Origin of the sequence: Erythrobacter sp. AP23 (genome assembly GCF_001542855.1) — a bacterium.
In the GTDB taxonomy this organism is placed as follows: Bacteria; Pseudomonadota; Alphaproteobacteria; order Sphingomonadales; family Sphingomonadaceae; genus Qipengyuania.
This window is the reverse complement of record NZ_LNBY01000001.1, coordinates 112,732-226,561: the sequence shown is the minus strand read 5'-3', so window position 1 is coordinate 226,561 and position 113,830 is coordinate 112,732. Positions and strand designations below refer to the sequence as shown.

Sequence of the window (113,830 nt, the reverse complement as noted above, 5' to 3'; positions counted from 1 at the left end):
ATTAGTGGTTAGCCCTGCTCGAATTCGAAGGGGGTGACGCCGCGGCGGATCGTGTCGAAGGCGAGTTTTCGCCCGGCAGGCGGAAGCGAACGCTGGCTGCAGCGGATACGGTGGCAACGGGCACATCCCGGACCGATCGGCTGCGCATCGTCCGGGCGCAACGAGATACCGCGTGCCTGGGCCAGTTCGGATGCCAGGACCGCCTCGATGCCGACCGCCACCACGAACTGGGCTTCTCCGGGAGCGCCGCTGCCTTCAACGGTGCGCGCCATCGTCAGCCACCCGCCATCGCGGTCGCCGGTATTGTCGAGCGATACGAACTGGACCTGCAATTCGCCCGCGCGGTCGAACGCACGATGCGCGTGCCACAGAGGGCAGCTGGTCTCGGATTCCACGAAACGGGCGGTACTGGCACCGGTGAAAGTTTTCGAAAACTGCCCCGCCCTGTCGAGACGCACCATGAAGAAGGGCAAGCCGCGCTGTCCGACGCGTTGCAGTGTCGTCAGACGGTGCGCGAGCTGCTCGAAACTGACCCCGAAACGACGCTCCAATACTGGTAGGTCGTATCCCGTGGCCTCGCACGCGCGAAGGAAGCGCCCATAGGGCATGATCAGGGCCGCCGCGACGTATCCGGTCAGATGGCGAGCAAACAGGGCGCGGGCGGCCTCGTCGGTGAATTTCGCGCCTTTCGCCAAGGCGTCGATATCGTCCGCGAACTCAAGCTGCGCGAGTTGAAGCGCAAGCTGGAAATTGCGCGAAGCAGAGCTGAGCATTTCCGACAGTTGGACTTGCCGAGCATGCAGATCGAGGCGCCGCAGACTATCGGGCAAGACCTCGCGCGGCAGGATGCGGACCGATAGCTGGTGTCGCTCGCGCAACCGCTCGGCCAGCGCGACGCCCATGTCTCCGCGCGAAAGTCGCATCTCATCGGCCAGCTCTTCCGCAGCCCGATCGAGATCCGCGAAATGGTTGCGCCACCGTTCGATTTCGCGTCGCGATCCCGACAGCGGGTCGCTCGACGGGCCTCCCGCGTCCCCGGCATTGTCGTAGAGACGCGCGAAAGCCGCCGCCGCCTGCGGGGCCGAGGTCAGGAATTCTTGTAGTTCCTCCCGGTCTATTCCGAGGTCGGCAAAACGTTCGTCGGCGAAACGCCTCACCAATCCGTCGATGCCGCCGATCGATTCGTCTTCCCGCAGCGAGCGGGGATCGAAATCGAATTGCTCGACCAACTGCATCATCACGCGCGCGCTGACGGGGCGCTGGTTCCGCTCGATCAGGTTGAGGTAGCTCGGCGAGATATCGAGCCGCGCCGCAGTGGCGGCCTGCGTCAATCCCTCGCGCTTGCGCAGGCGACGGACGGCGGGCCCGGCAAAAAGTGCTTCCTCGGCCATTTGTCACTTTCTTTACATCATTACATGCTCGATAGCGCCAAATAGTCCAGATAAACAAGATATTTTGTAAATTTCCCTGTCGCCGGATCATTCGATGCCCCATCAAGAAGCCAAGGCGAACACGCCGCAATACGACGTCCCACTCAACGGCGTCCCAATTCGACAAGGAGCTTCCTCGTGACCTATTCGGCCCGGATCACCGAACTGAACGAAACCATCGCAGCCAACGGCGCACCCTGGGGCGCGATCGACGCCGAAAGTGCCGCGCGCATGGTCGTCCAGAACCGTTTCCGCACGGGGCTCGATATTGCGCGCTATACCGCCAAGATCATGCGCGAAGACATGGACGCCTATGATGCTGACCCGACGAACTACACCCAGTCGCTCGGCACCTGGCACGGTTTTATCGCCCAGCAGAAGATGATCTCGATCAAGAAGCATTTCGGCAGCACCAAGCGCCGTTACCTCTACCTTTCGGGCTGGATGGTCGCCGCGCTGCGTAGCGAATTCGGTCCGCTGCCCGATCAGTCGATGCACGAGAAGACTTCGGTGCCCGGACTGATCGAGGAGCTCTATACTTTCCTCAAGCAGGCCGATGCCCGCGAACTGGGTATGCTGTTCCGCGATCTGGACGCTGCGCGCGATGCCGGCGACGAAGTCGAAGCCCAGCGCCTGCAGAAAGCGATCGACGATCACGAAACGCACATTGTTCCGATCATCGCCGATATCGATGCGGGCTTCGGAAATGCCGAGGCTACCTACCTACTTGCCAAGAAGATGATCGAGGCTGGGGCCTGCGCGCTGCAGATCGAGAACCAGGTGTCCGACGAAAAGCAGTGCGGCCACCAGGATGGCAAGGTTACCGTGCCGCACGAGGACTTCCTCCAGAAGATCCGCGCGATCCGTTATGCCTTCCTCGAATTGGGCGTGCCGGAGGGCATCATCGTCGCCCGCACCGACAGCCTCGGCGCCGGCCTGACCAAGCAGATCGCTTATTCGAAGGAGCCGGGCGACCTCGGCGACCAGTACAACGGCTTCCTCGATTGCGACGAAGTCGATCCGGCGGATATCACCAATGGCCAGGTATTCATCAGCCGCGACGGCAAGCTGATGGCGCCCAAGCGGCTGCCCAGCAATCTCTACCAGTTCCGTCCCGGAACGGGCGAAGACCGCTGCGTGCTCGATTGCATCACGGCGCTGCAGCATGGTGCCGACCTGCTGTGGATCGAGACCGAGAAGCCGCATGTCGAACAGATCGCCGGCATGGTCGACAGGATTCGCGAAGTGATCCCCAACGCCAAGCTCGTCTATAACAATTCACCGAGCTTCAACTGGACGCTCAACTTCCGCCAGCAGGTTTACGATGCCTGGGTGGAAGCGGGCAAGGACGTCTCGGCCTACGATCGCGACAAGCTGATGAGCGTCGATTACGACGGCACCGTGCTTGCCGCCGAAGCTGACGAGAAGATCCGCACATTCCAGGCCGATGCCTCGAAGCGCGCCGGTATCTTCCACCACCTCATCACGCTGCCGACGTATCACACGGCCGCGCTGAGCACCGACAATCTCGCTCGCGAATACTTCGGCGAACAGGCTATGCTGGGCTACGTAAAGAACGTCCAGCGCGAGGAGATCCGCCAGGGTATCGCCTGCGTTAAGCACCAGAATATGGCGGGCTCCGACATGGGCGACGACCATAAGGAATACTTCGCCGGCGAAGCCGCCCTCAAGGCCGGCGGCAAGGACAATACGATGAACCAGTTCGCTGCGGCGTAAGGAGAGGAAGGATGACGACCATGACAGACGACATTCCAAAGACCGAGCCGGGCCGCGCCCGGGCACTGTTCTCGACCGCCGATTTCCGGCTCTTGCGTACCGCCCTCACCCATTATGCCAGGGCTACCGAAGATCGCGACGAACTGGCCCGGATCAACGCCCTGCACCACCGGCTCGGCACCTACGTTCCCTCGGACGGCTGAGCCGCCGGCATCCCGATCAACAATTCTCCTGGGGAGGAGAATACGGCCGTCGGAGCACCCCCAATGCTCCGGCGGCCACACTTTTATCCCGGCGGCTAGTTTCCGCCAACGGGCATCAGATCGATCGCCGCGCTAGCGAGCGCTTCCGCGCCGGTCGCAATCACTGCTTCCGCATCGGGCGCCCAGAACGGCGAGTGCAGCGATGGCAAGGGCGTACCATTCTCTTCCAGTGCATCGAGCATCGCCTGCGGCGTGCCACTGATCCAGAAGATCATCGATTCGACGTCGTCGGGCGCGGCGCGACGGAACTGGCTGAAATCCTCGCCGCCCATGACGGCGGGCCATTGCATCACCCGGTCTTCACCAAACCTTTGCCTGAAACTCTCGGCACGCGCTTCGCTGAAACCGGGATCGTTGAAGGTCGAAGGCGTATAGGGCTCTTCGACCGTGATCTCGGGCATCAGTTCGTCCGGCAGGCCGGCGGTGATCGCCTCGCCCCTCGCCACGCGGCGAATGCCGTCGAGCAGTAACTGTCGGCTTTCGTCCGAGTAGCTACGCACGGTCAGCTGCAGCCTGGCCTCGTCGCTGATGATGTTGTGCTTCGCGCCCGCATGAAAACTGCCCACCGTAATCACCGCCGGATCGAGCGGCGAGGAATTGCGGCTGACCACCGTCTGCAGTTTCATAACGATCGCGCTGGCGAGCACCACGGGATCGACCGTGGTGTGCGGATAGGCCCCATGGCCGCCGATGCCCTTCACCGTGATGTCGACGCTATCGACATTGGCGAGCGCATAGCCGGGGGTATAACCGATAGTTCCGGCCGGGACCGGAGCGGCCGCATCGTGGAAGGCAAGTGCGTAATCGGGCTTGGGAAAGCGGGTGTAGAGTCCGTCCTCGAGCATGGCGAGCGCGCCAAGACCCAGCTCTTCGGCCGGTTGCAACACCATCACCAACGTGCCCTGCCACTTGTCCTTGTGGTCCACCAGCAACTGCGCGGCGCCGATGAAGCCCGCCATATGCGTGTCGTGCCCACAAGCATGCATCACCCCCGTGGTCACGCCGCTTGCCGGAGTGGCCGTGACCGTCGAGGCATAGGGCAGCCCGGTCTGCTCTACCACTGGAAGCGCGTCCATATCCGCGCGCAGCAGCACGGTCGGTCCCTCGCCATTGCGCATCACCGAGACGACACCGGTCTTGCCGATCCCCTCGGTCACTTCGAAGCCGAGATCGCGCATCCGCGTGGCCAGCTTGGCCGCCGTCTCATACTCTTCGAAACTGAGCTCGGGGTTCGCGTGGAGGTCGCGGTAGAGTTCCATCAGGCCGGGCATGTCGGCCGCCAGATCCGCGCGCAGCTCATTTGCCGCGGCGGGGGTGGCAAAGGCGATCGCTGCGGCGACCAGTGCTGTAGGACATATCTTGGACATTCTGAGCGCTCTCCCTACGCGATGGAACACATGGAACCGGTTCATGGGCAAAGATTCATGACCGGCGATCGGCCGCTTCGTTAGCCCGCCGAATGTTGCAGACAGGAGAGCGGCAGGAAAGCCCCTAGAGTTCGTAGGTGACCACGAGCGCGAGCGAGAGCATCAATACCATGATCAGAACGAGTGGCACGCCCGTGCGAACGTAGTCGCGGAACTCATAAGACCCTTCCGCCATGATCAGCATATTGGTTTGATAGGCGATGGGCGTCGCGTAGCAAAGATTGCAGCCGAATAGCACGGCCAGAACCAACGGTTCGGGAGGCAGGCCCAGCTTGCTGGCTATGGCAAAGGCAATCGGCGTGCCGACCGTTGCCGCCGTGGCATTCGAGGCGAAATTCGTCAGGAAAGTCATCGCCAGCATGATCGCCGCCAGCGCAGCGGCTGGAGAGAGGTAGTCGAGACCGGCCGCCATGACCGTCCCGATCCAATCCGCCGCCCCGCTGTCGAGAATGATGCGGCCCAACGCGATACTGGCTGCCACCAGCACGATCACGCTGCCGGACAGGCCGCGCCCGACGCGATCGAACCGTACGCAGCCGGTTACGAACATCAGGATCGCACCCGCCAGCGAGGCAATGGCAATGGGGACCAACCCGACCGACGCGAAGGCAATGGAACCACCCATTATCCCCGCTGCCAATGCGGCCTTGGACCGACGCGGCAATTCGCGCATCCCTTCGAGCTGGAGCAGGCTGTCCGCGCGTGCGAAATGCTGCATGTCGTCGGGTAGGCCCATCACCAGCAGCACGTCACCCTCGGCGAACCGATGGTCGCCGCCTTCGGAGAATTGCTCCTTCTCGCCCACCAGGCGATCGGGCCGGTGCGTACCGATCACCGCAACACCGTAGAGATCGGCGATGCCCGAACTCGGTAGCGTGCGCCCTATCAGCCGCGAATCCGCCGTGACGATCATTTCGCCCACCGCGATATCCGTCCCGGTCTCGCCCGACCGGCGGCGAATGCGGTCGATCACCCAACTCGGCGCCGCGTCACCGCGCAGCGTCGCCATGGCTTCCTCGATCGCTTCATGTGTGCCGGTCATGCGCAGGCGATGTTGTGGACGAAGAAGGCCGACCGGCACATCGTGAAACTCGATTCCGGCGGGGAGGCGCGATTCAAGCTCCGACAGCTCACGCCCGTTGAGGATCGAATTTTCGGTCACGCGCAGCCGCGTCTCGAACAAGCGCTGGGCATGGACCGTTTCGATCCGATTGTCGCCGAGCATTCGCGGCATGACGATCCAGACGAAGGGGAGCGCGACAAGCGACGCGAACAGCACGATCGGCGTGAAGTGGAAAACGCCCATTTCGGGCATGCCCAGATCGACCGCGATCGACACCACCAGAATATTCGTCGAAGTGCCGATGGTGGTGGCCATCCCCCCCATCAGCGAAGCGGCATTGAGCGGGATCAGGGTCTTCGAGGCGGCCATCGCCCCGCGCATCGCCAGGTGCACGAAAATCGGCATCAGCAGCACCAGCACCGGCGTGTTGTTAACCCCCATCGACAGCACGAAGGTGACCAGCAGCGAAAAAATCAGGCCGAGCTGAAGATTGACCTTGAACAGCCGCTCCAAAAAGCGCGCCGCAGGTTCCAATGCGCCGGTCACCACCAGCCCCCGCCCCATGATCATCAGCGCGCAAATGGTGATCAGCGCGTAATGGCCGAAACCCGAGAAGGCGAGGCTGAGCCCGTCGGTCGGCTGCGTATCGGGCAGCGGGAAGAAGTAGAGTCCGACCGCGATCACCGCGATCGTCAGCAGCGAAATGATCTCCACGGACATGCGCCCGCGCGCAAAGGCGACGAACATGGCGATGGTGATGACCATCGCCGCAATCGCATGGTAGGAAGGAACTCCGATCATCCGAGAGCCGGAATCCCAGTTTATCCCGCTTTGCGCAAGGATTTAGTTTGGTACCCCTGGCCGGACTCGAACCGGCACTTCAGAAGAAACTCGATTTTGAGTCGAGCGCGTCTACCAATTCCGCCACAGGGGCACTGCGTCGGGACCGCAGGCGTTAGCCGCGCCCCGGTGCGGCATCAAGCCTTGAGCGCATTGACGAGCAATTTGTGCAGTTTCGAGTGCAGCGCATCGTTGGCAGCCAGCACCTGTGCCGAATGGATCGGCTGCGACCGGCCGCGGAAATCGGACACGAAACCGCCCGCCTCGCGCACGATCAGGCAGCCGGCGGCGGTATCCCAATCGTTGAGCCCGCTTTCCCAGAACCCGTCGTAGCGCCCCGCCGCAAGCCAGGCGAGATCGAGCGAGGCGGCACCGAACCGGCGCACGCCCGCGACCTGCGGGCCGATGGCGCCGAAGATTTTCGTCCATTCGCCGAAATCGCCATGCCCCTGGAAAGGGATGCCGGTCGCGATCAGCGCCTCGGGCAGCTGGCGGCGGGCCGAAACGCGCAGTCGGCCATCGTGAAGCCAGGCGCCGCGGCTCTTTTCCGCCCAGAATGTCTCGTCGGTGATGGGATTGTAGATCACCCCGGCGGAGACGTCGCCCCAGCCGCCACCACCGAGCTTGGGTTCCTGCACCGCGATGCTGATCGCGAAATGCGGAATGCCGTGGAGGAAGTTGCTCGTCCCATCGAGCGGATCGACGATCCAGCGCGGCTTGCTCTCGTCGCCTTCGATGATTCCGGCTTCTTCCATGACGAAGCCCCAATCCGGCCGCGCCGTGAGAAGTTCATCGTAGATCGTGCGTTCGGCGATGCGATCCGCCTTGGAGACGAAGTCGGCCGGACCCTTGCGGCTGACCTGGAGGTGCTCGACCTCGCCGAAGTCGCGGCGCAGGCGCCCCCCCGCCTTGCGCGCAGCTTTCTCCATTACGCGGATGACACCCGATAGAACGGCCATGGAAACTCTCTTATTCGGTCAGGGCGCGGATTGTGCGCGCCGGAAAGTGGACGGTGGCCCGATCGCGGGCCACGCGCAATCAGCTGGCCTTGCCGACGTAACTCTGCTCGTACACGTCGACGACGATCCGCGTGCCGCTTTCGATATGCGGCGGGACCATGATGCGAACGCCGTTGTCGAGCACGGCGGGCTTGTAGCTGGAGGAGGCGGTCTGGCCCTTCACCACGGCGTCGGCCTCGACGATCTCGGCTTCGACCTGCTGCGGAAGCTCGACCGAGATGGGCTTTTCCTCCCACAGTTCGAGCTTCACCTGCATCCCATCCTGCAGGAACGGGCGGGCATCCCCCAGCAGATCGCTGGGCAGGTTGATCTGTTCGTAGGTGTTCTGGTCCATGAAGACGAGCATATCGCCGTCCTCGTAGAGGAATTGGTAATCTGCCGTATCCAGGCGCACCTTTTCGACCGTGTCGGCGCTGCGGAAGCGGACATTGGTTTTGCGGCCGTCCTGCAGGTTCTTCATCTCGACCTGCATATAGGCGCCGCCCTTCCCGGGCTGGGTGTGTTGGATCTTGGCGACCTTCCAGATGCCGCCTTCGTATTCGATGATGTTGCCCGGACGGATGTCCACGCCGCTGATCTTCATGGGGAAGCTACCTTCGACTTGTAAAAGAGCATGCCGCCCGCAAGCGGCCCGTGTGCGGCGCGCCTTAGCGGAGCCGAGCCGTGCGGGCAAGCGAGTGGAAAAACGCTGGCGACGTTGCTATGGACGTCGGCGGACGCATCGCATGAAAACTTCGACCACCCTTGCCTCGATCGCCGCATTGGCGGTCCTCGCCACTGCTCCTGTTTTTGCGCAGGGGCGGCTATCGTTGCTCGACCGTGGGGAATATGTCTGCGCGCTTCCCGGTGATGCGACGAGTTCGGCCTGGGTCGAACAGGAAGGCCGCGGTTTCGCCATCACCGGCGGTTCGAGCTATCGCACCGCGCGCGGGAGCGGCACCTATCTGATGGAGGGAAAGCAGGTCACTTTCACGCGCGGCCCGATGCGGGGCACCCGGATGATGCTGCTTGGATCGGGTATGCTGCAAGAGGTAGGACGCGATGGCAAGCTCGGCCGCTTGCGCTGCCATCGCACGGGACCGGTGGCCGACTGATCACTCGCCGCGGAGCAACGGATAGGGGTTGACTGCATGCGCGGGCTCCCACCACGCGGCATCCGCCGTTGTCTGCAGGATGGCGAAATGCAAGTGGGGTGCGTCTTCGGACGCATTGCCCGAGCTGCCCACGGTGCCCAGACGCTGGCCTCGGCGCACGCGCTGGCCTTCCTGCAGCCCTTCGGCATATTCATCCAGGTGGGCATAGTAATAGATCGTTTCGCCGTCGGTCGATCGCACATAGATCGTCTTCCCGCCGGCGTCCGAACGGAAGAGCTTTTCCACCGTGCCGGGCGCCGAGGACTGCACGGTGGTGCCCTTGGGCGCCATAATGTCGATTGCCTCGTGCAACCGTGCCCCTCCGTCACGCGAATCGCTGTAAGTGTCGGTAAGATCGGCGGGACGGATGTTCTTGACCGGGATCAGCAACTGGCTGGCCTGCGAGGGGCTGGGCGTTTGCGGAACCTCCGTGTCGAGCGCGCTCGCGACCGGTTTATCGGGCGCTTCGCTCGCCACATCGGCCACGCCCGTGGCGGTCTCGCCGGGTGACGGACTGGGCGCGGCTTCGGCGGGGCGGGTCCGCTCGCGTTGGCTGGCGCTGGTGGCATTCTCGATCAGACTGCCACCGGCCACGATCCACACCGCGCTGGTGATCGTGGCAGTGATGACGATGGTGAGGATGCGATCGACGAGGTTCATGCAGCGACCCTAACGGCTTACGCTTCGAAAATCACCTGCGTCGATTGCGAGACCATCCCTGCGAGCCGCGCCGCATCCCAATTGGTCAGGCGCACGCAGCCGCTCGATTGCGCGCGACCGATGGTTTCGGGATCGGGCGTGCCATGAATGCCGTAATGCTCCTTGCTGAGGTCGATCCATACCACTCCGACGGGTGAGTTCGGGCCTGGCGGAAGAGTGTACTCCTCGCCATCCGGGTCGTCCTTTCCCAGCACCGCGGGATCGTAACTGTAGGGAGGATTGTAAGCCTCGCCGAGAATGTCCCATTCGCCGAGCGGCAGGGGGAACTCGCTCGATCCGGAACTTACGGTAAACAGCGCGACGAGTTTGTCAGCCCGATAGGCCTTCAGGGTCTTGCCCGCCTTGCTCACCACGATCCGGTCGACTTCCGGCTGCTCCGTGCCGACCCCAAGCGAGGCGAGCGTGCGCTGCCAATCGCCGTCCTCCACCGAGCCGGGCGCAATCCGATCCCCGCCGATATTGGGCACGCGGACTTGCTGGCCCGCGGCGAAATAGGGTTGGTTTTCCGAAGTGCCGGATGCAGTCGTTTCAGCGGTTTCCGCCTCGTCGGTTGACGCGCTTCCCGAAGCTCCAGCAGGCCTTCCATCGGGGTTGAGGGTCCTGAGCACATCCACTGTCGTATGGAAACGTTCGGCAAGGCGTTCGTCGAGCGATTTGTAGCCGAGCCGCTGGAGCTTGGCCTTTTCGGCGACGTCTTCGGGCATGTCGGTATAGGTAGCATCACCCCAGCTTGCCGGGATGGTAACGAGTCGGGTAGCTGGAATGCGCTCCCAATCGGAAAGCGCGTTCTTGGTGGCCTCGTCGAGCTTGCCGGTTATGTCGAGATCGTTGGCTTCCTGAAAACCGCGCAGGGCATTTTCGGTGCTCATGCCCATCTTGCCATCGATCACTCCGGGCGCGAAACCGACCCGATCGAGTACGACTTGTGCCTGCATAATCGGGCGCTCTTCGGGATCGGGGGTTTCGGAAGCCTGCGCCTTCTCGCCAGCCGCATCCTGGTCGATCTCGTTTAGATGGCGATCGTCGTTCGAGGCCATGGTGTCGGCGAGGTTGTCGTCGCCATATGTCTCGTAGCCGTAGTCGGTGCGGTTATCCGCGCTGGCGACTGTTTCGTTCCCCTGGTCATTGTCCTGACCCTGCATTCCGCATGCGGTTAAGGCGAACGAAGAAACAGCGGCAAGAATGATCGTGCGCATGAGGGAGCCTCTCCTGAATCACGGGACGCGACCCGTCCCGTTCAGGATAGCCAACTCACGCCGCGCCGATTTGCTCCGCGAAAGCCCTCACTGCCGCCGCCTCATCGCCGTTCCACACCGCACCCGACACGGCGAGAAAATCGGCCCCGGCCTCGACCAGCGGCTTGCAATTGACAGGTGTGATACCCCCGATGGCGACGCAGGGGATTTCGAACAGCGCGCTCCACCAGCCGAGGATTTCGGGCTCCGGCCGATGCTCGCTCGCCTTGGTCGTACTGTCGAAGAAAGCGCCGAAGGCGACATAGTCGGCCCCCGCTTCGCCCGCTTCCATCGCGAGATGCCTCGACGCATGGCAGGTCACGCCGATCTGCGCCTCGCGCCCCAGCTGCTCGCGCGCGTCCCTTGGGTCGCCATCGCCCTGCCCCAGGTGCACGCCATCGGCCTTGAGGCGTTTCGACAGCGCGATGTCGTCATTGACGATGAAGGCCACTTCGCGCGCCGCGCAAATTTCCTGCAATGGCTCGGCAAGCCGCGCGGCCTCGTGCTGGTCGAGTCCCTTCACCCGAAACTGGAAGGCCGTAACGAGCCCCGGCCCCGCATCGAGTGCGCGTTCGAGCCGCTCGGGGAATTCGCCCGACACATCGAGCGGCGAGATGAGGTAGAGTTGGCAATCGGTCATCGGTCGCGCTCTCTAATGTGCTCTCCGCAATTCGTCACGCGTGCAGACATGCAAAAGCGATCCGCACTTTTGGAGAGGCTATGAGATCCCTGTTGCCCGCCGCGCTTCCAAGACCCGTATAGCCGCTACCCGCTAAACGCAGGCCGCCCCAATCAGCTTGGGCGAACCTTATCAGGTGATGGGACGCAGATACCTTCCGGTTTCGATATCGCCCGCGCGGATCACCGACCGGGCAATCGGCGAGGACGATTACGGCCTCGTTTTCGAAAGGCTATGGGCCTCAGGCGACGCTGGCTGCGTGGATCTGGGTGATGGCACCCGACAGCGTGGCATCGAATTCCTCATCGCCCTGCGTTGCGCGCAGGTCCTGCAGGAGGCCGCGGCTGAAGCTGGCGATCATGCCAGGGTTCTTGGCGAGTTCGCGGCACGCCTCGTCGGTCGAATACCCGCCCGAGAGTGCGACGACGCGCAGCACCTTAGGGTGGTGGGTAAGGCCGCCGTACAGCCCCGCTTCCTTGGGGATCGACAGCTTGAGCATGATCTGCTGGCCCTCGGGCAAAGCCTCGAGACCCTCCTCGATCGCTCCGAGCAGAATCTTCTCGCCCTCCTCGCGATCGGCGGCGGTGATATCGTATTCCGGCTCGAGGATGGGAACGAGTCCGCAGCTGAGGATGCGCGCGCCTTCGGCAAACTGCTGGCGGACGACCGCCTTGATACCGACCGGGTTGGCCGACTTGATAACGCTGCGCATCTTCGTGCCGAAGACTCCGAGTTTCCTGGCACGGTTGCACATGTCCTCAAGGCCCGGATTGGGCTTCATCAGTTGCGCACCGTCGCGCTCGTCCTCAAGCCCCTTATCGACCTTGAGGAACGGCACGATGCCGCGTTCCTTGAGGCGCGCGGGCACGCTCTTGCCGCCGCTCGTGCCGTCCATCGTCTTTTCGAACAGGATCGCACCGATGACCTTGCCGTTACCGAAGCTGGGCGCTTCGATGATGCGCTGGCGCATTTCATGGATCAGCGCGAACATCTCGTCTTCGGTACTCCAGGCGCCGTCCTCGACACCGTAGCCCCTGAGTGCCTTGGGGGTCGAACCGCCCGACTGGTCGAGTGCCGCGATAAAGCCCTGGCCCTCGGCGATACGCGCCTTCATCTCATCGAAAGTCATCTGGAAAACCCCGTCGCTTAGGTGTGGTCTTGCATTCGTATGCGCGCCGCATACAAAAGCGATTTCGCACCTGCAACAGCGGTGGGGAACTTATTGTCAATGACAGCTCGATCGCCACCCATCTGGACATGCGATCTAGGGCAACGCGACTTGCCCCCAGCTACCGTTTCTATGAACGCAAGTAACCATCCCGCGTCCCGAGCGTATTTCTTACGAAACATGGGGAGGAAACATGCTGGACGAGACCCAGCAGAAGCTTTGTGACGAGAACACGACCGATTTTTCGGACCTCAAGGCGCTGACGATCAACTGCACACTGAAGCCATCGCCGCAGGGTTCGCACACCGACAAGCTCCTCGGCGTAGTCGAAGCTATATTGGTCAAGAACGCCGTCACGCTCGATCAGCTACGGCTGGTGGATCACGATATCGCACCCGGCGTCTATCCCGACATGACCGCGCACGGAGCCGCGAGCGACGACTGGCCGGTCATCTGGGAAAAGGTGCGTGCGGCAGACATTCTTATCGTCGGTACGCCGATCTGGCTGGGGGAGAAAAGCTCGGTCTGCCAGCGGCTGATCGAGCGGCTTTACGGCCATTCGGGCCAGACCAACGACAAGGGCCAGTATGTCTTTTATGGCAAGGTCGGCGGGTGCATCGTCACCGGCAATGAGGATGGTATCAAACACGTCGGCATGGGCGTGCTCTACTCGCTGCAGCACGTCGGTTATACCATCCCGCCGCAGGCCGATGCGGGCTGGATCGGCGAGGCGGGCCCCGGGCCGAGCTATGGCGATGCAAAGGAAGACGGTGAGGGGTACGTCGGCTTCGACAACGACTTCACTCGCCGAAACACGACCTTCATGACCTGGAACCTGATGCACACAGCGCGCATATTGAAGGATGCGGGTGGTATTCCCGCGCATGGCAACTCGGTCGACCTGTGGAAACAAGGGCACCGATTCGACGCCCCGAACCCCGAATACCGCTAACACGATAGTGCCGTTCGGCAATCGCCGCCACCAAGCGACAGGAGACACCAGATCTCATCGAAAGCTGAGAGTGCCGACGGTTTCAAACGCGACATCGGCCCTAAGACCCTCTCGCTCTATGGCATCGGCACCGTTGTCGGCGCGGGTATCTACGTCGTCATAGGCGATATTCTCGGCAGGGCCGATGCACTGGCGCCCTTCGCCTTTCTGCTTGCCGCATTCGCAGCGTCCCTTTCCGCGCTTTCCTATGCCGAGCTGGCGGTGCGCGTACCGGAAAGTGGGGGAAGCGCCGCCTACGTCGATGCCGGCTTCAGCAGGAAATCGCTCACCGTGGTGGTCGGATACGCAGTTGTCGCCACCGGCGTGATTTCAGCCGCGACCATTGCCACGGGATTCGTCGGCTATGCAAATGTGTTTCTGGACATCTCCAAATGGTGGGCCATTCCGCTGCTTGTCGGCATTCTGACTGGCATTGCCGCAATTGGAATACGCCAGGCCGGCTGGTTTATGGCGATAACGACCGTGCTGGGAATCGCAGGCCTTGTCTGGGTCGTCGAGCATGCGGGGAGCGACATGCTGGACTATCCGCAAATGGCGCTGGCACAATTCGAGGCTGGCAGTGGTCCGGTGATGGCATCGGCCGTCCTTCCCGCCGCGTTCCTTGCCTTCTACGCTTATATCGGTTTCGAGGATCTGGTGACGCTGTCCGAAGAAGCGGAAGAACAGGCAAGCGCGATGCCGCGTGCGATCGTTACCACCCTGATCGTTTCGCTGTTGCTCTATGTCGTCGTTTCCATTGCCGCGATAACCGTAATCCCGGCCGAAGAGCTTGCGCAAAGCGCCGCTCCACTCGTCGACGTCGTGCGAAGCGAAGGCTCCAGCGGCCAGCTACTCGGCGTGGTCAGTCTGGCGATGATCGTGAATGGCGCACTCGCCCAGATCGTCATGGCACCGCGGGTATTGCACGACCTTCACGAACATCACGGAGCCGTCCCACACTGGCTCGTGAGACTCGGTCACAGGTCCGCCACTCCGGTCAACGCCACTTTGCTTTGTGGAACGCTTGTCCTTGTCCTGGCCTTGTTCTTCCCGACCGTAACGCTTGCATCCTGGACGAGCTTCGTCGTCCTCGGCGTGTTCGCGGCCGCGAACGGCGCGCTGGTGGCCCTGAAATTGAAATCGAACGCGCGACGCGCCGGGTTTGAAGTACCGCTGGTCGTGCCGATCCTCGGCGTTGTCGTGTCTCTCGGGCTCATCGCAGGAGAGGCTGTGATCTAAGCGCGCAATCGGCAGCGGCTTAGCTTGCGAATTCCTCGAGGAAACGCAGGGCGATAGCGCTTTCGACAATTTCGGCTTTTACCACCGAGTTACCCCACCAGATCGCTTCGGTATTGGCGAGGACGATCAGCGAAAGTCGCTTCTCGGGCACCTTCAGATAGAGCGCGGAACCCTTCTTCTCGTTCCAGCCGGAGTGCCATAGCAGACGCTGGCCATTCCAATCCTCCAGGAACCAGCCGGCGCGGTAGTCGCCAAGGGGGCCGATCTCCGCATCGACGAGGTTGCGGATCATCGCGGAAGGGATCAATACGCCGCTATCGAACGCGATATCGAAGGCAGCGAGCGCGCGTGGGCTGGCGATTATCCCCGCAGCAGCACGAAAATCGTCATCGGGAAGCGGCTGCTTGATCGCCCTTCCCTCGACCACGTGAAATGGTTCGGCAAGATAACGCAGCGCCGCGCCGCCCTCGGGGTCCCGCCAGCCGAGCGCGGTATTTTCCATGCCTGCCGGTGTCGCTACCCGGTGACGTACGATCTCGCGCAGGTCGCGGCCCCCAGCGCCCAAAATCGCGCGATCGATCCGCGCAAAGGCGATTGGGTTGTAGACGGAGGCATCGCCATTCGCGCGCATGTCCAGCATGTCGGACAGCGTCGTCGGTTTCCTGCAATCCATCGGTGGGACGGGATTGCCATGGCGATCCTCGCCTCCTGCCATGAAGGGAATCGGCGTATTGGCGACGAAGAATTCGCACAATTCCTTCCAGCCGCCGTCGCTGGCCATCGAAGTATCGAGATGCAATTCCCCTGACGCGCTTTCCGCCAGAATCGCCGTAGCCGCTATCGGCTTCGTTACCGAAGCGATCTTATAGGTCGTCTCGGGCACAGTCGCCAGATCGCCTTCGTCGTCGTAAGTGCCGTAATAGCCCTCCCACGCGATCTGCCCGTCACGCACGATGACCGCGCTCAAGGCAGGAGTGCCGCTTTCCTTGCGGAACTCTTCGAGGAAGCGATCGAACGCTGCGAACTCGTTTTCCGGCTCACTCGCTTTTGCGCCCGTGACAGGGGCCATCAAAATAGCGAGCAGAAAGAAGAATCTCATCGCCCTATCTCCGGGTGATTTTCCGGATGATCCCGTTGAAGCTCAGCACAGGTTCGCCGTCGGCGCGGATCATGCCGACCACATAGATCGTCTTGCCCCCCGCTCGCACGACCTCTCCGCGGGCTTCGAGCAGCTGGCCAACCCGCGCGGGATCGAGGAAATCGCCGGCGAGGTGCATGGTCACTCCATGACATCCCGCCAGCGCATCGGTGGCAATGGTGAAGATCGCGCTGTCGGCGAAGGTCATCAAGCAGCCGCCGTGCATAAACCCGGCGCCGTTCATATGGCGCTCTTCCGCGCGGAAGGCCGCAAGCATCGAGCCATCCTCCTCGCGCCGCTCATAGAACGGCCCCGCGCGCTGTTCGAAGGCATCGCCCTGCCAGACCGACCAGCCCGCCCATTCGCCTTCGGTAACGGGTACGAGCCCGCCGCTCGAACCTACGCCTTCGTTCTCGCTCATGCCATCAGCGCCGCCACGCCGGGCAGCGCCTTGCCTTCCATCCATTCGAGGAACGCGCCTCCGGCGGTCGAAACGAAGGTGAAGTCGTCCTTCACGCCTGCATGGGCGAGCGCGGCAACGGTGTCGCCGCCACCGGCAACCGAGGTGAGCGAGCCGTCCTGCGTCAGCGCCGCGGCTGTCTTGGCGAGCGCTGCGGTGGCGGTGTCGAACGGTTCGGTCTCGAACGCGCCCAGCGGACCGTTCCACACCAGCGTGCGACAGGTCTTGAGCACATCGCCCAGCGCTTCGGTGGCGAGCGGGCCAACATCGAGAATCATCTCGTCTTCGGCGACCTCGTGGACGTTGCAGGTGCGCAGGCTATCTGGGTTGGCGGCAAATTCCTTCGCCACCACCACGTCATAGGGCAGGTGGACCGTGCAGCCGGCGTGGTCGGCCTCGTCCATGATTGTGTTCGCGGTGGCGGTCAGGTCATGCTCGCACAGCGACTTGCCGACATCGACGCCCTTTGCGGCAAGGAACGTGTTCGCCATGCCGCCGCCGATGATCAGGTGCTGGACCTTGCCGACGAGGTTGGTAAGCACATCGAGCTTGGTCGAAACCTTGGCGCCGCCGACCACCGCCGCGACGGGCGGCTCGGGCGTGCCGAGCGCGGCATCGAGAGCCTTCAACTCGGCTTCCATCGCGCGGCCCGCATGGGCCGGCAGGTGATGTGCGAGCCCCTCGGTCGAGGCATGCGCCCGATGCGCGGCGGAGAAGGCATCGTTGACGTAGAAATCGCCGTGAGCGGCAATACCTTTGGCGAATTCCGGATCGTTAGACTCCTCGCCGGGCCAAAAGCGGACGTTGTCGAGCAGGCCGATATCGCCATTGCCGAGGATGCCGATCGACTGTTCGACCACCGGGCCCATCACCTCGGGGATGAACATGATCTCCTTGCCCAGCACCTTTTCGACATCGCCCTGCACGAAGCTGGTGCTCATCGTCGAATGGCGCTGGCCCTTGGGACGCCCGAAATGGGCGAGCAGCAGGATCTTGGCGCCCTTGTCCGCCAGTTCGAGAATGGTGGGCTTCACAGCCTCGACACGGGTGACGTCGGTGGCCGAACCATCTTTCATCGGAAGGTTCAGGTCGACGCGCACCAGCGCGACCTTGCCGGTGATGTCGCCAAGGTCGTCCAGGGTTTTGAAATTACTCATATTCCCAACCTATCCGTTCGGTTCGAGCGAAGTCGAGAACCGCTGGCGTGGCCGTGTCTCGACTTCGCTCGACACGAACGGTGATGTAGCGCTTAGAGGAACTTCGCCATTACGCCGGCAGTGTCGATCATGCGGTTCGAGAAGCCCCACTCGTTGTCGTACCAGCTGACGACGCGGCAGAGCTTGCCCTCCATTACGCTGGTTTCGAGGCTGTCGATGGTCGAGCTGGCCGGATAGTGATTGAAGTCCGAGCTGACGAGCGGCTGGTCGGTGTAGTCGAGCACGCCCTTCATCTTGCCTTCTGCGGCTGCCTTGAGCGCGGCGTTCAGTTCCTCTGCGCTTGTGTCGCGGCCGGGGGTGAAAACAAGGTCGACAAGGCTGACATTGGGCGTCGGGACGCGGACCGAGCTACCATCGAGCTTGCCGGCAAGTTCGGGCAGAACCAGACCGACCGCACGGGCCGCGCCGGTGGTGGTCGGGATCATGTTCTGCGCACCGCCGCGGGCACGACGCATGTCGCCATGCATCTGGTCGAGCATGCGCTGGTCGTTGGTGTAGCTGTGGATCGTGGTCATGAAGCCGCGCTCGATGCCCACCGTGTCGTGCAGCACCTTCGCCATTGGCGAGAGGCAATTGGTCGTGCAGCTGGCGTTCGAGACGATTACGTCATCGGCGGTCAGCGTTTCGTGGTTCACGCCATAGACGATGGTGGCCGAGACGTTCTTTGCCGGAGCCGAGATCAGCACGCGCTTGGCGCCTGCCTTGAGGTGCGGTTCGGCGGCTTCGTGGCTCTGGAAGAAGCCGGTGCATTCGAGAACGATGTCGACGCCCTGGTCCGCATGTGGAAGGTCGCCCGGGTCGCGTTCGCTGGTCACCGCGATCGACTTGCCGTTCACGATGATGGCGTTGTCGCCAACCTCGACGGTACCGGGGAAACGGCCGTGGGTGGAATCGTACTGGAACAGGATCGCGTTCGACTTGGTATCGGCCAGATCGTTGATGCTGACGAGATCGAGATCGTGATCGTCACGCTCGAGGATGGCCCGCGCCACGAGGCGGCCGATACGTCCGAAACCGTTGATTGCAACCTTGGTCGCCATTGGTAAGAACTCCTGCTTATCCGTTCAATTTGTTCATGATTTGCGGAACGATCGCATCCGCCGTGAGACCGAATTTCTCGAACAGGTCGCTCGCGGGGGCGGACGCTCCGAAGCTATCGATGCCGATGGTCAGCCCGTGCGTGCCGACATAGCGTTCCCAACCGAAAGTGGTTCCTGCCTCGATGCTTACCCGAAGGATTTCGTCGGAGGAGACGTCCGGCAGAATATCGGAGCGATAGGCTTCATCCTGCTCGTCGAAGAGCCGAGTACAGACCATCGAAACGACATCCGCCCCCACCCCTTCTTTCTCGAGCTTCTCTGCGCAATCCATCGCAAGGTGAAGCTCGGAGCCGGTCGCAATCAGGATGACCCGCCGCGGCACCTGCGCCGCCTTGAGGCGGTAGCCGCCACGCTCGGACATGTTTTCGGAAAGCTGATGAGTCCGAACCTGCGGCAAATTCTGGCGGCTCAACGCGAGCACGGTTGGGCGATCCTTCTGCCGCAGCGCGACGTTCCAGCACTCGGCGGTTTCCACCGCATCCGCCGGACGCATCACGAGTACATTGGGCATCATGCGCAGCGACTGCACATGTTCGACCGGCTGGTGCGTGGGGCCATCCTCGCCGAGGCCGATGCTGTCATGCGTCATGACATAGATCACGCGCACCTGCTGCAATGCCGACAGGCGGATCGCGGCGCGGCAATAGTCGGTAAACACGAGGAAGGTTCCGCCATAGGGGATCACGCCGCCATGCAGCGCCATGCCGTTCATCGCTGCGGCCATGCCGAACTCGCGAATGCCGTAGTAGACGTAGCGCCCACCGTAATTGTCGGCTGTGAACGGCTCGACGCCGCCCGCCTTTGTGTTGTTCGATCCCGTAAGGTCGGCGCTGCCACCGATTGTGTCGGGCAGGCGAGGATTGATCTCGGCCAGCGCCATCTCGCTCGCCTTCCGGGTCGCGACATTCTGCGGTTCGGCAATCAGCGAGGCAATATAGTTTTCCGCAGCATCGCCATGTGGCAAATCGCCTGCAATGCGGCGTTCGAATTCGGCTCGCTGGTCATGGTCGACGAGCCGCCCGTGCCACTCGGCGCGCTGCTTCGCTCCACGCTCGCGCGTGCCGCGCCAGTCTGTCAGGACCTGGTCGGGAACTTCGAACGGCGGCGCATCCCAGCCCAGCACTTCGCGTGCCGCGGCAACCTCCTCGTCGCCGAGCGGTGCGCCGTGCGTGGCACTGGTGCCCTGCTTGTTCGGCGCGCCCTTGCCGATCACCGTCTTGCAGGCAACGAGCGACGGCCGGTCGTCAGCCACCGCTTCGTCGAGCGCGCGGCGGATATCGGCGAAATCATGACCGTCGCAGCCGACGACATGCCATCCGGTCGCTTCGTAGCGCGCCTTGATGTCCTCGCTGGTCGACAGGTCGGTCGTCCCGTCAATGGTAATGTTGTTATCGTCCCACAGCACGATCATCCGCCCGAGCTTCAAGTGCCCGGCGAGCCCGATCGCCTCGTGATTGATGCCTTCCATGAGACATCCGTCGCCGGCAACCACCCAGGTCCGGTGGTCGACCAGGTCGTCACCGAACGTTGCATTCAGGTGCCGCTCGGCGATCGCCATGCCGACCGCCATTGCCAGGCCCTGGCCAAGCGGCCCGGTGGTGCTTTCAACTCCGTCGAGAAAGAAGTTTTCCGGGTGGCCGGCACAGGGACTGCCGAGCTGGCGGAAGTTGCGGATGTCCTCCATCGTCGGGCGCGCATAGCCCGAGAGGTGGAGAAGGCTGTAGATCAGCATCGAGCCGTGGCCCGCCGACAGCACGAAACGGTCGCGGTCGGCCCATTCGGGGGTCCGGGGATCGTGCTTGAGGTATTCGCCCCACAGAACGGTCGCTACATCGGCCATGCCCATCGGCATGCCGGGATGCCCCGATTTTGCCGCCTGCACCGCATCCATCGATAGTGCCCGGATGGCGTTGGCCATCTGGACCAGGCGGGCAGTGTCGAGACTCATAGGAAAAATTCTCCGGGAAAGAGGGCCGATTCGACGCGCGCGAAGCCTTCGCGGAGCACGCGCACGAGGTCAACCCGCACGGGCGACCCTGCACAGCCGCTCCTTCCCTCATCCCACTTATCAACAGATCAAGCCAAACCTTTGCATTACCGCGGCTATCTTGGTATTCGGACAACGTCATGAGTTCCGAACGCATCCAAAATGCCATGGACCGTATCGACCGTGCATTGGCGCGGATCGAAACACAGGCGGCACTGGCATCGCATACGGGTGCGGCGGGCGGCCCGGCCAATGCCGAGTTGGTCGCCCGGCACGAAGCTCTGAGGGAAAGCGTTTCGGCGACTGTCGCCGAACTCGACTCGCTCATCGAAGGGCTCGAAAAGTGAGCGACGTCACCCTTTCCGTAGGGGGCCGTAATTATACGGTGTCCTGTGCGGATGGGCAGGAAGAACACGTCCAGCGGCTCGCCGGCGTAATAGATGACAAGCTCGGTTCGATGGGGGCGAACCTGTCGAGCCAGGAGGCCAAGAATTTGCTCTTCGCCGCACTCTTGCTGGCCGACGAACTCGACGAGGCGAAAAAACAGGCGGTGCCCGCCGGAGTGCCCGGTTTCGATACGGACAGGCTGGCAGGCCAGCTCGAGCGGATCGCACTCGCACTCGAGAATGCGGCATCCACCCTTGAGAGCGGCGCGGACTCATCCTAGATATCGCGACGGCGGGGCTGCCCGGCACGAGCCGCATGAACATCCCTGAGGCTATAAGCAATCCAAGGGAGCTGTCCCTGTCCCGGTCCACCGGTTCGGCCGTGGGATTGGGGCATACGGCACCCACCTGACGTTTAGGCGTCAGAGGATTTCGCCGGAAACGACCCATGGTGGTCCCGCCACTTCCCTGTCTGACCTCGAACATGGGCGCATTTCTGCGGGCAACGCCGAATGTTTCCCAAGGCTAACCGCGTCTTCGACTTCGCTTTCTGTCTTGGCTGATCTGCCGCTTGGATCGGCATTCAGGAGCAAGGTGCGCATGGACGCTCTTCGTGGCTCCCGATAAGGAGGCCTGCGTGACAAAGGACGAACTTCGGAAGCAACTGCGCGCCCGGCGCCGCGAGCATGTGGCCACTCTCCCCGAGAGCATGCGAACACTGGTCTTTATGCGTCCGCCTGCGCCGCTTCTCGAACTGGTCCCCGACGATGCGACCATCGGTCTCTATCGCGCAAATCCCTACGAAGCGCCGGCGGCATCGTATGCCAAGCACTTTTTCGAACAGGGCCACGAGCTCGCTCTGCCGCGGTTCGCCGACAGGGGCGCGCCGATGGAGTTTGCGCATTTTGCCGACCCCTTCGATGAAAGCGACTTGGAGATCGGCCCCTTCGGCTTGCTGCAACCCAAGGGCGACGTTCCCACCAGCGCACCATCGGTGCTTTTCGTGCCGCTGGTGGGTTTCACCGAGCGTGGCGACCGTCTCGGTCAGGGCGGTGGACATTACGATCGCTGGCTTGCCAGCCACTCCGCTGCCGCTGCCATCGGGCTTGCGTGGGACTGCCAGCTGGTCGATGATTTGCCCACCGAGCCGCACGATATCCCGCTAACCGCCGTCGTTACGCCGACACGAATCTATGGACCCTTCGCATGAGGAAAGAACCCACCTGGCGCATCCCGGTCGGCCTGCTCGGCCTGCTGCTCGGCCTGACGATCTACGGGCTCGTCATCGCTCGCTACGCACCAGATCTGATCGGCGACTGGCCGACACTCGTGCAGACCGTGATCTACATCGTTCTGGGGCTGGTCTGGCTCCTTCCGCTGCGCCGCTTCCTGATTTGGATGGAGACCGGGCGCCGGGACTAGCCCACTTCGCCGTAATGATCTTCGAGCGCCATGTGCCGCGTCCAGAAATCGCGTGGATCGATGCCCGCAAAGATATCGTCGAGCAGGTCGAAATGGGCATGCCACCCGGCAAGCGCGCCGATTCGAAATTCGGCCGATCCAAGACCCCTGTGCGTGAGGACCAGATCGGTCCCGCCGCCATCCGCCTTGCTCAGGTCTATCTCGACCCTCGTTCCCTCGCCCTCTTCCTCGGGCCAGGTAAAGACGAGACGGCGAAGCGGCTCGCAGGCGAGGATTTCGCCTTCGAAGCGGGCCGTCTCCTGGTCGGCGTATTTTTCGGGCGGGGGCGTGTCGGAAAGCCGACGGTGGTCGAATTCGAAAACGATTCGCCCGCCGACCCGGGCGTCGGTCTCGCCGCCGCAGAACCACAGTTTACGCTTTTCGGGATCGATCAGAAAGGCCCAGACGGTTTCGACATCCGCATCGAAGTGCCGCCGGAATTGGATCGTATTCGCATCGACCAGCCTGCCGTAATCATTCATCGTCCAGCTCCTTCAATGCCCGGTCGAGCGCATCGAGCCGCTCGTTCCAGAATCCGACATAGCGCTCGGCCCAGTCGCGCACGGCTTCCAGCCCCCGCGGGTCGAGCGAACACACACGCTCGCGCCCGCGTTTTTGCCGTCTGATCAAACCGGCTTCCTCGAGTACGCCGATATGTTTCGAAGCGGCCGCAAGGCTCATTTCGAGCGGTTCAGCCAAGGCACCAACCGTCATATCGCATTGCGACAGCCTCTCGAGCATCGCTCGGCGCGTACCATCCGAGAGTGCGCGAAACAGAGAATCGGAGTCGGTGAATCGCTCAACCATTCGGTTAAATTAACCCATAGGGATAAATAGTCAATCAATTGGTTGACTATTCCATCCCATTGCAAACCCTTCCTCTGCCGCTTAGCCTCGACTGCAAGGGAGAGCATATTGGCGACGAGGGAAATGCCGGCCGAAAGGCCGACGGTCTGGCTCAAGCTTGCGCATGGTTCGGGTGCCGCAGCGTTCGGTATCAAAAACAACGGCTTCGACTATTTCCTGCTGCTGTTCTACGGTACGGTGATCGGTCTCGAGCCGGGTCTGGTCGGGCTTGCCATTCTCATCGCATTGGTGGTCGATGCGATAAGCGATCCGCTGGTCGGCTATTGGTCCGACAACTTCCGCAGCCGCTGGGGCCGCCGCCATCCCTTCATGTACGCCGCCGCGCTGCCCGTAGCACTCAGCTACTTCCTGCTCTGGAACCCGCCGGACTGGGGACAAGGTGGGCTTTTTGCCTACCTGACGATCCTCGCGATTCTCATCCGCACTTTCATTACCTTTTACGAGACTCCGAGCTCCGCGCTGATCCCCGAATTGACGAGCGATTACGAGGAACGCACCAGCCTGCAGGCCTACCGCCTGTTCTTCGGCTGGTCGGGCGGCAACCTCATGAGCATCGTGATGTTCGGTGTATTGCTGACCGGCCCGCTCGGCATGCGCGACCAGCAGGCATACGTGACCTATGGCATAATCGGATCGCTGCTGATCTTTGCGGCGATCATGATTTCCGCGCTCGGCACGCACAGCCGTATTCCGCACCTCCACCGCCCGGTCGAAACCGGCGAACGCTACAGCATCCGCCGCATCTTCGGGGAAATGGTCGAAACGCTGAGCGAAAAGAGCTTCCTCGCGTTGTTCTTCGCTACGGTGCTCTTCGCCATCGCGACGGGGCTTTCGGCTGCGCTCGCCTTTCTGATGCTCAACTATTTCTGGGGCTTCAGCGAATTCCAGATCTTCATCTGGACCTGCACCGTGTTCCTTTCGGCGCTTCTCGGCTTCCTCCTCGCGCCTTGGGCGACGCGCAAGCTGGGCAAGAAGCAGGCAACCATCGTGCTCGGCCTGCTCGCCTTCACCATCCAACCAGCGCCGGTGCTGCTTCGACTGGCAGGCCTGATGCCGGAGAATGGAGATCCGCTGCTGTTCCCGCTCGTGTTGGGCATCAATGTGATCGATCTGGCGTTGATCATCGCGGTGCAGGCGGTCGCCTATTCAATGATCGCCGACCTCGTCGAATCGAATCAGGTGAAGACGGGCAGGCGCTCCGAAGGAGTGTATTATGCGGCGATGACCTTCACGCGGAAAACCACCCAGGGCCTTGGCGTGCTGTCTGCCGGACTGATCCTGTCGCTAATCGCCTTTCCAGAAGGTGCCGACCCGGCCAGCGTCGATCCCGAAATCCTGTGGAACCTCGGCGCATTCTACGCGCCATCGCTGCTCTTCCTGTGGCTGACGGCGTTGTATTTCGTATCGCGCTATCGGATCGACAAGGAACGGCATGAGGAAAACTTGCGCAAGTTGGTGGAACGAGGAGGATAGCGAAAATGGCGCGCAAGATCGGGACCGGATTTCTACTGCTTCTGCTCGTGGCGGTCCTGATTTTCCTTGTCGGACAGCGCCAGATCGGAGAGCGCCTCTACAACCGCGCGGTCGAGCGCAATGCGGGAGTAGACCGCGTAGCCGAATGGCCCGACGGCCTTTATGCCTATGTCTGCGGTAGCGGATCGCCGATGCCGGACGCGCAGCGTGCCGGGCCTTGTATCGCGGTTGTCGCCGGTCGGCGCGCCTTCATTTTCGACGTCGGCTCCGGAGCCATCCGCAAGCTGCAGCCCCTGGCTTTTCCGATGGACCGGCTGGACGCGGCATTCCTGACGCATCTTCACTCCGACCATTTCGACAGCCTCGGCGAACTGATGCTCCAGGCATGGATCGCCGGGCAACGCGACTCCCCGCTGCCGGTCTACGGGCCAGAGGGCACCGATCGCGTCGTGGCCGGCTTCATCGAGGCCTATACGATCGACCGCGGTTTTCGGATTGCGCATCATGGCCCCGAAGTTGCCCGGCCCGGCGGCTTTGGCGCCGAGGCAAGGATTATCGACGACGTCGGCACGGCCCCTCATACGGTTCATCAAAGTGATGGGGTGACAATTCGCGCGATAAGGGTCGACCATCGCCCGGTCGAACCGGCGCTTGCCTTTCGGGTCGAATATGCCGGCCGTGCCCTAGTCATCAGCGGTGATACGGTGCGGAGCGAACAGCTAGCGCAGCTTGCGCGGGGCGCCGACGTACTGTTTCACGAAGCACTCAATCCGCGCATGGTTGGCGAGATCGGAACGACCCTGGCCGAACGTGGCAATGCCGCCGGCGCAAAAATCATGGCCGATATTCCCGATTATCACACCTCGCCGGAGGATGCGGCACGCGTCGCGCAGAAGGCGGACGTCGAGGCGCTGGTGCTGTACCACTTGGTCCCGGCCCCGCCGGTGTCCCTCATCGGCCCGGCTTTTCTCGGCGAATCGGGGCAGCATTTTGACGGCAGGATCGAGCTTGCCAAGGACGGCATGCTCGTGAGCCTACCTGCCCGCGAGCAGTCGGTTCTATTCGACGAAATGTTGTAGAAAAACCCAAGTGGCGCGAGTGACGGGACTCGAACCCGCGACCTTCGGCGTGACAGGCCGACACTCTAACCAACTGAGCTACACCCGCGTAGCCACTTGGGAGCCGCGCATCTACGGGCGGCTCCGATTCCTGTCAATGACGATATGACCCTTTTTTTGTTCTTTTTGGACTGCCCGATTTCCGGTTCCGATTTCACCCCGGTATGACCACCATCGACCATCATTCGGATGGCGCTTGCGCCTCGAAGAATGATCGCGGGAGTCGCTATGCCGAAGAGGTTTTATCTCCCCTTATCCATGGGTTTGCTCGGTGCAGGCGGCCTTGCCGAACAATCGGTCTCGATATCAAACACTCGGCCTTTTCCATGCCGGTGCCCGAAGCCATTGTCGATGTGCCGCTCGAAGCTATCAGGGTGCCGCAAGCCGTCCCGACCGCGAAAAGGCGCTAGCAGCTCTCGTATTTCCAGTTTCGCCGCTTGCCTTCGCCGATCCATTCGGCGGCGGTGGCGATGCGCTTGGTCCGGGTGGCCTCGCGTTTCGCACCGGTGATCCATTGGAGATAGTCGCGCCGCTGTGCATCCGTGAATCCGTTCCAGACATCCTCGGCGCCGGAAGTCTGTTCCAGCGCCGCGGCGAAATCGTCCGGCATTGCAATTTCGGGTTTCGGTTTCGGCTTGGCCTTGGCTGCCTTGTCTTCGCCCGAACGGATACGCTGCGCTTTTTCCTTCAGCAGGCGCACCAGCTCTTCATCGGGAGGAAGGTCGTCGAGCGCCGTGATGCGGCCGAGATCGCCCATCGCCTCGCCACCGCCCGGCCCCTCGATGACAAAAGCGCAATGGGCCTTGAAGGCCGCCATGCCGCAAAGCTGGCGACCGTCGAGGATCCAGAAGGGTGCGCCCCAGCGCAGGTCTTCTTGGGCCTCTGGCTCCGCGCGCTCAGCGAGCGAGCGCAAATGCTCGAGGATCGGACGCGCAAAGGGCTGCGCTTTGGCGATATACGCGTCGACTCGGCTGTCACGCTCCATGCGCGACAGCTTAGCAGATCAATCGACGAGGATAAGGGCCGGCGTTTCAAGCAGTTTCCGGAGAGCCTGGACGAAACTTGCCGCATCCCATCCGTCGACCACGCGATGGTCGCAACTGATCGAGATGTTCATCAGCTTGCGCTTTTCGATCCGCTCGACCCCGTCGGTGCCCGTGACATACATCGGGCGCTCGATGATGCGATTCGGACCGATGATGGCGACTTCGGGGCGGTTGATGACCGGGGTGGTCGCAACGCCGCCCAGCGGGCCGAGCGAGGTGACGGTCAGCGTGCCGCCCTGCATCTCTTCCGACTTGGCAGTGCCGGTGCGAGCTGCCTCGGCCAGGCGCGAAATCTCGTTTGCGAGCTGCCACAGGTTCTTCGCCTGCGCATTCTTGATCACCGGGACCATCAGGCCGGCGTCGGTCTGCGCGGCCATGCCCATGTGCACCGCGCCGTGGCGCGTCACCACGCCCGCTTCGTCGTCGTAGCGCGCATTGATCATCGGGAAGTCGGGCAACGTCTTGCAGATCGCAGTGATCAGCAGCGGCAGGATCGTCAGTTTGGGCTTGTCGCCGCGGCTCGCATTGAGCTGGGCGCGCAGGACTTCGAGATCCGTCACGTCGCACTCTTCGACATAGGAGAAGTGCGGGATGTTGCGTTTCGAGGCGGCCATGTTCTCGGCGATGCGGCGGCGCATGCCGATGACCTTCTTCTCTTCGTCCTCGCGGGTCTTGGCAGCCGCGCCATAGCCCGAATTGTAGGACAGGAACTGGTCGAGATCGCCATGCCGAATGCGGCCGTCCTCGGCGGGCTTCACCTGCGCGAGATCGACACCAAGCTCCTTGGCGCGCTTGCGCACCGCCGGGGTAGCGAGAACCTTAGCCTGCGGCGCCGGCTCTGGCGCCGGGGTCGGTTCCGGAATCGGTTCGGGTTCGGGATCTGCGGCGAGCGCGTCATCGGCATCGCTGGCGTCCGAAGTCTCGACCTCGATGCGTTCCTCGACTTCCTCCGCCTTGGGAGCGGGCGCAGCCTCCGCCGCTTCCTTGTTTTCCTCGACGACCTCGTCAGGCACCTCGCCCTCGACCTCGATCACGACCAGCATCGAACCGATCGAGACCATGTCGCCTTCGGCACCTGCAATTTCCAGGATCTTGCCGTCGACCGGGCTTTCCATCGGCACGGTGGCCTTGTCGGTCATCATGTCGACGAATTCCTCGTCTTCACGGACCGTATCGCCGACCTTTTTGTGCCACTGCACGATCTCGGCCTCGGCGATGCCTTCGCCGATATCGGGCATGTTGAAGGTGAATTTCGCCATGTGCGTCAGTCCTTGAGGATCTTGTCGATGGCCTCGCCGATGCGGATCGGGCCGGGGAAATAGGCCCATTCGAGGCTGTGGGGATAGGGTGTGTCGAAGCCGGTCACACGTTCGACCGGGGCTTCGAGATGGTAGAAGCAACGCTCCGTCACGAGCGCGGAAAGCTCGGCGCCGAAACCGCTGGTACGCGTGGCTTCATGGACGATCAAGCAGCGTCCGGTCCGCTCGACCGACGCTTCGATCGCTTCGATGTCGAGCGGGACCAGCGTGCGCAGGTCGAGGATATCGGCTTCGACACCCTTCTCCTTGCACACCGCCTCGACCACATGAACCATGGTGCCATAGGCAAGGATGGTGAGTTGTTCGCCCTCGGTTACCTGGCGCGCCTTGCCGAGCGGGATCTTGTAATAGCCTTCGGGCACCACGCTCGCGTCGAACTTCTTCCACGGCTGAACCGGCTTGTCATAATAGCCCGAGAACGGTCCGTTGTAGATGCGCTTGGGCTCGAAGAAGATGACCGGGTCGTTATCCTCGATGCACGAAATCAACAGGCCCTTGGCGTCGTAGGGCGTCGCGGGGATCACCGTCTTCAGACCCGAAACGTGGGTGAAGATCGCCTCGGGGCTCTGACTGTGCGTCTGCCCACCGAAGATGCCGCCACCGAAGGGCGAACGCACGGTCATCGGGGCGATATATTCGGCGGCCGAACGATAGCGCAGGCGCGCCGCTTCGCTGATCAGCTGGTCGAGTCCGGGGTAGATATAATCGGCGAACTGGATTTCGGGCACGGGCCGCAGGCCATAGGCTCCCATCCCCACGGCCACGGCGATGATGCCGCATTCGTTGATCGGCGTGTCGAACACGCGCGTCTTGCCGTATTTCTCCTGTAGGCCCGCGGTGCAGCGGAACACGCCGCCGAAGTAGCCGACATCTTCGCCCATCACCACGACATCCGCGTCGCGGCCCATCGATACGTCGAGCGCATCGTTGATCGCCTCGATCATGTTGAGGCGACGTTCAGTGCTGCCCTCGGTCGCGGGCGCGTCCTTGGTCTCGGTTTCGCTCATCAGCCCTGCACTCCCTTGGCCGGCAGCCCTTCGGGAAACTTGGTCTCGCGCTCGCGCACCGCCTGGTCGGCCTGCTCCTTGAGGTGCCAGGGCAGCTCTTCGAAGACATCTTCGAACATGGTGCGGAACGGGTGGTGGAGGCCATGGCCGAGAATGCCGTTGGCTTCGGCTTCCTTGGTGACCTTCTTGACGTGCTCGGCCGCCTCGAGGTCCATTTTCTCCTGCCGCTCCTCGTCCCACTCGCCGATTGCGATCAGATGGTTCTTGAGGCGCATAACCGGGTCGCCCAGCGGCCATTCGTCGCGCTCCTGCGCGCTGCGATAACCGCTGGGATCGTCGGAGGTGGAATGGCCTTCGGCACGGTAGGTGAAGAATTCGATCAGCGTCGGCCCGGCATTGGCGCGGGCACGGTTGGCGGCCCACTGCTCGGCGGCATAGCAGGCGAGCGCATCGTTGCCGTCGACCCGCAGACCGGCAAGGCCATAGCCCAGCGCGCGCGCCGCAAAGGTGGTGCGCTCGGCCCCGGCAAAGCCGCTGAAGCTCGAGATCGCCCACTGGTTGTTGATGACGTTGAGGATCACCGGCGCGTTGTAGACGGTCGCAAAGGTGCAGGCCGAGTGGAAGTCGCCTTCCGCTGTGCTGCCCTCGCCCACCCAGGTCGCGGCAATGCGGCTGTCGCCCTTCATCGCGCTTGCCATGGCCCAGCCAACCGCCTGCGGGGTCTGCGTGGCGAGGTTGCCGCTGATGGTGAAGAAGCTGTGCTCGCGGCTCGAATACATGATCGGCAGCTGGCGACCCTTCAGCTTGTCGCCCTTGTTCGAGTAGATCTGGTTGATCATCTCGATCATCGGGTATCCGCGCTGGATCAGGATGCCTTGCTGGCGATAGCTGGGGAAGACCATGTCGTCGCCGGCAAGCGCCATGCTGGCCGAGATGCTTGTCGCCTCTTCGCCGGTGCACTTCATGTAGAAGCTGGTCTTGCCCTGTCGCTGGCCCCGAAACATGCGTTCATCGAACGCGCGTGTCATCGCCATATGGCCGAGCATCGTGCGCAGCGTGTCCGCATCCAGTTTCGGGTCCCAGGGACCGTGTGCCTTGTCGTCGTCGCCCAATACGCGAACGAGTCCGAAGGCCATATCGCGCATTTCGCCCGGATCGCAGGCTTCGTCGGGACGGGCCATGCTGCCCGCCTCGGGCACATCGATATGCGAGAAATCGACCGTATCGCCCGGCCGGAACTTGGGTTCGGGAACATGCAGCGACAGCTTGGGGCGATTGTCACCCTTCGCTGCATTACCCTCGGGCCTGTCGGCCATAGAATCGTCTCCCAGACGCAATCTTACGCTCGCGCGTTATTTTATTTCGTCGGTGGGAAACGGTCAAGTACGCCTGTGCATACGATTTCGGTCACACCGCGACGGGCGCTTTGATGGGCCCGTGCGGCGCATAGTCGTGAACCGCGAAATCCTCAATCGTATAGTCGAAAATCGAACGCGGCCGCCGCACTATCTCAAGCCGCGGATGCCCTCGCGGTTCCCGCGAAAGCTGCTCGCGGATCAGCTGTTCGTGATTGAGATACAGATGCGTGTCACCACCCATCCAGACCAGCTCGCCCGGTTCGAGATCGACCTGCTGAGCGATCATGCGTTGGAGCAGCGCCGCCGACCACAGGTTGAACGGCAGGCCGAGCGCAACGTCACAACTGCGCTGGTAGAGCAGGCAGTTCAGGCGATCGCCCGCGACGTGGAACTGGTAGGTCTTGTGACACGGTGGCAGCGCCATCTGCGGCACCTCGGCGACGTTCCATCCCTCGATGATATGCCGGCGGCTACCCGGATTGTCCCTCAGTGAATCGACCACTTCGGCGACCTGATTGATCCCCCGCCCCTTGCGGAAGAGCCCTCCGGCCACCGGCTGGTAGGTCGGCCAGTCGACCCACTGCTTGCCATAGACGGGACCGAGATCGCCCCATTTCGCGGCGAATTCCTCGTCCTCCCTGATCCGTTCGACGAATGTGTCGAGCGCGATCTCGTCGTCCGTCTCCTCGACATAGCGAGCATGCGGCCACTCGTTCCAGATCTTGACGTTCTGGAGCACCAGCGGGCGGATATTGGTGTCGCCGGTGAGGAACCAGAGCAGCTCGCGCGTGGCGGTCTTCCAATAGACACGCTTGGTCGTGATCAGCGGCATCGCGCCGCCCGCCAGGTCGAACCGCAGCGTCGCACCGAAGATCGACCGGGTACCGATGCCGGTTCGGTCTTTGCGCTCGTCTCCCTCGCGCCAGATCCTGCGCATGAGGTCGAGATATTGCTGTTCGAAGTGCGGTCCGGACACGGTTTCAGTCTCGCTGGATGTGTCATGCCGCTGTAATGCCGATTTGTGCAAATTGCCCGCTTGCGTGCCTCGCAATCCACACCTATAGGGCGCGCCTGCCTCGCACCCGTGGCCGAATTTTGCGGCCCGGTCCGATCCGGTCGGGGAGTAGCTCAGCCTGGTAGAGCACTGTCTTCGGGAGGCAGGGGCCGGAGGTTCGAATCCTCTCTCCCCGACCATTTGCAACGTTTATGCGCGGCTCGTTCAGAGCCCCATTCTTAGTCCCGCCCACACTGTCCGCGGCACGCCGAGGTCGATCGAGCCGCCCTGGTTGCGTGTCACGATGGTCTCATCGGTGAGATTCTCGCCGCGGAAGACCAGTGCGACATTGCCTGTCAGCGGCACCTGCACAAAGGCACCGAGCGTGGTGAATGCCGGAAGGATGTCGGTTTCGAGGTCGTCCTCGAACTGCGCGCCGACATGGCGCAGACTCGCCGACAGCAGCCAGTTCTCGGCAGGGCGGTAGGATAGCGTTGCCCCGCCGACGAATCGCGGCGTCTGCGAGGGACGGTTCCCGTCGAGCGCGGCGGCGAAGCCGGACCCGTCAGATTCCGCGTCGGTCCAGGCGGCGGATGCATCGAGGCTGATTCTTCCGAAGGTTGCCGAGGCCGAAGCCTCGATCCCACGCGCATGGATCGCATCGATATTGCGGCGCTGGCGCAGGTTCGTGCCAATCGTGACATTGGCGATGGCGTTCTCGACCCGATTATCGAATGCCGTGAGTGAGAACGCGACATCGGGCACGGGCGTGACGTCGATCCCTGCCTCGAAGCCTTCGAGCCGCTCGTTTTCGAGCCCCGCATTGGCCTCGGTGACGACCGGAAACACTACGAAGGGGCGGTACAGCTCGTTGAGCGTCGGCAGGCGCAGACCCGAATAGGCGGCGGCACGCAGGGCGATCGTATCGCCGGTCCGATAAAGAACCCCGCCCCGAAACGAGGCGTCCCACCCGCTGCGGTCGGGATAGGTCGCCGAGACGACAGGACGTCCATTGCCGTCGCGCTCTTCGAAAAAGCCATCGCGAATGGTCCAGCGATCAAGCCGCGCCCCCGCGGTCAAGACGAGCGCACCGATCGTCCAGTCGTCTTCGATGAAAAACCCGACATCGGTGTTGGTGCCGCCGGCGTTCCGGCGTGCCCGGATGGCCCCCGTGAAGGAACTGATGGCGTCTTCGAACAGCTCGCCATCCGAGCGGCGATAGTCGACCCCCAAGCGCAAGACATGCGCATCGTCCACGGGAGGCCGCAATTCGAATTTGCCGCCCAGCCCGGTGGCCGGGGTGTTACGCTGATCCAGCACGGGGACGAAGCGCGTCGAAGATATGATCCTGTTGGTGAAGTTCCGCGCCTGGACGTAGGCGATGGCGTCGAATTGCCAAGCGCCGCGTCCGATCAGGCGCAGGCTCGCATCCTGCCCTTCGATGCTACTGTCCGCGCCTTCGAAGCGCAGCGTGCGCTCGTCGCGATAGGCGAGGCCGCGAAACTGCAGTTCGACATCATCGGTGAGCGGGGCAACACCACGCAATTGCGCCGACCAGCCATCGAATGCGGCACGCGCGCTGAGCGGGACGCGATCCGCTTCGGGCGTGGTGAAGAAGCCTTTCCCTCGATCCCAGCGCCCCGAGGCGACGACGAACCCACTGCCGACCCGAGCGCCCGCCGTGGCCGATGCCTCGGTTTCTCCCCGATCGTTCGCAAGTATCTGTCCACCGAATCCGTCCAGTGCCTCGATGCCCGCGCTTTCAAGTTCGATCGTGCCAGCGAGCGCGCCCGCGCCGAAAGGTCCCGAACCACCACCACGCGTCACGCGGATCCGCGACAAGCGTTCGGGGGCGAGCGCGCTGAAGGGAACATAGCCGAAGAAGGGATCGCTCATCGGCACGCCATCAAGCAACACCAGGGCGCGGCTGGTGGCATTGCCGCCCAGCGCGCGCAGCGTCGCGCCTTGTGCCGACGCATTGGCCGAGCGACTGTCCGATCGGCGGAACTGCTGGAAACCGGCGACCGTGGAGAGCGCATCCTCTATCCGCCCCGACGGTACCGATAGCAGCTCTTCGCGATCAATCGTCTGTGTGTCGTAAGCCGGCGCGGCAGGCGTTTCGTCCAGGCCTTCGCCGCTAACGACGATAACTGGTTTTTCATCCTTGGCCGAGAGCGGAGCAGCCAAGGCCAGAGCGAGGCCGGGACCGGCCATCCAATATCGGGAAATAGACATCGCTGCGTGCCCTAACGGGTGATCCGGAGGAAGGCGAGAGCAAGCTAAGCGATTGCACCTTTGCGGCGATTGCCTAGAGATGGCGGGGGAAGAGGAGAGAGTTGGGATGACCGAGGCAGATGAGCGTTCGGAATGGGTCAAACGGCCCGCGGCAGCGATCGAGGGCACCGGTTGTACCCTCGATGACTATCAAGCGCTGTACGCTCGCAGTGTGGAGGACACCGACACCTTTTGGGCCGGTCAGGCGGAGCGACTGGAGTGGTTTACTGCGCCCACCACGATCGCCAACTGGTCTTACGACCCGGTTTCGATCAAATGGTTCGAGGACGGCGTACTCAACATTTGTCACAACGCCGTAGATCGCCATGTCGCGGCGGGTCATGGCGACAAACTCGCGCTCATCTTCGAGCCCGACGATCCTGCGGGCGAGGTCCGCCGGATCACCTATGGAGAACTTCAAACCGAAGTCGTCCGCATGGCAAACACGCTCAAAGCCATTGGCGTTCGGAAGGGCGACCGGGTCACGATCTACATGCCGATGGTGCCCGAGGGTGCCTATGCCATGCTCGCCTGCGCGCGGATCGGTGCGATCCACTCGGTCATCTTCGGCGGTTTCAGCCCCGAGGCGATTGCCGGACGGGTCGAGGACTGCAAGAGCGACTGGATCGTCACCGCCGACGAAGGCCTGCGCGGAGGCAAGCGCATACCCCTAAAGGCCAATGTCGACGCGGCCCTGGAAAAGGTATCGGCCAAGGCGGTACTCGTGCTGCGGCACACCGGTGGCAAGGTGGCAATGACCGAGGGCCGCGACCACTGGTATCACGAACTTTCCGCCGACGTGCCCAGCGAGTGCCCCTGCGAGCCAATGAGCGCAGAAGACCCGCTGTTCATCCTCTACACGTCGGGCTCGACCGGAAAGCCAAAGGGCGTGCTCCACACCACCGGCGGCTATGCCGTGTGGACCGAAACCACTTTCCGCTATGTCTTCGATTACCGCGAGGACGAGGTCTACTGGTGCACCGCCGATATCGGATGGGTCACAGGTCACAGTTACATCGTCTACGGCCCTCTGCTGAACCGCGCGACCGCGCTCATGTTCGAGGGCGTACCCAACTATCCAGATCACGACCGTTTCTGGGCGGTCTGCGCCAAGCACCACGTAAATATCTTCTACACCGCCCCCACCGCGATCCGCGCGCTGATGCGCGAGGGCGATGCGCATGTCGCAAAGCACGACCTTTCGTCGCTCCGCTTGCTCGGCAGTGTGGGCGAGCCGATCAATCCCGAGGCCTGGCGCTGGTATCACGAGACCGTTGGCAAGGGTGAGTTGCCGATCGTGGATACCTGGTGGCAGACCGAGACCGGCGGATGCATGATCACCACCCTGCCCGGCGCGCACGACATGAAGCCGGGCAGCGCGGGCCGCCCGTTTTTCGGCGTCTGCCCACAGCTCGTCGACAACGATGGTGAGGTGCTCGACGGTGCCACCGAAGGGAACCTGTGCATCACGCGCAGCTGGCCCGGCCAGGCACGCAGCGTTTACGGCGATCACGAGCGCTTCGTGCAGACCTATTTCAGCACCTATGAAGGCAAATACTTCACCGGCGACGGCTGCCGCCGGGACGAAGACGGATATTACTGGATCACGGGGCGCGTCGACGATGTGATCAACGTATCCGGCCACCGGATGGGTACTGCCGAGGTGGAGAGCGCACTGGTGATCCATCCCAAGGTATCCGAAGCCGCGGTCGTGGGATTCCCGCACGATATCAAGGGACAGGGTATCTATTGCTACGTCACGCTCAATGCGGGAGAGGAGGCGAGCGAGGATCTAGCCGGCGAGCTGCGCGCGCTCGTGCGCGAGGAAATCGGCCCGATCGCGAAGCCCGACCACCTGCATTTCACCCCTGCCCTGCCCAAGACTCGCAGCGGCAAGATCATGCGCCGCATCCTGCGCAAGATCGCCGAAAACGACTTCGGGTCGCTGGGCGACACATCGACGCTGGCCGATCCCGGCGTCGTCGATTCGCTGATCGAAGGACGACAAAACCGCTAACCGTGCGTCGCGCGCGCCAGTCCAATCGTGCGGCATTGAACGCTGCGGGCAGGCAGCTGGCGATCGACACACCCGGATACGGAGATTGCCTCTGCCAGAGTTATCGGGCGCTTAACCAGAAGCATGGCAGAAGTCCCATATGTATGAGGACCGACGCCAATGTGGATAGTACAGAGCGTCGCCAAGCGTACGCGCAAGTCCGGCTGGCGCGGTTACTTCCTGATCGGATGCGTCGCGATCCTTGCCCTCCTCCTGGCTGGTACCAGCTGGTTCGCATGGCGATCTTCCGTGGAACGCGCTGCAGCCGATGACCGGCTCGATCAGACCCTTGGCGTATTACACGCGACCGACCAATTGCGCACTGCCGCGCTGCAGCAGATACGTGGGGGACGCGGTTTCCTGCTGACTGGCAATCGATCGTTTCTGACGCCCCATCTCGAAGGTGTGCAAGGGTCCGAAGCGGCTCTTGCGCGTCTCGCCGATCTGGTGGCGGAGAATCCGACCCAGCTTTCCCGAATTGAGGCCTTGAGAACCGACCTCGCCCAACTCGGGTCGGTAATCGGGTTCATCATCGAAGATACCGAAAGAGGGCGCGAATCCGATGCTCTGCGGGTCATGCGCAACGGCAGCGACCGGGATGCAATCGAGGCCATCATGCGAACCCTCGACGAAATCGAATCCACGGAACGCTCAGCACTTGCTTTGCGCAAAGCCACCGCTCTTCAGTGCGCGATCGAGAATGAACAATACCAGTACATGCTGGCGGTAATCGGTCTTTTGCTGCTTTCGTTGTCGATCCTTGCGACAATTCATGTGCGCAAAGCGCTGGATAGGGAGAAAGCGGCCAGGCGCGAACTCAAGCGGCTCGCCACGACCGACCCGCTCACGTCGCTGCCCAACCGTCGGGCCTTCATGGACGCTCTCGACCGCTCGTTATCTCAGGTTGAGGGCGATCCCGATGGCAAGTTCAGTCTCGCCATATTCGATATCGACCATTTCAAGCGGATCAACGACAGGTTCGGGCATCCGGCAGGCGACGAGGTCATCAAGGAAGTAGGCGCACGCGCGCTTGCTGCCTTACGTGAAGACGACCTCGTCGGGCGGATCGGGGGGGAGGAGTTCGGCGTGATCCTTCCCCGCGCCAATCTCGAAGTCGCACGCACCGCTTGCGAGCGACTGCGCGGCGCCATCGCAGGAACCCCCGTCAAGCACGGCGATACAATCATCCCCTTCACGGCAAGTATCGGCATTGCCGATTACCAAGATGGCGATGATATCGACCATTTGATGGCGCGCGCCGATGCGGCTCTGTACGAAGCGAAGACAGGCGGCCGCAACCAGGTTCGCCTCGCCGCCTGACCCTTGCACATGGCGTCCCTGCCCGCCTAGGCGTTGTGCATGGCAAAACATCGCATCCTCTTCGTATGTCTCGGCAATATCTGCCGCTCCCCCCTTGCCGAAGCCGCCTTTCGCAGGGCTGCCGCCGAAGCAAGCCTCGACGTCGAGGTCGATAGCGCCGGCACTGCCGACTATCATGTGGGCGAGCCGCCAGATCCGCGCAGCATCGAGGAAGCGGAGCGCCGAGGGATCGACATCCGCCATTATCGCGGACGCCAATTGAGCACCCGCGATTTCCACGAGTTCGATTTCATCCTCGGCATGGACCGCTCGAACATGGCCAATATCGGTCGTGTCGATCCGGGCGACGGCAAGGCGAGGGTCGCGATGCTGCTCGATATCGTTCCGGGCCAGCAGGGGCGCGAAGTGGCCGATCCCTGGTATGGCGGTCCTGAGGGGTTCAGCACCACGTGGCACGAGGTCGACGCCGGCGCGCGCGCTTTGCTCGCGGTGTTGCTCGATGAGACCGCTTGAGCCTGCCGTAGAGGCGATTTGCGGCGCCGCTGCGCTCGCTGTCGAACCGCTTGCCGGCGGAGACATTTCGGGAGCAAGCCGGGTGCGCTTGGCAGGTGATCGCACGGTGGTCGTCAAGGGCGGGCCGACCATTGAGCGCGAAGCCCGCATGCTGTCCGCGATGAAGGCGCTGGGCGCTCCTGTACCCGAGATTGTCGGATGCGCCGATGGTTGGCTGGTGCTGGAAGACCTCGGCCCGTCGCGCCCGTTTATCGCGGCCGCGTGGACCGCGATTGCCGACGCACTCGAACCGCTCAAGAATGCAGACCCGCGCGAAGGTTTCGGCTGGTCCCAAGACTATAGCTTCGCGCATGTCGAAGTGCCCAATCGAAGGGACCGGAACTGGTCCGCATTCTGGCGCGACAACCGACTGCTGTGCCATGTCTCCGCGCTTGATCGCCCCCTCGCCCGGCGTGTCGAAAACCTCGCCGCGCAGCTCGACCAAATTATCCCCGAACGCCCGCCGGTGGCGCTGTTGCACGGCGATCTGTGGGGCGGGAATGTCCTGTGGGACGGAACGCGGGCATGGCTGATCGATCCCTGCTCCTATTACGGCGATCGCGAGGTCGACATTGCAGCGCTGACGGTTTTCGACAGCCCGCCGGAGGAGTTCTTCGACCGGCTCGCGCTCGATCCCGGGTGGCGGGAGCGACTGCCGGTCTATCGTCTGTGGATGTGGCTCATCCACGTCCGCCTGTTCGGCGACAGTTATCGCGGCGCGGTCGAGCGCGATCTCGACGCGCTGGGCTTCTAGCCGCCGCGTAGCGTCTTCACGCCGAAATCGCGTTCGAACAGGTAAAGCAGCACGCGCGCCGCCTCGCCGCGCTTGCCCTCCAACCCGCCGTCGCGCTCCATCAGCAGGCGCGCATCGTCATAGGCCTTGGGCAGCAGTTCGGTGATTTGCTCGAGGCTGGCGACACTGAACGGCGTATCGCCAGATTGCCGCGTGCCAAGAAGTTCACCACCTCCGCGAAGACGCAGGTCTTCTTCGGCGAGGTAGAAACCATCCTGACTTTCGCGCATCAGCGCCAGCCGTTTCTGAGCGGTTTCGGACAGTGTCTCGCCGTGCAGCAGGACACAGAACGACTTCTCGCTTCCGCGCCCCACACGGCCACGTAACTGGTGCAATTGCGCCAGACCGAAACGCTCGGCCTGCTCGATCACCATGAGCGTCGCATTAGGTACGTCGACACCCACCTCGATCACCGTAGTGGCCACCACCAGTTTCGCTTCGCCGCGCGCGAAGCGCTCCATCGCCGCGTCCTTGATCTCGGGCGCAAGCTGGCCGTGGATCATGACGACGTCCTCGCCGAACCGCTCCTTCAGGGCGGCATAGCGCGCCTCCGCCGCAGCGATTTCATCCGGACCATCCATCTCGCGGACCATCGGGCACACCCAATAGGCCTGACGACCATCGGCAATTTGCGCCGCAAGCCGCTCGACCAGCGCACCGATCTTGCCCTGCCCCATCACCACCGTGTCGATCGCCTGTCGACCGGGCGGTAGTTCGTCGAGCTTGCTCACGTCGAGCTCGCCATATTGCGCCAGCGTCAGCGTGCGCGGGATGGGTGTGGCGGTCATGGCGAGAACGTGCGGCGCACGCTTGCCCTTGCTCGCTAGCATCAGCCGCTGGCCGACCCCGAAACGATGCTGTTCGTCGATCACCACCATGGCGAGATTCTTATAGGCGACCGTGTCCTGGAAGATCGCATGCGTGCCGACGACGATGTCGATGCTCCCGTCGAGGAGGCCCATAAGGATGCTTTCACGCGCCCTTCCCTTGTCGCGACCGGTGAACAGGACAACCTCAGCTCCCGTGGGCGCGGCCATGCGGCGCAGCGTCTCGTAATGCTGGCGAGCAAGAAGCTCGGTCGGCGCCAGCATCGCTGCCTGCGCGCATGCTTCGACAGCGATCAGCATGGCTTCCAGCGCCACCACCGTCTTGCCCGCACCGACATCGCCCTGCAGCAGTCGCAGCATCGGCGCTTCCTGCGCCATGTCGCCCTCGATCTCCGCAATCGAACGTTTTTGCGCGCCGGTCAGCGGGAATGGTAGGTCGAGCTTGCCGCGGTAGCTGCCATCGCCTTGCAGCGGCTGTCCCTTGCGCTTGCGATTGTCCGCCCGCACCAGCATTAGCGCAAGGCTATTGGCGAGCAACTCGTCATAGGCCAGCCGGTCGCGCGCCGAGGCATTCTCGCCCTTGTGCGCCAACACCAGCGCATCGCGCCAGGACGGCCAGCCCTCTTTCTCCACCTGCGTAGGTTCGATCCATTCGGGGAGCTCGGGTGTGCGTGTCAGGGCCTGTTCGACCAATCCCGCAACCCTGGGCTGCGTCAGCCCCTCGGACAGGCGATAGACCGGCTCGCACAACCGCTGCAGAGTCTCGCCACCGTCTTCGACCACATGGTCCGGATGCACGATCTGGAGCATGTCGCCGAACCGCTCGAGCTTGCCGGCGACCCAACGCACCTCGCCGACCGGCAGCTGTTTCTTCGCCGTATAGGAGGCGCGACCGAAATAGGTCAGCGCCAGCACGTTGCCGATGCTATCCTGCGCCAGGACACGATAGGGCGCGCGCGGAGAACGGCCGCTGCGATGTTCGGTAACGGTGAGCTTGACGACGATCTGTTCGCCTTCGCCCGCCTCGTCGACATTCTCGACCGCGCGACGCGTCACGAAACGTTCGGGCAGGTGGTAGTCGAGATCGCGCACCCGCGTAAGGCCGAGCCTGTCGAGTGGCTTCTTCACTTTGGGCCCCACGCCTTCGAGCGTCTCGGTCTCGGCAAACAGCGGATTGAGGATCTCGGGGCGCATGACGATCTCCTAGACCAAGCGAAAACACCCCGTCACCCCCGCGCAGGCGGGGGTCCAGATAAGCTGTCGATATCGCACGGCTGCTGACCTTTTCTGGATCCCTCCCTTCACAGGGATGACGAACAGGAAGGAAGGCGCTAGAGGCGCGGACATGCCCGATCTCCTTACCCTCGAAGGCCGCAAGCAGCGTGCGAAATTCCGCGCCTGGCACCGCGGCACGCGCGAAGCCGATTTCATGATCGGCGGCTTCTTCGACCGGTATCATGCCGACTGGGGCGAGGCCGAACTCGCCTGGTTCGAAGCCCTGCTGGAGGAAGACGATGTCGATGTCATGGCATGGGCGATGAAAACGCAGCCCGCCCCTCCACGGTTCGAGGGCGATCTCATGCGCGCGATGCAGGAACTCGATTACGTCGATATTCCGCGTTGACTATCGCCCCTCTTCTTCAGAGGAGGGGCAACGAGACTTGGTAAGCCGCAGGCGAGCCTAGTCGCAGTGGGGTGGTGTCAAAGGGCGCTCGCTCCGCTCGCCACCACCCCCAACCCCCTCCTCTGAAGAAGAGGGGGCTTTTTGCGCACGCACGGAACGCCCCAACGACTGGAACGCTGAAACCGAGATGCCCGACCTTTCCCGCATCCTGAAAGCCGATACGCCCCTCACTCTGGCGCAGGTCGCGCGCGGCGCGCAACCGCTGGTGATGGCCGACCTTGCCCGCGCCAGCACGGGCCGCGCGGTCTTCATCGCACCGGACGATGCGGCGATGCGAGGGATCGTCGATGCCGCCGCGTTCTTCGCGCCCGAACTGGAAGTGATCGAATTCCCCGCATGGGATTCTCTGCCTTACGACCGCGCCAGCCCCGCCCTCGCGATCAGCGCGCGACGGCTGGCCGCGCTACATCGCCTACAGGCGGGCAAGGCAAAGGCGCAACTGGTTGTCACCACGGCCAACGCAGTGCTCCAGCGCGTACTCACTCCCTTTCGCATTCGCGAGAGCGTGCGCGAGTTCAAGCCGGGTATCGAGATCGGACGCGAGAGCCTGTCGCTGCTGCTGCAAAAGCAAGGCTACAGCCGCACGGACACGGTGATCGACAAGGGCGAATACGCGGTGCGCGGATCGATCGTCGACATCTTCCCCAGCGGGATGGACGAAGCACTGCGCCTCGATTTCTTCGGCGACGAACTGGAGAGCCTGCGCACCTTCGATCCGAATACGCAGATGAGCACCGGGCGGCTCGAATCGCACCTGCTTCTGCCCGCCAGCGAGGCGCTGCTGGACGAAGACAGCATCAAGCGGTTCCGTTCGCGCTATCGCGAGATGTTCGGCGCCAACGCGACGCAGGATCCGCTCTATGAAGCGGTCAGCGACGGACGCCGCCTCGCCGGAATGGAACACTGGTTGCCGCTGTTCGAGGACAAGCTGACGACGCTGTTCGATCACTTGGGCAAGGACGACCTCGTCGTGATCGATCAGGCTTCACTTGCGGCAGCCGACGAGCGCGTCAAAGACGTCGCCGACTATTACGAGCAACGTACCGCCATCACCGGTCAGGCCAAGGGTAATTACCGCCCTCTCGAACCTAATGCGCTCTACCTGACGGGCGAGGAGTTCAAGCAGGCTCTCGCCAGCACGCCTGCCCACCGCGCCACGCCCTTCGATGAACCCGAAAGCGATAGCGTCGTGTCCTTCGGCTTCCGGTCAGGTCGCGATTTCGCGCCCGAACGCGCGCGCGGCGACAATGTCTATCCAGTGTTGGCCGAGCATCTGAAGACGCTTTCGAAGGCCGGCAAACGGCCATTGCTGGCGGCCTATTCGAAGGGCAGCCGCTCGCGCATCGCCTCGATTCTCGAGGAAGCGGGTACGCCGGTGCAGCTCGCCGAAACTTGGCAGGAGGCGCTGGGCCTGGCGGCCAAGGGCAAACCGGCCGCGATGGTGTTGCCGATCGAGGCGAGCTTCGCGAACGACGAGATGGAGCTGCTGACAGAGCAGGACATTCTCGGCGACCGGCTCGTCCGCCGCAAAAAGAAGCGCAAGGATGCAGACGCCTTCCTCGCCGAATTGCAGGCCCTCAGCGTCGGCGATCTCATCGTCCATACCGAACACGGCATCGGCAAGTATCTCGGCCTCGAACCGATCCCGGTGGGCAAGTCGAAACACGATTGCGTCCAGCTCGAATATAAGGGCGGCGACAAGCTGTTCATTCCGGTGGAAAACATCGACGTCCTCAGCCGCTACGGTTCATCCGAGGAGGCGGTCATGCTCGACCGGCTCGGCGGCGAGGCGTGGCAGAAACGCCGCGCGCGGCTGAAGGAACGCATCCGCGAAATCGCGGGCGAGCTTATGCAGGTTGCCGCCCAACGCGCGCTCAAGAAAGCGCCGGTGCTGGAAGTGGAGGATGGCGCCTACAACCAGTTCCTCGACCGCTTCCAGTACGAGGAAACCGACGATCAGGAGCGCGCGATCGAGGACGTGCTGCGCGACCTCGAAAGCGGAAAGCCGATGGATCGGCTGGTCTGCGGCGACGTCGGCTTCGGCAAGACCGAGGTCGCATTGCGCGCCGCCTTCGTCGCGGCGATGAACGGGCAACAGGTCGCGGTGGTCGCGCCCACCACCCTCCTCGCGCGCCAGCACTTCGAGAATTTTGCGAACCGATTCCGCGGCTTCCCTCTGAAGGTCGGGCGACTTTCACGCCTCGTCCCGGCACGCGAGATGAAGGAAACGCGCGACGGGCTTGCCAATGGACAAGTCGATATCGTCGTCGGGACGCATGCAATCCTCTCGAAGCAGACCAAGTTCGACAACCTCGGCCTCGTGATCGTCGACGAAGAGCAGCGCTTCGGCGTCACCCACAAGGAAAAGCTCAAGCAGCTGCGCGCCGATGTACATATGTTGACGCTCACCGCCACGCCGATCCCGCGGACGCTGCAGATGGCGATGACCGGCCTGCGCGAGCTTTCCACCATCCAGACACCTCCGGTCGACCGCCTCGCGGTGCGCACCTACGTTATGGAATGGGACGACATGGTGATGCGCGAGGCGCTCTTGCGGGAACACCATCGCGGCGGGCAGAGCTTCATCGTGGTGCCACGCATCTCCGACATGGAGGGCATTGCCGACTGGCTGCACGAGAACGTGCCCGAGGTGAAATTCGTTTCCGCTCACGGCCAGATGAGCGCGGGCGAGATCGAAGAGCGGATGAGCGCCTTCTACGAGGGCAAGTACGAGGTCCTGCTCGCCACGACCATCGTCGAAAGCGGGCTCGATTTGCCGAGTGCGAACACCATCATCATCCATCGCGCCGATATCTTCGGCCTTGCCCAGCTCTACCAATTGCGCGGGCGCGTCGGTCGCGCGAAGCTGCGCGCCTATGCCTATCTTACCTATGCGCAGGATACGCAGCTGTCCGAAGTGGCGGAAAAGCGCCTCAAGGTGCTGGGCGATCTCGACAGCCTCGGCGCTGGCTTCCAGCTTGCCAGCCATGACCTCGATATTCGCGGGGCGGGCAACCTGCTCGGCGATGAACAGTCGGGCCATATCCGCGAAGTCGGCTTCGAATTGTACCAGTCGATGCTCGAGGATGCGATCCTTGCCGCCAAGGCGGGCGAACTGGGTCTGGAAGCCAAGCCCGAGAAGATCAGCCCGCAGATCACGGTCGATGCCCCAATCATGATCCCCGAGGATTACGTCCCCGACCTGGCAGTGCGCATGGCCCTGTACCGCCGCCTCAACGATGCCGAAGACAAGGCCGAGATCGAGGCGCTCGCCGCCGAAATGATCGACCGTTTCGGCGACTTGCCGCCTGCGACGGCGAATTTGGTCAAGCTGATCGAAATCAAGCACCAGGCGATCGAGGCCAATATCGCCAAGATCGATGTCGGCGCGCAGGGCACGCTGGTCACCTTCCACAATGACGATTTCCCCGATGGGCCGGGCCTGATCGCTTATGTCGACCGGCTGCAGGGTACCGCCAAGCTAAGGCCCGACATGAAGCTGGTGATCAGCCGCGCGTGGAATTCGCCGGAAAGCCGACTCAACGGATTGTTCCAGCTGACCAAGGGCTTGTCCGGCATCGTCAGGAAAGCGCGAAAGCGCGAGAGGAAGGCCGCCTAAGCCTCTACCAATTCAAGAAAATCATCGCCACTCATCGGTTCAGCGCGCAGGAAGCCTTGATAGGATTCGCACCCTTCGCTGCGCGCCAGTTCGCGTTGCGCCTCGTTCTCGATCCCCTCGACCAGCACCTTCAGATCGAGCGCCACCGCCATCGCCAGGATCGCGCGAAACACCGCAAGGTCGCGCTCGTCCTCGAGCACCCCGTCGAGCATCGAGCGGTCGAGCTTGATGCAATCGATCGGCAAAACCTTGAGGTAGCGGAAATTGCAGAAGCCGGCACCGAAATCGTCGAGCGCGATCCGAATGCCGAATAGTTTAAGCTGATCGAGCACACGGCTCACGCGGTCGAGATCGGCCAGCAGAACCTGTTCGATGATCTCCAGCGTGATCCGATCCAGCGGGAACCCGGTCTCCTCGGCCATCCGTGCAAAATCGAGCGCGAAATTGTCTGCCGCAAGATCCGCAGGCGTGATGTTGAGGGAAAGCCGCAAACCCCGGGGCCAATCACGCGCCTTTTCCAGTGCGCGGCGGGCTATGTGCCGCGACAGATGCGCCACGTGATCGGCGCGCTCGGCGATCTGGAAGAGCGTACCGCCCCCGATCCGGCCGATGACCGGGTGATCCCAACGTGCCAATGCCTCGGCCCCGATCAGCCGGTCGTCATCGAGCGCATATTGCGGCTGGAACAGGATCTCGATCTCGTTGCGGTCGATCGCTTCGAGGAGGTCGGCTTCGAGCTGCTGGTTCGATCTACCGGCGCGCGCCACATCGCCGGTCGACCAGTCGATCCGCCGGCGATTGCTCTCCCGCATCCGTGCAGCGACTTCGGAAAGACGGTCAAGCACGCTGTCGGGGTCGTCGTTCTCGGTCACGCGCATTAGCGCAAGGCGCGGCCAAAGGCGCAGGCTCGCCCCGCCCTCCGGATTGGCGATCGGCATGGCGATCGCATCCGCCAGAGCCTCGGCCAGCCACTGCCAGCGTTCGCGGCTGCACTCCTGCCGCGCGACCAGGAGGAAATTTCCGCCGCTGAGCCGTGCCGCAAACCACGCGCTCGAGCTTTCCAGCTCATCCCCCGCAAAATGTTTGATACGCTGAGCGACTTCGACCAGCGCGCCATCGCCCGCCGTCTCCCCGAATGCGACATTTACCGTATCGATCCGGCCGAGCGTGATCATCATCGCATGTAACGGGCAGGCAATCGTTTGATGCGGCCATTCACGCAGCCATTGCGCGATCGTCTCGCGCGCCTGCGCCTGATCTGCGAGGCCGGTCAGCGTATCGCGGGTTTGGTCGATCATTTCTTCGGGCAAGCTCGCCATGCAGCGTCCCTTATCGCGTCCTTTGCCGAGGTTTGCCAGTTTTTCCGGCGTGTTGCCAAATGGGACGCGCGACCATAGGTAGCGCGCGGTGCCCGGCGAGCCTTGGTCGGGACGGGAGGATGCGAGGGACCATGTCCGAATTCAGCCGCCTGGCCCTGATCGTGTCCGACGCCCCGGGTGCGCAGGAAGCGGCGGAAACCGATTTCCGCGACGTTGCGGATTGGGTGCCGCTGGAGGAGGCCGACGCAGTCGTGGTGCTCGGCGGCGATGGTTTCATGCTGCAGACGCTGCATGCCATGCTCGATTCGGGCCGGATCATTCCCGCCTATGGGCTCAACCTCGGAACGGTCGGTTTCCTGATGAACCGCAATCGCAATCCCGAGACTTTGATCAAGCGCATAGGCAAGGCCAAGCCGCACCATATCGCACCGCTTCGCATGTGCGCGGTGACTCAGGATGGCAAAACCCACACCATCTGCGCGATCAACGAAGTCAGCCTTCTGCGTGAGACACGCCAGACCGCGAAACTGGAAGTAACCGTCGACGACAAAGTCCGCATTCCCGAGCTGGTCTGCGATGGCGTGCTGGTCGCGACCCCTGCCGGGTCGACCGCATACAACCTTTCGGCGGACGGACCGATCCTGCCGCTCGACTCGAACCTGCTCGCCCTCACCCCGATCAGTCCCTTCCGCCCCAGGCGCTGGCACGGCGCGATCCTGCCTGACCGCAGCCGTATTTCGCTACGCGTACTCGAAGAGCATAAGCGCCCGGTCTCGGTCGTGGCCGACCAGCGCGAGCTGCGCGATGTCGCCCAGGTCGACCTCGAAATCGCGCGCGACAGCGAATTGACGCTGCTGTTCGACCCGGGCCATGCTCTCGACGAGCGCATCGTCGCCGAGCAATTCGTGGTCTGACGAACACTTTCCCACCGCCCCACCCAGTTTTTGCAAATTGCGTGCTTGCCAAACCGGAATCGCACCCATATAGGCGCACCCCTGCCGTACAGGCTGCTCCCCGATAGCTCAGCGGTAGAGTAGGTGACTGTTAATCACTTGGTCGTTGGTTCGAATCCAACTCGGGGAGCCATTTCTCTCACAAATTCAATAGCAAGCGCACGCCGACCCACGCGGTGAGCGCGGCTGTGCCCAGCCGGATCCAGCGCTGCGGCAGGTATTTGAGCGCGAACAGGCTCCCGATCTGGCCGCCGATGGCCACCGCTACCAAAAGCGGTAGCCCGAGATCGACTGCCGCACCGAATCGCCCTGCCCCGCCCTTGAGCAATTGCCCGGCAAGACCGAATGACGAATTTACGAGAATGAAGAGGCTTGCGGTAGCGGCGATGGCTCGCGCACCATTCCACCGCGCAAGGTGCAGCAGGGGCGCGAGGAAAATGCCGCCACCGATACCGACCAACCCGGCGAGATACCCCAGCGGAGCAGCCAGCACTGGCATGATCTTGGCGATGCGCGCTGGTTCGGCGTGCGGCACCGCGTGCGAAGGCAACAAGAGTGTTCCTGCGGTCAGGACCAGGCTAGCTCCGAGAATGGCGAGAAACGTCGTTTCGCCAATTGGGGTGAGACCGCCGAGAAAAGACGCGGGCGCGGCGATACCGGTAAGCAGCAGCGCGCCGCGCCAAGGGGTGATCCCGGCTCTGGCGAACCGTACCGAACTGCCCGCGACCACTACGATATTGCAGGACAGCGAAAGCAATGGGAGAATGCGATAATCGACCTCGGCAAGGGCGAGAAGTGCGGTATAGGTCGATCCGCCACCAAAGCCGACGCTGGCGTAGAGCAGGGCCGTAACGAAGAAAGCGACGACGATAACGGTCATGCGGCTTGCCTAGACCGACCGGGCGCTGCGGGCTAGCGTCGCTCCGCGCAGGAGGGGCAACGCATGATTTGGAGCGATATCGAGCTTGGCGAAGCTCTGACCCGGGCGGGACCCGCCGAGGCCGGACTGCTGGGCGATATCACTGCCGACGCTTTCCGCCACGATCCGTTCAACCTGTGGCTGTTCGGAAATTTCGCGGGGATCGAAAATCTGTTCCACCTGCAAGCTCGGCACATCTACGCACCGTGCGGCCTCTGCTACACGCATGGCCACGAAGGTGCCTGTATGTGGATGCTGCCCGGAGGCGATCCCAGTTTCGGCTTACGGGAGTACGCAGCCTTCGCACTTCCCACACTCTTCAAATGCGGGCCGCGCGCCGTGATGCGCGGTATCCAGACCGGTGAGGCAATGGAAGAACGCCATCCCGCCTTCGAACACGCTTATCTCTTCAGCATCGGAGTTCGTCCGTCCGCGCAAGGCAAGGGGCTGGGCCGCAAGCTCATCCAGCCGGTGCTCGATGCCTGCGATAGAAAAGACCTGCCCGCATATCTGGAAAACTCGAACCCGGCGAATACCGGCTTCTATGTCTCCTACGGTTTCGAACCGCAGGGAGAGCCGATCCATCCCCAACCAGGCAGCCCTCCGTTGCAACCGATGGTCAGGCAGCCCCGCCGCGCCTAGCGACAGGGCTGCACCATCCGATCAGGCGTTGGCGCCGATCGCGCCATGGCAATGCTTGTACTTATTGCCCGATCCGCACGGGCACGGCGCATTGCGGCTGATGTCCATCCCCGCATAGGGATTCTCCGGATTCGAGCCGCCCGGCCCGGCGGCAGCGCGCGCGCTGCCAGCCAAGGCACCGAACAGCGCCTCGCGACCGCGCGAACCATCGCCATCGTCCGAATTGTCTAGACCGGTGAGCGGATCGATATGGCCGGTCAGGAAATCCGGCAGTTCGGGCAGGTCCACTTCTGGCAGCGGGGCCGGTTCGACCAGTTCGAGGCGGATCAGCTTGTTGGTCACCGTCTCGCGCAGCTTGTCGAGCATGGTTTCGAACAGGCTGAAGGCTTCCTGCTTGTATTCGTTCAGCGGTTGTTTCTGCGCATGGGCACGCAGGCCGACGACCTGACGCAGCGCATCGAGCGTTGCCAGGTGGTCCTTCCACTGGCCGTCGAGTTCCTGCAGCAGCACGCTCTTCTCGATCCGACGCCACAGCGCGGGATCGGCGGCCGCGATCTTGTTGTCCATGATGCGGTCGGCTTCGGCCGCGAGGCGCTCCTCGATAATTTCGGGTTCGACCTGATCTTCCTCGACCCATTCCTCGATCGGCGCATCGATGGTCAGCACGTCGTGCACACGGGTCTTGAGGCCTTCGATGTCCCATTGTTCGGGATAGGAGCCCGGCGGGCACGCCTCCGTGACGATTGAATTGATCGCATCGTGGCGCATGTCCACGACGACATCGTCGACCGCTTCGCTGTCCATGATCTCCGCGCGCTGCTCGTAGATGACCTTGCGCTGGTCGTTCATCACGTCGTCGTACTGAACCACCTGCTTGCGGATCTCGTAATTGCGCGCCTCGACCTTCTTCTGCGCGGTCTCGATCGCCTTCGACAGCCATTTGGAGCCGATCGCCTCGCCATCCTCGAGGTTCGAATTCATCATCTTGGCGAACAACGTGTCCGGTCCGAAGATACGCAGGAGGTCGTCCTCCAAGCACAGGTAGAAGCGGCTGAGCCCCGGATCGCCCTGACGGCCCGAGCGGCCGCGTAACTGGTTGTCGATGCGGCGGCTTTCATGGCGCTCCGTACCGAGCACGAACAGTCCACCGGCATCGAGCACCTTTTGCCGCTCCGCAGCCACCTCGGCCTTGATGCGTTCGATCTCCAGGTCCTTCTTGGCACCATCTTCCATATCGCCAAGTTCGTCCCCGACACGGAAATCGAGATTGCCGCCCAGCTGGATGTCGGTGCCGCGGCCGGCCATGTTGGTGGCGATGGTGACCGCACCGATGCGGCCCGCCTGCGCTACGATATGCGCCTCGCGCTCGTGCTGGCGGGCGTTGAGGACTTCGTGCTCGACGCCTTCCTGCCTGAGGAACTCGCTGAGCATTTCGGATTTCTCGATCGACACCGTGCCGACCAACACCGGCTGGCCGATGGCATTCTTCTCGGCGATCGCCTTGGCGATGGCTTTGAACTTGTCCTGCGTATTCTTGTAGAACTCGTCGTCCTCGTCGATGCGGGCGACGGGCACGTTGGTCGGAATTTCGACCACGTTCATCTTGTAGATGTCCCAGAATTCCGCCGCTTCGGTGGCCGCGGTGCCGGTCATGCCCGACAGCTTGGGATACATGCGGAAATAGTTCTGGAAGGTGATCGAGGCGAGCGTCTGGTTCTCCGGCTCGATCTTGACGCCTTCCTTGGCCTCGACTGCCTGGTGCAGGCCGTTGGACCAGCGGCGCCCTTCCATCATGCGGCCGGTGAATTCGTCGATGATGACGACCTTGTCGTCCTTCACGATGTAGTCCGTGTCCTTCTTGAACATGTGGACGGCGCGCAGGGCCTGGTCGAGATGATGGACTACTTGCGTGTTCTCGACATCGTAGAGGTTCTCGGTTTCCAGCAGGCCCTTCTCGACCAGCAGCTTCTCGACTTCCTCGGTGCCTTCCTCGGTAAGCTGGATGTTGCGCTGCTTTTCGTCCTTCTCGTACCAATCCTCGGGAAAGGTCTTCACCACCTCGTCGATCGAGATGTAAAGGTCGGACTTATCCTCGGTCGGACCCGAGATGATCAGCGGAGTACGCGCTTCGTCGATCAGGATCGAGTCGACTTCGTCGACGATCGCGAAATTGAAGGGGCGCTGCACCATCTGGCTGCGCTCGTGTTTCATATTGTCGCGCAGGTAATCGAAGCCGAGTTCGTTATTGGTGGAATAGGTGATGTCCGAATTGTAGGCCTCGCGGCGCTGCTGTTCGCTGAGGTTCGGAACGATCACGCCCACCGTCAGGCCGAGGAATTTGTGCAGGCGGCCCATCCACTCCGCGTCGCGTTGGGCAAGATAGTCGTTGACGGTAATGACATGGACGCCCTTGCCCTCGATCGCGTTGAGATAGGTCGCAAGCGTGGCGACCAGCGTCTTGCCCTCACCGGTGCGCATTTCCGCGATTTCACCGCGATGCAGCACGATTCCACCGACCATCTGGACGTCGAAATGACGCATGCCGAGGACACGAACCGAAGCCTCGCGCACAGTGGCGAATGCTTCTGGGAGGATGTCGTCGAGCGCCTTGCCGTCGGCCAACTGCGCGCGGAACTTATCGGTCTGCGCGGCAAGCTCCTCGTCGGACAGGGCCTGCAATTGCGGTTCGAGCGCGTTGATCTGATTGACGATCTTGCCGAGCGACTTGACGTAGCGGTCGTTGGACGAGCCAAACACGGACTTCATGAGGGAATTGAACATGGGAAGTGGGGTTCCTGAAACTATGCAGGTATCTACAGGTGAAATGCCCGCGCACGCCTGTCGTGCCGGGCCTGATGCGTCAATGAAGAACGCGGGTTATTCGTAAGCGCGGTCGGCGCCGAACATCACGGTCGGGATGACGACCCTGATCTTGCCGACTGGACGGCAAGGCCGCGACTTCTCGTCGCGAGCCTTCCTTTGCCGATCACGTTCCTCGCAAACGGCAGTCTCGCTCTTGCCGGGCTGGTCGGCCCGCTGGCTCAGTTCCAAGGCGACGCCCAGCGACTGCGAGGCGGCGACATGCGTCGGCGCTCCGGCAGCGGCGAGGCCGGTGATGATAGCCAGGCAGGTGAGCAGGCGGCGGAACATGGTGGCGACAAGATAGCGTCAATCGCGTCATTGTCCACCGCGCGCCCGTCCAAAGTCTCGGCATACCGGTGGGGAATTCCGCTTCTTTACCTGCTTGAAACCATATTTCCGATAGCACCGCGGAAGCGCCGGGCGATAGCCGCCCGAACCCGGGGGAACGACATTGACCGATATCACTGCCGACAGCGCCCCATTCGCCAGCGGCCCCGGCTCGCAGGCCGGCATGGGCGAAACGGCGGTCAGCGACGATAAACCTGCGGTTGTTCGCCGCCTGATACTCGCGGCCTTCACGATGCTGTTCGTCGAGCTAGCGCTGATCCGCTGGCTCGGCGCGAACGTCGTCCACCTGTCCTATTTCTCGAATTTCGTTCTCCTCGGCTCCTTCCTCGGTATCGGCGCAGGCTTTCTGATAAGCCGTAAGAACTGGTCGATCTGGCCCTTCTCCCTCCCGCTGCTTGTCGTTCTCGTCATTGCCGTGGTCAAATTTCCGGTATCGATCGAACGCACCGGCTCGGACATCATCTATTTCACCTCGCTGAGAGTTTACGGACCGCCGGCCTGGCTCGCCCTGCCGCTGGTTTTCGTGACGGTAGCGGCGATCGTGGCCGGACCGGCCGAACTCGTCGGTCGCTGTTTTGCCAAGCTCACCCCGCTTACCGCCTATCGCTGGGACCTCATCGGCTCGCTCGCCGGCATCCTCACCTTCACCGCGCTCAGCTTCCTGCACGCCCCGTCGATCGTTTGGGGCCTGATGGCTGTCGTGCCTATCTTGTCCTGACCGATTCCAAGCGACGCATCATCAGCGTAGCCTGGTGTGTAGCGCTGCTCATCCCCCTGGCGCAGGAAAGCCTGCGCGACGACACGCATTGGTCGCCCTATTACAAGGTCGAAACAACCAGCAATCCGGGCATGCCGGGGTTCATGGAGATCCGTGCAAACAAGGTTCCGCACCAGTTGATGGCCCCTGCCGAATGGAAGATCGAGCAGGGCGAGCGTATCTACGAAATGCCTTACAGCCGCTTGCCAGTCGACGATCTGGACAATGTCCTCATCATCGGCGCAGGTTCCGGTTCGGACGTCGCCATCGCGCTGGCCAATGGCGCGAAGTCGATCGATGCGGTCGATATCGATCCGGTCATCATGGAATTGGGTGCCGCGCACAACATCGATCGTCCCTATGACGATCCGCGGGTCACCCGTCACGTCGACGATGGTCGCGCCTTTCTGCAGAACACGGACAAGAAATACGATCTCGTCCTGTTCGCATTGCCCGATTCGCTGACCTTGGTGAGCGGAGCTTCGCAGATCCGGCTCGAAAGCTTCCTGTTCACCGACGAAGCGTTGCAATCGGTCAGGCGTGTACTGACCGATGACGGCGCCTTTGCGATGTACAACTATTACCGCGAGGACTGGCTGATCGACCGGCTGGCCGGAACCGCCGCCAAGGCCTTCGGCCACGCGCCCTGCGTCGACACCTTCGCAGACCGGCAGGCGGTGATCTCGATCGCCAGGCACGAAGGTTCGCAATCCTGCGGCGAGGCGTGGTCGCGCAGCGCCTCCGCCGAAGAGGTCGGGACTGTCACCGACGACGCACCGTTCCTTTATTTCCGCGGAGGAGGCTTTCCGCCACTCTACGCCATCACGCTGCTCGGCATCCTCGTCGTCACGGTGCTGACCGTGCGCGTGCTGGGCGGTCCACTCCGGGAAATGCGTCCCTATGCCGACCTGTTCTTCATGGGCGCCGCTTTCCTGTTGCTCGAAACCAAGAACATCGCGACCTTCGCCCTGCTTTTCGGCACCACCTGGTTCGTCAATGCGCTGGTATTTGCCGGCGTGCTGATAGTCGTGCTCGCCGCGGTGGAGACGGAGCGCAGGTTCAGGACGCCGCCACTCAAGGTCGTGTTCGCGGCGATTGCCGTGGCACTGGCGGCCGCCTGGGTGATCAAGCCCGAATGGCTGCTGACACTCTCGTTCTGGCCGCGACTGGTGGCGGGCACGGTCCTGGCTTTCCTGCCGATCTACCTCGCCAATATCGCCTTTGCGAAGCGCTTTCGCGAATCCTCCAATTCGCAGAGCGCATTCGCGCTGAACCTGATTGGCACGATCGTGGGCGGCTGCCTCGAATATCTCGCCCTGTTCAGCGGTTACAACAATCTGCTGGTGGCCACCCTTCTGCTATATGGCCTCGCATTCTGGTTGGTCCCACGCGGAGCCGCGCGCACCGCCTGACGCTTGGCAAAGCGGTGGCTGGGGGCTAGCGGGCGAGACATGGATCTCGCCCGCCCCCCCCTCGCCGTTCCCTTTCCCGACCTCGCGGACATCGAAGGCGTTACGCTGCGCGTGGCGCGCGCGGGCTACAAGGCTTGGGAGCGGGCCGATTTGACGCTGGCCGAACTGGCGGAGGGTACAAGCGTTGCAGGCGTCTTCACCAAATCGGCCTGCGCCTCGAGCGAGATCGAAATGGGCCGTGAGCAGGTCAGGCAGGGTCGGGCGCAAGCGCTGGTGGTCAATGCGGGAAATTCGAATGCCTTCACCGGCCATCGCGGGCGCGAGGCGGTGGAGCAGATCGTCGGTCAGGTCTCCGAGGCGCTGGGCTGCGCCGGGGACGAGGTATTCGTTTCTTCCACCGGCGTGATCGGCGTGCCGCTGCCCAAGGACAAGGCGCGCGCCGGCATCGAAGCCGTTCTCGCGGCCAAGCCCTGCGGGTGGGAGCACGCCGCAAGGGCGATCGGTACCACCGATACGTTCACCAAGGGCGCGGGCGCCTCGGCCATCATCGGCGACACACGCGTCGAGCTGGCCGGGATCATCAAGGGCAGCGGCATGATCGCACCCGATATGGCGACCATGCTCGGATACGTCTTCACCGATGCGGCGGTCGAACCGGCCTTCCTGCAGGAGATGCTGACCAAGGCCAATGCAACGACCTTTTCCTGCATCACCGTGGACGGCGATACTTCGACCAGCGATACCGTGCTGGTTTTCGCGACCGGCAAGGCGGGCAATGCGCGGCTCGCTTCATGGAGCGATGCCGGGGCCGATGCTTTCTACGCCGCGCTGCTCGAAACCTGCCGCCAGCTCGCCCATCTCGTGGTGCGCGATGGCGAAGGCGCACAGAAATTCATCGAGATCGCGGTGACCGGCGCGGCAAACGATGCGAGCGCGCGCACCATCGGCCTCGCGATCGCCAATTCCCCGCTGGTAAAGACCGCGATCGCGGGTGGCGATGCGAACTGGGGACGCATCGTCATGGCCGTCGGTAAAGCCGGCGAGCCGGCGGATCGCGACCGGCTGTCCATCGGCTTCGGCGGCACCTGGGCGGCGAAAGACGGGCAACCGCTGGCCGATTACGACGAAGCCCCCGTCGCCCGCCACCTCGAAGGGCAGGATATCCGTGTGGATGTCGACCTCGGGATCGGCACGGGCCGTGCAAGCGTATGGACCTGCGACCTGACGCACGGATACATCTCGATCAACGCGGACTACCGCTCGTGACCGCTATCGATCGGGAAATCCTCGCATTGATGCGCCGCGTAACCGAGCTGGCCATCATGCCACGCTATCGCAACCTTGCCGCGGGCGAGGTCGAGGACAAGGGCGGCAACGACCCTGTCACCATCGCCGACAAGGAAAGCGAAGCGCTGCTGCGCGAAGGACTGACCGCACTCGACAGCTCGCTTGCCTTTGTCGGCGAGGAAGCCGCGCATGCCGATCCAACGATCCTCGACAGTCTCGAGCAGCCCTGCTGGATCGTCGATCCGGTCGACGGGACGCGCAACTTCGCCAATGGCAAGCCGCCTTTCGGGATCATCATCGCGCGCGCCGAAGGGGGAGAGGCGCAGTCGGGCTGGCTTTACGATTGCCTGTCGGGGCGCTTCTGTGCAGCGCACGAGGGAGAAGGCTCGAGCATCGACGGCGAGATCGTATCAGCTCGCCCGACGGGGGGCACACCGCCCATCGCCGCGATTTCGATGATCTTCATGGACGAGGATCGCCGGGAGGCGACGAAGCGTCACATTACGCCCCATTACGAGCTGGTCGACATTCCCTTTTGCGCGGCGGAACAATATCCGCGCCTTGCGCTAGGTGTGAACGACATATCGCTCTTCGAACGCACGCTCGCATGGGACCATGCGGCGGGTGCGCTGTGGCTTAACGAAGCAGGCGGCAAAGCGGCACGGCCCGACGGCTCACCCTATCGCGTGGACGAGGTGGGCCGAACGGGCCTGCTGGGTGCGGCGAGCCCTGCCCTGTGGGACGAGCTTGCCGAATTGTACGAAAAGCTCTGATCCCAGTGTAGGCTGGGTCTCAGGAAGTCGGGCGCATGACGGCCTGAGATCCCGGCCTTCGCCGGGACTCGGTTCCTAAAGTGCGCCTTCAAGCCACTGCTTGAGCTGGCCTTTCGGCGCCGCACCGCGCATCTGCGCTGCAGGCTCGCCATTCTTGAACAGCACCAGATAAGGGATTGATTGCACGCCCATTTCGCCGGGGATGCCGGGGTTTTCCATGATGTCCATCTTGGCGATGGTTACCTTTTCGCCCAATTCCTCGCTCAGCTCTTCGAGCGCGGGTGCGATCATCTTGCACGGACCGCACCAGTCGGCCCAGAAATCGACCAGCACGGGCTTGTCGCTTTCGAGCACGTCGGACTTGAAGCTGGCGTCGGTGACGGCGGTGGTTGCCATGGGGTATCTCCTGGAAATTCGTGTTGCTGACGATGTGGGCAGCAGTCTCGATTACTCAACGGGCGGCAGGGCAAAACTTTCCTGCGTCTCCGCAAACGCGCTCTTGTAGGCAGCGAGCCGTGCGGCGGGCAAGGCGAAGAGCTGCGGGGTCTGGGTATAGAGGATCGCGGCCTCGACCTTGCGCCCCGCATAGATAATTTCCAGCGCCGCGACATAGGCGGCCATCTGCTTCATCGTGCTATCGGGAATGGCGTCGAGCGATTGCGGAGGGCGCCGTGCAGTCTTGAAATCCACTACGGTGACCTTGTCAGGCGTGACCAACAAACGGTCTGCCGAGCCCATGACCACCTGCCCTTCCACGGTCGCAGCGAGCGGCACTTCGGCGAGTGCCTCGGGCCCGAAGACGGCGGCGAAACCGGGGTGGGTAAGCACCTCGATGGCACGGTCCAGCATCTCCTCGCATTCGGCCTCGCCGAGGTCGGGTGCTTGCCGTACCAGCCAGGCTCGGGCGCGCTCAGAGCGCTCTTCCGGCGCGACCTGCGGCAAGCGTTCGAGCAGCGCGTGGATCAGCGTACCGCGTCGTGCTGCCTCGCTTGCCTGCCCCGGCGGGAGCGGCGGATCGCTGCCTTCCACCTCCCCGAGGCCCGACGGCGCCAGTGGGCGCGGGGGACGCGGTTCGGGGCCGATCGGCGTGGTCGCCCAGGCCGGAAGATCAGGCTCGAGACCCGCGACCTTCTCGGTTCTGGCCGACACGGACTGTGCCCGCTCGCCGATTTCCCAGCGCGCGCCCCAGATATCGTCGGCCAGCCCCTCCTCTTCGCCGAACAACGGTTTGAGGCGCGCATACCAGCTGTCCTCATGCGGACCGTTCCTGGCATCGCGTGGGCCGAGCGAGCCGGTAATGAACAGCGCCTCCTGCGCGCGAGTCAGCGCGACATAGAGCAGGCGCCAGTGCTCTTGCATCGCCTTGGCTGCCTCGGCCTCGTCCGCCTGCGCGACCGGCCCGACCTTCTCGTCCTTACCGAGACTTGGCAGCGGAATCTCGCGGTGTGTCTCGGTTCCGGGCAGGTCCTCGCGGAGCACCAGATCGCCCGCCCCATCGGGCCGGATCGCCGCGTCGGCCAGAATGACGATGGGCGCCTCGAGCCCCTTCGATCCGTGGACGGTCATCACGCGGACCTGGTCCCCGCCCTCGCCCGCCTCGCGCTTCAATTCGCCGTCGCCTGCGTCGAACCAGCGGATGAAGCCCTGCAGGCTCGCCGTATGCGCGCTGGCATAGGCGTTGGCGGCATTGAGAAGTTCGTCGACCGGATCGTTCGCCTCGCGCCCCAGCCGCGCGACAAGCCTACGCCTCCCGTCCATCGGCCCGATGAGCATCCAGTGCAGAAGCTGTTGTGGGCTGTCGTAGTCGGCGCGGCGCAGGATTTCGCGCAAACTCGCGACGGTTCCGGCGACGAAAGGATCGTCGCTTTCGCGCAAATGTTCCCACAACCGCTTGCCCTTGGCCCGGTAGCCATGAGCGAGCAGTTCCTCCTGGCTCCAACCCACCAGCGGCGAGACGAGCAGGCTGGCGAGCGTCAAATCGTCGAGCGGCTGGGCTGCAAAGCGCAGCGCGGCCATCAAGTCTTTCACCGCCAGCGGATTGCCCAGTCGCAGACGGTCGACCCCTGCCACGGGCACGCCATGACGATACAGCCGCGCCACGATCAGCGAGGCCAGTTCGCGCCGCTTCTGGACGAGGATCATGACGTCGCCCGCAGTCGCGCGGCGGCGCGCTCCCTTCGACAGCGTAAACCCCTCGCCTGCCGGGTCCAGCCACGCGGCGACCTGCTGCGCAATGCGGTCCGCCAAGAGGCGATCGTGGCGCGCGAGCCAGCCTTCGTGCTCGTCCTCTTCGTCTTCGTCCTCGGCAACCCGGACGACTTGCCAGAGACCGACAACTCCCGGCTCGCCGCTGCCAGTATGCGGCTCTGCCGGCGTATCCAGCCCGAACCCGCCGAACCCGACCGCATCGATCGCGCGGTCGACGAAGCCGAGCACCTCCTGATTGGTACGGTAGCTGCGGCCGAGGCCGTATTTCTCGAGCGGACGGATGCGGGGGCCGCCGCGTATCGAGCCCGCCGCCTCGGCTGCGCCGCTGATCTTCGCGTCGAAATAGTCGCGCGCCTCGCGGAAATTCTCGGGGCTGGTGCCCTGGAAGCCGAAGATGGCCTGCTTGTAGTCGCCAACCGCAAAGATGGTGCGGATGGCGTCGCCCTGCGCGCCCGAACCGTCGAAGTAATCGTCCGTCAGCGCCTTCACGATGTTCCATTGCGCTTCATTGGTGTCCTGCGCTTCGTCGACAAGGATGTGGTCAAAGCTGCGGTCGAGCTTGTAGCGGATCCAGTCCGCCATCGTGCTGTCGGACAACAGCGTCGCCGCACGCGCGATTAGATCGTCGAAATCGACCAGCCCCTCGCGCTCCTTCGCCTCCTGCCATGCGAGTGAAAATGCGCGACCTGCTTCGAGCTGGGGGGCGAGAAAAGCAGCGAGATCGACCAACGCCTCGCGTTCGCGCACGGCACCGATGGCCTCGGCAATCCGCTGTTGGTTGTCCGGAAAGGATGGATCGGCCTTTTCGGCCCCACCCATCTTGCGAGGGCTGCCGTCTTTCTTGAGCAGCGTGTCGAGGAAACCATCGATCCGGAGAAGCCGGGCTTCCGGATCCTCCGCGAGCCACCCTTCGATGAAATCGGCCGCTTTCTGCCCGGTCTTCGCCGACCATTCGCGTGTCGCCGCCAGACAGCCACGCAAAGCCGCAGTCGGGAATTCATCATCCGAACAGGCTTCGGCAACCCATGCCTCGTCGGCATCGGCAGGAATGCCTAGCAGTCGGTGTACGCGCGGGGCCATCGGTGGCTGCCAGCTTCCCGGCCCTTCCCACAAATCCATATGCGGTGCGCAGCGCATCAGCCAGCCGCGCACCGCATCGGGACCCTTGCGCTTGCTCATTTCGGCAATCGCCCCGGTGACGTGCGCATCGCCTTCGGCCAGCAGGTCGGACAGCACTTCGCGGCTCAACAGGTCGCGCTCACGCTCCTCCATCGGGCGCGATCCCGGTAGGATGCCAGCCTCTCCCGGAAAGGCCGCGAGGAGGTATTGCGCAAAGGCATGGATCGTATCGATGCGCAGCCCCCCGCCCGGGCAATCGAGCACACGGGCGAAGAGGGAACGCGCGCGGGCTTGTGTTGCGGGATCGATCGGCGCACCGAGATAGCCAAGCTCTCGCGCAAGATCGGTGCTCTTCAGCCGCACCCAGCGCGCGAGCACGGCGTTGACGCGCACCGCCATCTCCGCGGCGCCTGCCTTGGTGAAGGTGAGGCACAACACCTGCGCCGGATCGGCACCGGGTTCGAGCAGCAATCTCAGGACGCGCGCCGAGAGCACCTGCGTCTTGCCCGTCCCCGCGCTGGCCGAAAGCCAAACGCTGCCTTGCGGATCGACCGCGAGGCGCTGCTTGTCCTGCAGTTCGTAGACGGTCCCGCTCATCTCTCGTCCCCACCATCCTGGTGCGCGATCCATTCATCGAGGCGCATGAGTTGGTCGTAGGTGTCGTAGGCGGGGTAATCGGGGTTTTCACGCGCGGTGAACGGATCGCGGCCGTTGATGAAGCGGCCGATCGCAAGCGCGAGCTTGTTTGCGGTGAGCGGCAGGAAATCCTCCGGCAGCACGCCCGACGTCTTGCGCCCGACCTTCAGCGGAACCTCGATATAACCGAAGCCGAAGGGGTTATCGTCCTTGGCCTTGCCGAGCGACCAATATTCATAGCCCTCGGGATCGCCCGACAACCCGTCGAAGCCGCCCTTCTCGGCAATCAGTCCGAGAATACCGAGCTGCAGCGCAAAGCCCTGCTCGACCATCGCCGCGCTGGGCGGCTTGCCGGTCTTGTAGTCGATAATCGCGAGGCCGCCGTCCTCCAATCGGTCGATCCGGTCGGCTCGCCCGTGGACCTGCACGCCTTCGAAGGTCATCCGGCCTTCCTTCTCAACTGCCAGCACACGGCGGTCCTTGTAACTCTCGACCTTGTGCTCGACCCAGCGCAGCGCCGCTTCGAGCCGCGGTTGCCAGAGTCCGCGCATCAACGGGTCTGCATTTTCCTCGTCGAGCACCGCCGCCATGATCGGCGCCAGCGGCGCGGTGTCATCTTGTTCGCGCGCCTCGTGCCAGCGCTGGAGAATGGTGTGCGCGACATTGCCCTGCCACAGTGCGGACGGTTCTGCATCGAGCACGTCGAGATCGGAAAGCCCCATGATTTTGCCGGCGTAGAACTGATAGGGGTCGCCCAGAAGCCGGTCGAGCGCGGTGGCGGAGATATCGACGTCGCGCTGCTCGGGCGATGGGTCGGGCCCAGGACGCGGATAGCGCTCGGTAGCCGGTGCCCGAGTCATGGCTCGGGCCAGTTCGACCGCGTCTTTTTCCTCGTAGCGATCCAGCATCTCGCCAAGCAGCGCCTGCACGCGCAGCAGGAAACGAGAGGGTATGGCCGGTCCCGCCTCATCGCGCTCGGAACGCGAGAGCACGACTTCTGGAGCACCCATCGCGCCCCCGAGATCATGCGCGGAAAGGCCGATACGGAAATCGGCCCCCGGAATGCCCAGCGCCCGCAAGACCGGCGGTGCGAGCAGAGCATCGACCCCGCCGCGCGTCGGCCAGACGCCCTCGTTGAGCCCGGCGCAGATCACCGGTTCGGCCCGAGTCATCCGGCTTTCGAGAAGGCCGAGTATCTGCACGCGCGCATGGCCGCCATAGGGTGGCCGCACCGCGACCTGATCCATCGCGTCGCGCAAGGCAATGGCGGCATCTCCGGGTGCAAGGGCAAAATCCGCCTCGCGCGCATGAAGGCGAAATCCCTCGACGAAAGCGGCGAGCGCGCGGCCGTCTTCTTTCGCCCACAGCTTCTCGCCGCATAGCGCCTCGCCGGTTGCCGCCAGCATGTCGAGCAGTTCGGCGAGGGAAACATGCGACCGATCGCTCAGCGAAAGCAGCGGATCGAGCGCCCCTTCGACGAGGGCAAACCACTCCCCGGATCGCGCATGCTGTTCGGCCAGTCTGCCAGCAATCTCACCGATCGGTTTGAGGCCGCCCGCTCTACGCGGTCCGCGCAGTTCGCGTTCGACGCGGCGCAACTGGCGCAGCCACACACCGCGTTCCATACCCCCATCGACCAACGGGTGTGCCAGAAGCGCCATCAGGGGCACGGGTGGAGCCTTGTCGGCCATTACCTCGGCAAGCAGCAGCAGCAGGCGACCGGCGGGTGTCTGCGACAGGGGCCGCCCCGCAGAATCATCGGCTGCGATATTCCAGCGGTCGAGGTGATGGACCACGCGCCGCGCCAGAGCGCGGTCGGGCGTCACCACAGCGACGCGTTTCTCCGGCACTTCCAGCGCCTCGCGTATCAGCAAGGCAATAGCTTGCGCCTCCTCTTCCGGATTGGCGCAGGTCAGGATCCTGACGCCCGACAGGCGACGCTTTTCGGCAGGCAGGTCGACCCAGCTCTTGCTCGCTTCGGGCGGGAGGAACAGCGAGCCGATCGCATGGCTGCGTTCGGGCGGCGCGGCGGCGAGGCCTTTGCGGTGCCAGGGCTGCACCTCCTCGCGCGCCACACCCATTCGGTTGAGCAACAGCTTGAGATGATACTGCGGGTGCGTCACCGCATCGTCGCGGGCGAATGGCGTATCGCCAGGTTCGGGAGCCGCGCCCGCCCGGCCAAGCTCCTCCCACACCGCCTGCGGCATGGTCAGGTCGAAATCGGGCAGGATTACCGCGCCATTTTCGAGGTTGGCGATGACACGCAGCAGTTTCGCCAACGAGGGCGCCGCGCTGGTTACACCGGCAGCGACGATGGGCGTGTCCGGCGGATCGTCTTTCCATCGCCGTGCGGCCCATTCAAAGAGGCCGTTGCGCCGCGCGGCGGCATCGAGAAGCCCCTTTCGCGCAAGCTCCTGCTTCCACAATAGCTGGACCGTCGAGAAGTCGCGCAGGCTGTTTTGCCAGTGGTCGGATAGATCGGGATAGATGCCCGTTACCGCCTCATCCAGCAGGTCCGACGGATCGACATTTTCCACCAGCAGGCGATCCATCGTCGCGCCAGCCTCGCGCGCGAGGCGCAGCAAGGTTGCGCCCTTGGGTGCGCGTTCGCCCATCACGCTGCTCAGCAGCTTCGCCAGTTCGAACAGGCGCCTTTGCGGGTCGATGGCAGGCGGGATGTCGGCCGCGCCCAATGGGTCGAGCAGTGGCCCGAGCGTTTCGTCGAGATCGAGATCGCCGACCACCGCCATGCGCGGCATCAGGAGGCCCGGCCTGCCCGTCTCGCCCGCGTGACGGATGAAGGCCTCGGAAATCGCCCGGCGTGCGCGGCTGCTCGGGACCAGCAAGGTCAGCCCGGCCAGTCCGAGTTCGGGATTGGCGTAGCGCGGCACCAGTCCCGCCACCAGCGCATCGGCGAAGCCGCGATGCGCGGCGATCGAATAAACCCTCGGCTGCGCGCGCTCAGCCACCCGTGAGCGCCTCCTCGGTCGGGCGGATATGCGCGGGCGTGCCCACCTCGTACCACTGGCCGGTGAAGGCGAGGCCGTAGAGCCGACCTTCCTCGATGGCCCGATCCCACAACACGTTGGTCGAAAACTTGCCGTCGGGCGCCTCGCGCAGCAGGCGGTGCGAGACTATCTGGATGCCGGTATAGATGAACGGCGCGATCCGGCCCGGAAGCTTGCGCTTCAACCGTCCGGTGCCGTCCATGTAGAAATCGCCCGTGCCATTGAAATTGAAGGCGCGCGCATGCGTCACGACCAGCAGCAGCGCGTCCATCTTATCCGGGTCCCAACGCGCCGACAGGTCGGCAAAGGCGTTGCGCGGCCCGTCGAGCCAAATGCTGTCGGCATTGCAGGCGAAGAACGGGTCGGGGAGCAGGCCGGCCGCACTGGCCTTGACCATGCCTCCCCCGGTTTCGAGCAGAAGGTCGCGCTCGTCGGAGAAAGTGATCGCAGGGGCCTTCCGCGGGCCGACATGTGCCTCGATCGCGTCGGCGAGATAGTGGACATTGACCACGGCCGTCGAAACGCCCGCTTCTTCCAACCTGTCGAGCGCGCGATCGATCAAAGGCTTGCCCGCTACCCGCACCAGCGGCTTGGGCATTGTGGCGGTCAGCGGGCGCATGCGCTTGCCCAGCCCGGCGGCCATGAGCATCGCGGTATCGGAGGCAAGAGCCATCACTGGATTTCCCCGCCCTGCCTGTCGCGGATTTCCTGCGGGATATTGGCGGCGAACCAGTCTGCGACCGGCTGGAGGGCTTCATGCGCGAGATCGCGCTCCATCGCTGCCCAGACCCGCGGGATCAGGGACAGGTAGCGCGCCTTGCCGTCGCGCTTCCATAGGCGGGTGAAGATGCCGACGATCTTGGCGTTGCGCTGCGCGCCGAGCCGCGCATAGTCGGCGGCGAAACCGTCGCCGGGATCGGCGGCGGCGTGGTAGCGCGCGAGCATGTCCGCCTCCAATTCTTCCGATACGTCGCGCCGCGCATCCTGCAGCAGGCTGACGAGATCGTAAGCCGGGTGTCCTACGAGAGCGTCCTGAAAATCGATCAGACCCTGCGCGCCCGTGGTTTCGCCCGGTTCCAGCAACATGATGTTCTCCGCATGATAGTCGCGTAGCACGGTCACACCGGGGTCCTGCCGACCCAGAACCGGAGCAAGCGCCTGCTGCCAGGCCGACTTCCAACCGGGCACATGGACCTCCAGCCCCATCGCCGGACAAAACCATTCGACGAAAAGGTTCGCCTCGCGCTGATAGACTTCCATGTCGTAGGGATCGAACGGCCCGGGCGGCAGCCTGTGCAACTCCACAAGGGCATCGATCGCGCGTCCATATATGTCGTGCTCATCTCCGGGATGGTCATCGACCCATTCTCGCATGCGCTGATCGCCGAAATCTTCGATCAGCACCCAGCCCTCTGTCACGTCTTCGGCGAAGATATGGGGCGCACGCATGCCGTTGCCGCACAGCCAATGCGCAACATGCAGGAAAGGCTTCGGATCCTCGTGCGGCGGCGGAGCATGCATGAGCATCGCGCTCTTACCAGCCATTCTCAGGCGGAAATAGCGGCGGAAACTGGCATCGCCGACGAGCGGTGCGATCTCCGCCCCTTCCCATTCGGTATCGCCAAGGAAGCTGTGTAGCCCGTCGGGCAGCGCGTCACTCATGGCCAGCGGCTTTGCCAAGATGTGCCGGGGGTTACAACGGCCTCACGCCCTTCGCCCACTTTTTCCAGCGCAATCCAGAGGCAGCCCGCCTCATGGGCGAAACCACCCGCATTGTCGGGCCACTCGGCTAGCAGCGCGGCACCCTCGCGATAATCGTCGAGACCGATCTCCTCGACCTCGGCCGGATCTTCCAGGCGGTAGAAATCGGCATGGACCAGCGGCACCTGCGTATCGTCATAGGTTTCGATGATCGTATAGGTCGGCGACGGCACCTCGCCGACATGTCCAAGCGCGGAGATTATCGCCCGCGCCAGCGTGGTCTTGCCGGTTCCCAGCGTTCCAGAAAGCGCGACGACGTCACCCGGGACCAGCCGCTCGGCGATGCGCTTGCCGAAGGCCTCCATTGCCTCCAGATCGGGAAGCGAGACCCTCATGGAAGGGTTATCGTGGCAGTCGTACCGCCATTCTTGCGGCTCTGGATCTCGAGCGTTCCGCCATGCGCCTCGATCAACTGGCGCGCGAGCGGGATGCCAAGGCCCTGGCGGCGTTCGATGCCCTTGCCGTCTGCCGACATGCGAATGCCTTCAAGCGCGCGCGCAAGTTCATGCTGGCTCATCCCGCGACCGTTATCGGAAATGACGATCTTCGTTTCGCCGCGCTTGCGCCCGATATCGACGACGATCCGGCCGCCGCGCGGCGTCCCGTTGATGGCATTGTCGAGCAGCTGCGAAATCGCCCTGCGGAGCTGCTGCGGATCGGCGGTGATAGTCTTGTCCGGATTGCCCTTGAGATCGAGCGTCAGCCCGCCGTCGAGAATGCGTCGTTCATGATGGCGGACGATCTCGGTGACGAAAGGCAGCAGTTCGAGCCTGGTCTTGCGCAGTGGCATCAGCCCTGCTTCCGATTGCGACAGGTCGAGTACGTTTTCGACCTGTTCGGTCAACTTTCCGACCGAGAGCGAAATCGCCTGCGCATATTCCTTGGCCTGCGGGGTCAGTTCACCGGCAATACCGCTGGTGAGCAGCTCGGCAAAACCGCCGATCGAGGTTAGCGGCGTACGGAATTCGTAGCTCATATTGGCGAGGAACCGGGTCATTACGGCATCCGCTTCTTCGAGGGCGCGGTTGCGTTCGCGCAAGGCTTCTTCCGCCTGGCGCGAAGAGGTGACGTCCAGAACGGTCAGCATTCCATTGCCGTCGGGCAGCGGGACGCCCGCGAAATCGAGCGTCCGCCCATCGGCGAGTTCGATCCGTCCGTCGCTCTTCTTGCGGTCCAGCGTGGCTGCGCGAATGACCTGATTGATACGCGAAACCGCTTGGGGATCGGCCAGGTTCTTGGCGATCGCGCCGAGCAGGTCCTCAGCCTGCGGATGCCCGTCGAGGACTTCGGCGTCGATCCCCCATGCGCCCGCAAAGCCGCGGTTCCACAGTTCGAGATGGCCATCGGGGGCGAATACTGCGAGCGCTTCGAACAGATTGTCGAACGTCGCCGTGCGCGTTCTTAGCAACGTATCGCGTGTTGCAGACAGCGCCAATTGTTCGGTCTGGTCCTCCGCTATCATAACCAGGCCGCCGTCCGGCAATGGCTGCGCGACGATGCGCAGGTGGGTGCTGTCGGGCAGTGGCCAGGCCTCTTCATGCGGCTCGTCGCGCAGGAACCATTCGCCCAATTCGTTCCGCCAGGCGGGAAAATCGCGCACCTCGGGAATCCGTCCGTTCTCGCGCGCGATCAACAGCATTTGCTCGAATGTGGTGCGATCGTTGACCACGCCCGGGGGCAATGCGAACACGCGATGGAACGGCTGGTTTGCGAAGGTCAAGCGATGCGCGGCATCGAACTGAGCAACGCCGATCGAGAGCTGGTCGAGCATCGAGCGTTGCGCCTCGCGGAAGGCGCGGAATTCACGCGCCTGCTCTTCCATCTCCTCGATGTCGACCGCATAGCCCGCGATCCCCTCGCCCATCAGCGGCAGGTCGGTGACGCGGATCGTGCGTCTCGCGCGGTCGATGGTGGCGCTGAGAATGCGTTCGATCGGCTGGCGGCGATCCGCCGCCTGTTGGGCGACCTCCGCCGCAGTGCGGCCATTGACCGTTTCCACGAGTTCGATCTGATCGGCGACCACCTGGTCCGCACTTTCCGCCCCAACAGCGGAAACATAGGCCTTGTTGACCAACCGCAACTGCATGTCTGCACCCCGGAACCACATCGGCATGGGTGCCGCCTCGATCAGACCCACGAGCGCGCCGAAATCCTCTCGCGCGCGGGCTGCCTCTTCACGCAGCTGCGCGAGTTCCGCCTGGCTGTCGCTGAAGTCGAAGACCCAGACCAGCGCCGCACCCCCCGGTGAGACCGCCGGGTCGGCCAGCGAACCGTGCATGGCCAACGCCTTGCCCGATCCCGGCGAAACCGTGATCGCCATCTGGAACGGTCGTGCCGTCTTCTGCGTGCGGCGAACGTTGCGGGTCAGATCGTTGATCTGCGGTTCGGTCAAGCCGCGACCGTCCGAACCGGCCAGTTCGCTCAGATATTCGGGGACCTTGGCAAGTCCGATCCAGCGGGCGAGGCGATCGGGGGCCTCGATCCGGCCGTCCGCCCGCACCAGCATGGGGATCGCCGGGCCTTCCTCGATCAGGCGCGAGAGCCGCTGGGCGAGCCTACGGTTTGCCGCCGATTTCTGATCGCCCCCGCTGGCGCGCAGCATCACCCACACCGCGCCCGCGGTCCACAGAGCCAGCAGGAGGCCGATAACGGCCAGCGTAGCGGGTGAAAGTTCCATTACCCGCCAGCTATGCCGACGCGCGCGGGAGTGCAATGCCCCCGCGCGCGTTCATGCAGTGCTATTTCCGCAGGTTGCGACGATCAGTAGCGGTAATGCTCGGGCTTGAACGGCCCCTCTACCGGCACACCGATGTAATCGGCCTGCTTCTGGCTGAGCTGGGTCAGCTTAACGCCGAGTTTGTCGAGATGCAGTGCCGCGACTTTCTCGTCGAGGTGCTTGGGCAAGACGTAAACGTCGTTCTCATATTCGTCGCCCTTGGTCCACAGCTCGATCTGCGCCAGCGTCTGATTGGTGAAGCTGAAGCTCATCACGAAGCTGGGGTGGCCGGTCGCGCAGGCGAGGTTCACCAGGCGCCCCTGACCCAGAACGATGATTTCCTTGCCGTCGGGGAATTTCACCAGATCGGTGCCCGGCTTCAGCTCGTTCCATTCGTAGTTGTCGAGCGCCGAGATCTGGATCTCGCTGTCGAAGTGGCCGATGTTACAGACGATCGCCTTGTCCTTCATCGCCTTCATGTGTTCGGCGGTGATGACGTGTTCGTTGCCGGTGGCGGTGCAGAAGATGTCGGCGACCTTCACCGCTTCTTCCATGGTGACGACCTCGAACCCGTCCATCGCCGCCTGCAGCGCGCAGATCGGGTCGATTTCAGTCACAAGCACACGCGCGCCGCCATTGCGGAGCGACTGGGCCGATCCCTTGCCGACATCGCCGAAGCCGGCGACGCAGGCGACCTTGCCCGACAGCATGACGTCGGTGGCGCGGCGGATCGCATCGACCAGCGATTCGCGGCAACCGTAGAGGTTGTCGAACTTCGACTTGGTCACGCTGTCGTTCACATTGATCGCGGGGAACGGCAGCTTGCCCTGCTTGGCAAGGTGGTAAAGACGGTGGACACCGGTGGTCGTCTCTTCCGAGACACCCACGATGTTCTTGACCGACTTGGTGAGGTAGCCGGGCTTGGCTTTGATGAAGGCTTTCAGCGCCCGCTGGAATTCGATTTCCTCGGCGTTCTGCGGCTCGGGCAGTTCTTCGCCCGCTTCGACGCGCGCGCCCCACAGCGCGAACATGGTAGCATCGCCGCCATCGTCGAGAATGATGTTGGCGGTGCGGTCTGCATCGTCATCGGTCGACCAGTCGAAGATCTTGCCGACATAGTCCCAATAATCGGCCAGGCTTTCACCCTTTACGGCGAAGACGGGAATGTCCTGCGCAGCGATGGCGGCGGCTGCATGGTCCTGCGTCGAGAAGATGTTGCAGGTCGCCCAGCGCACTTCGGCGCCCAATGCGACCAGCGTTTCGATCAGAACGGCCGTCTGGATCGTCATGTGCAGCGAACCGGTAATCCGCGCACCCTTGAGCGGCTTCTTCGCATATTCCTCGCGCAGCGCCATCAGGCCCGGCATTTCGGTTTCGGCAATGGCGATTTCGGCGCGGCCATATTCGGCGAGCGCAATGTCCTTGATGACGTAATCGGTAAAATCGGTCACGAAAATATCCTCGTCTTTCGGGATGGTGACCGCACAGGAAACGCGGCGGCCGACGCATTGGCGCCGCCCCTAGCCCGTCAGCGAAGCAAGGGCAACAGCCCCTGTCGGCGGCAATTTTGGCTGGAGGTTCAATGCACCACGAAGCATTCCTATTAACGCGGCGCAGAGGCGAGCAATCCGACCGCCGCAATCACGAGGGAGAATAGGATCGAGCGATGCCGCGAGATGCGCAAGTATACACCTGACCTGGGCACCGCCCAGCGGCGAAGGCCCCTTTCAACCGTGCCGCAGAGCTTGCGTAGCCTTCCGCGCAAGCCTACTTCACGTAGCGGACGGGACAGACGGAGTTTCGAAAATGACGATTTCGGTGGGCGAAAAACTGCCCGATGTTACGCTGGTCAAGGCGACCGAGAACGGGCCCGAGCAGGTCAGCTCGGCCGAGTATTTCAAGGGCAAGAAGGTGGCGCTTTTTTCGGTGCCCGGCGCCTTCACCCCGACCTGTTCGGCGCGCCACCTGCCCGGCTATGTCGAAAAGGCCGATGAGCTGAAATCCAAGGGCGTGGACGAGATCGTGGCAACGGCGGTCAACGACGCCTTCGTCATGGACGCATGGAAAAACGCAGCCGGTTCGGACGACATCACCATGCTGGCCGACGGCAATGCCGATTTCGCGGAAGCCGTGGGCCTGACCATGGATGGTTCGGGATTCGGCATGGGCAAACGCGGTCAGCGCTATTCGATGGTCGTCGAGGACGGAGTAGTCACGCAGCTCAATGTCGAAGCACCAGGCGATTTCTCGGTTTCGAGCGCCGAACATATGCTCGGGCAGATGTAAGCACCCACTGCCACATCGCGATACAACAATCGCCCCGCCCGGCTTCGTGCCAGGCGGGGCGTTGCTATTTGGCGGCCGCAATCCGCGGGCCGATGGGGCCTTGATTACACCGCGCACAGTCCAAGAATTCGGCGGGCGCGAGTGCGCAGGCTGAGGTCAAAATGAGCCGGTCGAGGCCGCACCGCCTTGATTCGACGGATTTTTACAAGACATCGAGGGATTTTGCCTCAAAAGTAGCGACCTCGCGATTTCCTGGGGGAGGTCGAGAAACAGTCCCGACTTGATCGACCGGGACTGTATTTACAGAGCAGGTAATGCAACGACCGAGGCCAACGATCGAAAAATCCCGCGTATGTGTGGAGCCGCTGCGGCGCCAGGCGAAGCAGCCAACGCAGTGAGCAGCGATCTCCAGCCATCTTTCCCTGCCGCTACATCCACAAGCATTTCTTCGCCGGGATGGCGAAACTGGGTCGATCTGTCTGTCGGCCAAAGTCGTGCCGACGCTCCGATACGTAGAGACGGCCTTTCGACACGTTTTGTCGGGGGATGGAACCGGCCAAAGCAACGCGAAAGGATCTGCAAATGACCCGCGAAATTCTCGGCGTCGGTTTCGAAACGGCCTTGCGCGATTGGTCGCGACCGGATCCGAAAACACAGCGCCTGGCGGAAAGGTTATCCAAAAGGGAAAAACAGGTGCTTCGATTGCTGATCGGCGGTTGCACCAGTCGCGAGGTCGCCTTGCGGCTCAACATCAGCGTGCGCACCGTCGAAATCTACCGCATCCTGATCAACCAGAAACTCGACGAACCCGATTCGTCGTTCACCTTCGCTACCGATGTCGCCTTCGACTGGTCGTCATTGGCCGCTTGCAGGCCACTGCCGAAACCGAGGCCCCTCAGATCCCATCGCGGGAACTGACAGAGATCATCCGTAACCCATCAGCTTGAGCACTTCCTCGCGACTTCGGTTATCTTCGAGGAAGGCGCCCATCATGCGGCTGGTGACCATGTTCACACCCGGCGTCTTCACACCGCGGGCAGTCATGCAACTATGCGCGGCTTCAATGACGACTGCCACCCCCTGGGGTTGCAGGTTGTCCCAGATGCAATCGGCAACCTCCGCAGTCAGGCGTTCCTGCACCTGAAGGCGACGCGCAAAGCCATGGAGGACTCTTGCAAGCTTGGAGATACCGACAACGCGATCGTTCGGCAGATAGGCGATCGCCGCCTTGCCGATGATCGGCGCCATGTGGTGTTCGCAATGCGACTGGAAGGGAATGTCCTTGAGCAGCACAATTTCGTTATAGCCGCCCACTTCCTCGAACACGCGGCTGAGATGATATGCCGGATCTTCCGCATATCCGATGCAGTATTCCTTCCACGCACGGGCCACGCGCGCGGGCGTATCGAGCAGTCCCTCCCGCGAGGGATCGTCGCCGGCCCATTCGATCAGCGTACGGATGGCATCCTGGACGTTTTCGGGGACTGGCGGTTTCCCGCGCGGATCATCCTCGTCGGGTCCAACTAGGCTGCTCACGTTTCCCTGATCCTTCTGAATTTCTCGCGAAAGCGTGCGAGTCTGCTTCCCTTGCGGAAAAGCCCGCCCTTTGCAAACGGCTCGAACATATCGTCCGGATCCTCGGGATCGAGCAGCGCGCTTTCGGCCAGTGTCCGTTGCGCACCATTGAGGTCCGGCGGATGGTAACGGCGCAGGGTACGCGTGCCATCGCCGCGAGAATGGTCGATCAGGCCGGCCATCGATCCGTAGCGTGACAGCAATTGCCCGACTTCGCGCTCGTCCAGGCCGCAGTGTTCACCCAGCAGCTTTCGACGCAGGCTGGCAATTGCCTCGGCGGCATGGCCGTTGCCATCGCGCGTGGAATCGACGAACACGTCGCATTCGCTGTCGAGCCCCATCGAGCGATTGTTGAGGTTGGCCGAACCGATCCGCAGGATTTCGTCGTCGACGATCATGATCTTCGCATGAACGTAAATCGCCGTTTCTCCACTGAAGGGCGACCAGATCGAAAATCGCTTCTTCGCATCCGCTTCCTCTATTGCCCGGACCAGTTCGGCGCGCGCATGGTCCATCGCCTGCTGCTCCAGCCAACCATCGGCGTGGCAGGGATGGACGATCACGATTTCGGGAGGGTCATCCTCCTGCAGCCGGTCGATGATCGCCTCGCCCACACTGCGCGAGGCGAAATACTGGCTTTCGGCATAGATGAACCGCTTGGCTCTGGCGATCTGCTGAAGGTAAAGCTGTTCGATCTCGTTGACGCGGTCCCAATCGCGATAGGCTGCACGGGTCCGGGCGATGCCGATCTCGACATTCTCGAACTGGGCTTCGAGTGCGCTTGGCCAAGGACTGCCCGGCCTGTCCGCGACTTCAGGAAGCTGCTCGCCGCCGGCCCGGGTCCAGCGGTCCTCGCCCAGTTCCGCCAGCGCCAGCGAAACCTCGCCCTCCATCATCATCGTCGCATCATGCCACGGACGATAGGGTTTCCCGCGCGGAGTCGTGCGTCTCGGGTCGTCTTCCTTGTGCTCGCTGGTATCCCACCGCTGGTCGGTAATGTCGATTCCGCCGCACACGGCTACCTGATTGTCGAGCACGGCGATCTTCTGATGATGGGTGCAGCCAACCGGATGTGCGGTATCGAACTTGAAGTTTATCCGGCGATGGCGGAACCACCGCGTGAGGTCCCACCACATCGATGCACGCCCGATGGTCGATAGTGCGCCGACACTCCATTTGAGAATGCGGATGTCGAGGTGTTTCCGATGCCGCGCGAGCCAGGCGATGAAGCTGCCGAGCCGCGAAGGGTAACCGCGTTTCCATGGCCGCTGCCACCACCGGCGGCCCCGCTCCAGATGGATTCGCGTGTCGAAATCCCAGCCGATAAGCAGGATGCGACGCCGCGAATTCAGCATCGCTTCCTGCATCAGCGCAAAATAATCGGCCGCATCAACGATTACACTTGCGCGGGTCGCTTTTGCATAGCGCCACACGCCCGGTTCCACCGAAGGGTCCAGGTGCGAGACACGGCTGGGATCGGTGTTACCGTTTTTGCTCACGGCCCTCCCCTGCCAAGGCTATTCCTTCGCGTCTTCCTTTTTCTCGGGCGTCAATTCGGCCTCGGCCTTTTCCTCTTCCTTGCGACGTTCGAACACACGCTCCATATGCTGCCTATCCTCATCATCGAGATGCTTCTCGAAATCGGGGAAGTGGTCTTCCTCTTCCTCGTCGATATGATGGCGATAGCGGTGTTCGAAGCTCTTGAATTTCGTCAGCCAACCGCCTTCGGACATGTCGGTAGCAGCAAGGTCGTTGAGCGCCTCGTCTATCTCGTGATGCTCGGCAACCGAATGGCGCGTCTCGTCCGTGGTCGGCGGCTTTCGGAGCATCGTCGAATAGAGCGCCTGCTCTTCGGCTGCCGCGTGCGATTTCAGCTCCTTGGTGAGTTCTTCGAACAGCGTTTTGCGCTCGGCGCTGTCGCCACTTGTCTCGAGCAACTTGTCGAGCAGTTCGCGGTGCTTGTCGTGGTCCTTCTTTAGGCGCTGGAAAATCTCGGTGGCTTCGGTCATCGAATCTATCTCCTTCGCCAAATGAACAGGCCACGCGCGCCACGGTTCCGATCTTGTGCGATCCGCGGCCCGAACCCATATTCGCGATACTATGCACGACCGGCAGGCACCGACGAAGGCGCAGATGCAGATGATGGCGGATGCCGCATTTGCCGCCCTGCCCGCACAATTCCGCGAGCAGATGGGTGATATCGTGCTTCAGGTCGAGGAGTTCGCCACGCCCGAACAGCTGGCATCGGTCGATCTGGACGATGCCTGGCATTTGTCGGGCCTCTACGAAGGCGCACCACTGCCCGACCAGTCGATATGGGAAAGCGGGCGCATGCCGCCACGCATCTGGTTGTTTCGCCGGCCGCTGATCGCCGAATGGCGCGAAACGGGCGTGCGGATGGACCATCTCGTGCGCCATGTCGTGGTCCACGAGGCGGGACACCACTTCGGTTTCAGCGATGACGATATGCACTGGCTTGAGGACGAGGCCGACTAGCCGCAAAGCAAAAAGCCCGCCCCGGGCAGGGAGCGGGCTTTTGAAAGTGGCGCGCCCGGAAGGATTCGAACCTCCGGCCCCCAGATTCGTAGTCTGGTGCTCTATCCAGCTGAGCTACGGGCGCGCTTGGAGGGCGCCACATAGGCAGGTGCCCACAGCTTGGCAATCCCTAAATCACGCTTTTTCGAGCATGCGTGACGCGAGTTCGACATCGAGCGGAGGTTTGGCGAGTTGCGTGACTTCTTCGGGCGTGAGCCACGCCACTTCGCCGCCCTCCAGCGCCTGGGGCATGGGCCCGCTCCACAACGACTTGTAAAGCATTATGACAATCGGCCGAAGTCCTTCGTTCGGGGATTCCTCGGCGAAGGCCACGGGGGTTAGCGTATCGATTTCGAGGGCGATTCCCAATTCCTCCTGGATCTCGCGAACCAGCGCATTCCTCGGGTTTTCTCCGCTTTCGACCTTGCCGCCCGGGAACTCCCATAGCCCGCCATGATGCTTGTGCGATGGGCGCCGATGCATCAGCCAACGGCCCTTTTCATCGAATAGCGCCGCCGCGACCACGCAGGTCCATGTCGGAAAATTTTCCAAAACTCTCTTCGCCCTCAACACTTCTTTAACCCGGTTTGCCGTAATCCCCCAATGTCAGCTTAGACAAGTGACGATTGGGGCAACGACAGATGGTCAAATTCCTGCGCGAACTGGGACGCGACACACGCGGAGCCACTGCCGTCGAATACGGGCTGATCCTCGCTCTGGTTTTTCTCGCCATGGTGGGTGCAATTCAGACGTTCGCCACGGTGACCACGGACATGTGGTCGGATGTCGCAACGGCTGTGGTCGGGAGTTCCGGCAGCTGAGGGGACCAAGGGGTGGCAGGGAGCGGTTAGGACTTTCTCAACCTATCCCATGCAAAATGTGAAGTTGCTCGCACCATTGTTTCGGAGCGAGCCGGGTACGAAGACTGAACCAGGAGACGAGACATGAAATTCTTCCGCAAGCTGCGCCGTGACGAAGAAGGCGCAACCGCCATCGAATATGGCCTCATCGCCGCGCTGATCGCCGTTGCTGCGATCACCGCGATGCAGAGCCTCGGCAACGAACTGAGCACGACCTTCAACAAGGTCACCACCACGATGAGCGGCTGATAAGCCTCTAATCCAGATTAAATAGAAAGGGCGGCGGGTCGATCCCGCCGCCCTTTTCTTTTGCGCAATACGGCTGCGCGAGGCCTCAACTTCCCCTGACCACGATCTTCACTTTCTGGCCAGCTCGGACGCCTTCATTCGAAGTAAGGCCGTTGAGTACGCGGAATCGCTCGACCTGGTTGTCGCTATAGGCCATCCGGCGCGCCAGCGAATTGACCGTATCGCCGCTGCGAACCGTGACGACATCGATCACCCGCGGAATCACATTCGCCGCAGCCTGGGCATCGATCCGCCGCATCGATGCGAACATCTGATTGAAGGTCGAGGCCCGTCCCGCCGGGGTGATCGCGAGGAAGTGATAGGCCCGGTCGTTGGAAAACTCATAGGCGAAAACCGTCACGTCGACCTGGCCATTGTTCGAATTGACCCGCGCGGTGCCATAGGCAGCCGGCAGCCCGTTGACCGTCGTCCTCTGGATCGTCTGCGGACGGATCTGCTGCTGATTGCTGACGCCCGCGAAAACACTGGCCACATAGCTATCGAGATTGTTGTTGTAGGGGCCGAGCGTGAACTGCGCCTGCCCGCTTTGCCCGTTGATAGTGACCGCGCGCGTGCCGTTCATCATGTAGAAGCCCTGCGGTACGGTGAAGGCCAGGCGCAGATCCGGATGGATGAAATTGCGGCCTTCGACGACGCCCTGCGACGGATCGTCGCCATAGGTGAGACCGTCGATGCGCGTCAGGAAGGTGTCGCGATTGGTTATCCCGCCGGTAACACCCGTGGCCCGTGCTGTCGCGAGAGCGGTTTGCACGCGGCTGGCTGGATCGGGATGGGTGGAAGCCCATTCGGGAATGCGCGCATTGTCGCGGCCTTGCACCCGTGCATCGAGCGCGTTCTGCAAGGCAAGGCTCTGCAGCACCGTGGCCATCGCGCGCGGATCGTAACCCGCGCTGTTGAGGTAGCGAATGCCGAGTTCATCGGCCTCCAGTTCCTGGCTGCGCGAGAATTTCAGTGTGAGCAGCTGCGAGCCCTGCAGTGCCGCCTGGCCGAGCTGCTGGCCGAGACCACTATTGCCGAGGAGGATTCCCGACAGGATGGCACCCGCAGCGCCCAGCAAGGTATTACGTTGGGCGGCGGCCTGTCTGCGCTGCGAATGGCGTGCGGCGACATGGCCTACCTCGTGGCCAAGCACGCCGGCCAGTTCCGCCTCGTTATTCATCAAGGCGACCAGCTGGCGCGTGGTATAGACATACCCTCCGGGTATCGCGAAAGCGTTGTTCACCGGACTGTTGAGCAGCGACACGGTGAAGGATTCGCGGGCATTGCCTAGGCCGGACTGGACCGCGATGTTCTTGCCGACTTGCTCGACATATTGCGCGTGACTACCAGTCATCGCGCCGCCGAATTCGGAGAGCAATTGTGGATGCGCTTCGGCGCCCATCTGCGCCTCGCTCTGCGTGATCGGCGCAGAAGCGCTGGGAATGTCGCCTCCGCCCATACAGCCCGAGAGGGCCAGCGAGAGTGCGGAAACGGATGCGGCGGCGGCAAGCTTGGTGCGCGACATAAGGGTTCTCCCCGAAAGATCCGGCGCGCGCGAGCCGGCGTCATGCGACCCGCACGGCTGTGTTCATTTACGCTAGGGAGAACCTGAGCAGGTACGGGTTTGTTCCCGGCTGCCGTGCGAAGGGCGTTACCCGGCCATTGCCAAAAAGCGCTCTTCGCGCAGGCGCTTGAGTTCGTGCGGCGCAAAGCGGGAAAGCTTGTCGAGTTCCTCCGCGATGGCCGTACCGAGCGTGCTCGCCGCAAGGCGTGGATCGCGATGCGCGCCACCGACGGGTTCGGCCACGATCCGATCGATCACACCAAGCTTTTCAAGGTCTTGTGCAGTAACCTTCATGGCCTCCGCAGCATCGGGTGCCTTCTCGGCCGTGCGCCACAGGATCGAGGCGCAGCCTTCGGGCGAAATCACCGAATAGACCGCATGCTCCATCATCAGCACGCGTTCGGCGCTCGCCAGCGCGACAGCGCCGCCCGAACCACCCTCGCCCACGATCGCAGCGACCATGGGTACCGGAAGCGCGAGGCAGGCCTCGGTCGAGCGCGCGATGGCTTCCGCCTGCCCGCGTTCCTCGGCTTCGACTCCCGGGAAGGCTCCCGACGTATCCACCAGCGTCACTACCGGCAGGCCGAAGCGCCCGGCCAATTCCATAAGGCGGATCGCCTTGCGATAGCCCTCGGGCTTGCCCATGCCGAAATTGTGCCGGATTCGGCTCGCGGTATCGTTGCCCTTTTCGTGCCCGATCAGCACGACCTTGCGCCCGTCCAGCTTGGCGAAACCGCCTAGGATCGCCTCATCGTCACCATAGCAGCGATCACCGCCGAGCGGCACGAATTCCTCGAATGCCTGTTCGACATAGTCGCGGAAATGCGGTCGCGAGGGATGCCTGGCAACCTGCGTTTTCTGCCACGGCGTGAGCGATTCGTACGTGCTCGCGAGGAGATTGGCGCTCTTGAGTTCGAGCCGCCGGAGTTCGTTCGAGATATCGACGTCGTCGCCCTCGGCCGCATTGCGCAGCTCGGCGATGCGCTGTTCGAGCTCGGCAACCGGCTTCTCGAATTCGAGATAGGAAATCATGCGCTCGCGCTAGTCCGAACTCCGCCTGCGCGCAAGCGGATGCCTTTCGTTGACCAGCCTTACCAACCGCTCCGCATCGACATGGGTGTAGATTTGCGTGGTCGAGATATCGGCATGGCCGAGCAGTGTCTGTAGCGCGCGAAGGTCCGCGCCGCCTTCGAGCAAGTGAGTGGCGAAGGCATGGCGCAACACGTGTGGACTGATCTTTTCCGGCGGCAGATCGGCACGGACCGCCAGGTCCTTGAGAAGCTGGAACAGCCGCACGCGCGAAATATGGCCGTTGCGCGACGGGAACAGCCACGGGGAATCCCCCGGCCTCAGGGCCAACCAGCGCTGGAGAGCCTTGCCCGCCCGCTGGCTAACCGGCACCATTCGCGCCTGCCCCCCCTTGCCGGTCACGGTCAGGAAAGGGACGTCGCGCGGCACTGCCGAGACCGGGAGCGAGACGAGCTCGGTCGCACGCAGGCCCGAGCCATAGAGCATTTCCAGCAATGTCAGCAGCCGCACGGCAGCCGGGGAATCGCCGCTGGCCTCGTCCTCGACCGTGGCGAACAACATCTCCACTTCGGCGTGCGAGAGGATTTTGGGCAGGGGGCGCCGCGTCGCCGGCCGCGGCAGCGTATGGGTCGGGTCATCCTCGCGCAGACCCTCGTCGACAAGAAAGCCGAAATACTGCCGCAGCGCCGAAATCTTGCGCGCCAGCGTCGATGGCGCAAGCGAGGACCACCCTTGGCCGAGCCTGGCCAGTTGCGCGGGACTGGCCACGTCGAGCTGGCCTCCGATCATCTCCTGAGCCTGCTCCAGATCTCGTCCGTAGGCGAGAATGGTATTGCGCGCTGCTCCCCGCTCGGCGGCAAGCATGGCAAGGAAATCGGCGATCGATGACCCCGGGGTGCTCACGTCAGGCGCGTGCGACCGCCTCCGCGGCGATCATTCGAGCTTCGGCTTCGAGCCCCACGCTGCGCAAGGCCGATACGATGTGGTAGAGGTGGCGCGCGGTCATCTGTTCCCAATCCGATCCCTGCATTCCGAGCCCTGCCAACATGGCGACCAGCGTCGGATTACCGGCCTCCGCCGCGCGCTCGATCATCCGCGTCCAGCGAGTCTGCGCAGACAGGGTGATGCCCAGCCGGTCGCTGTATTCCGCGATTTCCGCGCTCTCGACGCGCCCGAGGCCTGCCAGCCCGGCGAGCAACATGCGTGACTTGTGCTGCCCCGCAGAACCGTCGTCGTCGACGAATGCGTCGAGCTCGCCATCGGTGATCGTTTCAGTGCCATCGGGATCGGCCAGTGCGAGAAGACCCCACGCCAGGCTGCCGGCATCGACTTCGCCCGCCCAGCGCAGCGCATCGCGGTCGAGTCCGGCAGTCAGCATGGAAGCGATCAGCCCGCCCGCATCGTCGGCAAAATCGCCACTGACCGGCATGCGCGCGGCAGCGTAAGCGGTGAGCACTTGGCGGCCATAGGAAAAGTCCCCGCCCCCCGACCAGATATCGCGAATTGCCGCGAGACGCTGCGCCGGATCAGAGCCCACATAGGCCTCGCGCAAGCGCGATGCCGTCAATGCGGGATCGCCCTCCGCCTCCTGTTCGGCAAAGATCTGGCTGTAAAGATCGACCATCGCCGCGGCCGACAATATCCCGCCCGCCCCCGCGATATCCGCGGCAGCGGCGCGCTGGACGGGTGCCAAGGCGGGCGTGATCGCCGCGTTACGCAGCACCTCCGCTCCCGCCTCGTCGAGCAGGTCGTCGGGAATCGGCTCTCCCAGCGAATTGGCTAGCGCGAACCGCCAGGGGGTGATCGCCCCCGTGCCGTCCCATTCGATGGTGACTGCCCGGCGACCGCGTCCGGCCGAACCGGCGAATCGCTGCGCCAGAAGGACATCGATGCGATCGTCCTCGGTGCGGTTGAGCAGGCGACGCAAATCGTTCTGCGCGCGGGTCTCCTCGCCCGCGAAGGCGTTGCAGATTCCCGCCAGCATCTGCCATTCGGTGTCATCGCGCTCCGCGTCGACCAGGCGGACCGCCGGACAAGCGCCGACGATATCCGAAGTACCGATATAAGCCGCAATCGCCGCATTCGCGAGCGCGGGCGAATAATTCGCCGTATCGACGTCCTGAACCAGCGCACGCGCTACGACGTGCTCACCCATGGCATTGAGCACATCGGCGCGCAGGGTCGCGAATTCGACCGGGTCCATTCCTTGCGGCGCCGCCAGCCTGCTCGCGAGCGCGCGGCGCAGCAGGATGTGTCCCCAGCGCGAGACCATCGGTCGCGTGGTCCCCGCCAGCACTGCCCGGACCAGGTCTGCGGGCTGGAGCGCCAGCGAGGCCGAAGGCAATCCGCCCTCCCCGCCCCCGAGAACCCCGATCCGCTCGGTCGATCGCCGCGCAGCGGGAGGAATGTCGTATTTGGGTTTCAGGCCGAGCAGCTCGTCGAGTTCATCGGTCGACATCGCCTCGAGCTCTTCGAGCGTCGGCAAATCGGACAAATCGAGGTCGGCGCTCGGCACGGATGGCTGCGTGGGGAGTGGCTGCACTATCTCGCCCGATTGCGTGGCCGTTGGTTGCGGTGCATTCGGTTGGGCGGCTTGTGTCGGCGTCGCAGCAGGCGCCCGTGTGGCTCGCGGCGTCGGGGTCGGAGCGGGTGCCGGGTCGTCGAATCCCGGAGGCAGCAGGTCGACCGGAGCGTCCTGCGCAAACACCACCGCCGAAGTAAGCGCGAGGGCCGCGCCGCCGACCAGCCAGGCCGATTTCATCGCACGTTCTCCGGCATTTCGACTGCCTGTTCGATCGGGTGCAGCGGCTCTTCACCACCATGGATCAGCGCCGCAACGATCAACACCACGAAGAGCAAAGTCAGAATAGCTCCGATCCGTTTTCCGCTCATCGCCAAGTTTTTCGCGTCCCGCTTCAAGTGCTGATACCTTGCCCGCTCCCTAGCCCAGTTCTAGGCACGGCGGCAATGACCCATGCAATCGGCCTCACCCCGGCTCAGATCGGGAAAATCGCGGAGCGGATCGACCGTCCGGTGGTACTGGTCGGCCTGATGGGCGTCGGAAAATCGACCGTCGGCCGACGGCTTGCGGCCATGCTGCAAACCGACTTCGTCGATGTCGACGACGAGATCGAGCGTGCTGCCGACCGGACGGTAAGCGAGATTTTCGATGCCCATGGCGAGGCCTATTTCCGCGATGGCGAGCGTCGGGTGATCGCCCGGTTGATGGACGAGGCGCATGGAGTCATCGCCACCGGCGGCGGCGCATTCGTCGATCTGGAGACGAGAGCCCTGATTGTCGAGCGCGCGATCGCGGTCTGGCTCGATTGCGACATCGATACGCTGGTGGAGCGGACTGCGCGCCGCGACAACCGTCCGCTTCTGCAACAGGGAAACCCGCGCGAAATCCTGACGGAACTGAAGGACAAGCGAGGCGCTGCCTATGCCGAGGCGCAAATCCACGTGGTCACCGACGATGGCCCGCATGCCCAGACCGCGCAACGCATTCTGGAGGCGATCGACACATGGCTGTAATTCCCGTCGCATTGGCCGGCCGCAGCTACGAAGTGCGCGCCGGTTCCAGCCTGCTGGCCAATCTCGCCGGAGAAGCGAAGGACTACCTGCGCAAGGATCACGTCTGCATCGTGGCCGACGTCAATGCCCGGGACAATTGGGGTGAGGCTCTCGCCCGCTCGCTGCAATCGGCCGGTATCGAACCGCGCTGGTACGATGTGGCTCCCGGCGAAGGCTCGAAAAGCTGGGAAAGCCTGGCGCAGCTGACCGACTGGTTGCTCGCCCAGGGCGTGGAGCGCGGCGACCATGTGCTCGCACTAGGCGGCGGGGTGGTCGGCGACCTCACCGGCTTCGCCTGCGCGATCCTCAAGCGCGGCTGCGGCTTCGTCCAGCTACCCACCACGCTGCTGGCACAGGTCGACAGTTCGGTCGGCGGCAAGACCGCTATCAACACCGCGGCGGGCAAGAACCTCATTGGCGCCTTCCACCAGCCTTCGCTGGTCCTGGTCGACCTCGACACGCTGTCCACGCTCCCGCAACGCGAATTGCGCGCAGGATATGCCGAAGTGCTCAAATACGGTATTCTCGGCGATAGCGACTTCTTCGCCTGGCTCGAGGAGCGCGGCCATTCGATACTCGCGCTCGACAAGGAGACCTTGGAACAGGCGGTGGCGACCAGCGTCGCGGCAAAGGCGCGGATCGTGGCAGAGGACGAGCGCGAAACCAGCGGCACCCGCGCGCTGCTCAACCTCGGGCATACTTTCGGCCACGCATTGGAAGCCGAGACCGGTTTTTCCGAAAGATTGCTCCACGGCGAAGCCGTCGCGCTCGGCATGGTGCTGGCCGCCCGATATTCCGCACGACTCGGACGAATGCCGGAAGCGCAGGCGGAACGCATCACCAAGGCGATCGACCTTGCCGGCCTGCCTGCCGAAATCTCCGCTTTGTCACTCGAATGCGACGGGCGTGCGCTTACCGCGCATATGCTCCACGACAAGAAGATGGACGCGGGCACACTGCCCTTCGTCCTGCTGCGGGGGATCGGCTCGGCCTATCTCGATCGCGAAGTCGATCTGTCCGATGTTGCCGCCTTCCTCGACGAGCAGCTGCAGGCGCACTAGTCTCGCGCAGATGACGCGTTTTATCGATCTTTCGATACCGATCACCAACGAGGTGGTCTCCGATCCGGAGGTGATGCGGCCAAAAGTCACCTACATGACCCACGAAAGCACCTGGCAGCAGATTGCCATGTTCTTTCCCGGGTTGGAAAAGGAAGATCTGCCCGACGGCGAAGGCTGGGCGGTGGAGATGCTCGAGCTGTCGACGCATAACGGCACGCACATGGACGCGCCGTGGCACTACCATTCGACCACCGATAGCGGCGCCCGGCCCGCGCCCAGTATCGACGAGGCCCCGCTCGACCGCTTTTTCCGCCCCGGCGTGAAGCTCGATTTCAGCCATCTACCGCACGGGCATGTGGTGAGCGCAATTGAGGTCGAGCAGGCGTTCGACACGATCGGCTACGATCTCCAGCCGCTCGATATCGTGCTGGTGCAATCAGGCGCGGTCTACGGGACCGAGAATTTCACCGATCAGGGCGTCGGCCTGGGCGCAGAAGCAACGCTGTGGCTGACCGAGCGCGGCGTCGAGGTCGTCGGCACCGATGCCTGGAGCTGGGACGCGCCCTTCAGCCACACGGCCAAGCGCTGGGCTGAGACGAAGGACCCTTCGATCATCTGGGAAGGGCACAAGGCCGGTCGCATCCGCCCCTATTACCAGATCGAGAAGCTGACCAATCTCGAAAGCCTGCCCGACCACGGCTTCACCTTCAGCTGTTTCCCGGTGAAGATCGAACGCGCAAGTGCGGGCTGGATTCGTGCAGTGGCGATGATAGAAGAAACTGCATGAAAAGGATTTTCTCGAGTATCGCGCTTGCCGTGATCGCCGCCCCGACACTGGCTCACGAAACCACGCGCGAGGTCGTCTCCCAACCCGATGCGGCCGATTTCATACGCGCGGAAGCCGCCGTGGCTCCGATCATCGCGCTGATCGAGGCGGAGGATTCGCAGGAAGCGGTCAAGACCGCGGCCAGCGGCAGCGCGCTGTTCGCATCGAAACGCGCCGAACTGACCTCGCTCGGCGGGCAAGCGCGCAATGCGGTCGAAATTTATGGTCCGGTTGAACGCTGCGTCCTGCAGTCGCGCGATTTCACGACGGAGCTACGCTTCCACCTGAACTATGTGTGCCAGCACCGCGACCTGCTGATCCAATGGAAATTCAACGTCGACGATCTGCCGGCGGGAATGACCATCACCAATCTGAGCTTTTCGGACACCTTCTGACATAATTGCCAGTGGCCGGGTTCGAGCGCGGGTTAGGTCGGGCGCGCCTTAATATGGGTAACCTTGCCCGCGCCGTGCGGCTGGTAGTTGGCAATCATCGTGTCGTGTTGGGCAATAAGCCACTCGAAGGCGTGCAGTATTTCCGCAGGAGTGACTTGCTAAAAGTGCGTTTACCTTGAAGCGCACGCAGACCGGCAAACTCGCAAAAATCGGAAAGCCGCCGACACGTTCGATTGCGCCGCGTTTTGGTTGATCGTTTCGCGCGCTTTTTGTTTTGGGAAACGAACCTACTCCAGTTCCAGAATCACCGCGTCGACCGCCAGGCTCTCGCCCTCGGCGGCGTTGATCTTGGACACAGTCGCCTGCTTTTCGGCGCGCAGGATGTTTTCCATCTTCATCGCCTCTACCGTGGCGAGCGGCTGGCCCGGCTGGACTTCCTCGCCCTCTCCGACATGCAGCTTCACCAGCAGGCCCGGCATCGGGCAGATCAGCATCTTGGAAAGATCGGGCGGCTCTTTCTCGATCATGTGCGAGGCGAGGTGCGCGATACGCGTTTGCAGAATGCGCAAGCTGTGCGTCGCCCCGCGCGTGGTCACAGCATAGCCGGTGCGCGTGGGTTCTAGCTGGAAGGTGTAGCTCTCGACGGGCGCCGCGTCCTCTTCGGCGCCGTTCTCGAACAGCGCGACGTCGATCATCGGCTCGCCCGGCGTGTACTGCATTTCGATGGTGACCTGCTCGCCATCGACGGTCAGAGCATTTTCTTCGAGCCGGACTTCATGCGTGGTCGAGCCCTCCTCGCGCTCGCCGATTCGCACGGTCCAGTCGCCAGGCGCGTATAGATCGTCGGAGAGCTGCCCCTCGATCCGCCGCGCGCGATCGGCGTCGGCAGTGGCGATCACGCCGCCGACCGCGGCAAGCACCCTGGTCAGCTGCTCCGACGCAGGCGCGCCTTCGAAGCCCTCGGGATACTCCTCGGCAATGAAGCCAGTGGTCAGCTCGCCCGATCGGAACCGCTCGTGCTGCATAATGGCGCTGAGGAAATCGACATTGTGCCCCAGCCCCTCGATGCGGAAGGCGTCGAGCGCGGCGATCTGGAGATTGGCCGCTTCGTCGCGCGTTTCGCCCCAGGTCACCAGCTTGGCGATCATCGGGTCGTAGAACATCGACACTTCGCCGCCTTCGAATACGCCGTCATCCACACGCACGCCGTCGACACCGCGGCGACCGTTTTCCTCGCCATCGTCGGCCCAGGGCTCGACCGGCGGCTGGTAGCGCACGAGGCGACCGGTCGACGGCAGAAAGCCGCGATAGGGATCTTCGGCATAGACGCGGTTCTCGATCGCCCAGCCGTCGATCTTCACGTCATCCTGAGTGATCTTAAGTTTCTCACCTGCCGCCACACGAATCATCTGCTCGACCAGGTCCACGCCGGTGATCGCCTCCGTCACCGGGTGCTCCACCTGCAGGCGGGTGTTCATTTCGAGAAAATAGAAACTCTCGCCGGTCTTGTCCGCCCCCGAGACGATCAGTTCGACCGTACCCGCGCTGTGATAGCCGACCGCCTTGGACAGCGCGACGCACTGCTCGCCCATGGCCTTGCGCATCTTGGGCGTGACGAAAGGCGACGGAGCTTCCTCGACCACCTTCTGGTGGCGGCGCTGGATCGAGCATTCGCGCTCGTTCAGATAGATCACGTTACCATGCGTATCGCCGAGGATCTGGATCTCGATATGACGCGGGTCCTCGATGAATTTCTCGATGAAGACGCGGTCGTCGCCGAAGGAGTTGAGCCCCTCGCGCTTGGTCGCCTCGAAGCCTTCCTCGACGTCCTTGTCGTTCCAGGCGAGGCGCATGCCCTTGCCGCCGCCGCCCGCGCTTGCCTTCATCATCACCGGATAGCCGATCTCGTTGGAGACCTCGAGCGCTTCCTCCGTGGTGTCGATCGCATCTTCGGAACCCGGGACGGTGTTGACCCCGGCATCCTTGGCGATGCGCTTCGACTCGATCTTATCGCCCATCGCAGCGATGGCCGTGGCCGGCGGGCCGATGAAGGCAATCCCCGCTTTGTCCAGCGCCTCGACAAAGCTCGCGCGCTCGGAAAGAAAGCCATAGCCCGGATGCACCGCTTCGGCGCCGGTCTGCTTGGCCGCGGCAATGATTTTGTCCGCGACGAGATAGCTTTCGGCTGCGGGCGCGGAGCCGATATGCACCGCCTCGTCCGCCATCCGCACGAAGGGCGCGCGCGCATCGGCATCGGAATAGACCGCAACAGTCGCGATACCCATGCGCTTGGCCGTCTTGATGACCCGGCAGGCGATTTCGCCCCGGTTGGCGATTAGGATTTTTGTGAACATCTAGCCCCCAAGAACATCGTCACCCTGAACGTGTTTCAGGGTCCATCGAGCCTCTGCGATCGACGGTACTATCTGAAAAATGGATGCTGAAACAAGTTCAGCATAACGGGAATCGTGCGAGGTCACTCGGCCGGTTCCGTAACCTTGCAAGCCCGCATCGGCTCTTCCTGCGCCAGCGCGGTCAGGCCCAGCTTCGCGAAAAGCGCGGCGTCGCTGTCGTCGCCCGCATTAGGCGCGGTCAGCAGCTTGTCGCCGGTGAAAATCGAGTTCGCTCCTGCCATGAAGCACAGCGCCTGCGTTGCTTCCGACATGCTCTCGCGCCCGGCGGAGAGGCGCACCATGCTCATCGGCATAGTGATACGCGCCACCGCGACCGTGCGGACGAACTCGATATCGTCGATCTTGGCCATTGGCGTATCGGCCAGCATATCGCCCAACACAGTGCCCTTGACCGGGACCAGCGCGTTGACCGGCACGCTTTCGGGATGGCGCTCCAATGTGGCGAGCGTGTGGACGAAGCCCACCCGGTCCTCGCGCGTCTCGCCCATGCCGACGATCCCGCCGCTGCATACGTTGATGCCTGCATCGCGCACGTTCTGCAGCGTGTCGAGCCGGTCCTGGTAATTGCGCGTCGAGATCACGCGCTCGTAATATTCCGGCCCGGTATCGACATTGTGGTTGTAGTAGTCGAGCCCGGCTTCCTTGAGCATCTCCGCCTGTTTGGGCGTCAGCATACCCAGCGTCATGCAGGTCTCCAGACCCATGTCGCGCACGCCCTTCACGATCTCGACAATCGCGGGCATGTCGCGGTCCTTGGGGTTGCGCCACGCCGCGCCCATGCAGAAGCGCTGGCTGCCCGCATCCTTCGCCTGCGCCGCACGCTGGAGGACCGATTGCACCTCCATCAGCTTGGTCGCCTCGACCCCGCTGTCGGCCTTCACCGACTGCGAGCAATAGCCGCAATCCTCCGGACACCCGCCGGTCTTGATCGACAGCAATGTGCAGAGCTGGATCTGCTCGGGCGGATGGAACTCGCGGTGGACTGTGGCCGCGCGGAACAGCAACTCGGTGAAAGGAAGGTCGAAGAGGTCCGCGATTTCTTCGCGGGTCCAGTCGGTGCGCATTTCAGTCATTCGAGATTGCTTTCCATGCAATGAAGGTCCGCACCGCTTCTGCGACGAACAAAAACGCAGCCAGTCCCAAAACAAGCCAGCCCGAACGCGAGACGCATTCCTGCAAGAGAGGGCCGGGAGAATGGTGAAGCTGACAGTCGTTTGTGAACGATACCCGGATGCCCCAGAGGATTGCAGCGATTGAGCCCCAGACCAAGAGGCTTAATGGAAGAAGTGCTTTCTTAGTCAATTGGCTTCGCTCCATCACTCCGCTGCCTCGTCCAGATCCTCGCCCGCCGGCGGCATGTTGTGGCCGAGCAGGCGCAGCATGTCCGCCGCGCATTCGACCACATTGCTGCCCGGGCCGTAGATGCCCTGCACCCCGGCATCGCGTAGGAAGTCGTAATCCTTCTGCGGGATTACGCCGCCGGCAATGACCTTGATGTCACCGCGGCCTGCCTCTTTCAGCAGGTCGATCAGTTCGGGGATAAGCGTCTTGTGGCCCGCTGCGAGGCTGCTTGCGCCGATGGCGTCGACATCGTTTTCCAGCGCCAGGTCGCGCGCTTCCTCCGGAGTCTGGAACAGCGGGCCCGAGACGACCTCGAAACCCATGTCGGCAAAGGCGGATGCGATGACATTGGCGCCGCGATCGTGACCGTCCTGGCCCATCTTGGCGACCATCAGCTTGGGCGCACGGCCGAGGCGGCGCTCGACCGCCTTCACGCCCTCGACCACCTGCCGGTAGCGGTCGTCCTCTGCATAGGCGGAGGAATACACGCCGCGCACTGGCGTCGGCATGGTGTCGTAACGGCCATAGGCGTCCTCCATAGCCTGGCTGATCTCGCCCAGCGTCGCATCGTGGCGCGCTGCCTCTACCGCGAGTTCGAGGAGGTTGCCTTCGCGCTGTGCCGCGCCGCGGGCCAGCGCATCGAGCGCGGCCTTGCAGGCGAAATCGTCGCGGCCCGCGCGGACCTTTTCGATCCGCGCAATCTGGCTCTGGCGGACCTTGTGGTTGTCGATATCGAGCGTGTCGATCTCGTCTTCCTTGTCGCGGCGGTACTTGTTCACGCCCACGATCACCGTGTCGCCCTTGTCGACGCTTGCCTGCTTGGCAGCGGCGGCTTCCTCGATCTGTGCTTTGGGTTTGCCGCTGGCGACATATTCGGTCATGCCGCCCGCCGCCTCGACCTCGTCGAGCAGCTTGCGGGCCTCGTCAACCAAGGCGGCGGTGAGGCTTTCGATATAATAGCTGCCGCCCAAGGGATCGGCGACATTGGTGATGCCGGTCTCTTCCTGGATCACCAGCTGCGTGTTGCGCGCGATGCGGGCGGAGAAGTCGGTCGGAAGCGCGATCGCCTCGTCCAGCGCATTGGTGTGGAGCGACTGCGTGCCGCCAAGCACCGCCGCCATTGCCTCCACCGTGGTGCGGATGACGTTGTTGTAGGGATCCTGCTCCTGCAAACTCACACCCGAAGTCTGGCAGTGCGTGCGCAGCATCTTCGACTTAGGGTTCTGCGCGCCCAGCCCTTCCATGACATCGTGCCACAGATGGCGAGCGGCGCGCATCTTGGCGATCTCCATGAAGAAGTTCATGCCGATGCCCCAGAAGAAGGACAGGCGCGGCGCGAAGGCATCGATGTCGAGCCCCGCTTCCATGGCGCGCTTGGCGTATTCCTTGCCGTCGGCGATGGTGAAGGCGAGTTCCTGCACGGCCGTCGCCCCGGCCTCGTGCATGTGATAGCCCGAGATCGAAATACTGTTGAATTTCGGCATGTTGGCCGAAGTATATGCGATGATGTCCGAGACGATCCGCATGCTCGGTTCGGGCGGATAGATATAGGTGTTACGGACCATGAACTCCTTGAGGATGTCGTTCTGGATGGTCCCCGAAAGCTTCTCTTGGCTCACGCCCTGGCGCTCGGCCGCGACGATGTAGAACGCCATCACCGGGATCACCGCGCCGTTCATCGTCATCGACACGCTCATCCGGTCGAGCGGGATCTGGTCGAACAGGATTTCCATGTCGCGTACGGTGTCGATCGCGACGCCCGCCTTGCCGACATCGCCGACCACGCGCGGATGATCGCTATCGTAGCCGCGGTGCGTGGCGAGATCGAAAGCGACCGACAGGCCCTTCTGTCCCGCCGCGAGGTTGCGCCGGTAGAAGGCGTTCGATTCCTCGGCGGTGGAGAATCCCGCATACTGGCGGATGGTCCACGGACGGCCGGTGTACATCGAGGCATAGGGCCCGCGCGTGAATGGCGCGATGCCGGGGACGCCGGGATCGAGATCGGCGGTATCCTCGGACGTGTAGAGCGGCTTCACGTCGATCCCTTCGGGCGTGTGCCAGGTGAGATCGCGGCCCTTCACCTCCCTGTCGGCGAGGGCTTTCCAGTCATCATAGGTTGGCGTGTCACTCATGCGTGGCCCTAAACCACAATCGTATGCGCAGGGGAAGGGTGGCTGTCGTATCCAAGGCAAACCTTCCACGTCACCCCCGCGAAGGCGGGGTCCCAAGAAAGGGTGCGAACGACAGCATGGTTAGCTGGATCCACGCCTTCGCGCAGATGCCGAAAGACTTGCGGCGCTAGCCTCTTACTCCCCCTTGAACGCGGGCTCGCGCTTCTGGAGGAACGCCATGCCGCCTTCCATCGCGTCCTTGCTTGCCCCCGCAAGCCGCTGGCCTTCGGCTTCGGCGAGGAACACCTCGGTGATATTGCCGTCGAGCGCGGTGGCGATGTTTTTCTTCATCGTCGCATAGGCCAAGGTCGGCCCATTGGCGAGCTTCTCCGCCAGCGCCTTCGCCTCGGTCAGCAGCGCTTCGTCATCGACCGCCTTGTAGATCAGGCCCCACTCCTCGGCCTGGTCGGCGCCGATCTTTTCGCCCAGCATCATCATCCGGGTGGCGCGCGCGCGACCGATGGCGCGGCTCAGCAGCCAGGTCGAGCCGCCATCGGGCACGAGGCCGATATTGACGAAGGCCTGCAGGAAATAGGCCGAGCGCCCGGCAAGCACGAAATCCCCGGCCAGAGCGAGCGAACAGCCCACGCCCGCCGCGGGGCCGTTGACCGCGCATACCACGGGCACCGGCGCGCGCAGCACCATGTTCACTGCCGGATTGTAATGGTTCTGCAGCGCGCGGTGGCTCCCGCCCTTGCTGTCGAGCGCGCTGCCTTCACCGCGCGCGGAAAGATCGGCACCCGAGCAGAAGCCCTTGCCCGCACCGGTGATCAGCACCGCGCGGCTGTCGCCGAGGTCGTAGAAGGCCGCGCCGATCTCGTCCGCCATCTGCGGCGGCATCGCATTCAGCCGGTCGGGCCGGTTGAGCGTGATGGTGGTAAGCGGTCCGTCCTTCTCGACGATGATGGTTTCGTAGCTCACGCGTCTCTCCCCTAAGCTCCGATAGGCTCGTTTCTTATTGCAACTCGAATAGGCCCCGACCAAGCCGATAGGCAAGTCCGTTACGACGCGCGGCGTCAACTGCCTGTCAGTTCGACCAGTGGCTGTCGTCAGAGGGCGTTTCCATGATCTCGGTCAGCTGGCCCATCATGTCCCTGGGGTGGAGGAAGAAGATCGGCGTGCCATGCGCACCGATGCGCGTCGGGCCAAGGATACGCTTGCCCAGCCCTTCGAACCACGCTCGGGCCTCCTCGATATCCTCGACCTCGTAGCACACATGGTGCTGCCCGCCGGCCGGGTTCTTGGCGAGGAAATTGTTGATCGGGCTGTCGGGGCCGAGCGGTTCGATCAGTTCGACCTGCGTGCCGTGTGTGCCGTCCTCGCCCGGCGTGTCGACGAAGCACACCTTGACCCCCTGCGCTTCCAGATCGAAAGGCTCGTGGAATTCCGTCGCGCCCATCACGTCACGGTAATAGCGGATCGACTCCTCGATGGATGGCGTCGCAACGCCGATATGGTTGAGGCGGCCGAGTTTCATATACCTGCTCCGAAAAAGTTGCGGCGCGGCTCCACAATGGAACCGCGCCGCATGTTTGGAGCGTTAGTTCGGCGCAATCAACCGCCGGACGACACATCCTCGAGCCCGTCGACATATTCCGCACCGGCGAGCACTTCGGCGGAGCTGCCTTCGAAGCTTTCCCCGATCGGCTGCACGCGGCCGCCGAGACAGGTGCCGAGGAACCCTTCCATCGCCGCGAAGAAGCTCATGCGGTTTTCCGGCTTCTGGAAGCCGTGCCCTTCGTCGGGATAGTTGATGTAGGTCACGGGCAGCCCCTTGGCCTGCATTGCCTCGACCAGCTGGTCGGCCTCCTGCTTGGTCACGCGCGGGTCGTTGCCGCCCTGCCCGACCAGCAGCGGTACCTTGATATCGTCGATCCGGGTAATGGCCGAGCGCGAGAGCAGGTCTTCGCGCTGTTCGGGATCGGCCGGGTCGCCGACATAGCGGAACCAGGTGCCGGCGAGAAACGGCTTCCAATATTCGGGGAAGCTCTCGATCAGCGTCACCAGGCTGGACGGGCCGACGATGTTGACGCCGCACGCAAAGGTATCGGGGGTGAAGGCGACGCCGGTCAGCGTGGCGTAGCCGCCATAGCTGCCCCCGCCGATCGCGACCTTGTCCTCGATCGCGATGCCTTCGTCGACCGCCCAGTCGACCGCGTCGATCAGATCGTCATGCATCTTGCCGGCGAATTCCTTCACCGCCGCATTGGTGAAATCCTTTCCGAAGCCGGTCGAGCCGCGGTAGTTGACGCTGAGCACAGCATAGCCGCGATTGGCCATCCACTGGTGGATCGTGTTGTAGCCATAGCTGTCGCGCGCCCACGGCCCGCCATGCACCCACAGCAGCATCGGCAACGCCTCGTCGGGGCGGCCGTCCCCATCGGGATCGCTGCCCGGCGGAAGGGTGAGGTAGGATACCAGCGTGAGGCCGTCCGAGGACTTGAGCTCGAGCGGATGCATCGGCTGCAGCGGCGCATCGGCCAGGTCGGGCCGCGTGACGAACCATGGGGTCAGCGTGTCGCTCTGGCGATCGTAGACGTAATACTGGCCGGGCGCTTCCGCCGCGCCGCCCCAGACGACCCACTTCTGGTCGTCCTCGGTGCGCGAGACGACCTGGAACTCGCCGGCGATGTTGCTCGACAGATAGTCGAGCTCTGCCGCCGCCTCGTCGGTCAGCGCCTTCCATTCGTCGCGCAGGTAATTGGTCGAATAGGCGATCGGCGCATAGGTCTCGTTGTCGACCAGAATGCCGCTGAGATCGGCTTTCTCGGGCTCGACGATGACCGTGCGCTCGCCCGTGGCCAGGTCCACCGCGACGCCCGCCGCAAGGTTCCGCTCGCGGCTGTCGATCATGTAGACCGTATTGTTGTCGCGCGAGAACTGGACGATGTTGGTGTTGAGCATGTCCTCGCTGGGGATGTCGGCAAAGGTCTCGCCCGGGGTCATGTCCTCGTTGAGATAGACCGCCTTCATGCCCCCGTCGGGCTGCGGAGCCAGTGCCAGGCGTGGCTTGTAAGTGTTGTCGGTGATCCACTGCGCATAGCCGGGATTCTCGGCAATCAACGTGCGTTCGCCGGTCTCGATATTGTATTCGTAGAGATCGGTCAGCTGCGGGTTGCGTTCGTTCGTGCCGACGAGGATCACGCCGGGCCGGTCGCGGCTGACGCCCATGATCTGCGCGCGGATGCCGTCTTCCAGCGGCGTGAGATCGCGCGTTTCGCCGGTACGCGGATCGGTGACGTAGACGTGGTAGTTCTCGTCGCCGTCATTGTCCTTGACGAACATGACGTAGCGGCTGTCGGTCGACCAGAAATGGTTCGAAATGCCGCGATGGCGATCGTCGGTGACGACCTTGCCCTGCGAGGGGTTGTCCGCCGGGGCGACCCAGACGTTCATCACGCCCTCGTCGGGGGCGATCCAGCTGACCCATTCGCCATCGGGGCTGATGCGGCCCTGCGAGGCGACCGGATTGCCGAACAATTCGGTACGGTCGATCAGCTCGTATTCGGCCAGCGCATGGTGTTGGGCATGGCCGACCCCGGGCAAGAGCGCCGCACTCGCAAGCGCCGCGGCGGTAAGCGTGAGTTTATTCATGCAGATAGTCTCCTCTGGTTGCAGCGGAGACTAACGGAGCAGGGGTGTGTTGTCTAGATAGGACAGCCGATCGCAGTCCAAGTGTCACAATGCGGGCAATCTTGTCGTGGGAAGGCGGGAGAGTTGGCGTCTCGAAGCACCGATATGGTTGAGACGGCCGGGCTTCATCTCCAAAGTATCACTACTAGCTCTTGTGCCAGCCAAATCGCGGCGGCGACGATCAATAGCTTTGCAAATTGCCATGCCCAAAACCATCGGGTTGGCTCGCGCGCCCCAACGTTAATCTCAGCTCCTAAGACCTCACTCACACGCAGCCAGATTGAAGTAGCTCCAAGGGCTATGACGAGGATTGCCACTCCGAGTAGCGCTGGGATGGCAATTTCGCTGCCCATCACAGCGGAATGTTGTCGTGTTTCTTCCAAGGGTTTTCGAGCTGCTTGGTCCGCAGCTTACGTAGTCCCAGCGCGATCCGCTTGCGGGTCGAGTGCGGGTAGATCACCTCGTCGATATAGCCGCGCTGCGCCGCCACGAAGGGGTTAGCGAAGCGATCTTCGTATTCTTTGGTTTTCTCGGCGATCTTGTCCGGATCGTCGCGGTCCTGGCGGAAGATGATCTCCACCGCGCCCTTGGCGCCCATCACGGCGATTTCGGCGGTGGGCCAGGCGTAGTTGAGGTCGCCGCGCAGATGCTTGGAGGCCATCACGTCATAGGCGCCGCCATAGGCCTTGCGCGTGATCACGGTGATCTTGGGCACGGTCGCCTCGGCATAGGCGAAGAGCAGCTTCGCGCCGTGCTTGATAATGCCGTTGTGCTCCTGCGCGGTGCCGGGGAGGAAGCCGGGCACGTCGACGAAGGTCAGGATCGGGATTTCGAAGGCATCGCAGAAACGCACGAAGCGCGCGGCCTTTTTGGAAGAATTGATGTCGAGCACCCCTGCCAGCACCATCGGCTGGTTCGCCACCACGCCGACCGTGCGCCCTTCGACGCGGCCGAAGCCACAGATGATATTGGCGGCATGGTTCGGCTGGATCTCGAAGAAATCGCCCTCGTCCAGCGTCTTCCGGATGACTTCGTGCATGTCGTAGGGCTGATTGGCGTTGTCGGGGATCAGCGTGTCGAGGCTGTCCTCCATGCGGTCCCACGGATCGCTCGTCGGGCGCTCGGGCACCTCCTCGCGGTTCGACAGCGGCAGGAAATCGAAGAAATTGCGCGTTGCGAGCAGCGTTTCGATGTCGTTTTCGAATGCGACGTCGGCGACCGAAGTCTTGGTGGTGTGCGTCGTCGCCCCGCCCAATTCTTCTTGCGTGACGACTTCGTTGGTCACCGTCTTCACCACATCGGGCCCGGTGACGAACATGTAGCTGCTGTCCTCAACCATGAAGATGAAGTCTGTCATTGCGGGGCTGTAGACCGCGCCGCCCGCGCACGGCCCCATGATGAGGCTGATCTGCGGCACCACGCCCGATGCGAGGACGTTGCGCTGGAACACCTCGGCATAACCGCCGAGCGAAGCGACGCCCTCCTGGATGCGCGCGCCGCCCGAATCGTTGAGGCCGATGACCGGTGCGCCGACCTTCATCGCACTGTCCATGACCTTGCAGATCTTCTCGGCATGGCGCTTCGACAAGCTGCCGCCGAATACGGTGAAATCCTGGCTGAAAACATAGACGAGACGGCCGTTGATCGTGCCCGATCCGGTGACCACGCCATCACCCGGGATTTTCTGAGCCTCCATGCCGAAATCGGTGCAGTCGTGCTCGACATAGGTATCGAGTTCTTCGAAGCTGCCTTCGTCGAGCAGCACGTCGAGCCGCTCGCGCGCGGTCAGCTTGCCCTTGGCGTGCTGCGCATCGATGCGCTTCTGCCCGCCGCCCATCCGGGCAGCTTCGCGGCGGCGTTCCATTTCAGCGATATTGGCGGACATGCAGTTCCCCTGAATACGTTTGCGAATGCGCCTAGCCAGCGCAGGCCATCGAGACAAGCATGTGTCCCGGCGCAGGCTGGGACCTCAGGCTATCTGGCGCTCGGCTGACCGAGGCCCCGGCCTTCGCCGGGGATCAGCTTCTTTGCGCCGAGATCAGGAATTCCACATTGCCCTCCGGCCCCTTGATCGGGCTTTCGACGATTCCCTGCACCGCGAAACCCAACCCCTCGATCCATGTCCGAACCTCGTCGCAGACCCGCTGGTGAAGCACGGGATCGCTGACCACGCCCTTTTTGCCGACCTCCTCGCGCCCGACTTCGAACTGCGGCTTGATCAGCGCCACCAGCCGGCACTCACGCCCGGCGAGTTCGAGCGGGCGTTCGAGCACCTTGGCGAGGCCAATGAAACTCGCATCGCACACCACCCAGGTCACGGGCCGGTCGATCATCGCGGGCGTGAGGATGCGCGCGCTCGTCTGCTCGAGCACGGTCACCCGCTCGTCCTGCCGCAGTTTCCAGGCGAGCTGGTTGGTGCCGCTGTCGACCGCGAAGACATGCTCTGCCCCGCCCTGCAACAGCACATCGGTAAAGCCGCCGGTCGAACTGCCGATATCCATCGCGGTGACTCCGGACGGGTCGAGATCGAAATGCTCGATCGCATGCGCGAGCTTGATGCCCCCACGCGAAACCCAAGGATGATCGCGCCCGCGCACCTCGAGCGGCGCATCCTCGGCAAGCTGCTGCCCGGGCTTGGCAAGCTTCTGCTCGCCCGAAAACACCAGCCCCGCCATGACCAGCGCCTGCGCCCGCGTCCTGCTCTCCACGAGCCCGCGGTCCACCAGCATCTGATCGAGGCGTTTCTTTTTCGGCATCGGAAACATGGGCGTTAGCGAGCATTGGTGCTGCATGAAACCTGTCCTTTATCGCAGCTGGGCCCAGCTGGGCGGCGCACTGGCGCTCACCTTCACTATCGCCGCCTGCGTGCCGGCGCCGGAATCCACCCCCGCACCGACGGGCAGCCCCAAGCCCACCCCTACGCCGACGGCCACCACCCCCCCGCCGCCACCGCCCGCTCCGCCACCCAGCGAAAACTGGATCGACGAACCGCGCACTGCAGGCAGCTGGACCTACCGCACTGCGGTAAACGGCGGGCTGGCCCGGTTCGGGGACAGTAGCGGCCAGGCACAATTTTCGATCGGTTGCGAACGCGATGCCGGTCGCATCCTGCTGACTCGCGCCGGCCAGGGCCCGCGCCAGGCCGCCATGACCATCCGGACCGAAACCGCCGAGCGAACCTTGCCCGCCCGTCCCGCCGGGGGAGGCAGCCCGCAAGTGGTGGCTACACTCTCCGCCACCGATCCCCTGCTGGACGCCATGGCATTGACCCGCGGGCGATTCGCTGTGGAAATCTCGGGGTTGTCCACACTCTACCTGCCACCATGGGCCGAAGTGACGCGCGCGATAGAGGCGTGTCGATGAACGGATTCGGCCTCCGGCGATCCTCGCGATCCGCCCGCTTTCGAGATATGAAAACGGCCCGGAGAACGCTCCGGGCCACAAACGCCAATTCTGACGTGGGAAAACTTTTTTTCAAGGGTTGTTTTCACAGGCTTCGAGCAACAAATTGGTACTCAAGATCAGCGGCGAAACGCGGTCTTGTTCCCCGGAGACGGGGTACCTTGGCTCTAAACAGCGCGAAAGGAGGTGATCCGATGTCTCATGGTTCAGCAGAGAGGTCGGCAAGTTTCCGCGCGAGGTACTATCGGTAAGCAGAGCCGATAGAGACTTCGTGAGCGGCACTTCCCGCCGCTGACCATGCGAAGGGCAGTTCCACCTACGGGCGTGGAGCTGCCCTTCTCATTTTGTTAGATGGACGTGGTCAGGAGCTCCGTCCTGACCTTTCGGCACCAGCCGCAAGGAAATCGCGGAGGCGGTTTCTGCACGCAGCCAACACTCATCCTTGCGCGCCGCCTTCCTTCCCATTACCCGCGCAGCCATGGATTTCGAGCATCTTCCCCACCCCGCCCCGGTGCCCGGCGAGACCCGCCGGCAGGCGCTGGAAAACCCCGGCTTCGGCAAACTTTTCACCGACCACATGGTCGTGATCGACTATGACGAGGACAAGGGCGGCTGGCACAAGGGCACGCTCGGCCCGCGCGAGCCGATCAGCCTCGATCCGGCAGCAGCGGTGCTGCATTACGCTCAGGAAATCTTCGAGGGCATGAAAGCCTACAAGCGGGAAGACGGCTCGCTCGCGCTCTTCCGCCCCGAGCAGAACGCACGGCGTTTCAACGAAAGCGCGCGGCGTATGGCGATGCCGGAACTGCCCGAGGAACTGTTCCTCGAATCGATCCGTCAGCTGGTGGCGAAGGACCGCCACTGGGTGCCGGGCGATCCGGACGGCTCGCTCTACCTGCGGCCCTTCATGTTTGCTTCCGAGGCCTTCCTCGGCGTGCGCCCGGCGCGCCAGTACAAATATGTCCTGATCGCTTCGCCCGTCGGGCCCTATTTCACGGGTGGCGCCAAACCGGTGAAGATCTGGGTCAGCCGCAATTATACTCGCGCCGCACCTGGCGGCACGGGCGCGGCCAAGACCGGCGGCAATTACGCTGCCAGTCTGGTACCGCAGGCCGAGGGTATAAGGAACGGCTGCGACCAGGTGGTCTTCCTCGATGCCGTCGAGAAGAAATGGGTCGAGGAACTGGGCGGCATGAATCTGTTTTTCGTATTCGACGACGGTACGGTCATCACCCCACCGCTCACTGGTACGATCCTGCCCGGCATCACCCGCGACAGCCTGATCCAGCTTCTTCGAGAAGAAGGCCTGCAGGTGCGCGAGGAACCCTATAGCATCGACCAGTGGCGCGCCGACGCGATCGAGGGTCGTCTGCTCGAGACGATGGCTTGCGGCACCGCCGCGGTCGTCACGCCGGTCGGCACCGTGCTCGGCCCCGATGGCGAATTCACCATCGGCAGCGGCGGAACCGGCCAGATGACCCATAAGGTCCGCGAAAAGCTCGTCAGCATCCAGAAGGGTGCCGTTGAAGACACGCACGGCTGGACGGTTAAGCTCGACTGATCAGAAGCGCGGTCGCACGAGGAAACGGCGGGTGAAGGTTTCGCTCGGCCGCAACACGATGATCGCCACGCCCGCGAGCGCAATCGCGCCGCCGATCACCAGTCGCTCGCCGATTGCGTCGCCCGTCAGCCAGGCGCCGAAGACTATCGTCAGGATCGGGGTAAACAGAGTGAGCGGGACGACGAGGTTGGCGTCGTGCTCCTGCAGCAGGCGATAGTAGGCTGTGTGCGCGCCGACCGAGACGACGATCGCGGCAAAGAACAGGCAGGCAGCGAGTTCCCACGGCGCATTCGACAGTGCCGCTGCCTGACCACTTTCCATCGCGGCGGTCAGCGGGATTAGCACTGCGACCGATGCGACCGCCGCCCAGGCTTGCAATCGGATAGAGGGTATTTCGAGCCGCTTGACGAAAACCGACCCCAGCGCGCCAACCACGGCCGACAAGAACACCAGCAATAGGCCGGTGCCCGTCTCCATCTGATTGTCACCGGCCATGGCGAACAACACTCCGCCGAAGGCCAGCCCGATTCCCAATCCCCGCCGCCAGCGCACGCGCTCGCCGAGGAAGAGAATCGCGAACAGGACGGTCATCGGTGCGCCGGTCAGACTGACGACCCCCGCCGCCGAAGGGCTGGCGGTCTCGAGCCCCATGAAGAGCAATGCGAAAGAGCCGCCGCTGATGGCAAGGCCGATGACCAGTACCCGCCACAGCTTTGCCGGAAGCGGGCGAAGCAGCGGCACGAGAACCACCGCAACAATCGCCGAACGCAGCAGCGCATAGAATAATGGCGGTGTTGCGAGGTCGGCGATGGCAATCTTGCTGACGACCACGTTGAGCGCCCAGACGACGTTACAAAACGTCATGATGAGCAGCGCGCGCAGCGGCATCGTCAGTCGTCCAGCGGCGGCAGGGTCGCGGTCAATTCGGCCAGCCAAGTGTCGGCCACCGCATCGCTCGGGGCGCGCCAGTCGCCGCGCGGGCTCAGCGCCCCGCCCGAACTGACCTTGGGCCCGTTGGGGAGCGCGCTACGCTTGAACTGGCTGAACCCGAAAAAGCGCTTGAGGAAGTTTTCCAGCCACTTCGCGATCGTGGCGAGATCGTATTCGTTCTTCGCATCGTCCGGGAAATCGATCGGCCAAAGTCCTGATTTCGCGTCGTTCCAGGCATGCCAGGCGAGAAAGGCGACATGGCTCGGCTTCTGTCCCCAGCGGATGATGTGGTGGAGGAAGAAGTCGTTGAGTTCGTATGGCCCGATGATCGATTGCGTGCTCTGGATCCGCCCGTCCTCGCCCGCGGGTACCAGTTCCGGGCTGATCTCCGTATCGACGATATCGTCGAGCACCGCATCGCACTGCTTGTCGAACTGGCCGGTGCGAACGGTCCAGCGGATCAGATACTGGATCAGGGTCTTGGGAACGCCCGCATTGACACCGTAATGGCTCATGTGGTCGCCCACGCCATAGGTGCACCAGCCCAGCGCGAGTTCGCTGAGGTCCCCCGTCCCGATCACCCAGCCGCCATGCTGTCCCGCCAAGCGGAACAGATAGTCGGTGCGCAGCCCCGCCTGGACGTTCTCGAAGGTGACGTCGTAGACCGGTTCGCCATCGGCGAAAGCGTGGCCGATATTCTCCAGCATCATCGCAGCCGTCGGCTTGATGTCGATTTCCTCGGCCGTGATGCCGAATGCCTCCATCAGGCGCCAGGCGTTGGACTTTGTGCCCTCCGAGGTCGCAAAGCCGGGCATGGTGTAGCCGCGGATATCGCTGCGCGGGCGGCCCAGCCGGTCCATCGCCTTGGCCGCGACGATCAGCGCATGCGTGCTGTCGAGCCCGCCGGATATGCCGATGACGAGACACTTGGGATCGGTCGCTTGAATACGCCGCATCAGCGCATCGACCTGAATGTTGAACGCCTCGTAGCAATCCTCGTCCAGCTTGTGCGCACGGTTGGGCACGAAGGGGAATCGCCGAACCGGGCGGCGAAGGCCGATATCGGCGCGCGGCGCGGCGTGCTCGAACGCGATCGATCGGTACCAGTCCTCCGGGCGACCCTCCGCCTCGGCTGCATCGTTGTAGGTCTGCATCCGCATGCGTTCGGACAGGATCCGCTGCGTATCGATATCGGCCACGCACAATTCGGGTTCGAGGTCGAAGCGCACGCTTTCGACCAGGAGGTCGCCCAGTTCGTAGATCATGCCCTGCCCGTCCCAGGCGAGATCGGTGGTGCTCTCGCCGTGACCACTGGCCGAATAGGCATAGGCGCAGACCGAGCGGCTGGAGCTTGCGCGGCTGAGCAGGTGACGCTCGTCCGACTTGCCGATGGTGATGTTCGATGCCGAAAGGTTGAGCAGGATCGTCGCGCCGGCGAGCGCGGCCATCGTGCCTGGCGGATTGGGCGACCAGAAATCCTCGCAGATCTCGATCCCGAAGGTGAAACCCGGCAGGTCGCTTGCTGAGAAAACCAGATCGGTGCCGAAGGGCACATCTTGCACGCCGCAGCGGATCGTCAGTCCGACGCACTCGCGACCATGCGCGAACCAGCGCTTTTCATAATATTCGCGATAATTGGGCAGAAAGCTCTTGGGGACCACGCCGAGCAGTGCGCCGCGCGCCACTACCAGCGCGCAATTGTAGATGCGGCCGTTGCGGCGCAGCGGCGCGCCGAAGACGAGCACCGGCAGAAGATCGCGCGAGGCTTCCACGATCGCATCGATCTGATCCTCGACCGCATCGAGCAGCGCCGATTGCATGTGCAGATCGTCCAGCGCGTAGGAGGACAGGGCCAGTTCGGGATACAGCAGCAGGTCGACCGACTGCGCATCCGCCTTGCGCGCCTGTTCCAGAATTCCCTGCGCATTATAGGCGACATCCGCCGTGCGCACCTTTGGCGTGCTGGTCGCCACGCGGACGAAACCGTGCGTATGCAGGTCGTAAAAGGGATGGATGTCGGTTCCGCTCATAGTAGCGGGGCCTTTCTCGTCGGGTTCTTCAGGGGCGGGTTCGAGCCAGTCGGCGGGCTGGCAAACGCCCAGTTCGGCAAGGCGTTTCTGGACCGATGCGCGGGCGATCTTGCCCTTGGCTTCCCAGCCGTAGACGGTGCGGCTGGGCCAGGGTTCGGGATCGCCGAAACGCGCGCCGAATTCCTCCGCGCTAAGCGGCGGATCATGCGCCTCTCGAAAGGCACGTATCCTAAACCCTGCCAAGTGCATGTCCGCCCAGTATCCCTTTAGGATACCATATGCAAGGCACCTCTCAGGCAGCCAGCAATTCCGCCGCCGCAGGACTTGTCTGAAGCAGCTCGATCAGCCCGCGCTCCTCGCGCGTCAGCCACTTGGTCGCACGCGGCAGGCGCGCCTCGGCACGCCATTCCTCCTGCCGCTCGACCAGATCGATCACCGCCGGATGTATATAGCTCTTGCGCGTCACCGCTGGCGTATTGCCGAGCCGTTCCGCGACACAGTCGAGCAATGCCTTGATCGGAAGATCGCCCTCGCCTTCGAGCAGGCATTGAAAGGCCATCACGCTGCCGTGCCAGGTGCGAAAATTCTTCGCCGTAAACCGCTCGCCCATGGTTTCGGCGAGGTATTCGTTGACGTCGGACGAGCCCACCGCCTGCACTTCGCCCTCCTCGTCGACGTATTTGAACAGGTTCTGGCCGGGCAAATCCTGCATCTTGCGCACCAGCCGCGACAGGCTGCCATCGGATAGCGTCACCTCGCGCGGCTTGCCGCCCTTGCCCTTATAGCGCAGCCGCAAGGTCTTGCCGGTCAGTTCGGCGTGCCGCTTACGCAAAGTCGTCGCACCGAAGCTCCGGTTCTGCTTTGCATAGCCTTCGTTCCCGATACGAACCGCGCCCAGGTCGAGCAGCCGCACTACGCTGGCGATCGCCCGCTCGCGGGTCAGTGTGCGGCCGCGCAGATCGTCGTCCACACGCTTGCGAACCAGCGGCAATAGGCTCCCGAAGCTGACGCAGCTGTCGAACTTCTCGCCCTCGCGCGCCGTGCGAAATTCGGGGTGATAGCGATATTGCTTACGACCCCTCGCATCCACGCCGGTGGCGAGGATGTGGCCGTTGGGTGCGGGGCAAAACCAGGCATCGCCATAGGCTGGCGGCAGTGCGATCGCATTGAGCCGGCGCTTTTCCTCCGGATCGTTGATCAGTTTGCCTTCGGGATCGTAATAGGCCCATCCCCTGCCCGCGCCCTTGCGCGTAATGCCGGGCAGATCGTCGTCGACATAGATGAGCTTCGTCATAGCGAAGGGAAGAACCGTGGGGTCGCTGTCACGGTTCCCCACCTTGCGACGAACGGTTGGGTGAACTAGCCACCCCGCAACGAGGAGAACGCAATTGGCAGACGCAACCTACAACCCGCCCAAGGTCTGGACTTTCGATGCCGAGAACGGCGGCCGCTTCGCCAACATCAACCGTCCGACTTCAGGCGCGCGCGAGGACAAGCCTCTCCCCGTCGGCAAGCACGACTTTCAGCTCTATTCGCTCGCCACGCCCAACGGCGTAAAGGCGACCATTATGCTCGAGGAACTGCTCGAGGCGGGTCATTCTGGCGCGGAGTACGATGCCTGGACGATCGATATCGGCGAAGGCGACCAATTCGGCTCGGGCTTCGTCCACCTCAACCCCAATTCGAAGATTCCGGCGCTGCTCGACCGTAGCGGGGACGAACCCGTGCGCGTGTTCGAAAGCGGCGCAATCCTAATGCATCTGGCCGAGAAATTCGGCGCTTTCCTGCCGACCGACCAGACTCGCGCCGAAGTGCTCAGCTGGCTGTTCTGGCAGGTCGGCAGCGCACCCTTCATCGGGGGCGGCTTCGGCCACTTCTATGCCTATGCGCCCGAGAAATACGAATATCCGATCAACCGTTATGCGATGGAGACCAAGCGCCTGTTCGACGTCGCCGACAAACGCCTGGCGGATAGCGAGTTCCTTGGCGGCAAGGACTATACCGTGGCCGACATCGCGGCCTATCCGTGGATCGCACCCTTCGTGTTCGGCGTGATCTACGAAGAGGCGAAGACCTTCCTCTCAATCCACGAATACGCGAATGTCGAGCGTTGGGTGAAGCAGATTGCCGAACGCCCCGCCGTCCGCCGCGGCCGGATCGTCAACAAGGCCTGGGGCGACGAGGACGAACAGCTGCTCGAGCGGCATTCGGCCGCCGATTTCGACGGCAAGAAGTTCTGACGCAATCCGCCCGCACTTGACTTCCCCCCTCCCATGAGGTCCCAATAGGTTTCATGGGAGGACCGAAGTTTGACTAAGCCGCTTCCCGCGGCCGGCCGATTGGAGAAGATCGGCTATGGGATCGGCGATCTCGCCTCGTCCTTCTACATCAACTTCTTCAACATCTACCTGCTCTACTTCTTCGTCGAGCTGGGCGGCGTTGGCCCTGCGGCAATGGGCCTGATGCTGCTGCTGACCAAGTTCTTCGACGCGGTGACCGATCCGGTGATGGGCGCGATCGGCGACCGCACGCGCAGCCGCTGGGGGCGCTACCGACCCTATCTGCTGTGGGGAGCGGTTCCCTTCGGCCTGTTCGGTGCGGCAATTTTCGCCGCGCCCGAGTTATCGAGCGATGCGATGCTGGTGTGGGCCTATGTCACGTACACGCTGACGATGGTGGCCTTCACCGCGACCAACGTTCCCTATTCGGCGCTGATGGGCGTGGTTTCGCCCAATGCCGACACGCGCTCATCCTTCGCCGCTTATCGCATGGTTTTCTCGGCCCTGGCGGTGGTGGCCGTGGCTGTCATCGCGACGACGCTGGTACGCGAACTGGGCGCGGGCGACGAGCGGCGCGGCATCATGCTGACCATGTTCGTCATTTCGGGCGCCGGGGCGCTGTCGTTGCTTATCGCCTTCTTCGCGAGCAAGGAACGCATCCCGCCCGTACCGTCGAACGGGCGCGTGCGCGACGATGTCAAGCTGCTGGTTCGCACGCCTGCCTGGATAGCGGTTGCGATCGCCGCCATGCTGACCCCCGTCGCACTCGCATCGCGAGCAAGCAGCGCCCTGTTCTGGTTTCGCTATGTAGCGGGCGATGACGGCACTCCGCTCTTCCTTTTCCTCGATCGAATCGGCCTGTTCTACACCGCCTTCGCACTAGGACAGCTGGTCGGGGTGATCTTTGCCGCGTCCATGGCGAGGCGCTTCGACAAGGCGCACTTGCTGATCCTTGCCGGGTCGATCGAGGTCGCAGCCATAGCCGTCTTCCACGTGATGCCGCTCGACGCGGTTTGGCCCCAGACCGCGGCGCAAGTCTTCGTCGGGGTCGGACTCGGCATGATGATGATGTTGGCCTATTCGATGTTCACCGACATCGCCGAATACCTGGAGTGGTCCACCGGTCGGCAAATGACCGGCCTGGCGGTTTCCGGCGCGGTCTTCGCGATCAAGACCGGTGTGGCGGTCGGTGCAGCGCTGCCGGGAATGCTGTTTGCACTGACCGGTTTCGAAGCAGGCGCTGCCCAGACCGAATCCGCAAAGCTTGGCATCGACCTGGCCTTCGCGATCGTTCCCGCTGCCATCATCATCCCCGCAGGGGCCGCGATGTTCTTCTACAAGCTCGATCGCAAGACGATTGCGCATTTCGAGGGCGAGCTGGCCGAGCGGCGCATGCAATCGGCGCCCACCCCCTTCCCTTCCGCGCCGGAGGCGCTATAGGGGCGCGCACCTGCTGGGGTGTAGCCAAGTGGTAAGGCACCGGTTTTTGGTACCGGCATTCGCAGGTTCGATCCCTGCCACCCCAGCCAACTTCCCGATATAACTCAAGATAGCGCAAGCGCCTCATGGCGCCACGGTCACGCCGCTCGCCGAAGCGCAGTGGTGCCCAATCGCACGGACGCTTCGACCGGTCCGCTGCTACGCCGCCCGGCTTTCCTCTCGACTGTGCAAAACGACGCGCGAAAACATCTTGCTCGTAGTGCTAATGATAATTAGTCGCATCACGCAACAGCCGCCCAATCTTGGCGATTCGCTATTCGAGGTTATTGATGCACGTACGCAGTTCGAAGGTACTCAAGGTCTCTTTCCTGGCGTCGGGCGCAGCCTTGGGGCTGACGGCAGCACCGGCGATGGCGCAAGCCGATGGCGGCTCGGCCGAGGCGGAAACGCCGCTCGCAAACGCAATTATCGTGACCGGGCGCGCGCAGCAGCTGTACCGCGTCGATGAAACCAGCTCGGGAAAGCTGGCGACGCCTCCGCTCGAATCGAGCCTGGTCGTCACCTCGATCACGCAGGAGTTGATCGAAGACCAGGGCGCCCGCGACGCGCAGGATCTCTATCGCAATATCTCCGGCGTCAGCTTTTTCAGCTATGCCGGCGTGACGGCACGCGGGTTCCGGCAGGAAGAAATCTTCTATGACGGATTGCGCGGCGATCCCTACGCCGGCTTTTCGGTGCCGCAGCTCTTCAACGTCGAGCGGGTCGAGTTCCTCAAGGGCCCGAGCGGCATGCTCTATGGTCCGGGCGCCCCCGGCGGTCTCTTCAATTACATCACAAAGAAACCCGATGCGGACGAGTTCACCGGCGAGATCAAGGCGATCCTCGGCACCGAGGATCGTGTGGGCGGTTCGGCAGAGATCAACGCACCACTGGGCGGAGGTTTCGCTGCACGCGGCGGCGTGTTCTACGAAGACCGCGGCCTGTTCCGCTTCAATGCCGGCTCGCGGACGCTGATCGTCGATGGCGGCGTCTCATTCGAGGAAGGACCGGCCCGGATCATCCTGCAGGCCACGCGGTACGATCAGGAGCTGGACGCCAACCGGTTGCGGGGTGTGCCGGTGGACGCCAATGGCGAGTTCCGCACCAGCCGCCGCTGGAATCACAACGAGCCGGGCGACTTCCTCAACCTGGAATCCGACGTCGTCCAGGGCCGGATCGAGGTCGATGTGACCCCCAATCTCAGCATCGATGTCACCGCGCGCTACAATGATGCGGTGGAAATGCAGAACTATCACGAGCCGCGCGGGCTGTTCGATTCCGACGGGGACGGACAAATCGATTCCTCGGTGCGCCAGTTTCGCGACCAGCTTCGTGCGCAGGAGACCTTTTCGCTGGGTGCCAATGCGGTCTGGTCCGCAGACCTGGGCGGCAACCTTGGCAACCGCGTACTGGTCGGCGCGGATTTCTTCGATGCCGAAAGCAACTTCACCGGTCGTGCGCTGCGCGGCACAACAAGCAATGTTGCGGGCTTGCCCAATCCGCTGAGCCTGTTCGATCCGCAATACGGCCGAACCGACCCGACCTCCTACGCACTCCCCGCCTTTCGTACATCGCTGTCCGACAGCGAACGGTTCGGTTTTTACCTGCTCGACGAATTGAGGATCGGCCGCCTGATCCTGACCGGCGGCGTCCGCTTCGATAGCTTCACCGACAATGCGAACGGAACGGTATTCGAAGACGAAGAAGTCACCTATCGCGCAGGAGCTGTCTATCGCGTTACCGACGAGATCTCCCTGTTCGCGCAGTATGCCGACAGTTTCGAACCCCAAGACGTTGACGACCAGGATCCGCTCGCCGGTGGTCCATTCGCGCCGACGACCGGCGACATCGTCGAGGGAGGGATCAAGACCGCGCTGATGGGCGGACGCATCCAGTCGAGCCTGTCGGCTTACCAAATCCGCCGACAGAATCTGTTGCAGACCGATCCGCGAGGCGATGTGGGCGGCGACGGCGTGGATGATCTTGTCGCTTTCGGCGAAGTCACAAGCAAGGGTGTCGAGGTCGATATCGCCGCCGACATCACGCCCAACTGGGTGGCCACGCTCGCCTACGGCTACAACGATACGCGGATTACCGAGAACAATGGCGGAGGCGGATTTTCTAACAGCGTGGGTGATCGCTTCGCCAACGCGCCCGAGCACCAGCTCGGATTCTGGACGCGCTATCAGTTCCCCGATCTCGGCCTGGCGGTCGCGTTTGGCGGGGATTATGTGTCGGATCGCGTCAGCCTCAGCGATCAACCGGTGAACGACTACTTCGTTTTCGATGCCTCGCTGATCTACGAAACCGGACCGATCCGCGCGATGGTCCGCGTCGATAATCTGTTCGATACCACATACGCTGCTTCCGGCTTTATCGAGCGAACCGGCCACTTCCCCGGCGAGCCCCGTTCGCTCTTCGTGGAGGTGGGATACAGGTTCTGATGGAACTGGCGCGGGATATCGAAAGGCAGCACAGACTGCATCGAAAAGCCGCGCCCAAGGCCGCCCGCACGTGGTGGGTGGTGCATCAGTGGGTCGGGCTGAAGCTCAGCCTGTTCATGGCCTTCATCCTGTTCACCGGGACGCTGGCCGTGCTGAGCGCGGAGATCGACTGGCTGCTCCAGCCCAGCCTGCGCGTCGCCCCCTCCAGCGTGGAAGGACCGGTGGCCTGGGCCGAAATCGCGCACAACGCAGCCGAATATCCAGGCGTCGCCAAGGCGAATGCGATTTTGGCGCCGACTGCCTCGGCCTTTGCTGCGAAGGTGACGGTCGAGAACGAGGCCGGCAACCTTTTCTTCCTCCATGCGCATCCATCGACCGGCGAGATCCTCGGGACCGGCCCATGGGTCGATGCGCAACGCGTGCTCAGGAACATGCACCGGCATCTCAACTTGCCAACCTGGCTGGGCGTGCCGATCGTCTCGTCGCTGGCGTTTCTCCTGCTGATCAGCCTCGTCACCTCCTTCGCCGTCTACAAGAAATGGTGGCGCGGCTTCACCAAGCCATTGCGGACGCGCGATGCCCGGACCTGGTGGGGCGATTTCCACCGGCTTGCCGGGGTCTGGTCGCTGTGGTTCGTTGCGCTGATCACGCTCACCAGCATCTGGTACTTCGTCGAGAGCCTGGGCGGCAACGCAGCGCCGCATCCCCGCGTCGATCGTGAAATTCCGACCGAGATCATTGCGAGGCCTGGCGATTTAGGACCGGCGGTGGATGCAGCGCTGGCCGCATATCCCGGTCTGCGCGTGGAAAACGTGCGTTTGCCGGGCGAAGATGGCGTGCTCGAACTCAATGGCGAGTATGAAGCGGTGCTGGTGCGGCCGCGCTCGAACGCCGTCTATGTCGATGCCAGAACTGCCGAAGTCCTGCTGACTACCGACGGGCGCGATCTCAATGTCCACCAGCGCATCTCCGAAATGGCCGATCCGCTGCATTTCGGAAACTTCGGCGGCTACTGGACCAAGATTCCATGGTTCCTGTTCGGGTTGGCGATGACCGGCCTCGCATTGTCGGGTGCGGCAATTTACTCTTTACGGATAGCCAAGGAACGCGGCGATGGGGTCTCTTTGCGCCAGAGCTTCCGCGGCATGTGGGTCGGGATGGAGCGATGGCGCTGGCTGTCGGGCGCTTTGATCGCCATCGGCTTCGCCTTTCTCGGAGTACTGATCGCAACGCGCTGAGCAACCCATCGCAGCCATTTGGCCCATCCGGTTTCCCGCTCGAGAAATCCGGCCGCGTTTCTCCAGGAGAGGTGATCTCACTGCGCCCCCAAAACTACCGGCAGCTTTGCACACTCGCCAACCCTATCGATGCCAAGTTCGCGGGGCGCAGCGGACAGTCCAACCTTGGAACACGCGGGATCTTGACCCACGCTGCCTGAACCCATATATTTATCATGCTAACTAATGGAGTGATTATGAGTAGCCAGCTGACTGTCATCGCGCGGATCAGGCCCCATGCAGACCATTTCGATGCTGCCCGCGCGGCGATCTGCAACATCATCGAGCGCACGCGGGCGGAGCCGGGGTGTATCGAGTTCCGGCTAAGCGAGAATACCGACACGGGATCCCTGCATCTCTATGAAGAGTGGCGCGACGAGGCTGCGCTCGAAACGCATCACGCTCAATCCTACACGCAGGACGTCTTCGAAGCCTACAGGCAATGGCTGGCCGAGGAGCCGGAAATCCTGCACCTGCGCCCGGTTCGCTAGCTGCATGTTCTTCTTGAAGGAACTGCCGAGTCGGCGAATGGTCGAGGGATATGCGGATCGCTTCGATGGTGTCGATCCCGCCAAGGTACTCGGCGCGCTCGAACTCATGCGCGCCGGTAGCCTCCTCATCCGCGAACTCGAGGCTTATTTCGCATCGCGTGGCCTCTCGCAACTGCGGTTTCTCACACTTATCCTTATCGATCGAGAACCCGATCGCACCTCTCTTACGGTGGGCGAGATTGCCGAAAGGCTGGACGTATCCCGCCCCGTGGTTACGCGCACGATGCAAGGCCTCGAGCAAGCGGGGTTGATCGCGATCTCCGCAAACGAGGACGACGCGAGGTCGAAAGAAGTCTCCCTGACCCGAACCGGCCAAAGCAAGCTCGGCGAAGTCCTGCCGGGCTACTTCGCAATCCTGCATCGCGCGATGTCGGCGGGCGAGGCGTGAAAATGCAGATCGTTCTCTTGCGCACCTTCCTTGTCTGGCTTGTGGTTTGGCCTCTTGTGACGGCGATGCTCGTGTTGCTTGGGCTACTGCCAGGCGACCTTTCGCTCGGCCTACAAACGCTGATTTTGACGGCGATACTCGTCCCGCTCATCGGCCTAATACTCGGCCCTGCAATGCAACGGCTTGCATCCCGCCTTCTGGGAAGCACCTCTTGAAAGGCAATTGTCTTCCGTTTCTGTCACACATCTTGGCGCCAGAGACGCAGTCGCATCCAAGCAATTGGGGCCGCGCCTATTCCGCGGGCTGACCCACCCATTCGGCCTGTCCGCCCTTGCGGTGACCGACCTTGCCGCTCGAGCGAATGACGGCTGTCACAAGTGCGACAACCAGCAGCATAGCGATGGTCGACACACCCAACCCGGCGTCGGACAGAACGGCCGATCCGTAGCGTAGCGCATATGCAAAGAGGGCCGAGAGGAGTGCCAGAGCCGTGAGCGCTTGCACCGCTTCCTTCGCGCGGCTCGATCCGGCCAAGCCCGAAAGGAAAACCAGCATGGCGAGACCCAGCCAGAATGCGGTGACCAATCCCGCACCCTCGAGGCCCAAAAAAGACAATCCCAATGTCACCGCGAGCATGGCCGGCGTTCCCCACACCACGCCCTGCCAGGCGCCCGCAAGCCGCGGCGCAGGACGGCCGTTGGCTACCCTCTTGGCGAAGTAAATGCTGAGCCCGCTCGCAATTATGACGCACAGCCCAAGACCGAACCCAAGATAGGCCAGCTTGACCGGCAGCCCGCCCCAGTTCCCGAAATGCACATTGTACACCGCGCCGGTGACCTGCTGCCCGATCGTCCCATCCGAGATACCGACGTTACCCTGATAATCACCCTCCGAGGTAAAGTTGTAGTAGTCGCCAAATATCAAGCGGTCGGAGTGTTCGGCGATGACCGAACTGTGCTGCCCCGCAGTGCCCGGATCGTGGAGTATGAAATAGGTCACGTCGAGTTCTGGGAACTCGCGCGCCATGAAGGCCAGCGGTTCAGCTATCGATGCTGTCCCGGCCTGGCCTTCGATCGGCTCGGGTTCGGCGCCGAACACCGGATCGAAGACCGCGCCGGTATCGCCGTCGAAGCCAACCGCGGCGATGGCAAGGGCAAGAACGCTTGCCAGTCCGAGGATCGAACCGGTCAGCGCATTGGAAAAATGGAATGGCAGCGTCCAGACACTTAGCCGATTATGCAGGTCGATCGTAGTCAGGCGCCCCGCCCCATGCCGAAAGGTGAAGGCATCGCGAAAGATGCGCGGGTGGGCCAAAAGCCCCGAAAACGAGAGCGCAATCAGCATAGCGCCGAGCGCGCCCACCACCGTCAGGCCGAGTGTCTGCGGAAGATGCAGATAGTAATGCAGGTCGAGCAGGAACTGCGTCCAGGGAAATTCTTCGGGACCGGCGATCGTCCCGTCGGGCGCGGCGAAGAACGCCTGCGTGTCCGTGGTAATGACTGTACGCGGCAGGTCTTCCTGCGGGAAGTTCACATAGAGATGGGTGGTCGGAACCTCCTCGCTTTCGAGCACCGACAATGCCGCTCGCTCGGCCGCCTCGGGCGCGATCGAGGCCATCTCCGGGACATTTGGCTGTTCCCACCGCTGCAACTCGTGGTTGAACACGGAGAGTGTGCCAGTGGCCGCTAGAATGTAGAGCAGAGCACCGAAAACTATCGCCAACAGTCGGTGCGCTTCGAGCGATTTCGCGACCCGCATGGCCGATCTCTTGATCCGTGCCATTTCAGCCTCCCGTTGATGTCACTCCGATGATCGCCGCAGATATGGCCATTGCGCCGAAGACCACGACCGCTCGGGCCACCATACTGCGCGAGTAACCGATGAAGGTGGTGAGTGCGGCCCAGAGGACCGGGAAAGCAAACATCGTTACCGTAAGGTTGGCCGTGTGCTCCGTTCCAGCGGACCGGCCGGCCATGAAAATGGCCGTCGCAACGGTAATCGAGGTGAGAAACCCCAACAAGACGATCGCCACCGCATTGGCCGTGATCGCAAGGTTCTTTCTTCCCGGTCGTTCGACCAGTTGTGCCACTATGCGCGGTTCGCGCGGTTCGATCCTGCGGCGCGGTTTGACCGGCGCCCGCACCGCGACGAGCAGCACCCCGGCGCTCGCGACCATGACAACCACGACGATCCCGAGCGCCGGCCCCTTGTCAACGCCGCTCGTGTTTCCCCACGCGACGACCGCGCCGAGCAAGAGGGTCCAACCGCTCAGAACCAGCGGCCAACTGCGTCGCCGGCTTCGCCATGACAGATAGAGAGCGACGACACCCGCAATTGCCAGGATAGTGCCCCCGATCTGCCAAGCCATCATCGCGACTGCCTTTAGAACCGGACACCGGCGCGCAGCTGTACCGTCCGGCCTTCACCGGGGAAACAGTCGCCGCGCGAAAGGCAGGTGCCGTAATATTCGGTGTCGAAGATGTTCCGGCCATTGAGGGTGAGTGAGTAACGATCGAAGCTGTAACCGATCAGGCCGTCGAAAACGGTGTAGCCGTCGGTTTCGATCAAAACCGGCGTAGGGGCAAAGCCATTGGCCGCGAGGAAAGCGGTGCCACTGCTTTCGTTGCCTCCGGCGAAGCGGACGCCTGCGCCCAGGGCAAGCCCCTTGAGCGAGCCGGACGACGGACGCCACGATGCCCAGGCCGAGCCTTGCACTTCGGGGACGCTCGGGAAACGCGCGCCATCGGGATCCTGCGTATCGATCACGCTGAAGGCGGCATCGATACTCAGATCGCCGATCGCCGTCTGCGCCTCGATTTCGAAACCGTCGATCTTGGCGACGCCCTCCTGCTGTGAGGGCGCATTAGGCAGCCCGGCCGGATTGGGCAGATTGGACTGCTCGATGTCGAAATAGGCTATCGTCACATAAGTGCGCGTTCCGGGTGGCTGGTACTTCAGTCCGACCTCGATCTGCTTGCCTTCCTGCGGCAGCAGCGGCTGGTTTGTAACCATGTCGTTGCCGACCACCGCCTGGAAGCTTTCCGCATAGCTGGCATAGGGATTGAGACCGATGGAAATCTTGTAGAGCGCGCCGAAGCTGAGGCTCGTCGCGCTGTCGTCCTGATTGGTGGTGCCGTTGCCGGTCTCCAGCTCGTCGAACCGGACGCCCGCGTTTAGCACGAGGTCGCCGAGTGTCATCTGGTTGTTGATGTAATAGCCGACGCTATCGATCTCGTTGATCGAGCTTCCGCGTACTGCATCGAACGCTGCCTCGGCCGGAATCTCCAAGCCATCGTAAATCGGATTGAGTAGGTTGAAGGTCGTCGGGAGGGCATAGAGGAAGGAGGCTTCAGTCAGCGTGTCGACCGACTGATAGTTGATGCCGGCCAGCACCTCGTGCTCGATCGGACCGGTATCGAAGCGCGCGCGGAGCCGACCGTCGACCGCAAACTGATCCGAGCCGGCCGGTGCATCGTACCAGCTGCGACCCGCTGCCGTGCCATCCGCCAGGACACGCGGATTGCCGCTGCCAAGGAACGACACCCAGGCCTGCCTGTAAGCGGCACTGTTGTCGCGATAGCGTGCGGTTGCTTCGAAACCGAGCGCATCGCTGAACCGATGCTGGAAAAACCCGGTGAGCGAGAAACTCTCGCTATCGTAACGGTTGAATGCGGGATCGCCGACATAGAGCGAAGCGTCGACTTCCTGGCCGATATTGCCGGAACAGATGTTCGGTTCCGATACCGTGACCTCCTCGCTGGCACAGGCAGTCACGGCAAGTGGCAGGAACTGGTGTGCCGTATCGCTCTCGCGATCGGTGTAGTTTGCAAGCAAGGTCGCGACGGTCCGCCCATCGTCATAGGTTATCGAAGGGGCCAAGATGAACGCATCGTCGTTGACGAAATCGACTTGCGTATCCGCATCGCGGAATAGCGTTACCAGTCGCGCGGTGAGCGTGCCGTCGCCAGACAGGTCTGCACCGATATCGGCCGAGACCTGCGTCCGGTCGAAGGTCCCGTATTCGACATAGAATTCGCTGCCGATCGCGTCGGGTCCGGCGCGTTTGCTGACAGTATTGAGGATACCGCCGGGCGAACCCTGCCCGTATAGGACAGATGCGGGGCCTTTCAGCACCTCTACCTGTTCGAGGGTGAAGATGTCGGAGCGGGCATTATTGTAGAACCCGAAGAGCACCTGGATATTGTCGAGATATTCGGG

The 113,830-nt window shown here is 63.0% G+C and carries 100 protein-coding genes and 6 tRNA genes (1 of these 106 cut by a window edge); 45 read left to right on the top strand and 61 right to left on the bottom strand.

The annotated features are described in order from the left end of the window. Positions 1-8: 8 nt before the first annotated feature. The gene (locus tag ASS64_RS01055) at positions 9-1,391 is read right to left on the bottom strand and encodes a short-chain fatty acyl-CoA regulator family protein (RefSeq protein WP_067688525.1); all 1,383 of its coding nucleotides are present in this window, start codon (positions 1,389-1,391) and stop codon (positions 9-11) included. 177 nt (positions 1,392-1,568) lie between these two features. Between ASS64_RS01055 and ASS64_RS01050 the strand changes: the two genes are divergently transcribed. Next, positions 1,569-3,167, top strand: a complete 1,599-nt coding sequence (locus ASS64_RS01050; RefSeq protein WP_067688523.1) for an isocitrate lyase — start codon at positions 1,569-1,571, stop codon at positions 3,165-3,167. Between the two features lie 11 nt (positions 3,168-3,178). Continuing rightward, positions 3,179-3,370: a hypothetical protein gene (locus tag ASS64_RS01045; protein WP_369815330.1), complete on the top strand. Its 192-nt coding sequence runs from the start codon at positions 3,179-3,181 to the stop codon at positions 3,368-3,370. A gap of 95 nt (positions 3,371-3,465) precedes the next feature. Here the strand turns inward: ASS64_RS01045 and ASS64_RS01040 are convergent, their stop codons facing one another. The 5 genes from ASS64_RS01040 to efp form a co-directional block, all read right to left on the bottom strand. Continuing rightward, positions 3,466-4,797, bottom strand: coding sequence for an amidohydrolase (locus ASS64_RS01040; protein ID WP_067688521.1), 1,332 nt, complete (start codon positions 4,795-4,797; stop codon positions 3,466-3,468). A gap of 124 nt (positions 4,798-4,921) precedes the next feature. Further along, positions 4,922-6,721: an SLC13 family permease gene (locus ASS64_RS01035; protein WP_198147610.1), complete on the bottom strand. Its 1,800-nt coding sequence runs from the start codon at positions 6,719-6,721 to the stop codon at positions 4,922-4,924. A gap of 48 nt (positions 6,722-6,769) precedes the next feature. Further along, a tRNA-Leu gene (locus ASS64_RS01030) sits at positions 6,770-6,854 on the bottom strand. 43 nt (positions 6,855-6,897) lie between these two features. Beyond that, positions 6,898-7,719, bottom strand: coding sequence for an inositol monophosphatase family protein (locus tag ASS64_RS01025; RefSeq protein WP_067688519.1), 822 nt, complete (start codon positions 7,717-7,719; stop codon positions 6,898-6,900). Positions 7,720-7,798: 79 nt separating this feature from the next. Next, a complete protein-coding gene (gene efp / locus ASS64_RS01020; protein ID WP_067688516.1) occupies positions 7,799-8,362 on the bottom strand; it encodes an elongation factor P in 564 nt (187 codons plus the stop codon). 142 nt (positions 8,363-8,504) lie between these two features. On the opposite strand from efp, the gene ASS64_RS01015 reads away from it, so the two are divergent. Next, entirely contained in the window at positions 8,505-8,873 is a 369-nt protein-coding gene (locus ASS64_RS01015; protein WP_067688513.1) for a hypothetical protein, read from the top strand. Here the strand turns inward: ASS64_RS01015 and ASS64_RS01010 are convergent, their stop codons facing one another. The 4 genes from ASS64_RS01010 to ASS64_RS00995 all read right to left on the bottom strand — a co-directional run bounded on the left by ASS64_RS01010 (position 8,874) and on the right by ASS64_RS00995 (position 12,675). Then, positions 8,874-9,572: a M23 family metallopeptidase gene (locus ASS64_RS01010; RefSeq protein WP_067688510.1), complete on the bottom strand. Its 699-nt coding sequence runs from the start codon at positions 9,570-9,572 to the stop codon at positions 8,874-8,876. Between the two features lie 17 nt (positions 9,573-9,589). Next, positions 9,590-10,828, bottom strand: coding sequence for a L,D-transpeptidase family protein (locus ASS64_RS01005; protein WP_067688507.1), 1,239 nt, complete (start codon positions 10,826-10,828; stop codon positions 9,590-9,592). Between the two features lie 55 nt (positions 10,829-10,883). Then, entirely contained in the window at positions 10,884-11,507 is a 624-nt protein-coding gene (thiE, locus tag ASS64_RS01000; RefSeq protein WP_067688504.1) for a thiamine phosphate synthase, read from the bottom strand. A gap of 280 nt (positions 11,508-11,787) precedes the next feature. Continuing rightward, a complete protein-coding gene (locus tag ASS64_RS00995) occupies positions 11,788-12,675 on the bottom strand; it encodes a fructose bisphosphate aldolase (protein ID WP_067688501.1) in 888 nt (295 codons plus the stop codon). A gap of 232 nt (positions 12,676-12,907) precedes the next feature. Between ASS64_RS00995 and ASS64_RS00990 the strand changes: the two genes are divergently transcribed. Beyond that, entirely contained in the window at positions 12,908-13,666 is a 759-nt protein-coding gene (locus ASS64_RS00990; protein ID WP_067688498.1) for a flavodoxin family protein, read from the top strand. 51 nt (positions 13,667-13,717) lie between these two features. Beyond that, positions 13,718-14,944 carry an APC family permease gene (locus ASS64_RS00985; RefSeq protein WP_083508102.1) on the top strand — a complete coding sequence of 409 codons (1,227 nt, stop codon included), beginning with the start codon at positions 13,718-13,720 and terminating at the stop codon, positions 14,942-14,944. Between the two features lie 19 nt (positions 14,945-14,963). Here ASS64_RS00985 and ASS64_RS00980 read toward each other — a convergent pair whose 3' ends face one another. The 5 genes from ASS64_RS00980 to tkt form a co-directional block, all read right to left on the bottom strand. Then, complete coding sequence (locus tag ASS64_RS00980; protein WP_067688492.1) at positions 14,964-16,043, bottom strand: serine hydrolase; 1,080 nt, start codon at positions 16,041-16,043, stop codon at positions 14,964-14,966. A gap of 4 nt (positions 16,044-16,047) precedes the next feature. Beyond that, the gene (locus ASS64_RS00975; RefSeq protein ID WP_067688487.1) at positions 16,048-16,503 is read right to left on the bottom strand and encodes a PaaI family thioesterase; all 456 of its coding nucleotides are present in this window, start codon (positions 16,501-16,503) and stop codon (positions 16,048-16,050) included. Next, positions 16,500-17,699 (bottom strand): phosphoglycerate kinase, encoded by a 1,200-nt coding sequence (pgk, locus tag ASS64_RS00970; RefSeq protein ID WP_067688484.1) that lies wholly within the window; start codon positions 17,697-17,699, stop codon positions 16,500-16,502. Before pgk ends, ASS64_RS00975 begins: the two co-directional genes overlap by 4 nt. Before the next feature lie 92 nt (positions 17,700-17,791). After that, positions 17,792-18,799, bottom strand: coding sequence for a type I glyceraldehyde-3-phosphate dehydrogenase (gene gap, locus ASS64_RS00965; RefSeq protein ID WP_067688481.1), 1,008 nt, complete (start codon positions 18,797-18,799; stop codon positions 17,792-17,794). A 16-nt stretch (positions 18,800-18,815) separates the two neighbouring features. Beyond that, positions 18,816-20,807: a transketolase gene (gene tkt, locus ASS64_RS00960; protein ID WP_067688478.1), complete on the bottom strand. Its 1,992-nt coding sequence runs from the start codon at positions 20,805-20,807 to the stop codon at positions 18,816-18,818. Positions 20,808-20,986: 179 nt separating this feature from the next. Here tkt and ASS64_RS00955 point away from each other — a divergent pair, with 179 nt between their 5' ends. The 4 genes from ASS64_RS00955 to ASS64_RS00940 all read left to right on the top strand — a co-directional run bounded on the left by ASS64_RS00955 (position 20,987) and on the right by ASS64_RS00940 (position 22,654). Then, positions 20,987-21,193: a hypothetical protein gene (locus tag ASS64_RS00955; RefSeq protein WP_067688475.1), complete on the top strand. Its 207-nt coding sequence runs from the start codon at positions 20,987-20,989 to the stop codon at positions 21,191-21,193. After that, positions 21,190-21,513, top strand: coding sequence for a cell division protein ZapA (locus tag ASS64_RS00950; RefSeq protein WP_083508101.1), 324 nt, complete (start codon positions 21,190-21,192; stop codon positions 21,511-21,513). The genes ASS64_RS00955 and ASS64_RS00950 overlap by 4 nt, the downstream gene beginning before the upstream one ends. 356 nt (positions 21,514-21,869) lie before the next feature. Continuing rightward, on the top strand, positions 21,870-22,442 hold the full coding sequence (locus ASS64_RS00945; RefSeq protein WP_083508160.1) for a 5-formyltetrahydrofolate cyclo-ligase: 573 nt from the start codon (positions 21,870-21,872) through the stop codon (positions 22,440-22,442). Beyond that, complete coding sequence (locus tag ASS64_RS00940; protein ID WP_067688460.1) at positions 22,439-22,654, top strand: DUF2842 domain-containing protein; 216 nt, start codon at positions 22,439-22,441, stop codon at positions 22,652-22,654. Before ASS64_RS00945 ends, ASS64_RS00940 begins: the two co-directional genes overlap by 4 nt. Here the strand turns inward: ASS64_RS00940 and ASS64_RS00935 are convergent. After that, positions 22,651-23,175 carry an SRPBCC family protein gene (locus tag ASS64_RS00935; protein ID WP_067688457.1) on the bottom strand — a complete coding sequence of 175 codons (525 nt, stop codon included), beginning with the start codon at positions 23,173-23,175 and terminating at the stop codon, positions 22,651-22,653. The genes ASS64_RS00940 and ASS64_RS00935 overlap by 4 nt on opposite strands. Then, the gene (locus ASS64_RS00930) at positions 23,168-23,500 is read right to left on the bottom strand and encodes a helix-turn-helix transcriptional regulator (RefSeq protein WP_067688452.1); all 333 of its coding nucleotides are present in this window, start codon (positions 23,498-23,500) and stop codon (positions 23,168-23,170) included. The genes ASS64_RS00935 and ASS64_RS00930 overlap by 8 nt, the downstream gene beginning before the upstream one ends. 108 nt (positions 23,501-23,608) lie before the next feature. Here ASS64_RS00930 and ASS64_RS00925 point away from each other — a divergent pair, with 108 nt between their 5' ends. Beyond that, entirely contained in the window at positions 23,609-25,033 is a 1,425-nt protein-coding gene (locus ASS64_RS00925) for an MFS transporter (RefSeq protein ID WP_234002274.1), read from the top strand. A 5-nt stretch (positions 25,034-25,038) separates the two neighbouring features. Then, positions 25,039-26,112 (top strand): MBL fold metallo-hydrolase, encoded by a 1,074-nt coding sequence (locus ASS64_RS00920; RefSeq protein ID WP_067688446.1) that lies wholly within the window; start codon positions 25,039-25,041, stop codon positions 26,110-26,112. An 11-nt stretch (positions 26,113-26,123) separates the two neighbouring features. Here ASS64_RS00920 and ASS64_RS00915 read toward each other — a convergent pair. Next, positions 26,124-26,200 (bottom strand) — tRNA-Asp (locus ASS64_RS00915). Between the two features lie 115 nt (positions 26,201-26,315). Between ASS64_RS00915 and ASS64_RS16580 the strand changes: the two genes are divergently transcribed. Next, entirely contained in the window at positions 26,316-26,561 is a 246-nt protein-coding gene (locus tag ASS64_RS16580; RefSeq protein WP_157075043.1) for a hypothetical protein, read from the top strand. Here ASS64_RS16580 and ASS64_RS00910 read toward each other — a convergent pair. From ASS64_RS00910 to thyA, 5 genes are all read right to left on the bottom strand, one after another. Then, positions 26,558-27,136 (bottom strand): YdeI/OmpD-associated family protein, encoded by a 579-nt coding sequence (locus ASS64_RS00910; RefSeq protein WP_067688443.1) that lies wholly within the window; start codon positions 27,134-27,136, stop codon positions 26,558-26,560. The genes ASS64_RS16580 and ASS64_RS00910 overlap by 4 nt on opposite strands. An 18-nt stretch (positions 27,137-27,154) precedes the next feature. Then, positions 27,155-28,456, bottom strand: a complete 1,302-nt coding sequence (locus ASS64_RS00905) for a dihydrolipoamide acetyltransferase family protein (protein WP_067688440.1) — start codon at positions 28,454-28,456, stop codon at positions 27,155-27,157. Positions 28,457-28,461: 5 nt separating this feature from the next. Next, the gene (locus tag ASS64_RS00900; protein ID WP_067688437.1) at positions 28,462-29,523 is read right to left on the bottom strand and encodes an alpha-ketoacid dehydrogenase subunit beta; all 1,062 of its coding nucleotides are present in this window, start codon (positions 29,521-29,523) and stop codon (positions 28,462-28,464) included. Continuing rightward, positions 29,523-30,839, bottom strand: coding sequence for a 3-methyl-2-oxobutanoate dehydrogenase (2-methylpropanoyl-transferring) subunit alpha (locus tag ASS64_RS00895; protein WP_067688434.1), 1,317 nt, complete (start codon positions 30,837-30,839; stop codon positions 29,523-29,525). Before ASS64_RS00895 ends, ASS64_RS00900 begins: the two co-directional genes overlap by 1 nt. A 91-nt stretch (positions 30,840-30,930) precedes the next feature. Beyond that, positions 30,931-31,857: a thymidylate synthase gene (gene thyA, locus ASS64_RS00890; RefSeq protein ID WP_067688429.1), complete on the bottom strand. Its 927-nt coding sequence runs from the start codon at positions 31,855-31,857 to the stop codon at positions 30,931-30,933. 141 nt (positions 31,858-31,998) lie between these two features. Between thyA and ASS64_RS00885 the strand changes: the two genes are divergently transcribed. Further along, positions 31,999-32,075, top strand: a tRNA-Pro gene (locus ASS64_RS00885). Between the two features lie 25 nt (positions 32,076-32,100). On the opposite strand, the gene ASS64_RS00880 is transcribed toward ASS64_RS00885, so the two are convergent. Beyond that, the gene (locus tag ASS64_RS00880) at positions 32,101-34,110 is read right to left on the bottom strand and encodes a TonB-dependent receptor (protein WP_067688425.1); all 2,010 of its coding nucleotides are present in this window, start codon (positions 34,108-34,110) and stop codon (positions 32,101-32,103) included. Between the two features lie 106 nt (positions 34,111-34,216). Here ASS64_RS00880 and acs point away from each other — a divergent pair, with 106 nt between their 5' ends. From acs to ASS64_RS00860, 4 genes are all read left to right on the top strand, one after another. Beyond that, positions 34,217-36,166, top strand: coding sequence for an acetate--CoA ligase (gene acs / locus ASS64_RS00875; RefSeq protein WP_067688421.1), 1,950 nt, complete (start codon positions 34,217-34,219; stop codon positions 36,164-36,166). Between the two features lie 159 nt (positions 36,167-36,325). After that, positions 36,326-37,525, top strand: coding sequence for a diguanylate cyclase (locus ASS64_RS00870; RefSeq protein WP_067688417.1), 1,200 nt, complete (start codon positions 36,326-36,328; stop codon positions 37,523-37,525). A 39-nt stretch (positions 37,526-37,564) separates the two neighbouring features. Then, the gene (locus ASS64_RS00865) at positions 37,565-38,038 is read left to right on the top strand and encodes a low molecular weight protein-tyrosine-phosphatase (protein WP_067688415.1); all 474 of its coding nucleotides are present in this window, start codon (positions 37,565-37,567) and stop codon (positions 38,036-38,038) included. After that, positions 38,025-38,831 (top strand): fructosamine kinase family protein, encoded by an 807-nt coding sequence (locus tag ASS64_RS00860; protein ID WP_067688412.1) that lies wholly within the window; start codon positions 38,025-38,027, stop codon positions 38,829-38,831. Before ASS64_RS00865 ends, ASS64_RS00860 begins: the two co-directional genes overlap by 14 nt. On the opposite strand, the gene recG is transcribed toward ASS64_RS00860, so the two are convergent. Next, positions 38,828-40,891 (bottom strand): ATP-dependent DNA helicase RecG, encoded by a 2,064-nt coding sequence (gene recG, locus ASS64_RS00855; protein WP_067688409.1) that lies wholly within the window; start codon positions 40,889-40,891, stop codon positions 38,828-38,830. The genes ASS64_RS00860 and recG overlap by 4 nt on opposite strands. Before the next feature lie 151 nt (positions 40,892-41,042). Here recG and ASS64_RS00850 point away from each other — a divergent pair, with 151 nt between their 5' ends. Then, positions 41,043-41,321, top strand: a complete 279-nt coding sequence (locus ASS64_RS00850; RefSeq protein WP_067690227.1) for a succinate dehydrogenase assembly factor 2 — start codon at positions 41,043-41,045, stop codon at positions 41,319-41,321. A 187-nt stretch (positions 41,322-41,508) separates the two neighbouring features. Further along, complete coding sequence (gene mfd, locus ASS64_RS00845; protein ID WP_067688406.1) at positions 41,509-45,000, top strand: transcription-repair coupling factor; 3,492 nt, start codon at positions 41,509-41,511, stop codon at positions 44,998-45,000. On the opposite strand, the gene ASS64_RS00840 is transcribed toward mfd, so the two are convergent. Beyond that, positions 44,997-46,298 carry a bifunctional diguanylate cyclase/phosphodiesterase gene (locus ASS64_RS00840; RefSeq protein WP_234002273.1) on the bottom strand — a complete coding sequence of 434 codons (1,302 nt, stop codon included), beginning with the start codon at positions 46,296-46,298 and terminating at the stop codon, positions 44,997-44,999. The genes mfd and ASS64_RS00840 overlap by 4 nt on opposite strands. Positions 46,299-46,450: 152 nt before the next feature. Between ASS64_RS00840 and ASS64_RS00835 the strand changes: the two genes are divergently transcribed. Both ASS64_RS00835 and ASS64_RS00830 read left to right on the top strand, forming a co-directional pair. Continuing rightward, positions 46,451-47,233 (top strand): NAD kinase, encoded by a 783-nt coding sequence (locus tag ASS64_RS00835; RefSeq protein WP_067688400.1) that lies wholly within the window; start codon positions 46,451-46,453, stop codon positions 47,231-47,233. Between the two features lie 97 nt (positions 47,234-47,330). After that, a tRNA-Asn gene (locus ASS64_RS00830) sits at positions 47,331-47,405 on the top strand. A 6-nt stretch (positions 47,406-47,411) separates the two neighbouring features. Here ASS64_RS00830 and ASS64_RS00825 read toward each other — a convergent pair. Continuing rightward, positions 47,412-48,152 carry a sulfite exporter TauE/SafE family protein gene (locus ASS64_RS00825; RefSeq protein ID WP_067688397.1) on the bottom strand — a complete coding sequence of 247 codons (741 nt, stop codon included), beginning with the start codon at positions 48,150-48,152 and terminating at the stop codon, positions 47,412-47,414. Between the two features lie 63 nt (positions 48,153-48,215). On the opposite strand from ASS64_RS00825, the gene ASS64_RS00820 reads away from it, so the two are divergent. After that, on the top strand, positions 48,216-48,833 hold the full coding sequence (locus ASS64_RS00820) for an N-acetyltransferase (RefSeq protein ID WP_067688394.1): 618 nt from the start codon (positions 48,216-48,218) through the stop codon (positions 48,831-48,833). A 21-nt stretch (positions 48,834-48,854) separates the two neighbouring features. Here the strand turns inward: ASS64_RS00820 and secA are convergent, their stop codons facing one another. Further along, complete coding sequence (gene secA, locus ASS64_RS00815; RefSeq protein ID WP_067688391.1) at positions 48,855-51,614, bottom strand: preprotein translocase subunit SecA; 2,760 nt, start codon at positions 51,612-51,614, stop codon at positions 48,855-48,857. 96 nt (positions 51,615-51,710) lie between these two features. Then, the gene (locus ASS64_RS00810) at positions 51,711-51,983 is read right to left on the bottom strand and encodes a hypothetical protein (RefSeq protein WP_067688388.1); all 273 of its coding nucleotides are present in this window, start codon (positions 51,981-51,983) and stop codon (positions 51,711-51,713) included. Positions 51,984-52,146: 163 nt separating this feature from the next. Here ASS64_RS00810 and ASS64_RS16775 point away from each other — a divergent pair, with 163 nt between their 5' ends. From ASS64_RS16775 to ASS64_RS00795, 4 genes are read left to right on the top strand one after another with little or no spacing between them, the layout of a single operon-like run. Next, the gene (locus ASS64_RS16775; RefSeq protein ID WP_198147608.1) at positions 52,147-52,761 is read left to right on the top strand and encodes a hypothetical protein; all 615 of its coding nucleotides are present in this window, start codon (positions 52,147-52,149) and stop codon (positions 52,759-52,761) included. Beyond that, the gene (locus tag ASS64_RS00805; protein ID WP_198147606.1) at positions 52,725-54,212 is read left to right on the top strand and encodes a spermidine synthase; all 1,488 of its coding nucleotides are present in this window, start codon (positions 52,725-52,727) and stop codon (positions 54,210-54,212) included. Before ASS64_RS16775 ends, ASS64_RS00805 begins: the two co-directional genes overlap by 37 nt. A gap of 39 nt (positions 54,213-54,251) precedes the next feature. Further along, positions 54,252-55,478 (top strand): bifunctional glutamate N-acetyltransferase/amino-acid acetyltransferase ArgJ, encoded by a 1,227-nt coding sequence (argJ, locus tag ASS64_RS00800; RefSeq protein ID WP_067688385.1) that lies wholly within the window; start codon positions 54,252-54,254, stop codon positions 55,476-55,478. Between the two features lie 29 nt (positions 55,479-55,507). Continuing rightward, positions 55,508-56,272: an inositol monophosphatase family protein gene (locus ASS64_RS00795; RefSeq protein ID WP_067688382.1), complete on the top strand. Its 765-nt coding sequence runs from the start codon at positions 55,508-55,510 to the stop codon at positions 56,270-56,272. A 75-nt stretch (positions 56,273-56,347) separates the two neighbouring features. On the opposite strand, the gene trxA is transcribed toward ASS64_RS00795, so the two are convergent. The 8 genes from trxA to ahcY all read right to left on the bottom strand — a co-directional run bounded on the left by trxA (position 56,348) and on the right by ahcY (position 69,171). Next, complete coding sequence (trxA, locus tag ASS64_RS00790; RefSeq protein WP_067688379.1) at positions 56,348-56,668, bottom strand: thioredoxin; 321 nt, start codon at positions 56,666-56,668, stop codon at positions 56,348-56,350. A gap of 51 nt (positions 56,669-56,719) precedes the next feature. Further along, positions 56,720-60,196: a double-strand break repair helicase AddA gene (addA, locus tag ASS64_RS00785; RefSeq protein ID WP_067688376.1), complete on the bottom strand. Its 3,477-nt coding sequence runs from the start codon at positions 60,194-60,196 to the stop codon at positions 56,720-56,722. Continuing rightward, complete coding sequence (addB, locus tag ASS64_RS00780) at positions 60,193-63,204, bottom strand: double-strand break repair protein AddB (protein WP_067688373.1); 3,012 nt, start codon at positions 63,202-63,204, stop codon at positions 60,193-60,195. Before addB ends, addA begins: the two co-directional genes overlap by 4 nt. Further along, on the bottom strand, positions 63,197-63,919 hold the full coding sequence (locus tag ASS64_RS00775) for a nucleotidyltransferase family protein (RefSeq protein ID WP_198147605.1): 723 nt from the start codon (positions 63,917-63,919) through the stop codon (positions 63,197-63,199). The genes addB and ASS64_RS00775 overlap by 8 nt, the downstream gene beginning before the upstream one ends. Further along, positions 63,916-64,905 carry an aminoglycoside phosphotransferase family protein gene (locus ASS64_RS00770; RefSeq protein ID WP_067688367.1) on the bottom strand — a complete coding sequence of 330 codons (990 nt, stop codon included), beginning with the start codon at positions 64,903-64,905 and terminating at the stop codon, positions 63,916-63,918. Before ASS64_RS00770 ends, ASS64_RS00775 begins: the two co-directional genes overlap by 4 nt. After that, complete coding sequence (gene tsaE / locus ASS64_RS00765; RefSeq protein ID WP_067688364.1) at positions 64,902-65,339, bottom strand: tRNA (adenosine(37)-N6)-threonylcarbamoyltransferase complex ATPase subunit type 1 TsaE; 438 nt, start codon at positions 65,337-65,339, stop codon at positions 64,902-64,904. Before tsaE ends, ASS64_RS00770 begins: the two co-directional genes overlap by 4 nt. Next, positions 65,336-67,681 carry a PAS domain-containing sensor histidine kinase gene (locus tag ASS64_RS00760; protein ID WP_067688361.1) on the bottom strand — a complete coding sequence of 782 codons (2,346 nt, stop codon included), beginning with the start codon at positions 67,679-67,681 and terminating at the stop codon, positions 65,336-65,338. The genes tsaE and ASS64_RS00760 overlap by 4 nt, the downstream gene beginning before the upstream one ends. 83 nt (positions 67,682-67,764) lie before the next feature. Then, positions 67,765-69,171 carry an adenosylhomocysteinase gene (gene ahcY, locus ASS64_RS00755; RefSeq protein WP_157075042.1) on the bottom strand — a complete coding sequence of 469 codons (1,407 nt, stop codon included), beginning with the start codon at positions 69,169-69,171 and terminating at the stop codon, positions 67,765-67,767. 355 nt (positions 69,172-69,526) lie between these two features. On the opposite strand from ahcY, the gene ASS64_RS00750 reads away from it, so the two are divergent. Further along, positions 69,527-70,006 carry a peroxiredoxin gene (locus ASS64_RS00750; RefSeq protein ID WP_067688355.1) on the top strand — a complete coding sequence of 160 codons (480 nt, stop codon included), beginning with the start codon at positions 69,527-69,529 and terminating at the stop codon, positions 70,004-70,006. A gap of 582 nt (positions 70,007-70,588) precedes the next feature. Next, positions 70,589-70,924 (top strand): LuxR C-terminal-related transcriptional regulator, encoded by a 336-nt coding sequence (locus ASS64_RS00745; protein ID WP_198147604.1) that lies wholly within the window; start codon positions 70,589-70,591, stop codon positions 70,922-70,924. Positions 70,925-70,930: 6 nt separating this feature from the next. On the opposite strand, the gene folE is transcribed toward ASS64_RS00745, so the two are convergent. Genes folE through ASS64_RS00730 form a run of 3 tightly spaced genes read right to left on the bottom strand, consistent with a single transcriptional unit; the run spans position 70,931 to position 73,590 of the window. Beyond that, the gene (gene folE, locus ASS64_RS00740; protein WP_067688349.1) at positions 70,931-71,542 is read right to left on the bottom strand and encodes a GTP cyclohydrolase I FolE; all 612 of its coding nucleotides are present in this window, start codon (positions 71,540-71,542) and stop codon (positions 70,931-70,933) included. Continuing rightward, positions 71,539-73,080: a phospholipase D-like domain-containing protein gene (locus ASS64_RS00735; protein WP_067688346.1), complete on the bottom strand. Its 1,542-nt coding sequence runs from the start codon at positions 73,078-73,080 to the stop codon at positions 71,539-71,541. The genes folE and ASS64_RS00735 overlap by 4 nt, the downstream gene beginning before the upstream one ends. Positions 73,081-73,098: 18 nt before the next feature. Continuing rightward, positions 73,099-73,590 (bottom strand): hemerythrin domain-containing protein, encoded by a 492-nt coding sequence (locus ASS64_RS00730; RefSeq protein WP_067688343.1) that lies wholly within the window; start codon positions 73,588-73,590, stop codon positions 73,099-73,101. Between the two features lie 91 nt (positions 73,591-73,681). Between ASS64_RS00730 and ASS64_RS00725 the strand changes: the two genes are divergently transcribed. After that, positions 73,682-74,077: a metallopeptidase family protein gene (locus tag ASS64_RS00725; RefSeq protein WP_067688340.1), complete on the top strand. Its 396-nt coding sequence runs from the start codon at positions 73,682-73,684 to the stop codon at positions 74,075-74,077. A 47-nt stretch (positions 74,078-74,124) separates the two neighbouring features. On the opposite strand, the gene ASS64_RS00720 is transcribed toward ASS64_RS00725, so the two are convergent. Both ASS64_RS00720 and ASS64_RS00715 read right to left on the bottom strand, forming a co-directional pair. After that, positions 74,125-74,201 (bottom strand) — tRNA-Arg (locus ASS64_RS00720). A gap of 50 nt (positions 74,202-74,251) precedes the next feature. After that, the gene (locus ASS64_RS00715) at positions 74,252-74,668 is read right to left on the bottom strand and encodes a (deoxy)nucleoside triphosphate pyrophosphohydrolase (RefSeq protein ID WP_083508099.1); all 417 of its coding nucleotides are present in this window, start codon (positions 74,666-74,668) and stop codon (positions 74,252-74,254) included. 89 nt (positions 74,669-74,757) lie between these two features. Between ASS64_RS00715 and ASS64_RS00710 the strand changes: the two genes are divergently transcribed. Both ASS64_RS00710 and ASS64_RS00705 read left to right on the top strand, forming a co-directional pair. Continuing rightward, positions 74,758-74,937, top strand: a complete 180-nt coding sequence (locus tag ASS64_RS00710) for a Flp family type IVb pilin (protein ID WP_067688337.1) — start codon at positions 74,758-74,760, stop codon at positions 74,935-74,937. A 123-nt stretch (positions 74,938-75,060) separates the two neighbouring features. After that, the gene (locus ASS64_RS00705; protein WP_067688334.1) at positions 75,061-75,225 is read left to right on the top strand and encodes a Flp family type IVb pilin; all 165 of its coding nucleotides are present in this window, start codon (positions 75,061-75,063) and stop codon (positions 75,223-75,225) included. 85 nt (positions 75,226-75,310) lie between these two features. Here ASS64_RS00705 and ASS64_RS00700 read toward each other — a convergent pair whose 3' ends face one another. The 5 genes from ASS64_RS00700 to ASS64_RS17035 form a co-directional block, all read right to left on the bottom strand. Then, positions 75,311-76,789, bottom strand: coding sequence for a M48 family metalloprotease (locus ASS64_RS00700; RefSeq protein WP_067688331.1), 1,479 nt, complete (start codon positions 76,787-76,789; stop codon positions 75,311-75,313). 126 nt (positions 76,790-76,915) lie between these two features. Continuing rightward, positions 76,916-77,860: an acetyl-CoA carboxylase carboxyltransferase subunit alpha gene (locus tag ASS64_RS00695; protein ID WP_067688328.1), complete on the bottom strand. Its 945-nt coding sequence runs from the start codon at positions 77,858-77,860 to the stop codon at positions 76,916-76,918. A 9-nt stretch (positions 77,861-77,869) separates the two neighbouring features. Beyond that, on the bottom strand, positions 77,870-78,760 hold the full coding sequence (locus ASS64_RS00690; protein WP_083508098.1) for a tyrosine recombinase: 891 nt from the start codon (positions 78,758-78,760) through the stop codon (positions 77,870-77,872). 1 nt (position 78,761) lies between these two features. Further along, positions 78,762-80,618, bottom strand: coding sequence for a hypothetical protein (locus tag ASS64_RS00685; protein WP_067688322.1), 1,857 nt, complete (start codon positions 80,616-80,618; stop codon positions 78,762-78,764). After that, a complete protein-coding gene (locus ASS64_RS17035) occupies positions 80,615-80,749 on the bottom strand; it encodes a hypothetical protein (protein WP_255356003.1) in 135 nt (44 codons plus the stop codon). The genes ASS64_RS00685 and ASS64_RS17035 overlap by 4 nt, the downstream gene beginning before the upstream one ends. Before the next feature lie 75 nt (positions 80,750-80,824). Here ASS64_RS17035 and ASS64_RS00680 point away from each other — a divergent pair, with 75 nt between their 5' ends. From ASS64_RS00680 to ASS64_RS00665, 4 genes are read left to right on the top strand one after another with little or no spacing between them, the layout of a single operon-like run. Further along, positions 80,825-81,391: a shikimate kinase gene (locus ASS64_RS00680; protein WP_067688319.1), complete on the top strand. Its 567-nt coding sequence runs from the start codon at positions 80,825-80,827 to the stop codon at positions 81,389-81,391. Further along, positions 81,382-82,491 carry a 3-dehydroquinate synthase gene (gene aroB, locus ASS64_RS00675; RefSeq protein ID WP_067688316.1) on the top strand — a complete coding sequence of 370 codons (1,110 nt, stop codon included), beginning with the start codon at positions 81,382-81,384 and terminating at the stop codon, positions 82,489-82,491. Before ASS64_RS00680 ends, aroB begins: the two co-directional genes overlap by 10 nt. Before the next feature lie 10 nt (positions 82,492-82,501). Further along, on the top strand, positions 82,502-83,278 hold the full coding sequence (locus tag ASS64_RS00670; protein WP_067688313.1) for a cyclase family protein: 777 nt from the start codon (positions 82,502-82,504) through the stop codon (positions 83,276-83,278). Beyond that, positions 83,275-83,712 carry a hypothetical protein gene (locus ASS64_RS00665; protein ID WP_067688310.1) on the top strand — a complete coding sequence of 146 codons (438 nt, stop codon included), beginning with the start codon at positions 83,275-83,277 and terminating at the stop codon, positions 83,710-83,712. Before ASS64_RS00670 ends, ASS64_RS00665 begins: the two co-directional genes overlap by 4 nt. A 287-nt stretch (positions 83,713-83,999) precedes the next feature. Here the strand turns inward: ASS64_RS00665 and ASS64_RS00660 are convergent, their stop codons facing one another. The 8 genes from ASS64_RS00660 to ASS64_RS00620 form a co-directional block, all read right to left on the bottom strand. Next, complete coding sequence (locus ASS64_RS00660) at positions 84,000-86,066, bottom strand: acetyl/propionyl/methylcrotonyl-CoA carboxylase subunit alpha (RefSeq protein WP_067688308.1); 2,067 nt, start codon at positions 86,064-86,066, stop codon at positions 84,000-84,002. A gap of 122 nt (positions 86,067-86,188) precedes the next feature. After that, on the bottom strand, positions 86,189-87,199 hold the full coding sequence (bioB, locus tag ASS64_RS00655) for a biotin synthase BioB (RefSeq protein WP_157075040.1): 1,011 nt from the start codon (positions 87,197-87,199) through the stop codon (positions 86,189-86,191). A 243-nt stretch (positions 87,200-87,442) separates the two neighbouring features. Then, entirely contained in the window at positions 87,443-89,599 is a 2,157-nt protein-coding gene (gene scpA, locus ASS64_RS00650) for a methylmalonyl-CoA mutase (protein WP_067688305.1), read from the bottom strand. A gap of 174 nt (positions 89,600-89,773) precedes the next feature. Next, the gene (locus ASS64_RS00645; RefSeq protein WP_067688302.1) at positions 89,774-90,559 is read right to left on the bottom strand and encodes an enoyl-CoA hydratase-related protein; all 786 of its coding nucleotides are present in this window, start codon (positions 90,557-90,559) and stop codon (positions 89,774-89,776) included. 106 nt (positions 90,560-90,665) lie between these two features. Beyond that, positions 90,666-91,115 (bottom strand): methylmalonyl-CoA epimerase, encoded by a 450-nt coding sequence (mce, locus tag ASS64_RS00640; RefSeq protein ID WP_067688299.1) that lies wholly within the window; start codon positions 91,113-91,115, stop codon positions 90,666-90,668. A gap of 77 nt (positions 91,116-91,192) precedes the next feature. Then, positions 91,193-93,232 (bottom strand): S9 family peptidase, encoded by a 2,040-nt coding sequence (locus ASS64_RS00635; RefSeq protein ID WP_083508097.1) that lies wholly within the window; start codon positions 93,230-93,232, stop codon positions 91,193-91,195. A 391-nt stretch (positions 93,233-93,623) separates the two neighbouring features. Then, complete coding sequence (locus tag ASS64_RS00625; RefSeq protein WP_067688293.1) at positions 93,624-95,156, bottom strand: acyl-CoA carboxylase subunit beta; 1,533 nt, start codon at positions 95,154-95,156, stop codon at positions 93,624-93,626. Positions 95,157-95,289: 133 nt separating this feature from the next. Beyond that, positions 95,290-96,027 (bottom strand): TlyA family RNA methyltransferase, encoded by a 738-nt coding sequence (locus ASS64_RS00620; protein WP_067690217.1) that lies wholly within the window; start codon positions 96,025-96,027, stop codon positions 95,290-95,292. A 34-nt stretch (positions 96,028-96,061) separates the two neighbouring features. Between ASS64_RS00620 and ASS64_RS00615 the strand changes: the two genes are divergently transcribed. Both ASS64_RS00615 and ASS64_RS00610 read left to right on the top strand, forming a co-directional pair. Further along, positions 96,062-96,634: a hypothetical protein gene (locus tag ASS64_RS00615; RefSeq protein ID WP_067688290.1), complete on the top strand. Its 573-nt coding sequence runs from the start codon at positions 96,062-96,064 to the stop codon at positions 96,632-96,634. Between the two features lie 517 nt (positions 96,635-97,151). Further along, entirely contained in the window at positions 97,152-98,234 is a 1,083-nt protein-coding gene (locus ASS64_RS00610; protein ID WP_067688287.1) for a branched-chain amino acid aminotransferase, read from the top strand. Here the strand turns inward: ASS64_RS00610 and ASS64_RS00605 are convergent, their stop codons facing one another. The 3 genes from ASS64_RS00605 to ASS64_RS00595 all read right to left on the bottom strand — a co-directional run bounded on the left by ASS64_RS00605 (position 98,235) and on the right by ASS64_RS00595 (position 102,488). Further along, positions 98,235-99,122, bottom strand: a complete 888-nt coding sequence (locus ASS64_RS00605) for a DMT family transporter (RefSeq protein WP_067688284.1) — start codon at positions 99,120-99,122, stop codon at positions 98,235-98,237. Positions 99,123-99,124: 2 nt separating this feature from the next. Further along, entirely contained in the window at positions 99,125-101,194 is a 2,070-nt protein-coding gene (locus ASS64_RS00600; RefSeq protein WP_067690214.1) for an NAD(+) synthase, read from the bottom strand. A gap of 292 nt (positions 101,195-101,486) precedes the next feature. Next, positions 101,487-102,488, bottom strand: a complete 1,002-nt coding sequence (locus ASS64_RS00595; protein WP_067688281.1) for a DNA topoisomerase IB — start codon at positions 102,486-102,488, stop codon at positions 101,487-101,489. Between the two features lie 94 nt (positions 102,489-102,582). Between ASS64_RS00595 and yghU the strand changes: the two genes are divergently transcribed. The 8 genes from yghU (at position 102,583) to ASS64_RS00555 (ending at position 109,827) form a co-directional block, all read left to right on the top strand. Continuing rightward, positions 102,583-103,434, top strand: coding sequence for a glutathione-dependent disulfide-bond oxidoreductase (yghU, locus tag ASS64_RS00590; protein ID WP_067688278.1), 852 nt, complete (start codon positions 102,583-102,585; stop codon positions 103,432-103,434). 69 nt (positions 103,435-103,503) lie between these two features. Beyond that, complete coding sequence (locus tag ASS64_RS00585; RefSeq protein WP_083508096.1) at positions 103,504-104,913, top strand: MFS transporter; 1,410 nt, start codon at positions 103,504-103,506, stop codon at positions 104,911-104,913. Between the two features lie 14 nt (positions 104,914-104,927). Next, positions 104,928-105,002 (top strand) — tRNA-Gln (locus ASS64_RS00580). A 240-nt stretch (positions 105,003-105,242) separates the two neighbouring features. After that, the gene (locus ASS64_RS00575) at positions 105,243-107,396 is read left to right on the top strand and encodes a TonB-dependent siderophore receptor (RefSeq protein ID WP_083508095.1); all 2,154 of its coding nucleotides are present in this window, start codon (positions 105,243-105,245) and stop codon (positions 107,394-107,396) included. Continuing rightward, positions 107,396-108,634, top strand: a complete 1,239-nt coding sequence (locus ASS64_RS00570; RefSeq protein WP_067688272.1) for a PepSY domain-containing protein — start codon at positions 107,396-107,398, stop codon at positions 108,632-108,634. The genes ASS64_RS00575 and ASS64_RS00570 overlap by 1 nt, the downstream gene beginning before the upstream one ends. Before the next feature lie 236 nt (positions 108,635-108,870). Further along, positions 108,871-109,164 carry a putative quinol monooxygenase gene (locus tag ASS64_RS00565; protein WP_067688269.1) on the top strand — a complete coding sequence of 98 codons (294 nt, stop codon included), beginning with the start codon at positions 108,871-108,873 and terminating at the stop codon, positions 109,162-109,164. Between the two features lie 4 nt (positions 109,165-109,168). Beyond that, positions 109,169-109,612, top strand: coding sequence for a MarR family winged helix-turn-helix transcriptional regulator (locus tag ASS64_RS00560; RefSeq protein WP_067688266.1), 444 nt, complete (start codon positions 109,169-109,171; stop codon positions 109,610-109,612). Positions 109,613-109,614: 2 nt separating this feature from the next. Beyond that, positions 109,615-109,827 carry a hypothetical protein gene (locus tag ASS64_RS00555; RefSeq protein WP_157075039.1) on the top strand — a complete coding sequence of 71 codons (213 nt, stop codon included), beginning with the start codon at positions 109,615-109,617 and terminating at the stop codon, positions 109,825-109,827. A 76-nt stretch (positions 109,828-109,903) separates the two neighbouring features. On the opposite strand, the gene ASS64_RS00550 is transcribed toward ASS64_RS00555, so the two are convergent. The 3 genes in view from ASS64_RS00550 to ASS64_RS00540 are tightly spaced (at most 11 nt apart) and all read right to left on the bottom strand, a layout consistent with a single transcriptional unit that may run on beyond the window. Further along, the gene (locus tag ASS64_RS00550) at positions 109,904-111,394 is read right to left on the bottom strand and encodes a PepSY domain-containing protein (RefSeq protein WP_083508094.1); all 1,491 of its coding nucleotides are present in this window, start codon (positions 111,392-111,394) and stop codon (positions 109,904-109,906) included. A 1-nt stretch (position 111,395) separates the two neighbouring features. Next, positions 111,396-111,983, bottom strand: coding sequence for a hypothetical protein (locus ASS64_RS00545; RefSeq protein ID WP_067688260.1), 588 nt, complete (start codon positions 111,981-111,983; stop codon positions 111,396-111,398). Positions 111,984-111,994: 11 nt separating this feature from the next. Then, positions 111,995-113,830: the 3' portion of a TonB-dependent siderophore receptor gene (locus ASS64_RS00540; RefSeq protein WP_067688257.1), read on the bottom strand. It continues 324 nt past the right edge of the window; only the last 1,836 of its 2,160 coding nucleotides appear in the window; its start codon lies beyond the right edge, outside the window; the stop codon is at positions 111,995-111,997.

Excerpts from the sequence above, each read along its gene's own strand:
- ASS64_RS01055 (WP_067688525.1), bottom strand. The coding sequence starts at position 1,391 with ATGGCCGAGGAAGCACTTTTTGCCGGGCCCGCCGTCCGTCGCCTGCGC.
- ASS64_RS01045 (WP_369815330.1), top strand. The coding sequence starts at position 3,179 with ATGACGACCATGACAGACGACATTCCAAAGACCGAGCCGGGCCGCGCC.
- ASS64_RS01040 (WP_067688521.1), bottom strand. The coding sequence starts at position 4,797 with ATGTCCAAGATATGTCCTACAGCACTGGTCGCCGCAGCGATCGCCTTT.
- ASS64_RS01035 (WP_198147610.1), bottom strand. The coding sequence starts at position 6,721 with ATGATCGGAGTTCCTTCCTACCATGCGATTGCGGCGATGGTCATCACC.
- ASS64_RS01025 (WP_067688519.1), bottom strand. The coding sequence starts at position 7,719 with ATGGCCGTTCTATCGGGTGTCATCCGCGTAATGGAGAAAGCTGCGCGC.
- efp (WP_067688516.1), bottom strand. The coding sequence starts at position 8,362 with ATGAAGATCAGCGGCGTGGACATCCGTCCGGGCAACATCATCGAATAC.
- ASS64_RS01015 (WP_067688513.1), top strand. The coding sequence starts at position 8,505 with ATGAAAACTTCGACCACCCTTGCCTCGATCGCCGCATTGGCGGTCCTC.
- ASS64_RS01010 (WP_067688510.1), bottom strand. The coding sequence starts at position 9,572 with ATGAACCTCGTCGATCGCATCCTCACCATCGTCATCACTGCCACGATC.
- ASS64_RS01005 (WP_067688507.1), bottom strand. The coding sequence starts at position 10,828 with ATGCGCACGATCATTCTTGCCGCTGTTTCTTCGTTCGCCTTAACCGCA.
- thiE (WP_067688504.1), bottom strand. The coding sequence starts at position 11,507 with ATGACCGATTGCCAACTCTACCTCATCTCGCCGCTCGATGTGTCGGGC.
- ASS64_RS00995 (WP_067688501.1), bottom strand. The coding sequence starts at position 12,675 with ATGACTTTCGATGAGATGAAGGCGCGTATCGCCGAGGGCCAGGGCTTT.
- ASS64_RS00990 (WP_067688498.1), top strand. The coding sequence starts at position 12,908 with ATGCTGGACGAGACCCAGCAGAAGCTTTGTGACGAGAACACGACCGAT.
- ASS64_RS00980 (WP_067688492.1), bottom strand. The coding sequence starts at position 16,043 with ATGAGATTCTTCTTTCTGCTCGCTATTTTGATGGCCCCTGTCACGGGC.
- ASS64_RS00975 (WP_067688487.1), bottom strand. The coding sequence starts at position 16,503 with ATGAGCGAGAACGAAGGCGTAGGTTCGAGCGGCGGGCTCGTACCCGTT.
- pgk (WP_067688484.1), bottom strand. The coding sequence starts at position 17,699 with ATGAGTAATTTCAAAACCCTGGACGACCTTGGCGACATCACCGGCAAG.
- gap (WP_067688481.1), bottom strand. The coding sequence starts at position 18,799 with ATGGCGACCAAGGTTGCAATCAACGGTTTCGGACGTATCGGCCGCCTC.
- tkt (WP_067688478.1), bottom strand. The coding sequence starts at position 20,807 with ATGAGTCTCGACACTGCCCGCCTGGTCCAGATGGCCAACGCCATCCGG.
- ASS64_RS00955 (WP_067688475.1), top strand. The coding sequence starts at position 20,987 with ATGAGTTCCGAACGCATCCAAAATGCCATGGACCGTATCGACCGTGCA.
- ASS64_RS00940 (WP_067688460.1), top strand. The coding sequence starts at position 22,439 with ATGAGGAAAGAACCCACCTGGCGCATCCCGGTCGGCCTGCTCGGCCTG.
- ASS64_RS00935 (WP_067688457.1), bottom strand. The coding sequence starts at position 23,175 with ATGAATGATTACGGCAGGCTGGTCGATGCGAATACGATCCAATTCCGG.
- ASS64_RS00930 (WP_067688452.1), bottom strand. The coding sequence starts at position 23,500 with ATGGTTGAGCGATTCACCGACTCCGATTCTCTGTTTCGCGCACTCTCG.
- ASS64_RS00920 (WP_067688446.1), top strand. The coding sequence starts at position 25,039 with ATGGCGCGCAAGATCGGGACCGGATTTCTACTGCTTCTGCTCGTGGCG.
- ASS64_RS16580 (WP_157075043.1), top strand. The coding sequence starts at position 26,316 with ATGACCACCATCGACCATCATTCGGATGGCGCTTGCGCCTCGAAGAAT.
- ASS64_RS00910 (WP_067688443.1), bottom strand. The coding sequence starts at position 27,136 with ATGGAGCGTGACAGCCGAGTCGACGCGTATATCGCCAAAGCGCAGCCC.
- ASS64_RS00905 (WP_067688440.1), bottom strand. The coding sequence starts at position 28,456 with ATGGCGAAATTCACCTTCAACATGCCCGATATCGGCGAAGGCATCGCC.
- ASS64_RS00900 (WP_067688437.1), bottom strand. The coding sequence starts at position 29,523 with ATGAGCGAAACCGAGACCAAGGACGCGCCCGCGACCGAGGGCAGCACT.
- ASS64_RS00895 (WP_067688434.1), bottom strand. The coding sequence starts at position 30,839 with ATGGCCGACAGGCCCGAGGGTAATGCAGCGAAGGGTGACAATCGCCCC.
- ASS64_RS00880 (WP_067688425.1), bottom strand. The coding sequence starts at position 34,110 with ATGTCTATTTCCCGATATTGGATGGCCGGTCCCGGCCTCGCTCTGGCC.
- acs (WP_067688421.1), top strand. The coding sequence starts at position 34,217 with ATGACCGAGGCAGATGAGCGTTCGGAATGGGTCAAACGGCCCGCGGCA.
- ASS64_RS00870 (WP_067688417.1), top strand. The coding sequence starts at position 36,326 with ATGTGGATAGTACAGAGCGTCGCCAAGCGTACGCGCAAGTCCGGCTGG.
- ASS64_RS00865 (WP_067688415.1), top strand. The coding sequence starts at position 37,565 with ATGGCAAAACATCGCATCCTCTTCGTATGTCTCGGCAATATCTGCCGC.
- ASS64_RS00860 (WP_067688412.1), top strand. The coding sequence starts at position 38,025 with ATGAGACCGCTTGAGCCTGCCGTAGAGGCGATTTGCGGCGCCGCTGCG.
- recG (WP_067688409.1), bottom strand. The coding sequence starts at position 40,891 with ATGCGCCCCGAGATCCTCAATCCGCTGTTTGCCGAGACCGAGACGCTC.
- ASS64_RS00850 (WP_067690227.1), top strand. The coding sequence starts at position 41,043 with ATGCCCGATCTCCTTACCCTCGAAGGCCGCAAGCAGCGTGCGAAATTC.
- mfd (WP_067688406.1), top strand. The coding sequence starts at position 41,509 with ATGCCCGACCTTTCCCGCATCCTGAAAGCCGATACGCCCCTCACTCTG.
- ASS64_RS00840 (WP_234002273.1), bottom strand. The coding sequence starts at position 46,298 with ATGATCGACCAAACCCGCGATACGCTGACCGGCCTCGCAGATCAGGCG.
- ASS64_RS00835 (WP_067688400.1), top strand. The coding sequence starts at position 46,451 with ATGTCCGAATTCAGCCGCCTGGCCCTGATCGTGTCCGACGCCCCGGGT.
- ASS64_RS00825 (WP_067688397.1), bottom strand. The coding sequence starts at position 48,152 with ATGACCGTTATCGTCGTCGCTTTCTTCGTTACGGCCCTGCTCTACGCC.
- ASS64_RS00820 (WP_067688394.1), top strand. The coding sequence starts at position 48,216 with ATGATTTGGAGCGATATCGAGCTTGGCGAAGCTCTGACCCGGGCGGGA.
- secA (WP_067688391.1), bottom strand. The coding sequence starts at position 51,614 with ATGTTCAATTCCCTCATGAAGTCCGTGTTTGGCTCGTCCAACGACCGC.
- ASS64_RS00810 (WP_067688388.1), bottom strand. The coding sequence starts at position 51,983 with ATGTTCCGCCGCCTGCTCACCTGCCTGGCTATCATCACCGGCCTCGCC.
- argJ (WP_067688385.1), top strand. The coding sequence starts at position 54,252 with ATGGATCTCGCCCGCCCCCCCCTCGCCGTTCCCTTTCCCGACCTCGCG.
- ASS64_RS00795 (WP_067688382.1), top strand. The coding sequence starts at position 55,508 with ATGCGCCGCGTAACCGAGCTGGCCATCATGCCACGCTATCGCAACCTT.
- trxA (WP_067688379.1), bottom strand. The coding sequence starts at position 56,668 with ATGGCAACCACCGCCGTCACCGACGCCAGCTTCAAGTCCGACGTGCTC.
- addA (WP_067688376.1), bottom strand. The coding sequence starts at position 60,196 with ATGAGCGGGACCGTCTACGAACTGCAGGACAAGCAGCGCCTCGCGGTC.
- ASS64_RS00770 (WP_067688367.1), bottom strand. The coding sequence starts at position 64,905 with ATGAGTGACGCGCTGCCCGACGGGCTACACAGCTTCCTTGGCGATACC.
- tsaE (WP_067688364.1), bottom strand. The coding sequence starts at position 65,339 with ATGAGGGTCTCGCTTCCCGATCTGGAGGCAATGGAGGCCTTCGGCAAG.
- ASS64_RS00760 (WP_067688361.1), bottom strand. The coding sequence starts at position 67,681 with ATGGAACTTTCACCCGCTACGCTGGCCGTTATCGGCCTCCTGCTGGCT.
- ASS64_RS00750 (WP_067688355.1), top strand. The coding sequence starts at position 69,527 with ATGACGATTTCGGTGGGCGAAAAACTGCCCGATGTTACGCTGGTCAAG.
- ASS64_RS00745 (WP_198147604.1), top strand. The coding sequence starts at position 70,589 with ATGACCCGCGAAATTCTCGGCGTCGGTTTCGAAACGGCCTTGCGCGAT.
- ASS64_RS00730 (WP_067688343.1), bottom strand. The coding sequence starts at position 73,590 with ATGACCGAAGCCACCGAGATTTTCCAGCGCCTAAAGAAGGACCACGAC.
- ASS64_RS00725 (WP_067688340.1), top strand. The coding sequence starts at position 73,682 with ATGCACGACCGGCAGGCACCGACGAAGGCGCAGATGCAGATGATGGCG.
- ASS64_RS00710 (WP_067688337.1), top strand. The coding sequence starts at position 74,758 with ATGGTCAAATTCCTGCGCGAACTGGGACGCGACACACGCGGAGCCACT.
- ASS64_RS00705 (WP_067688334.1), top strand. The coding sequence starts at position 75,061 with ATGAAATTCTTCCGCAAGCTGCGCCGTGACGAAGAAGGCGCAACCGCC.
- ASS64_RS00700 (WP_067688331.1), bottom strand. The coding sequence starts at position 76,789 with ATGTCGCGCACCAAGCTTGCCGCCGCCGCATCCGTTTCCGCACTCTCG.
- ASS64_RS00695 (WP_067688328.1), bottom strand. The coding sequence starts at position 77,860 with ATGATTTCCTATCTCGAATTCGAGAAGCCGGTTGCCGAGCTCGAACAG.
- ASS64_RS00685 (WP_067688322.1), bottom strand. The coding sequence starts at position 80,618 with ATGAAATCGGCCTGGCTGGTCGGCGGCGCGGCCCTCGCGCTTACTTCG.
- ASS64_RS17035 (WP_255356003.1), bottom strand. The coding sequence starts at position 80,749 with ATGAGCGGAAAACGGATCGGAGCTATTCTGACTTTGCTCTTCGTGGTG.
- ASS64_RS00680 (WP_067688319.1), top strand. The coding sequence starts at position 80,825 with ATGACCCATGCAATCGGCCTCACCCCGGCTCAGATCGGGAAAATCGCG.
- aroB (WP_067688316.1), top strand. The coding sequence starts at position 81,382 with ATGGCTGTAATTCCCGTCGCATTGGCCGGCCGCAGCTACGAAGTGCGC.
- ASS64_RS00670 (WP_067688313.1), top strand. The coding sequence starts at position 82,502 with ATGACGCGTTTTATCGATCTTTCGATACCGATCACCAACGAGGTGGTC.
- ASS64_RS00665 (WP_067688310.1), top strand. The coding sequence starts at position 83,275 with ATGAAAAGGATTTTCTCGAGTATCGCGCTTGCCGTGATCGCCGCCCCG.
- ASS64_RS00660 (WP_067688308.1), bottom strand. The coding sequence starts at position 86,066 with ATGTTCACAAAAATCCTAATCGCCAACCGGGGCGAAATCGCCTGCCGG.
- bioB (WP_157075040.1), bottom strand. The coding sequence starts at position 87,199 with ATGACTGAAATGCGCACCGACTGGACCCGCGAAGAAATCGCGGACCTC.
- scpA (WP_067688305.1), bottom strand. The coding sequence starts at position 89,599 with ATGAGTGACACGCCAACCTATGATGACTGGAAAGCCCTCGCCGACAGG.
- mce (WP_067688299.1), bottom strand. The coding sequence starts at position 91,115 with ATGAAACTCGGCCGCCTCAACCATATCGGCGTTGCGACGCCATCCATC.
- ASS64_RS00635 (WP_083508097.1), bottom strand. The coding sequence starts at position 93,232 with ATGAATAAACTCACGCTTACCGCCGCGGCGCTTGCGAGTGCGGCGCTC.
- ASS64_RS00625 (WP_067688293.1), bottom strand. The coding sequence starts at position 95,156 with ATGTCCGCCAATATCGCTGAAATGGAACGCCGCCGCGAAGCTGCCCGG.
- ASS64_RS00620 (WP_067690217.1), bottom strand. The coding sequence starts at position 96,027 with ATGCCGAAAAAGAAACGCCTCGATCAGATGCTGGTGGACCGCGGGCTC.
- ASS64_RS00615 (WP_067688290.1), top strand. The coding sequence starts at position 96,062 with ATGAAACCTGTCCTTTATCGCAGCTGGGCCCAGCTGGGCGGCGCACTG.
- ASS64_RS00610 (WP_067688287.1), top strand. The coding sequence starts at position 97,152 with ATGGATTTCGAGCATCTTCCCCACCCCGCCCCGGTGCCCGGCGAGACC.
- ASS64_RS00605 (WP_067688284.1), bottom strand. The coding sequence starts at position 99,122 with ATGCCGCTGCGCGCGCTGCTCATCATGACGTTTTGTAACGTCGTCTGG.
- ASS64_RS00600 (WP_067690214.1), bottom strand. The coding sequence starts at position 101,194 with ATGAGCGGAACCGACATCCATCCCTTTTACGACCTGCATACGCACGGT.
- ASS64_RS00595 (WP_067688281.1), bottom strand. The coding sequence starts at position 102,488 with ATGACGAAGCTCATCTATGTCGACGACGATCTGCCCGGCATTACGCGC.
- ASS64_RS00575 (WP_083508095.1), top strand. The coding sequence starts at position 105,243 with ATGCACGTACGCAGTTCGAAGGTACTCAAGGTCTCTTTCCTGGCGTCG.
- ASS64_RS00570 (WP_067688272.1), top strand. The coding sequence starts at position 107,396 with ATGGAACTGGCGCGGGATATCGAAAGGCAGCACAGACTGCATCGAAAA.
- ASS64_RS00565 (WP_067688269.1), top strand. The coding sequence starts at position 108,871 with ATGAGTAGCCAGCTGACTGTCATCGCGCGGATCAGGCCCCATGCAGAC.
- ASS64_RS00560 (WP_067688266.1), top strand. The coding sequence starts at position 109,169 with ATGTTCTTCTTGAAGGAACTGCCGAGTCGGCGAATGGTCGAGGGATAT.
- ASS64_RS00555 (WP_157075039.1), top strand. The coding sequence starts at position 109,615 with ATGCAGATCGTTCTCTTGCGCACCTTCCTTGTCTGGCTTGTGGTTTGG.
- ASS64_RS00550 (WP_083508094.1), bottom strand. The coding sequence starts at position 111,394 with ATGGCACGGATCAAGAGATCGGCCATGCGGGTCGCGAAATCGCTCGAA.
- ASS64_RS00545 (WP_067688260.1), bottom strand. The coding sequence starts at position 111,983 with ATGATGGCTTGGCAGATCGGGGGCACTATCCTGGCAATTGCGGGTGTC.